General features: G+C 65.5%; 89 protein-coding genes (1 of these 89 running past the window's edge). 28 read left to right on the top strand and 61 right to left on the bottom strand.

The window, feature by feature from the left end; all coding sequences use genetic code 11:
- Window positions 1-2,265: the 3' portion of an ATP-binding protein gene (locus T331_RS19200; protein WP_026439843.1), read on the top strand. The gene continues 285 nt to the left of window position 1, outside the view; 2,265 of the gene's 2,550 nt are visible here — the last part of the coding sequence; the start codon falls outside the window, past its left edge; it ends in the stop codon at window positions 2,263-2,265.
- 33 nt (window positions 2,266-2,298) lie between these two features.
- Here T331_RS19200 and T331_RS0109540 read toward each other — a convergent pair whose 3' ends face one another.
- The 13 genes from T331_RS0109540 to T331_RS17960 form a co-directional block, all read right to left on the bottom strand.
- Window positions 2,299-3,270: a crotonase/enoyl-CoA hydratase family protein gene (locus tag T331_RS0109540; RefSeq protein ID WP_026439842.1), complete on the bottom strand. Its 972-nt coding sequence runs from the start codon at window positions 3,268-3,270 to the stop codon at window positions 2,299-2,301.
- A 537-nt stretch (window positions 3,271-3,807) separates the two neighbouring features.
- Complete coding sequence (locus T331_RS20545; protein WP_051622295.1) at window positions 3,808-7,563, bottom strand: Hint domain-containing protein; 3,756 nt, start codon at window positions 7,561-7,563, stop codon at window positions 3,808-3,810.
- Window positions 7,564-8,059: 496 nt separating this feature from the next.
- Window positions 8,060-9,391, bottom strand: coding sequence for an aspartate aminotransferase family protein (locus T331_RS0109530; RefSeq protein ID WP_155992674.1), 1,332 nt, complete (start codon window positions 9,389-9,391; stop codon window positions 8,060-8,062).
- 14 nt (window positions 9,392-9,405) lie between these two features.
- On the bottom strand, window positions 9,406-10,431 hold the full coding sequence (locus T331_RS0109525; protein ID WP_026439840.1) for a phosphotransferase: 1,026 nt from the start codon (window positions 10,429-10,431) through the stop codon (window positions 9,406-9,408).
- Window positions 10,432-10,520: 89 nt separating this feature from the next.
- Window positions 10,521-14,162, bottom strand: a complete 3,642-nt coding sequence (locus T331_RS0109520; RefSeq protein WP_035179787.1) for a molybdopterin-dependent oxidoreductase — start codon at window positions 14,160-14,162, stop codon at window positions 10,521-10,523.
- A gap of 8 nt (window positions 14,163-14,170) precedes the next feature.
- Window positions 14,171-14,923 carry a uroporphyrinogen-III C-methyltransferase gene (gene cobA, locus T331_RS0109515; protein ID WP_026439838.1) on the bottom strand — a complete coding sequence of 251 codons (753 nt, stop codon included), beginning with the start codon at window positions 14,921-14,923 and terminating at the stop codon, window positions 14,171-14,173.
- Window positions 14,920-15,240: a nitrite reductase small subunit NirD gene (gene nirD, locus T331_RS0109510; RefSeq protein ID WP_456049065.1), complete on the bottom strand. Its 321-nt coding sequence runs from the start codon at window positions 15,238-15,240 to the stop codon at window positions 14,920-14,922. The genes cobA and nirD overlap by 4 nt, the downstream gene beginning before the upstream one ends.
- Before the next feature lie 5 nt (window positions 15,241-15,245).
- Window positions 15,246-17,675 (bottom strand): nitrite reductase large subunit NirB, encoded by a 2,430-nt coding sequence (nirB, locus tag T331_RS0109505; RefSeq protein ID WP_026439836.1) that lies wholly within the window; start codon window positions 17,673-17,675, stop codon window positions 15,246-15,248.
- 28 nt (window positions 17,676-17,703) lie between these two features.
- Complete coding sequence (locus T331_RS0109500; protein ID WP_026439835.1) at window positions 17,704-18,930, bottom strand: nitrate/nitrite transporter; 1,227 nt, start codon at window positions 18,928-18,930, stop codon at window positions 17,704-17,706.
- Window positions 18,931-19,189: 259 nt separating this feature from the next.
- A complete protein-coding gene (locus T331_RS17975) occupies window positions 19,190-20,176 on the bottom strand; it encodes an ABC transporter substrate-binding protein (RefSeq protein WP_051622293.1) in 987 nt (328 codons plus the stop codon).
- A complete protein-coding gene (locus T331_RS17970; RefSeq protein ID WP_035179784.1) occupies window positions 20,173-20,751 on the bottom strand; it encodes an ANTAR domain-containing response regulator in 579 nt (192 codons plus the stop codon). The genes T331_RS17975 and T331_RS17970 overlap by 4 nt, the downstream gene beginning before the upstream one ends.
- 215 nt (window positions 20,752-20,966) lie before the next feature.
- The gene (locus T331_RS19190; protein WP_162173899.1) at window positions 20,967-22,391 is read right to left on the bottom strand and encodes a tetratricopeptide repeat protein; all 1,425 of its coding nucleotides are present in this window, start codon (window positions 22,389-22,391) and stop codon (window positions 20,967-20,969) included.
- A gap of 232 nt (window positions 22,392-22,623) precedes the next feature.
- Window positions 22,624-23,886, bottom strand: a complete 1,263-nt coding sequence (locus tag T331_RS17960) for an SEL1-like repeat protein (RefSeq protein ID WP_162173898.1) — start codon at window positions 23,884-23,886, stop codon at window positions 22,624-22,626.
- A 220-nt stretch (window positions 23,887-24,106) separates the two neighbouring features.
- On the opposite strand from T331_RS17960, the gene T331_RS17955 reads away from it, so the two are divergent.
- On the top strand, window positions 24,107-25,045 hold the full coding sequence (locus T331_RS17955) for a PCC domain-containing protein (protein WP_155992673.1): 939 nt from the start codon (window positions 24,107-24,109) through the stop codon (window positions 25,043-25,045).
- On the opposite strand, the gene T331_RS0109470 is transcribed toward T331_RS17955, so the two are convergent.
- On the bottom strand, window positions 25,029-26,072 hold the full coding sequence (locus tag T331_RS0109470; protein ID WP_026439834.1) for a tartrate dehydrogenase: 1,044 nt from the start codon (window positions 26,070-26,072) through the stop codon (window positions 25,029-25,031). The genes T331_RS17955 and T331_RS0109470 overlap by 17 nt on opposite strands.
- Window positions 26,073-26,393: 321 nt before the next feature.
- Here T331_RS0109470 and T331_RS0109465 point away from each other — a divergent pair, with 321 nt between their 5' ends.
- The 11 genes from T331_RS0109465 (at window position 26,394) to T331_RS0109415 (ending at window position 37,967) form a co-directional block, all read left to right on the top strand.
- On the top strand, window positions 26,394-27,635 hold the full coding sequence (locus T331_RS0109465) for an ABC transporter substrate-binding protein (protein ID WP_026439833.1): 1,242 nt from the start codon (window positions 26,394-26,396) through the stop codon (window positions 27,633-27,635).
- A 69-nt stretch (window positions 27,636-27,704) separates the two neighbouring features.
- The gene (locus T331_RS0109460) at window positions 27,705-28,571 is read left to right on the top strand and encodes a branched-chain amino acid ABC transporter permease (protein ID WP_026439832.1); all 867 of its coding nucleotides are present in this window, start codon (window positions 27,705-27,707) and stop codon (window positions 28,569-28,571) included.
- Window positions 28,568-29,596, top strand: coding sequence for a branched-chain amino acid ABC transporter permease (locus T331_RS17950; RefSeq protein ID WP_051622289.1), 1,029 nt, complete (start codon window positions 28,568-28,570; stop codon window positions 29,594-29,596). The genes T331_RS0109460 and T331_RS17950 overlap by 4 nt, the downstream gene beginning before the upstream one ends.
- Entirely contained in the window at window positions 29,593-30,318 is a 726-nt protein-coding gene (locus T331_RS0109450; RefSeq protein WP_008495445.1) for an ATP-binding cassette domain-containing protein, read from the top strand. Before T331_RS17950 ends, T331_RS0109450 begins: the two co-directional genes overlap by 4 nt.
- A complete protein-coding gene (locus T331_RS0109445) occupies window positions 30,315-31,025 on the top strand; it encodes an ABC transporter ATP-binding protein (RefSeq protein ID WP_026439831.1) in 711 nt (236 codons plus the stop codon). Before T331_RS0109450 ends, T331_RS0109445 begins: the two co-directional genes overlap by 4 nt.
- A gap of 23 nt (window positions 31,026-31,048) precedes the next feature.
- Complete coding sequence (locus T331_RS0109440) at window positions 31,049-32,602, top strand: amidase (protein WP_026439830.1); 1,554 nt, start codon at window positions 31,049-31,051, stop codon at window positions 32,600-32,602.
- Between the two features lie 45 nt (window positions 32,603-32,647).
- Window positions 32,648-33,403 carry a DeoR/GlpR family DNA-binding transcription regulator gene (locus T331_RS0109435; RefSeq protein WP_026439829.1) on the top strand — a complete coding sequence of 252 codons (756 nt, stop codon included), beginning with the start codon at window positions 32,648-32,650 and terminating at the stop codon, window positions 33,401-33,403.
- The gene (locus T331_RS0109430) at window positions 33,375-34,658 is read left to right on the top strand and encodes a M20 family metallo-hydrolase (protein WP_026439828.1); all 1,284 of its coding nucleotides are present in this window, start codon (window positions 33,375-33,377) and stop codon (window positions 34,656-34,658) included. The genes T331_RS0109435 and T331_RS0109430 overlap by 29 nt, the downstream gene beginning before the upstream one ends.
- Window positions 34,659-34,675: 17 nt before the next feature.
- On the top strand, window positions 34,676-35,596 hold the full coding sequence (locus T331_RS0109425) for a phosphotransferase family protein (protein WP_244876929.1): 921 nt from the start codon (window positions 34,676-34,678) through the stop codon (window positions 35,594-35,596).
- A 10-nt stretch (window positions 35,597-35,606) separates the two neighbouring features.
- Complete coding sequence (locus tag T331_RS0109420) at window positions 35,607-36,542, top strand: choline kinase family protein (RefSeq protein ID WP_035179848.1); 936 nt, start codon at window positions 35,607-35,609, stop codon at window positions 36,540-36,542.
- A 36-nt stretch (window positions 36,543-36,578) separates the two neighbouring features.
- Window positions 36,579-37,967, top strand: a complete 1,389-nt coding sequence (locus T331_RS0109415; RefSeq protein ID WP_026439825.1) for an amidase — start codon at window positions 36,579-36,581, stop codon at window positions 37,965-37,967.
- An 84-nt stretch (window positions 37,968-38,051) separates the two neighbouring features.
- On the opposite strand, the gene T331_RS0109410 is transcribed toward T331_RS0109415, so the two are convergent.
- From T331_RS0109410 to T331_RS17925, 11 genes are all read right to left on the bottom strand, one after another.
- Entirely contained in the window at window positions 38,052-39,206 is a 1,155-nt protein-coding gene (locus T331_RS0109410; RefSeq protein ID WP_026439824.1) for a glycosyltransferase, read from the bottom strand.
- Between the two features lie 28 nt (window positions 39,207-39,234).
- Window positions 39,235-41,697 (bottom strand): class I SAM-dependent methyltransferase, encoded by a 2,463-nt coding sequence (locus tag T331_RS19185; RefSeq protein WP_211248704.1) that lies wholly within the window; start codon window positions 41,695-41,697, stop codon window positions 39,235-39,237.
- A gap of 326 nt (window positions 41,698-42,023) precedes the next feature.
- A complete protein-coding gene (locus T331_RS17940; protein WP_051622286.1) occupies window positions 42,024-43,085 on the bottom strand; it encodes an ABC transporter ATP-binding protein in 1,062 nt (353 codons plus the stop codon).
- Window positions 43,082-44,620 carry an ABC transporter permease gene (locus T331_RS17935; RefSeq protein ID WP_051622285.1) on the bottom strand — a complete coding sequence of 513 codons (1,539 nt, stop codon included), beginning with the start codon at window positions 44,618-44,620 and terminating at the stop codon, window positions 43,082-43,084. Before T331_RS17935 ends, T331_RS17940 begins: the two co-directional genes overlap by 4 nt.
- Window positions 44,617-45,633 carry an ABC transporter substrate-binding protein gene (locus tag T331_RS0109390; RefSeq protein ID WP_026439823.1) on the bottom strand — a complete coding sequence of 339 codons (1,017 nt, stop codon included), beginning with the start codon at window positions 45,631-45,633 and terminating at the stop codon, window positions 44,617-44,619. Before T331_RS0109390 ends, T331_RS17935 begins: the two co-directional genes overlap by 4 nt.
- Window positions 45,634-45,669: 36 nt before the next feature.
- Complete coding sequence (locus T331_RS19895; protein ID WP_155992672.1) at window positions 45,670-46,446, bottom strand: energy transducer TonB; 777 nt, start codon at window positions 46,444-46,446, stop codon at window positions 45,670-45,672.
- Entirely contained in the window at window positions 46,446-46,847 is a 402-nt protein-coding gene (locus T331_RS0109380) for an ExbD/TolR family protein (RefSeq protein ID WP_008495860.1), read from the bottom strand. Before T331_RS0109380 ends, T331_RS19895 begins: the two co-directional genes overlap by 1 nt.
- A 15-nt stretch (window positions 46,848-46,862) precedes the next feature.
- On the bottom strand, window positions 46,863-47,543 hold the full coding sequence (locus tag T331_RS0109375; protein ID WP_026439822.1) for a MotA/TolQ/ExbB proton channel family protein: 681 nt from the start codon (window positions 47,541-47,543) through the stop codon (window positions 46,863-46,865).
- 120 nt (window positions 47,544-47,663) lie between these two features.
- Window positions 47,664-50,039, bottom strand: coding sequence for a TonB-dependent receptor (locus T331_RS0109370; protein ID WP_081822195.1), 2,376 nt, complete (start codon window positions 50,037-50,039; stop codon window positions 47,664-47,666).
- 92 nt (window positions 50,040-50,131) lie between these two features.
- Window positions 50,132-50,929, bottom strand: coding sequence for an ABC transporter permease (locus T331_RS0109360; RefSeq protein ID WP_026439820.1), 798 nt, complete (start codon window positions 50,927-50,929; stop codon window positions 50,132-50,134).
- Window positions 50,926-51,534, bottom strand: coding sequence for an ABC transporter ATP-binding protein (locus T331_RS17925; RefSeq protein WP_035179781.1), 609 nt, complete (start codon window positions 51,532-51,534; stop codon window positions 50,926-50,928). The genes T331_RS0109360 and T331_RS17925 overlap by 4 nt, the downstream gene beginning before the upstream one ends.
- Window positions 51,535-51,675: 141 nt before the next feature.
- Between T331_RS17925 and T331_RS0109350 the strand changes: the two genes are divergently transcribed.
- Window positions 51,676-52,566 (top strand): MurR/RpiR family transcriptional regulator, encoded by an 891-nt coding sequence (locus T331_RS0109350; protein WP_026439819.1) that lies wholly within the window; start codon window positions 51,676-51,678, stop codon window positions 52,564-52,566.
- 48 nt (window positions 52,567-52,614) lie between these two features.
- Here T331_RS0109350 and T331_RS17920 read toward each other — a convergent pair whose 3' ends face one another.
- From T331_RS17920 to T331_RS0109330, 4 genes are all read right to left on the bottom strand, one after another.
- Window positions 52,615-53,649 (bottom strand): YncE family protein, encoded by a 1,035-nt coding sequence (locus tag T331_RS17920; RefSeq protein ID WP_051622283.1) that lies wholly within the window; start codon window positions 53,647-53,649, stop codon window positions 52,615-52,617.
- 293 nt (window positions 53,650-53,942) lie between these two features.
- A complete protein-coding gene (locus T331_RS0109340; RefSeq protein WP_026439818.1) occupies window positions 53,943-56,984 on the bottom strand; it encodes an efflux RND transporter permease subunit in 3,042 nt (1,013 codons plus the stop codon).
- The gene (locus T331_RS0109335; protein ID WP_026439817.1) at window positions 56,981-58,030 is read right to left on the bottom strand and encodes an efflux RND transporter periplasmic adaptor subunit; all 1,050 of its coding nucleotides are present in this window, start codon (window positions 58,028-58,030) and stop codon (window positions 56,981-56,983) included. Before T331_RS0109335 ends, T331_RS0109340 begins: the two co-directional genes overlap by 4 nt.
- Window positions 58,027-59,370: a TolC family protein gene (locus T331_RS0109330; RefSeq protein WP_162173896.1), complete on the bottom strand. Its 1,344-nt coding sequence runs from the start codon at window positions 59,368-59,370 to the stop codon at window positions 58,027-58,029. The genes T331_RS0109335 and T331_RS0109330 overlap by 4 nt, the downstream gene beginning before the upstream one ends.
- Window positions 59,371-59,491: 121 nt before the next feature.
- Here T331_RS0109330 and T331_RS0109325 point away from each other — a divergent pair, with 121 nt between their 5' ends.
- The gene (locus T331_RS0109325) at window positions 59,492-60,166 is read left to right on the top strand and encodes a winged helix-turn-helix domain-containing protein (protein ID WP_008495418.1); all 675 of its coding nucleotides are present in this window, start codon (window positions 59,492-59,494) and stop codon (window positions 60,164-60,166) included.
- Complete coding sequence (locus T331_RS17915) at window positions 60,156-61,520, top strand: sensor histidine kinase (protein ID WP_051622281.1); 1,365 nt, start codon at window positions 60,156-60,158, stop codon at window positions 61,518-61,520. Before T331_RS0109325 ends, T331_RS17915 begins: the two co-directional genes overlap by 11 nt.
- 186 nt (window positions 61,521-61,706) lie before the next feature.
- Here the strand turns inward: T331_RS17915 and T331_RS0109315 are convergent, their stop codons facing one another.
- Together T331_RS0109315 and T331_RS0109310 are read right to left on the bottom strand one after the other, a co-directional pair.
- Window positions 61,707-63,290, bottom strand: coding sequence for an amidohydrolase (locus T331_RS0109315; protein ID WP_211248703.1), 1,584 nt, complete (start codon window positions 63,288-63,290; stop codon window positions 61,707-61,709).
- 41 nt (window positions 63,291-63,331) lie between these two features.
- Window positions 63,332-64,828 carry an APC family permease gene (locus T331_RS0109310; protein ID WP_026439814.1) on the bottom strand — a complete coding sequence of 499 codons (1,497 nt, stop codon included), beginning with the start codon at window positions 64,826-64,828 and terminating at the stop codon, window positions 63,332-63,334.
- A gap of 262 nt (window positions 64,829-65,090) precedes the next feature.
- Here T331_RS0109310 and T331_RS0109305 point away from each other — a divergent pair, with 262 nt between their 5' ends.
- On the top strand, window positions 65,091-66,065 hold the full coding sequence (locus T331_RS0109305; RefSeq protein WP_026439813.1) for an AraC family transcriptional regulator: 975 nt from the start codon (window positions 65,091-65,093) through the stop codon (window positions 66,063-66,065).
- A 181-nt stretch (window positions 66,066-66,246) separates the two neighbouring features.
- Here the strand turns inward: T331_RS0109305 and T331_RS0109300 are convergent, their stop codons facing one another.
- The 16 genes from T331_RS0109300 to T331_RS0109225 form a co-directional block, all read right to left on the bottom strand.
- Window positions 66,247-66,705: a DUF3237 domain-containing protein gene (locus T331_RS0109300; RefSeq protein WP_035179777.1), complete on the bottom strand. Its 459-nt coding sequence runs from the start codon at window positions 66,703-66,705 to the stop codon at window positions 66,247-66,249.
- 144 nt (window positions 66,706-66,849) lie between these two features.
- Window positions 66,850-68,052, bottom strand: coding sequence for an outer membrane beta-barrel protein (locus T331_RS17910; RefSeq protein WP_162173895.1), 1,203 nt, complete (start codon window positions 68,050-68,052; stop codon window positions 66,850-66,852).
- Window positions 68,053-68,357: 305 nt separating this feature from the next.
- Window positions 68,358-70,121: an ABC transporter ATP-binding protein gene (locus tag T331_RS0109290; protein ID WP_051622279.1), complete on the bottom strand. Its 1,764-nt coding sequence runs from the start codon at window positions 70,119-70,121 to the stop codon at window positions 68,358-68,360.
- 111 nt (window positions 70,122-70,232) lie between these two features.
- On the bottom strand, window positions 70,233-70,511 hold the full coding sequence (locus tag T331_RS19890) for a hypothetical protein (RefSeq protein WP_155992671.1): 279 nt from the start codon (window positions 70,509-70,511) through the stop codon (window positions 70,233-70,235).
- Between the two features lie 13 nt (window positions 70,512-70,524).
- A complete protein-coding gene (locus tag T331_RS17905) occupies window positions 70,525-71,898 on the bottom strand; it encodes an efflux transporter outer membrane subunit (protein WP_051622278.1) in 1,374 nt (457 codons plus the stop codon).
- Window positions 71,888-74,884, bottom strand: coding sequence for an efflux RND transporter permease subunit (locus T331_RS0109275; protein WP_026439810.1), 2,997 nt, complete (start codon window positions 74,882-74,884; stop codon window positions 71,888-71,890). Before T331_RS0109275 ends, T331_RS17905 begins: the two co-directional genes overlap by 11 nt.
- Window positions 74,881-75,813, bottom strand: a complete 933-nt coding sequence (locus T331_RS0109270; protein ID WP_211248702.1) for an efflux RND transporter periplasmic adaptor subunit — start codon at window positions 75,811-75,813, stop codon at window positions 74,881-74,883. Before T331_RS0109270 ends, T331_RS0109275 begins: the two co-directional genes overlap by 4 nt.
- A gap of 201 nt (window positions 75,814-76,014) precedes the next feature.
- Window positions 76,015-76,434, bottom strand: coding sequence for an ExbD/TolR family protein (locus tag T331_RS0109265; RefSeq protein WP_026439808.1), 420 nt, complete (start codon window positions 76,432-76,434; stop codon window positions 76,015-76,017).
- Between the two features lie 4 nt (window positions 76,435-76,438).
- Window positions 76,439-77,092, bottom strand: a complete 654-nt coding sequence (locus T331_RS0109260; RefSeq protein ID WP_026439807.1) for a MotA/TolQ/ExbB proton channel family protein — start codon at window positions 77,090-77,092, stop codon at window positions 76,439-76,441.
- A gap of 11 nt (window positions 77,093-77,103) precedes the next feature.
- Window positions 77,104-78,897: a dipeptide ABC transporter ATP-binding protein gene (locus tag T331_RS0109255; RefSeq protein ID WP_026439806.1), complete on the bottom strand. Its 1,794-nt coding sequence runs from the start codon at window positions 78,895-78,897 to the stop codon at window positions 77,104-77,106.
- 5 nt (window positions 78,898-78,902) lie between these two features.
- Window positions 78,903-79,742, bottom strand: a complete 840-nt coding sequence (locus tag T331_RS0109250; protein WP_234731168.1) for an ABC transporter permease — start codon at window positions 79,740-79,742, stop codon at window positions 78,903-78,905.
- 7 nt (window positions 79,743-79,749) lie between these two features.
- Complete coding sequence (locus T331_RS0109245) at window positions 79,750-80,700, bottom strand: ABC transporter permease (protein WP_244876928.1); 951 nt, start codon at window positions 80,698-80,700, stop codon at window positions 79,750-79,752.
- Window positions 80,700-82,349, bottom strand: coding sequence for a peptide ABC transporter substrate-binding protein (locus T331_RS0109240; protein ID WP_026439803.1), 1,650 nt, complete (start codon window positions 82,347-82,349; stop codon window positions 80,700-80,702). Before T331_RS0109240 ends, T331_RS0109245 begins: the two co-directional genes overlap by 1 nt.
- Window positions 82,346-83,971, bottom strand: a complete 1,626-nt coding sequence (locus T331_RS17900; RefSeq protein WP_162173894.1) for a peptide ABC transporter substrate-binding protein — start codon at window positions 83,969-83,971, stop codon at window positions 82,346-82,348. The genes T331_RS0109240 and T331_RS17900 overlap by 4 nt, the downstream gene beginning before the upstream one ends.
- A 103-nt stretch (window positions 83,972-84,074) precedes the next feature.
- On the bottom strand, window positions 84,075-86,441 hold the full coding sequence (locus tag T331_RS0109230; protein ID WP_026439802.1) for a TonB-dependent receptor: 2,367 nt from the start codon (window positions 86,439-86,441) through the stop codon (window positions 84,075-84,077).
- Window positions 86,442-86,895: 454 nt separating this feature from the next.
- Window positions 86,896-87,663, bottom strand: coding sequence for an energy transducer TonB family protein (locus tag T331_RS0109225; RefSeq protein ID WP_026439801.1), 768 nt, complete (start codon window positions 87,661-87,663; stop codon window positions 86,896-86,898).
- A 265-nt stretch (window positions 87,664-87,928) separates the two neighbouring features.
- On the opposite strand from T331_RS0109225, the gene T331_RS0109220 reads away from it, so the two are divergent.
- A complete protein-coding gene (locus T331_RS0109220; protein ID WP_026439800.1) occupies window positions 87,929-88,669 on the top strand; it encodes an SDR family NAD(P)-dependent oxidoreductase in 741 nt (246 codons plus the stop codon).
- 168 nt (window positions 88,670-88,837) lie between these two features.
- On the opposite strand, the gene T331_RS0109215 is transcribed toward T331_RS0109220, so the two are convergent.
- The 6 genes from T331_RS0109215 to T331_RS0109190 form a co-directional block, all read right to left on the bottom strand.
- Window positions 88,838-91,108, bottom strand: a complete 2,271-nt coding sequence (locus T331_RS0109215) for an adenosylcobalamin-dependent ribonucleoside-diphosphate reductase (RefSeq protein ID WP_035179822.1) — start codon at window positions 91,106-91,108, stop codon at window positions 88,838-88,840.
- Between the two features lie 263 nt (window positions 91,109-91,371).
- The gene (locus tag T331_RS0109210; protein WP_026439798.1) at window positions 91,372-92,838 is read right to left on the bottom strand and encodes a sensor domain-containing diguanylate cyclase; all 1,467 of its coding nucleotides are present in this window, start codon (window positions 92,836-92,838) and stop codon (window positions 91,372-91,374) included.
- 61 nt (window positions 92,839-92,899) lie between these two features.
- The gene (locus T331_RS0109205; RefSeq protein WP_026439797.1) at window positions 92,900-93,298 is read right to left on the bottom strand and encodes a DUF2177 family protein; all 399 of its coding nucleotides are present in this window, start codon (window positions 93,296-93,298) and stop codon (window positions 92,900-92,902) included.
- Between the two features lie 12 nt (window positions 93,299-93,310).
- Window positions 93,311-94,519, bottom strand: coding sequence for an SAM-dependent methyltransferase (locus T331_RS0109200; protein ID WP_008495389.1), 1,209 nt, complete (start codon window positions 94,517-94,519; stop codon window positions 93,311-93,313).
- Entirely contained in the window at window positions 94,516-95,280 is a 765-nt protein-coding gene (locus T331_RS0109195; RefSeq protein ID WP_026439796.1) for a DUF1365 domain-containing protein, read from the bottom strand. The genes T331_RS0109200 and T331_RS0109195 overlap by 4 nt, the downstream gene beginning before the upstream one ends.
- Complete coding sequence (locus tag T331_RS0109190) at window positions 95,277-96,584, bottom strand: NAD(P)/FAD-dependent oxidoreductase (protein ID WP_026439795.1); 1,308 nt, start codon at window positions 96,582-96,584, stop codon at window positions 95,277-95,279. Before T331_RS0109190 ends, T331_RS0109195 begins: the two co-directional genes overlap by 4 nt.
- A 76-nt stretch (window positions 96,585-96,660) precedes the next feature.
- On the opposite strand from T331_RS0109190, the gene T331_RS0109185 reads away from it, so the two are divergent.
- The 4 genes from T331_RS0109185 to T331_RS0109170 are packed head-to-tail and all read left to right on the top strand — an operon-like array spanning window position 96,661 to window position 99,744.
- Window positions 96,661-97,281 (top strand): sigma-70 family RNA polymerase sigma factor, encoded by a 621-nt coding sequence (locus T331_RS0109185; RefSeq protein ID WP_240376700.1) that lies wholly within the window; start codon window positions 96,661-96,663, stop codon window positions 97,279-97,281.
- Complete coding sequence (locus T331_RS0109180) at window positions 97,278-97,913, top strand: ChrR family anti-sigma-E factor (RefSeq protein ID WP_026439794.1); 636 nt, start codon at window positions 97,278-97,280, stop codon at window positions 97,911-97,913. The genes T331_RS0109185 and T331_RS0109180 overlap by 4 nt, the downstream gene beginning before the upstream one ends.
- Entirely contained in the window at window positions 97,910-98,938 is a 1,029-nt protein-coding gene (locus T331_RS0109175) for an SAM-dependent methyltransferase (RefSeq protein WP_026439793.1), read from the top strand. Before T331_RS0109180 ends, T331_RS0109175 begins: the two co-directional genes overlap by 4 nt.
- Window positions 98,935-99,744, top strand: a complete 810-nt coding sequence (locus T331_RS0109170; RefSeq protein ID WP_026439792.1) for a DUF1295 domain-containing protein — start codon at window positions 98,935-98,937, stop codon at window positions 99,742-99,744. Before T331_RS0109175 ends, T331_RS0109170 begins: the two co-directional genes overlap by 4 nt.
- On the opposite strand, the gene T331_RS0109165 is transcribed toward T331_RS0109170, so the two are convergent.
- From T331_RS0109165 to T331_RS0109145, 5 genes are read right to left on the bottom strand one after another with little or no spacing between them, the layout of a single operon-like run.
- Window positions 99,741-101,456, bottom strand: coding sequence for an acetyl/propionyl/methylcrotonyl-CoA carboxylase subunit alpha (locus T331_RS0109165; RefSeq protein ID WP_026439791.1), 1,716 nt, complete (start codon window positions 101,454-101,456; stop codon window positions 99,741-99,743). The genes T331_RS0109170 and T331_RS0109165 overlap by 4 nt on opposite strands.
- A gap of 4 nt (window positions 101,457-101,460) precedes the next feature.
- A complete protein-coding gene (locus T331_RS0109160) occupies window positions 101,461-103,053 on the bottom strand; it encodes a 5-oxoprolinase subunit B/C family protein (protein ID WP_155992669.1) in 1,593 nt (530 codons plus the stop codon).
- A 4-nt stretch (window positions 103,054-103,057) separates the two neighbouring features.
- Window positions 103,058-103,864, bottom strand: a complete 807-nt coding sequence (locus T331_RS0109155) for a putative hydro-lyase (RefSeq protein ID WP_035179819.1) — start codon at window positions 103,862-103,864, stop codon at window positions 103,058-103,060.
- 12 nt (window positions 103,865-103,876) lie between these two features.
- On the bottom strand, window positions 103,877-104,644 hold the full coding sequence (locus T331_RS0109150; RefSeq protein WP_026439788.1) for a LamB/YcsF family protein: 768 nt from the start codon (window positions 104,642-104,644) through the stop codon (window positions 103,877-103,879).
- Between the two features lie 20 nt (window positions 104,645-104,664).
- Window positions 104,665-105,906: an NRAMP family divalent metal transporter gene (locus T331_RS0109145; protein ID WP_008495375.1), complete on the bottom strand. Its 1,242-nt coding sequence runs from the start codon at window positions 105,904-105,906 to the stop codon at window positions 104,665-104,667.
- A 296-nt stretch (window positions 105,907-106,202) separates the two neighbouring features.
- Between T331_RS0109145 and T331_RS0109140 the strand changes: the two genes are divergently transcribed.
- Entirely contained in the window at window positions 106,203-106,859 is a 657-nt protein-coding gene (locus T331_RS0109140; RefSeq protein WP_026439786.1) for a GntR family transcriptional regulator, read from the top strand.
- Here the strand turns inward: T331_RS0109140 and T331_RS0109135 are convergent.
- Window positions 106,856-107,770 (bottom strand): LysR family transcriptional regulator, encoded by a 915-nt coding sequence (locus tag T331_RS0109135; protein WP_026439785.1) that lies wholly within the window; start codon window positions 107,768-107,770, stop codon window positions 106,856-106,858. The genes T331_RS0109140 and T331_RS0109135 overlap by 4 nt on opposite strands.
- Window positions 107,771-107,879: 109 nt before the next feature.
- On the opposite strand from T331_RS0109135, the gene T331_RS0109130 reads away from it, so the two are divergent.
- On the top strand, window positions 107,880-108,578 hold the full coding sequence (locus T331_RS0109130; protein WP_026439784.1) for a pirin family protein: 699 nt from the start codon (window positions 107,880-107,882) through the stop codon (window positions 108,576-108,578).
- An 84-nt stretch (window positions 108,579-108,662) separates the two neighbouring features.
- Here T331_RS0109130 and T331_RS0109125 read toward each other — a convergent pair whose 3' ends face one another.
- Entirely contained in the window at window positions 108,663-110,156 is a 1,494-nt protein-coding gene (locus T331_RS0109125) for a CoA-acylating methylmalonate-semialdehyde dehydrogenase (RefSeq protein WP_026439783.1), read from the bottom strand.
- Between the two features lie 193 nt (window positions 110,157-110,349).
- Between T331_RS0109125 and T331_RS0109120 the strand changes: the two genes are divergently transcribed.
- Window positions 110,350-111,183 carry a MurR/RpiR family transcriptional regulator gene (locus T331_RS0109120; RefSeq protein ID WP_008495371.1) on the top strand — a complete coding sequence of 278 codons (834 nt, stop codon included), beginning with the start codon at window positions 110,350-110,352 and terminating at the stop codon, window positions 111,181-111,183.
- On the opposite strand, the gene gntR is transcribed toward T331_RS0109120, so the two are convergent.
- Entirely contained in the window at window positions 111,180-112,202 is a 1,023-nt protein-coding gene (gntR, locus tag T331_RS0109115) for an HTH-type transcriptional regulator GntR (protein ID WP_026439782.1), read from the bottom strand. The genes T331_RS0109120 and gntR overlap by 4 nt on opposite strands.
- Window positions 112,203-112,301: 99 nt before the next feature.
- Between gntR and T331_RS0109110 the strand changes: the two genes are divergently transcribed.
- From T331_RS0109110 to T331_RS0109100, 3 genes are all read left to right on the top strand, one after another.
- Window positions 112,302-113,579 (top strand): MFS transporter, encoded by a 1,278-nt coding sequence (locus T331_RS0109110; RefSeq protein WP_026439781.1) that lies wholly within the window; start codon window positions 112,302-112,304, stop codon window positions 113,577-113,579.
- Between the two features lie 5 nt (window positions 113,580-113,584).
- Window positions 113,585-114,088, top strand: coding sequence for a gluconokinase (locus T331_RS0109105; RefSeq protein ID WP_026439780.1), 504 nt, complete (start codon window positions 113,585-113,587; stop codon window positions 114,086-114,088).
- A gap of 17 nt (window positions 114,089-114,105) precedes the next feature.
- Window positions 114,106-115,343, top strand: a 1,238-nt coding sequence (locus tag T331_RS0109100; protein WP_026439779.1) for a dihydroxy-acid dehydratase domain-containing protein, incomplete at its 3' end; no start/stop codon positions are given.

The following is a 115,343-nucleotide window of genomic DNA, read 5'->3' as shown; positions in this document are numbered from 1 at the left end:
TGCGGCTTCCTCTCATGGGAGCTCTATCTCGGCGGTGAGAAGATGGCGCTGTTCTATCCGCTATATCTCTGGCTCATCTTCGGCAACGGCTTCCGTTTCGGGCAACGCTTTCTGCTACTCGCCGTGCCAATCGCGGTGCTCAGTTTTCTTGCCGTTGTACTCACCTCCGGCTTCTGGCGCAGCGTACCGGAATTGTCGGCCGGCTTGCTGGTCGGGCTGATTGTTCTCCCCGCCTATGCCGGCACATTGATCCGAAAACTCTCCCAGGCGACCAAGGCGGCCGAGGAGGCGAGCAAGGCCAAGAGCATGTTCCTGGCCAGCGTCAGCCACGAGCTGCGCACGCCGCTGACCGCGATCATCGGCATGAACGAGCTGCTGCGCGCCAGCAAGCTCGATTCCGCCCAGGCGGAGATGGTCGAGACCGTCGGCGTCGCCAGCCATTCCTTGCAGACGCTGATCAACCAGCTGCTGGATTTCTCCCGCATCGAGGCGGGGCGGATGACCAGCACGGTGGAGGAGTTCGACCTGCTGGCGCTGCTGGTCGATGTGCGGCGCATCGTCGAGAGCCAGGTGCGGGAGAAATCCATCGCCTTCAACCTCCACGTCACCCCGCGCACCCCGGTACGGATCAAGACCAGCCGGCTGCATCTGCAGGAAATCCTGATCAATCTCGTCGGCAACGCGGTGAAATTCACCTCCATTGGTGGCGTGGTGCTGGCGGTGGATACCCGCCCCGGCAGCGAGGGCGAGCTGATCCTGCAGGTCGAGGTCTCGGATACCGGCATCGGCATTCCGGTCGAGGCGCAGGCGAAGATTTTTGAGAGCTTCACCCAGGGCGACGCCTCAATTCTCAACCGGTTCGGCGGCACCGGTCTGGGCCTGGCCATCACCAAGCGGCTGGTCGGGCTGCTGGGTGGTGAAATCGCCGTGCAGAGCAAGCTTGGCGAAGGCAGCCAGTTCCGCTTCTTCATCAAGGCGTTGCGTGCCGAGCCGACGGAGGAAATCTGGCGGGCGCCGCCCGGCAAGATCGGCCTGCGGGTGCGCAATCCGCTGAAGCGCGCGCTGATGCGCACCAACCTCGCCGCCATGGGCGCGGAGGTGGAGCTGGTCAATCCCGGCACCATGGTGCCGGCTGATGTGCGCATTCTGGTGGATTACAATAATGACGGCGAACCGCCCTCCGCCCCGGTGAGCAGCCGCGGCGCCGCGCCGATGCTGATCCAGATCCAGCCCGTCGAGGGGCCGGGCCTGCCCGATCTTGCCACCCGGCAACGCTGCACCACCCTGCTCTCGGACGATTTTTCCGACCAGGAATTGCAGCAGGCCTTGCTGATCGCCGGGCGCTTCTGCGGCGTCGTGCCGCCGATCGCAACCAGCGACGAACTGCCCGCCGCCGCGCCGCGTGCCCTGGAGGCCGAGCCTGAACCGGCGCCGCTGCCGGTCTCGCTGATCCGCCGCAATGTGCTGCTGGTGGATGATAACCGGGTCAATCAGCGTGTCTTCACCCGCATTCTGGAAGCGGCCGGGCATAATGTGACGGTGGCCGATAACGGCAACCTGGCGGTGGATATTCTGGAGCGCGAGGATGAGCGCTTCGATATCGTGCTGATGGATTTCAACATGCCCGGGCTGGACGGGCTGGAAGCCACCAAGCTCTACCGGGTGATGGCGCTGGGCCGGGACCGGCTGCCCATTGTCGGGCTGACGGCGGATGCCTTCGCGCAAATGAGCGGCGAATGGCGCAGCGCCGACATGGATGGCTGTCTGGTCAAGCCGGTGGCACCGCAGGATCTGGTGGCGGCGGTGGAAAAGATGGCCCGCATGCGCGAGCCCTCATCGGTGATCGCCCGGCTGGAGGAATGGATCGAGCCGCCGGCGCCGGTGCTGGCCCGGCCCGCGCCCGAAGAATCGCCTTTGGATGATGCGATCATCGCCAATCTGCGGCTGCTCGGCGACAGCCAGTTCCTCAACGAGCTGCTCTCGGATTTCCTCTCCGATGCGAAGGATCTGATCGATCTGCTCTCCGCCGATGCGGAAAAGGGCGATGGGCAGGAGTTTCGCAACCATGCCCACGCGCTGCGCAGCTCGGCGGCGAATGTCGGGGCGAAGGCGCTGGGCAATCTCTGCACTCCATGGGGCGGCTTACGCGGCAGTGAGCTGAAGGCCCAGGCGGGCGCGTTCACCAGCCGCGCCCACACTGAGTTGAAACGGACAAGACAAGCGGTGATGGCGCTTGGCACGATCCGCCGGGCGAACAATCAATGATCGTCGGCCCGGCCGGCATCGCCAAAGCTGCCTTCACTCGGCGGCCATGATCATCGAAGCCTGAGGCTGCAGCGCCGCCAGACGGCGGTCCTGCGCGGCGCAGAGCTTGTCCATCTTGCGCAGATCCGCCTCGGTCAGATTGACGGCGGCCTCGGCCCAGATATCGACGACATCGATCAGCTCTTCCAGCGTGATCGGGTTCACCCGGCGGCGGGCGCGAATGGTTGCGAGATGCGCGTTGAATTTGCGGTTATGCTTGGCGATGTAGCCCTGCACGCAATCCACGCCCTGCCCGTCCTCGGCCAAAACATCGACAACGCCCATCTCATGCAGCTCTTCGGCGGTGTAGATGCGCCCGGACAGGATCATTTCCTCGGCCTGCTTGCGGCTGACCCGGCGGGTCAGGAAGCTATAGGCGCCCATGCCGGGGAACAGATTGAACAGGACTTCCGGCAGCCCCATCTTGGCGTTGCGCTCGGCAACGATGATGTCGCAGCACAGAGCGTTCTCGAAACCACCGCCCAACGCATCGCCCTGGACCAGCGCCATGGTGATCACCGGTGCGTCAAAAGCCATATGATGACGATGCACTGCCTTCACCGCGACATGGCCGTAATGGCGCATCGCATCAAGGTCGCTCTGGCGGATACGCTGAGCAAAATGCCCGAGATCACCACCGAGATTGTAGATGCCCTCAACGGCGGAGGCCATCACCATCCAGTTGAACGGGCTGTTTTCACGGCGTGGCCCGCGCGGGAAGGAGGAAACGATCAAATCCTGCATTTCGCTGATATCCTGCATCAGCGCATGGGTATAAGAAGGCCGGCCGGTCGGCTTCATCATGCACCAGAAGGTGCTGGCCGGCGCATCAAGCTCAAGACGCAGATTATCAAACCGGCGGTTGAGCAGGGTCTGCAGCGCCAGGCCCTGGAAATCCTCGTTCTGTGAGGAGGTGGCGCTGTCGTTCTGCAGGCGGGCGGTGGTGGCGAAATTGACAAAGTTCATCTCAACTCTCCGTAGGTTCCATAAAAAAACCAACCGTGCGAAGCCCGAACTACGAGACTCCATCTCCCGGCTGTGCCCGCACTATGGACTGAAATTTTGAGTAGAGTTTAAAAAATTTTCCGATCTTTAAGTAGTTTTTATGGCGTGAAACGAAGTTTCGGCGGGCATCATAGCTTTAGCGGAACAAACAGCCACCCTGAGATTATTGCAAAAACAACCCATTTCGGGCGCGGGCTGGAGTTGGAGGCGTAAAGCCGTGGAAAAATTTTCTAACTTATCAAAGCATTAAAAATGCATATGGCGACGATTTTACGCCACGCGGCCACCGCCGGGCGATCGCCGCGCCAGGGAACGCGGCTGCCCCGGCCCGCCGCTAACGGCACTTCTGGCGCTTCGCGCGGTTTTGGCACCGGCTGAGTCGCAAAAACCCGCACCAGCGCCATAAAATATTCACAGACATCGCCCCGCCCGGCCGCGAAGCAGGCACAAAAAAGGGCGGCCGAAGCCGCCCTTTTCAGATGATGACCGCCGTCAGGCTCAGGCGACGCGGCGCCCCGCAGCCAGCAGGCGGGCGCGGGTCGCGGCCGGCACCTGGCGGGCGGATTTCGCCCGCGGGTAGGGCATCTCGGCGATCGCGGTCTCCGGCGCGCTGCGCTCATCCCAGTTGTGGAAATGCATGCGCTCGATGTTATCGACGAAGCTTTCCGCCGCCACGCCTTCGGCCAGCAGCAGCTCATGGCTGGCCAGCTCGACATGGTAGTAGGTGAACTGGGCCGGGATGTCGCGCTCGCGCACGATGCTCTCGCCATTCACCAGCGCCCCTGCCTGGACCAGCACGCCATCCAGGAAGATCGCATGGTCGGGCGAGACGCAGAGATCGCGCTTGGGCAGGTTTTCGCCGAGGGCGCCGGCCTTGATCCGCACCGGGTAGGAGCGGATCGGGTCGGCGAAGGCCTTGGCGACATGGCTCTGTCCCAGCCAGCGGATCGGCAGAGCGCGGCCATCCTGGGTCAGCACCAAATCGCCCTCGCGCAGAGCCTCAACGGCAACCTCGCCGCTCGGCGTGGCAATGTTGGTGCCGGCGCAGAAGCAGAGAGTGACGACCAGCTGGCCGGAGGCATCGCTCACCTTGAACCAGCTGGCGCTGTCGCCGGAGCTCAGGCTCAGCGCGATGGTCACGGCGGCGCCGTCAGTGGTGTCGCTCACCACCAGCGTGCCGTTATTATAGGTCTCGGTCAGCTTGTCGGCGCTGGAGCTGAGCGAGAAATTGGCAGCACCCAGCGTAATCGCGTCGGTGGTGCCGAAATTCGTCAGCGTCTCGTTCAGCACATGGTTGGTGACGTTGCTGCCAGTGAAATCCACCGCGCTGCCCGCACCATTGCCTTCCATGTTGATCGGCCCGGAGAGCGAGCCCGCCGCGACGATGGTGCCGTAATCATAGATCGCCGAGAAGCTGGAGCCGGAGGCCAGCGAGGCGGTGACACCGCTATCCACCGTCAGCGTGCCCGGACCGGTGATGGCCTGGCTGTCGCTGAAATTGGAGGCGATGGTCACCTGCGCGCCGGAGGTCAGCGAGACCGCCGTGGCGTCGGTGCCGCCGAGCACCAGCGTGCCGCTATCGGTGATCGCGCCCAGCGTGGTGGCGCCGGTCAGGGTCGCGGAACCTGACACGGCCAGCGTGCCGGTGCCAGTCAGCGAGCCGGCGTCGAGGAAGGCCGCACCGGAGGCGACGGTGATGAAGCCGTTATCCGTGACGCCGCTGCTGCTCACCGAGGCGGCATTGGCGCCGACGACCACTGTCTCCTTGGCGGAGATCACATCGCCTGGGGCGACATTGCCGGAGAAATTATTCGCCTGCTCGAAATTCGAGCCATTTGCACCGGTGAAGGTGAAGGCGGTGGCAATGGTCGGGGCCAGCTCGATGGTGACGCTGTTGGTGCCGATCAGATTGACGAAGGAGCCGCTGGTCAGGGTGGTGCCGGAGACGCCGGCCAGAGACACGGTGTTCGTCCCCAGCGCGTTGCCGGAACTGTCGGTCAGGGTCTCGGTCAGCACGCCATTGGCGTAGCTGATGGTCAGCCCTTCGCCGGCCGGGATGGAGACGCCGGTGGCGACCAGCTCATCGGTGGTGCCGAAATTCGTCAGCGCGGGCACGGTGTTGCCCAGCGCCATCTGCAGCACGCTGCCAGCGCCATTGCCTTCCATATTGACCGGGCCGGAGAGTGAACCGGCGGCAATGATGGTGCCGAAATCATTGATCGCGGCGAAGCTGGAACCGGAGGCCAGGGACGCGGTGACGCCCTTATTCACGGTCAGCGTGCCGAGGCCGGTGATGGCCTGGCTGTCGCTGAACGCGCCGGAGAGGGTCACCTGCGCGCCGGAGGCGAGCGAGATGGCGGCGGCATCGTTGCCGGCCAGCACCAGCGTGCCGCTATCGGTGACCGCGCCCAGCGTGGTGGCGCCGGTCAGTGTGGCGGAGCCCGCGACGGCCAGCGTGCCGGTGCCGCTCAGCGAACCGGCATCGATGAACTTCGCACCGGAAGCGACGGAGATCACGCCGTTATCGGTGACGCCGCTGGAGGTGACGGACGCGGTGTTGGTCGCGATGGTCACGCGCTCATTGGCGGAGAGCACATCGCCCGGGGCGACGCCGCCGGAGAAGTTCGAGTAGAGTTCGAAATTCGAATTGGTGGCGCCGGTGAAGACGTAGGAGGTGGCGGCGGTCGGCGCGGTTTCGACCAGCTCGCCATTGGCGCTGGAGAGCACCACGAAGGAAGAGGTGGAGAGGCCGGTGCCGGAGATGCTCAGCTTGGTGCTGGCCACGGTGGCGCCGTTGCTGCTGGTCTCGGCGATGGTGAGCGCGCCGTTGGCGTAGCTGTAGGAGATGCCCTCGCCGCTGGTCAGGGCCGGCAGCACGGAGGCGCCGAGATCGATCACATCATTGCCGGTGAAGCCGGTGATGGTGCCGCCGAAGCCGGCGCTGTTGTCATTGACGATCAGCTCGTTCGGGGAGCTGGCGGAACCCAGCGTGCCGAAGACGACGCTGAGCGAGCCGTCATTGCCGGCGGTGTTGTAGAGCCCGAAGGTGGCACCATTCTGGATGGTGATGGTGCCCGCACCGGTGATCGACTCGTTGCTGCTCAGCTGGGTGCCGGGGCCGCTGACGACCATGGTGCTGGCCGCGGTGACGGTGCCGTTGGCGCCAACCAGGGTGTTGGTGCCGCTGGAAATGGTGCTGGGCGCGGCGGAGATATACTCGGCCCCGGCGCTGTTGGTGCCGATCACCACCGGGCTGGCCAGGCTGCCGGCCAGGGTCAGGGTGGTGGCGGTGCCGCCGTTATGGGTGGTCAGCAGCGTGTTGCCGCCGGCGCTGGCGAAGGTGATGTTAGAGGCGCTGGTGAAACCGTCGATCTCCAGCGTGTCCCCCGCGGTGAAGCCGGCGATGGTGCCGTTATTCAGCGTGCCCTGGGCAACCGAGAGGGTGTTGCCGCTGCCGGAGAAGGTCACTTCCTCCTGCGTGGCAAAGCCCGCGGAGAGGGTGGCGTTGGCGCCATTCTCGATGACGATATAGCCATCGATGGTGGTGGAGGAGGCGGCGGTGTTGGCGCCGTCCAGCACGGTGGCCTCGATGTTCAGCTGGCCGCCATTATCGACGACCCAGCCGGCATTGTAGAAATTCGAGACAGTGGCGGTCTGGCCGCTCATTGTGCCGGCGGTGATGTCGATGAGACCCGTGCCGCTGACCGAGATCAGGCCGTAATTGATCAGGCCGTGCAGCGCCTGGGCATTGCCGCCGATGGTGTTGGCGATGCTCAGCGTATCGCCAGAGGCGGCGTCGATCAGGCCGAAATTCTCGTTGATCGTCTCAACGGTCAGCGTGTCGGTGCCGACCGCGTAGACCGACATATGCGAATCATAGCGCGGCGTGGAGGAGAGCGCGCCATGCAGGCCGGTCATCGTGTTGCCGGCGGCGGTGGTGCCGCTATTGCCGTAGAAAATACCCAGCGCCTCGCCGCCGATGGTCAGGTTGGCGCCGCTGGTCAGGGTGATGCTTTCACCCGCGACCTGGTTTTCTTGCAGGACATAATAGGTTGTGTTGTTGGTGGTCACGGTCTGGGCCACCATGATCACGCTGGCGTTATTGTCCGTCGGGGCCAGATAGGGCTGGGTGCTGTTGGTGCCGGAAATGACGATGGACTGGTTACCCGTCGCGGAGGAGGCCGGGACCGACCCGCTCCAGTTATTCGCGTTGAACCAGTTGCTCGAGGATGAGCCATTCCACGTGTCAGACATTCCCACCACTCCAAAAAAGCCAGACCGGACGGCCCCGGCGCGCGCAAAAGTTAAATTTGAGCCACCTAAAACACCTAAAGGCGAGTAAAAAAAGGCGCGTCGACCAAAATTATCTACAAATTTCCGTGAGTGGTGATTAAAAAACGTATGTTACGTTTCTTTTTTTATATTGTCTGTTGTTAATATGGCTGACATCGCAGCTTTCCGGCGGCGCTCCGGGGCCGGATGGCACGTCTCACCCGGCGGCATTTTTTGCGGGCCTCGAAATTATTTTAACCGCGTGATGGGTCGATCAGACGCTTCGATGCATTGTTGAAACAAGCGAATCGCCGCCTGTTTGTCACCGTCCGTGAGGAAGGCGCCCGCAACCGCGCGGCGGCGGGCGAAGCCGCGCGAGTGGCCGGTGAACAGCTGATACCGAGCGGGCTGAAGACGAAGCGGCTGAAGCGCCCCTTACCCCGCCCAGGCCACCCGCCGCGCGCGGGCGCCAGCCGGCTCAGCCGCGCAGGATGTCCGCCATGGCGCTGAGCAGCCGGTCGGCCTCGGCCGGGCCGAAGACCAGAGGCGGGCGGATTTTCAGCACATTCGCATCCGGCCCGGTGGCGCTAATCAGAATGCGCCGGTCGCGCAGCCCGTTGACGATCTTCGCCGCCATTTCGGCCGAGGGCGCGCCAGTCCGCGCATCGCGCAGCGCCAGCCCGATAAACAGACCCGCCCCGCGCACCTCGCCGATCTCGCCATGGCGGGCGCCGAGGCCGCGCAAGCCCTTCATCAGCAAGGCGCCGGTGCTGCGGGCCTTCGCAATCAGCCCGTCCCGCTCGATCACATCCAGCACCGCCATGCCCACCGCGCAGGAGACCGGATTGCCGCCGAACGTGTTGAAATAGCGCATCGCCTGGCCGAACGCGTCGGCCAGAGCGGGCTTCGCGAACAGCCCGGCCATCGGATGGCCATTGCCCATCGGCTTGCCGCAGGTGACGATGTCCGGCACCACCCCATGCCGGGCAAAGCCCCACATGCCATCGCCGGTGCGCCCGAAGCCCGCCTGCACCTCATCGGCGATGAACAAGGCCCCCGCCGCGCGCGCCGCCTCCACCGCCGCGGCCAGGAAGCCCGGCGGGTCGGCATAGACGCCATCGGAGGAGAAGATCGTATCCACGATCAAGGCCGCCGGGCGGATGCCATGGCGGGCGAGGTCGGCGAAGGCAGCGGCGACATTGGCGGCAAAGCGCGGGCCGGGATTTTCGCCGGAAGGTGCCGGCACGGTGCGCACATGCGCCCCCAGCGGCGAGGCTTTGCCGAGTGAGGGCGAAAACGCCGCCACCGCCTCGGTGACGCCATGATAGGCCAGCTCGGTGACGACGATGCCGCTGCCGCCGGTGGCGTGGCGGGCGATGCGCATTGCCAGATCATTCGCCTCGCTGCCGGTGCAGGTGAACATCGCCCGGCCGATCTCGGCGGGCAGAGTGGCCAGCAGCCGCTCGGCATAGGTGAGAATGGTCTCGTGCAGATAGCGCGTATGGGTGTTCAGCGTGGCGGCCTGGGCGGTGAGGGCCGCCACCACATGCGGATGGCAATGCCCGACCGAGGCGACATTGTTATAGACATCCAGATATTCATTCCCCTCCGCATCCCATAGGATACAGCCCAGCCCGCGCACCGGATGCACCGGGGTGCGGTAGAATAGCCGGTAGGCCGCCCCCAGCGCCGCCTGGCGGCGGGCGACCAGGGCGGCATCGGCAGCGGGCAGCAAAGCGGCATCCTGCGCCGAAAAAGCGTTGACCATGCCGGCATTGGGACCTGAGGCGGAGGGCGGAGCGTCGGTCATCTTGGGTCCTCGGGTTACGGGGCGAAGAGCAGGGCGGCGGCCTCGTCCCCCGCCGCGTCCAGGCGGGCAAGGGCGCGCGCGGCGCTGGGGGCGTTGCGCAAGATATAGTCCGCACGGTGCGGGTTACGGGCGGCGCGCCAATTGGCAATGGTCAGGGTCAACGCCGCCCGCGCGCCGGTCAGCGCCGGCAGGAGCTGTTGCTCCAGCTTCGTCAGCGGCAACATGGCGCCATAGGCCCGCACGCAGGACGGGGCATGGCCCAGAGCGCCCTCGCCGCGCGGCACCAGATAGGCCAGCGCCACCGCCAGATCCTGCACCAAAGGGGCCTGCAGCATATCGCCGAAATCGATCACCCTGAGCCGGCCGGCTGCATCGCGCATGATGTTGTAGGGGTTGAAATCATTATGCACGATCTGCTGGCGCAGCGCTCCCTGATGCGGCAGCGCCGCCGCGCGGTAGCGGGCCAGAGCCCGCCGTGCCAGCCCGAGATGCGCCGGGTCGGCGATCGTCTCCATCATCCCGGTATAATCGGGCAGCCGCCGATGGTCCCAGAGCAGCGTGCGCTGGGCGGCCGGATGGGTGAAGCCGGCCAGGCCGCGATCGAGCCCGGCCAGCATGTGGCCGATGGCCGCCGCATCCGCCGCGTTCAGCGCCTCCCCGCCAATCTGTGCGCCGGGGACATAGGAGACCACGAGCATGATATGCGCCGCCCCCGCCTCGGCACGGATGCGGGGAAACACCTCCCCGGTCAGCGTCCGGCGCACGCGCGCGGTGCCCAGATCCGGCGCGGTGACGGCGAGATGGTCGAGTGCCGCCGCCTGCAGCGCCAGAGCCTCCGGCGGCTCGGCGATATTGGCGATTTTCACCACCCAGTCCCGCCCGGCGCCGGTATCCAGCCCGAAGGTGAGGTCCTTCTCGCTAGGCAGCCGCGTCAGCGTGCCGTGCAGCCCGTATTCACGCGCCAGAAACGCCAGGATTTGCGGCAGGGCGATGTCGGGCGGCGGGGTTTCCAGAAGGTCGAGCGCGGCTTGGTGGGACATGGTCTCGTACAGCTGTGATCAATGACTGCAAGACGAGACGACATCTCCCGTACAGCGCCAGAGCGGGGTAAAACGACCGACCAGAGGGATCAATAGACATCGCGCAGATAGCGCTTTTCGGCCGCCAGCTGGTCCAGATAGGCAGACGCCGCATCGGCCTTCAAAGCGCCCTGCTCGGCGATGATCTGGCCGAGGGCCACATGCACATCCTTGGCCATGCGGGCGGCGTCACCGCAGATATAGAGGCACGCTCCCTCCTGCAGCCAGGCCCAGAGCCGCGCCCCCTCCTCGCGCAGCCGGTCCTGGACGTAGATTTTCCGCGTCTGGTCGCGCGAGAAGGCGGTGGAGAGGCGGTGCAGAGACCCGGCTCGCGCCAGCGCCTCCAGCTCTTCGCGGTAATAGAAATCGCAGGCCGCGCGCTGCTCGCCGAAGACCAGCCAGTTGCGGCCACGCGCGCCTCTCGCCTGGCGCTCCTGCAGGAAGCCGCGAAACGGGGCGATGCCGGTGCCAGGGCCGATCATGATAACCGGCACATCATCCGCCGGCAGGCGGAAATGCGGGTTGGGCTGGATGAACAAAGCCACCGCCCGCGCCCGGTCCGCCAGGAAGCGCGAGCAGAGCCCGCCGCTTTGCCGCCCGGCGACCTCGTAGCGCAGGATATTCACCGTCAGATGGACCTGATCCGGATGCGCGGCGAGGCTGGAAGCGATCGAGTAGAGCCGGGGGGTGAGTGGCTTGAGCAGCGCCAGCCATTCCTCCGGGCTGGCCTTGACCGGATAGTCCGCGAGCAGGTCGCGCAGCTGCCAGCCTTTGTGCCAGGGCGCTTGCGCATCCCACGCTGGGCCGGTGGCCAGGGCCGGGGCGCGGGCGGCGCAGAATGCCAGCATCGCCGGGGTGAGGCGGGAGATATCCCGCCCGGCCAGCTGTTCGGGCGCCAGCCCGGTGAGCCGGGCCAGCTCCTCCAGCAGACGCGGGTCGTTTTCCGGCCAGACTCCCAACGCGTCGCCAGGCTGATAGGCGATGCCGGCGCCGGCGAGGTCGAAGATGATCTGCCTTGTGTCTTTCTCTGACCCGGCCTGGTTGAGGCGGTGATTGCCGATCAGCCGGGCGCGATACGGGCTGGTGCGAGTGACACCGGACGGCGCGGGCGCGGCGGGGGCGGCGGGGGCTCCCAGCGCCGGCAGGGCGGCATCGATCCAGGCTTGCGCCGCCGCCTCCTCGCCCGGCTCGCAATTGCGCCGGGGCAGCAGGGCGGTGGCGCCCAGCGCCAGCAGCCGCGCCTCCAGCGCCGCCGCGAAGCCGCAGAAGCGCGCATAGGCGGTATCGCCGAAGCCGAGAATGCCAAAGCGCAGCCCCTCCAGCCGGGGCGCGCCCGGCGCCGCCAGGGCCTGCCAGAAGCGGGCGGCATTGTCCGGCGCGTCGCCATCGCCGAAGCTGGCGGCGAAGAACAGCACGGTGCCGACGAGGGTTGCGGGGCTGGCCTCGTTCATCGGCCGGGCGATGAGGCCCAGACGCTGCGCCGCCGCCTGCGCCTGGGCCGCCGCGGTGCCGGTTTGCGAGGCGTAGAGGATGCTCACCGCAGCCCCCTCCGGTGCAAGCCCGGCCAGCGTCTCTGGCACCGCCTGCCTCACCGCCGCGACACGTTCCAGCGCCACCGCGCAGATCTTGAATTCCGGCTGCAGCGAGGCCGCATCCACCGCCGGGCTGGTGAGCTGGTTGATCGCCAGATCATCCCCGAACACGTCATTCCAATGAAAGGGCGCGAAGAGCTGGCCCGGCTGCACGCGCGGGCTGAGCAGGGCCGGCAGCACGGCGCGGCCCCGGCGGGAGCGCAGCGCCAGGCTATCACCTTCCTGCAGCCCCAGCGCGGCGGCATCCTGTGCATGGATCTCGACGAACGGGCCAGGATTGAGCTTGTTCAAGGCCGGGACTTTCCCGGTCTTGGTCAGGGTGTGCCATTGATGCTGCACCCGGCCGGTATTGAGGAGGAAGGGAAATGCCGCATCCGGCAGCTCCGCCGGGGGCAAGCAGGGGCGCGGGTGGAACATCGCCCTGCCGGAGACGGTGGGGAAAACCGGCGTGCCGCTTGCCATATAGCGCACCGGGTTGCGCGGGCCGGATTGCGGGCCGACCGGCCATTGCAGCGGGGTATCCGCCAGCCGCGCATGGCTGGCGCCGGAGATGTCGTAGCCGGTCTGCGGGTTGGAGAAACGCTTGATCTCCTCGAAGATTTCCGCCGCATTGGCATAGGCGAAGCCGGGATAGCCCATCGCGGTGGCCACCTGCGCGATCCAGCGCCAATCCGCCATCGCCGCGCCTGGCGGGGGTACGGCTTGCGGGGCGAGGGTCATGTTGCGTTCGGAATTCACCATCACCCCGTCCGCTTCCGCCCAGAGCGCGCCGGGAAGCAGGATATCCGCATAAGGGGCGGTTTCGGTGTCCAGGAAGGCATCCTGGACAATCACCAGCTCAGCTGCCTTCAGCCCGTCGATGGTGCGCCCGCGCGCCGGCATGCTGGCGACCGGGTTGGTGCAGATGATCCAGCAGGCTTTGATCTCGCCTTGCGCCATCGCATCGAACATCGCCACCGCGCCGCTGGCCGGGGCATCGCGCAGGCTGCCGGGGGGGAGGGTCCAGAGGGTTTCGGTGAAGGCGCGGTCGGCCGGGTTCTGGGTGCTGCGCTGGCCGGGCAGGCCAGGGCCCATATAGCCCATCTCGCGCCCGCCCATGGCGTTGGGCTGGCCGGTGAGGGAGAACGGCCCGGCGCCTGGCTGGCAGATGGCGCCCAGCGCCAGATGTAGATTGCACAGCGCATTGCTGTTCCAGGTGCCGCGCACGCTCTGGTTCAGCCCCATCGTCCACAGGCTGACGAATTTCTTGCTGCGTCCGATCCAGGCGGCGGCTTTCGTGATATCGGCTGCATCCAGGCCGGTGATGTCCGCCACTTGCGCCAGCCCGTAATCGGCCAGCAGCTTCAGCATCGCCTCCCAGCCTTCGGTATGCGCGGCGATAAAGGCTGTGTCGGTCTGGCCGGCCTCGTGCAGCAGACGCAGCAGGCCGTTGATGAGGGCGATATCCGTGCCGGGCTTGAGTTGCAGGAACAGATCCGCCTTCTCCGCCGTGGCGCTGCGGCGCGGATCCACCACGATCAGCTTCGCGCCCTGCTTCACCCGGTCCAGCAGGCGCAGGAACAGGATCGGGTGGCAATCGGCCATGTTGGCGCCGATGACCAGGAAAATATCGGCCTGGTCGAGATCGTCATAAGAACCGGGCGGGGCGTCGGCGCCCAGAGACTGTTTGTAGCCGGTGGCGGCGCTGGCCATGCAGAGGCGGGAATTGGCCTCGATATGGCGGGTACGGATAAAGCCTTTCGCCAGCTTGTTGGCGAGATATTGCGCCTCCAGCGACATCTGGCCGGAGATATAAAAGCTGATCGCATCCGGGCCGTGCGCGTCCAGAATGGCGCGCAGCCGGGCGGCGGTTTGCGTCACGGCGGCCAAGGCGGGCAAAGGCTGCTGCCCATCGGCGCGGGCGGGGCGGATATAGGCGCTGTCCAGCCGCCCTTGGCTAAGCGGCAGATGGCAGCTCTGCCCCTTGGTGCAGAGCCGGCCGCGATTGGCGGGGTGGGATTTGTCCCCGCTGACCTTGGTGACGCGCCCCTGCTCCACCTGCATGACGATACCGCACCCGACCCCGCAATAGGGGCAGACGGATTTGACCTGCTCTGCCACGCCAGCCCTCAGACGCAGGCGGCCAGAGGCAGGCGCACCGGCACGCGCCCGGCCATCGCCTCGCCGATCAGGATCAGCACCGGCCCCTCCCCCGCTTCCGCGCGCAGCCGCGCCGGCAGCGTGCCGATGCTGGCGGCGAGGACGCGCTCATCCGGGCGGGAGACGTTTTCGATCGCCAAGGCCGGGGTGGCCGGGTCCAGCCCCGCCTCCAGCAGATGCGCCGCGAAGCCACCCAGAGTTTGCGCGCCCATATAGAGGGCGAGCGTGCCGCCGCGCTGCGCCAGCCCGGCGAAATCATGCGCCGGGATATCGCCCTCCGCGGTGTGGCCGGCGACGAAATGCACCGCGCGCGAGACCATGCGCTGGGTGAGCGAGCGTTGCAGCGTGGCGGCGGCCGCCAGGGCGGCGGTGATGCCGGGGATGATCTCATATTCGATGCCGGCATCCTCCAGCGCCGCCATCTCCTCGGTGGCGCGGCCGAAGATCATCGGATCACCCCCTTTCAGGCGCAGCACGATACCGGCAGTTGCCCGCGCCTCACGTATCAGCAGGGCGCAGATTTCCGCCTGGGTGGCGGAATGGCGAAAGCAGCGTTTGCCGACATCGATCAGCCGCGCCCGCGGGTGAGCCAGCGCCAGGATCTCGTCACTGACCAATGAATCATGCAGCACCACGCTGGCTGTTTGCAGCAGGCGCAGGGTTTTCACGGTGAGCAGATCCGGATCGCCCGGCCCGGCCCCGACCAGCACCACCCGGCTCATGGCGTCACCGCCAGCAGGATCCGCCCATCCTCCAGCTTCACCTGAAAGCGGTTGGTGCAGCCGCTATCCGGCCCCTGCGCCGCACCGGTTTCCAGCGAGATTACCCAGCCATGCAGCGGGCAGGTGACGGAGCTGCCGTGCACGATGCCCTGGCTGAGCGGCCCCTGCTTGTGCGGGCATTGGTCGCGCAGGGCGAAGACGCGGTCGTCATTGGTGCGGAAGATCGCGATGTCGCCGAAGGCGGTTTTCACGCAGCGCGCGCCCAGGCGCGGAATCTCGGTCAGCGCGCCGACATCGGTGAAGAGGGGAATGTTCATATCCATTAGACCAGCTCCGCCAGCGGCTGATAAGAGGTTTGGTTGGTGGCGGCTTCCTGCGCCCAGGGGTCGATCTGCGCGAATCTCTGCGCGTAGAGGAATTTCTCGTAGAGCGCGGCACGGTTTTGCGCATCGTCCACGATGCGTTCCTGCACATATTTCAGCCCGACCCGCTCGATCCAGGGGGCGGTGCGTTCCAGATAGCGGGCTTCCTGGCGGTAGAGTTGCAGGAAGGCGCCGCAATATTCCAGAACCTCCGCCTCGGTGGTGACCTTGCAGAGCAGCTCGGTGGCGCGCACCTTGATGCCGCCATTGCCGCCGACATGCAGATCCCACCCCGCTTCGGTGGCGACGACGCCGTAATCCTTGATCGTCGCCTCCGCGCAATTGCGCGGGCAGCCGGAAACCGCGAGCTTGACCTTATGCGGGTGCCAGGAGCCCCAGGTCATTTTCTCCAGCGCGATCCCCATGGCGGTGGAATCCTGCGTGCCGAAGCGGCACCATTCCGAGCCGACACAGGTTTTCACCGTGCGCAGCGCCTTGCCGTAGGCATGACCGGAGACCATGCCGGCGGCGTTGAGATCCGCCCAGACGGCGGGCAGGTCTTCCTTCTTCACCCCCAGCATATCGACGCGCTGGCCGCCGGTGATCTTCACCGTCGGGATGGCGAATTTATCGCAGACATCGGCGATGGCGCGCAGCTCGGCGGCGGAGGTGACACCGCCCCACATGCGCGGGATGACGGAGTAGGTGCCGTCCTTCTGGATGTTGGCGTGCATGCGCTCATTGACGAAGCGCGATTGCTGATCATCCTGATATTCGCCAGGCCATTCGCAGAGCAGGTAGAAATTCAGCGCCGGGCGGCAGGCGGCGCAGCCATCGGGCGTGGTCCATTCCAGCGCCTGCATCACGGCCGGGATGGTTTTCAGCTCCTGGCCGCGAATGCGGTGGCGGACCTCGTCATGTCCATACGCGGTGCATTTGCACATCGGCTTGACACTGGCGGGTTTGAAATCCGCGCCGAGGGTGAGCTTCAGCAGCCCTTCCACCAGCCCGGTGCAGGAACCGCAGGAGGCCGAGGCCTTGGTGCAGGCGCGTACCTCGTCCAGAGAGCCGCAGCCGCTCTCGATGGCGTTGACGATGCTGCCTTTCTTCACCCCGTTGCAGCCGCAGATCTCCGCGTCATCGCCCAGCAAAGCCAGGCTCTCCAGCGGGTCGCCGGCGGCGGCGCGCGGGCCGTAGATCACGGTTTCGCGCAAATCGCCGAGATCGACGCCATCCTTCAGCAGTTGGAAATACCAGCTGGCATCCGAGGCATCGCCGAAGCAGACCACGCCGACGAGCTTATCCCCGCGCAGCACCAGGCGTTTATAAATGCCGCGCGCGGCGTCGCGCAGCACCACATCCTCGGTGCTGGCATCGCCCAGGAACTCGCCGGCGGAGAACATCTCGATGCCGGAGACTTTCAGCCGCGTGCCGGTGGCGATGGGCATGAATGCGGTCTGCGCCACGCCGGTGAGATGATCGGCGGCGATTTTCGCCATCTCCCAGATCGGCGCGACCAGGCCGAAACATTGTTTGTCGAACTCCACGCATTCGCCGATGGCGAAGATGTTTTCATCCGATGTGCGCAAGGACGCATCGACCTTGATGCCGCGATCGCAGGCGAGGCCGACGGCACGGCCAAGCCCGGCATTGGGGCGAATGCCCACCGCCATCACCACCAGATCCGCCTCGATGCGCGTGCCGTCCTTCAACAGCACGGCGCTCACCGGGCCGTCCTCGCCCTCGCCGTCAAAGGCTTCGGTATTGGCGCTGGTGAAGATGCGCATGCCGCGCTGGCTGAGTTTCTGTTCGAGCAGATGCGCGGCCGAGGCATCGAGCTGGCGTTCCATCAGCGTCGGCATCAGATGCACGATGGCAACCTTCATGCCGCGCAGATTGAGCCCGTGCGCCGCTTCCAAACCGAGCAGCCCGCCGCCAATGACCACAGCCTTCTTGCCGGGGGCGGCGATGGCCAGCATCTCCTCCACATCCGCCTTGGAGCGGAAGGTCATCACGCCGGGGCGGCCCACGCCGGGCAACGGCAAGGTGAAGGGATTGGAGCCTGTGGCCAGCAGCAATTTATCATAGGCGCGCGTGGTGCCGTTGGCGCCGCGCACGGTTTTCCGCGCACGGTCGATCCAGTCCACATGCTCGCCGGCGATCAGCTCGATCTTGTTCTGCGCGTACCAGTCGAGCGGATTGATGACGATCTGCGCGAAGCTCTTCTCGCCCGCCAGCAGCGGGGAGAGCATGATGCGATCGTAATTCGGCTCCGGCTCGGCGCCGAACACGGTGATTTCATATTTGCCGGGATCACGCGCCAGGATTTCCTCCACGGTGCGCATCCCCGCCATGCCATTGCCGATGACAACCAGTTTTTCCTTGCCCATCGCGTCACTCCTTTCCTTGAATTGCGCTTCAGATACGCACGGAGCCTTCCGCGTAGCCGCGGGAGAAGCTGATGCGCCATTCATTGCGGACGATGTTGATGCCGATGAAGGCGACCAAGGCGAGGCCAGCGAAGATCAGGAATCCCGCCTGGTAGGAGCCGGTCCATTGCTTGGCGAAGCCGAGCGAGGAGGCGAGGTAGAAGCCGCCAATACCGCCGGCGCAGCCGACGATGCCGGTCATCACGCCGATCTCCTTGATGTAGCGCACCGGTACCAGCTGGAACACCGCGCCATTGCCCATACCCAGCGCCAGCATGGCGATGACGAAGCCGGCCAGCGCCATGGGCATGGTCGGCAGGCCGAAGCTCACCGCCAGCAACGCCAGCGCGGCGATCGGGTACATGAAGGAGAGCGCGTTGATGCCGCCGAAGCGGTCCGCCAGGGCGCCGCCGAGCGGGCGCACCATGGAGCCGGCGAAGACGCAGGCGGCACTGGCATAGCCGGCATCCACCGGGGCCAGAGCGTACTGGGTGTGAAAATAGATCGGCAGCGAGGAGGCCAGCCCGACGAACCCGCCGAAGGTGACGCCATAGAACAGCATGAACCAGTAAGTATCCTTCATGCCGAGCACGCTGAGATAATCGCGCGCCGAGATTTTCGGCCCCTGGCCTGGCGCATCCTTGGCGAGGAGGATGAACAGCACCAGCACCACGCTCATCAGAATCGCGGTGAGGCCAAAGACGTTGGTCCAGCCAAAGGCCAAGCCAAGGGCAGGGGCGAAAAGCGCGGCCAGCACGGTGCCGGAATTGCCGGCCCCGGCGATGCCCATCGCCTTGCCCTTATGCTCGACCGGATACCAGCGCGAGGCCAGCGGCAGCGCGATGGCGAAGGAGGCGCCGGCCATGCCCAGCACCACACCCAGCCCGAGCAAGGCGGAAAAGCCGGGAATGCCGAAGAACCAGGCGGCGGCGAGGCCGAGAATGACGATGCTCTGCGCGACGATGCCGGCCTTCTTGCCGCCGATGCGGTCCGCCATGGCGCCGTTGAACAGCCGCAGGATGGCGCCGGCCAGAACCGGGGTGGCGACCATCAGGCCCTTATGCGCGGGGTCGAGATGCAGGGCCTTGGCAATCTGGATGCCAAGCGGCCCCAGCAGCACCCAGCACATGAAGCTGAGATCGAAATAGAGAAAGGCGGCCAGCAGCGTGGGGGTATGGCCGGATTGCAGAAAGCTCTTGCTCTGGGCTTGAGACATTGGAAACCTCGAGGCAGCGCTTTGAAATCGCCGCACGCTGGCCGCCCTTGGCCCGCGAGTAGAATGAACGGGGGCAACCCCATCCGCCTGCCCGATCCTCTTTGACCGGGCGGCCTGCGGGCAACGCGCCGCATGAGCTGTTAGACCAGAATGGCGCGCCGGGATTCAATCGGGATTTTGATTAAAAATGCACGCCTGAAACGAGATTTGATTTTATTTCAGCAAATCATGGTAATAAAAAATTCTATCAGCCGATTTTTTAATCAAAATTGGCATTCGCAGGCGGTTCCGCGATGTCGCGCGCCTCGCCGCCGGCGCGCAGGAACAGGTCCGGGCGGTAGAGCTGCGCGGCCAGCGCCTCCAGCCCGGCGGGGGCGCGGCCCCAGAGCTGCATTTGCCGCGCATACCATTGGCCGTAAGCCGGGGCCGGGTAAGGGGCGGTGAAAGCGGGGCCGCCTTGCGCCGGGTCCAGCGCCGCCAGCAGCAGCGGCGCCGGAAGGTCCAGATATTCCGGCCGGGCCAGCAGCTGGCTGAGGGCCTGGCGGCCGTCCGGCGCGGCGCAGAGGCGCTGGGCGTGCAGCAGCACGCGCAGCAGTGCGTCCAGCCGCGCCGCCTCGGCATTGGCGAAATCGGCGCGCAGGGCCAGGCATTTTTCCGGATGGTCGGGCCAGATGTCGCGGCTGAGGGCGGCGGTGAAGCCCAGCCCCGCCTTTGCCGCCACCAGCCCCCAGGGCGCGCCGGCGCAGAATCCGTCAATGGCGCCGGCGGCGAGCGCGCCGACCATTTCCGCCGGCGGCAGCACGGTGATGTCGACATCGCGTTCCGGCATCACGCCCTGCCCCGCGAGCCAATGGCGCAGCAGCAGGTCATGCGAGGAAAACCCGTGCACCACCGCCAGGCGCGGCCGCTTCGCCGCCGCCACCGCCTCGATGCCGCCCGCCGCGAAGGCGCTTTGCGCGGACGCCGCCAGGGTGATCGCGTTGCCGTTGCTGGACAGGCTCATCGGCACCGCGAGATCAATCTTCGCCCCGCGCAGCCCGCCGGCGCAGGCCAGCGCCAGCGGCGCCAGCATCACCGCCCCATCCAGCAGGTTGAAGGCGAGCTTGTCGGCGATATTCGCCCAGGAGGGCTCGACCGACAGTGCCACGTTGAGCCCGGCAGCGGCGAACAGCCCCTCATGCGCGGCGAGGATCACCGGGGCGGCGTCGCAGAGCCGCAGCAGGCCGAGACGGATCACATCATTCATGGTTTCTGCCCTTGCCGCGTCTGTGCGGCCAAATAATCCGCCGCGACCTCCGCCAGGCGTTTCTGCTGGTCCATGGCGCGGCGTTGCAGGAAGCGATGCGCCGCCGGCTCGCTCATGCGCTCCTCCTTCATCAGCAGGCGCTTGGCGGCGTCGATGGCGCGGCGCTGCTCCGCCTGTTCCTCCACCTCCTGCAATTTCGCCGTCGCCTGCTGGTTGCGCTGAAAGAAGGCGACGGCGAGGCGCATCACCAGCTTGGCGGCGTCCGGCGCCACATCCTGGCCGTGATAGGAGCTGACGCCGGCGCTGATCGCCTCCTGCATGAAGGCGGGGTCGGAACCGTCCAGGAACATCACCACCGGAGGGGTGCCGCCCTGGGCGGGCAGGGAATCCAGCATGTCGCGATCCGGCCTTGCCATGTCCACCAGCACCACATCCGGGCGCAGCCGCTCCACCTCGGCCAGCAACGAGGCGTCAGTGGCCAGGGCGATGATGGAAAATGCGGCATCGAGCCGGGTGAACTGGGCAGAGAGTGCCTCACGACGGGCCGCGTTGGAATCGGCGAGCAGGATTTTCATGGCGAGGCGCGGTCCATGCGCTCTGGCTCAGCAACTTTCCTGCCAAAGCGGCGCGCGGCGCTGGCCGCGCCGTTCGCCTGTTAGAGCAATATGCGTTGAGGTTGACGCGGCAGCGTCACCCTGAACGCATGAAATTGCTCGCTAAAACATGAGTAGAGCGCGTGGGTGTAAACCCATCTCGCTCTCGAGTCCGGGATTCGGGGCCGCCGGAGGGGTTACGGCCCCGAGCTGGGCTGGAATTCGGTCTTGGTCGCGGCGGGAAGCTGCAGGGCTGGCGAGGGCAGCTGGGGCGACGCGGCGGCCGGCGGCGGGCTGGATGTGGCCGGGGCCGGCTGAGCGGGGGCGGCCGGCGCAGGCATCGGCGGCACCGGAGCCGGGGGCGGAGTGAGAGGGGTGGGTTGCGCCGCTTCAGGGTGAACCGGGGCGGGCGGGATGGCAGGGGCCGGGGACGGGTGCGGCGCCTCCTGCTGCACGGGCTTGCTGACGGCCTCATGCGGCGCCGGGGACGGCTTCGGGGTCGGCGCCGATGCTGTCGGCTTGGCGGGATGGGACGGCGCGGCGGGGTGCTTGGCGGCCGCCGCAGGCTTTTGCGGGTGCGGCGCCGGGCGCGCCGGCTTTGCGACATGGAGCTTGCGCGCGCGCGGGTGCGGCGGGCGATGATAGGCTCTGGCCCGCGCATGCGCCGGCGGCGGCAGCGGGAGGGGCGCGGAGGCGGGCGCGGGCAGCGGAATGGTGGATGCGGGCGGGGCGGCGGGGTGCGGGCTCACCGCCAGCATCGTCCAGTACACCGAGGTCTGCGCATCCTTGGGCACGCCTTCGCCGTTCAGATAGGCCTGGCCCAGGCTGGTCTGCGCCGCCTGGTTGCCCTGCGTGGCGGCGCGCCGCCACCAATAGACCGCCTGGGCCGGGCTGCGGGCCACACCGGCCCCGGCGGCGTAGGCATCGCCCAGCGCGTTCTGCGCGGCGGCGAGATTTTGCGCGGCGGCCTTGGCCAACCATTGCGCGGCCAGGCGCTGATCCTGGGTGACGCCGCGCCCCTGGGCGTAATCCTCGCCCAGCCGATATTCGGCCTGCGCGTCACCCTGGGCGGCAGCGGCGGCGAAATAGCTTTGCGCCTTGGCATCGTCATGCGGCACGCCCTGGCCGGCGGCGTAATATTGCCCCAGCGCCGCCTGCGCCTGGGCATCGCCGGCATCGGCGGCTTGTTCATACCAATGGCTGGCCTTGGCATCGTCGCGCGGCACGCCGATCCCTTGCGCATAGGCATTGCCCAGCGCCAGCGCTGCGCCGGCATCGCCCTGGGCCGCGGCCTTGGCGAACCAGTAGGCGGCGGCGGCCTCATCCTTCGGCACGCCCTGGCCAACCGCATACATGCGGGCGAGCCGGTCCTGCGCCGCCACATCCCCCAGCTTCGCGGCGCGGCCATACCAGAAGGCGGCATTGGCGAAGCTCTGCGGCAGGCCGGTGCCGGCATAATAGGCATCGCCCAGGGCGCGGGCGGCGGCGGCGTTCAGCGGCGGCAGCGGCGCGGCTTGGGCGGGGGCGGCGGGCACCGCCGGTTGTGCCCGCGCGGCGCCCCCGAGCAGGCCCAGCGCCAAAGCCAGGGGGGCAAGAAGCCGCGCGGTACGTCCATCAACCATCATCGTTCGACCTTTTCCGGCGCATCCGGCGGCAAGCGGGTTACGCCATCATTACGGCGCGTTCATGCAATGAGTGTGTATTCAATTCCGGGCCCTGTTGTATAGAGCAATATGTGTTGAGGTTGACGCGACAGCGTCAAGATAAATACATGAAATTGCTCGCCAAAACATAGGCAGAGCGAGGGGGTGTCAACCCATCTCGCTCTGCCGCCGGCGGCCAGATTCAGCAGCGCTACGGTCCGGCGGGCAGCTGCCCCGCCGCTGCCTGGGCCTGCGCGGCGGCGAGCGCGGCGGGCGCCATGCGCGCGGCCAGGGCATCGCGGGCAGTGGCCGCCTCCGCCTCGCCATGCGCGGCGGCCAGCGCCAGCCACACATAGGCCTTGGTGAAATCGACATTCACCCCTTCGCCATTCTGGTAAAGCAGCCCCAGGCTCAACTGCGCCTCGGCCGCGCCCTGGCGGGCCGCCTTGGCGAACCAGCTGGCGGCCTGCCCGGCATCCCGGGGGACGCCACGGCCGTAATAATACAGGATGGCGAGATTGGTCTGCGCCACCGGATCACCCGCCTGCGCCGCCTTCCGCGACCAATAGGCGGCCTTGCCGTAATCCTGCTTCACGCCGCGCCCGGCATCGTACATCACCGCCAGATCGGTCTGCGCCACTTCATCGCCCTGGGCGGCGGCTTTCTCGTACCAATAGGCCGCCTCGGCGGGATCCTGGCTGACGCCCTGGCCGCTGCTATAGAGCCCGCCCAGCTGCTTCTCGGCATCCACCTCGCCCTGCGCCGCCGCCTTGGCGAACCAGCTCGCGGCCTCGGCATCATCCTTGGGCACGCCCTCGCCGGTGGCATAGAGCGTGCCCAGCTGGTCCTGGGTATAGGCATCGCCCTGATCAGCGGCCTTGCGGTACCATTGCGCCGCCAGCGCGGCATCGCGCGGCACGCCGTCGCCGGTGCGGTAATGGGTGCCGAGCCGGCTCTGCGCCACCGCATCGCCCTGGGCGGCGGCCTTGGCGTACCATTCCACCGCCTTCGCGGGGTCGCGGCGCACCCCCACCCCGGTATCATAGAGCTGCGCAAGATTGGTCTGCCCGGCCTGGTCGCCCAGGGCGGCGGCTTTCTCGAACCAGCGCGCGGCGCGGGCCGGGTCGCGCTTCACGCCGCGCCCGTCCTTGTAGTGAAACCCCAGATTATTCTGCGCCGGGGCGAAATTCTGCGCGGCGGCCTTTTCGTACCAGGAGACGGCTTCGCGCGGGTCGGTCTTCACGCCCTGGCCGCGATCATAGGCCAGGCCGAGATAATATTGCGCCTGCTTGTTGTTCTGGCGGGCGGCGCGGCGCAGCCAGAGCAGCCCCTGGGCCTCGTTTTTCGGCATGTCCTGGCCGGTCAGCTCATCCAGCCCGAGCAGGGTTTGCGCCACCGTGTTGCCGCGTTCGGCAAGCAAGCGGAGATCCTGCGGCGCATCGGCCCAGGCGGGCTGCGCGAGGGTCATCCCCATCAAGGCGATCGCCAAACACCGTCCGCGGCCCTTCATCTGTCCTCCCACACCCCGTCTGCGCCCCGGCCCAGCCGCCCCAAGCTAGGCCGGAAAGAGCGCCTTGTTCAATAGCTTGGCGCGGCGGCGCGGTGCGTGCTTGATGGCACCTGCCCCGGCGCGTAGCCTCACGCCAAGCCGCGCGGTCGTTACACGTTAAGCACGAGTTCGGGAAGGATCATCAGTGAGCGCATCCATGCAGGGCCTGCTGCCCGAGGGGCTGAGCAAATGCCTGCGCCAGCCTGGGACAGCGCGCCCGACGCGGCTTGAAAGTTTTCGATGCGCGCAACGGGTTTTCGATATCAGCCTGCAACCGGGCCTGACCCTGGCCGAGGCTGTCGGCGCGCAGGCGGCGCGCCATGGCATCACCGCCGGTGCGGTCACGCTGCAGGGCGCGGTGCTGGAGCCGATGCGCTTTGTGCTGCCGGCCTATGCCGAAACCGACCGGCACGTGGCCTATTACAGCGCCACGCACGCTCCTGAAGGCCCAGTGCGGCTGGAGGCGGCGACGGCGAGTTTCGGCTGCAAGGATGGCGCGGCCTTTCTGCATTGCCACGCGCTCTGGCGCGATGCGGCGGGGCGGGAGCTGGCCGGGCATATTCTGCCAAATGAGGCCCGCCTGGCGGCACCGCTGCAGGCCCGCCTTACCGGCACCGGCGAGGTGAGCCTGCAGGCGCGCTTCGACCCTGAGACCAATTTCACCTTGTTCCGGCCAGAAGCGGCGCCAGGCCATGGCGCGGCCGGCGGGCTGATCGTCGCGCAAATCGGCCCGAATGAGGATTTCATCAGCGCCATCGAGACGATCTGCCAGCGCCACGGGCTCCGGCAAGGACGGGTTTTGAGCGGGATTGGCAGCCTGATCGGGGTTAAGTTCGCGGATGGCCGGGAGATCCCGGCGCAGCCGACCGAGCTTTTGGTGCTGGAAGGCGAGATCCGTCCGGGGCCGGAGGGGGCGGGTGTCGCGGAGATCGGGATCGTGCTGGTCGATGTGGCGGGGCGGCTGCACCGGGGCCGGCCGGCGAAGGGGCTGAATCCGGTGCTGATCTGCGCCGAGCTGTTCATCGCGGATCACGCGGGCGTCCCGCCGGCGGAAATGGCGCGAACCCTCACCCCACCGCGCTGAGAATGGCGGCGGTGATCGCATCGGTCTTGTCCTGCCCCGGCCGGGTGCCGATGCCACGTGCCGTCACCGCCTCCACCGCCCGCATCACCCGCTTCGCCGCCGCCGGCTCACCCAGATGCTCCAGCATCATCGCCCCGGACCAGATCGAGGCGATCGGGTTGGCGATGCCCAGTGCCGCGATATCCGGCGCCGAGCCGTGGACCGGCTCGAACATCGAGGGCGAGGTGCGCGTCGGGTCGATATTGGCGGAGGCGGCGAAGCCCAGCCCGCCCTGAATCGCCGCCCCCAGATCGGTGAGGATATCGCCGAACAGGTTGGAGGCGACGACCACATCCAGGCTCTCCGGCGCCATCACCATCCGCGCCGCCATCGCGTCGATATGATACCGCGTCACCTCGACATCCGGGTAGTCCGCCGCCAGCAGATCGGTGATCTCGTCCCAGAACACCATGCTGTATTTCTGCGCGTTGGATTTGGTGACGGAGGCGAGCTTGCCGCGCCGGGCGCGGGCCTGCTCGAAGCCGAAGCGCAGGATGCGTTCCACCCCGGCGCGGGTGAAGATCGAGGTTTCCACCGCCACCTCATGCGCGCTGCCCTGATGCACCCGCCCGCCGGCGCCGGCATATTCACCCTCGGTGTTCTCGCGGATGCAGAGAATATCGAAGGTTTCGGCGCGCAGCGGCCCTTGCACCCCCGGCAGCAGCCTATGCGGGCGGATATTAGCATATTGCACGAAGGCCTTGCGGATCGGCAGCAGCAGCCCGTGCAGGGAGACCGAATCCGGCACGGTTTGCGGCCAGCCAACGGCGCCCAGCAGGATCGCATCGAAGCCGCGCAGACTCTCGATCCCATCTTCCGGCATCATCCGGCCGGTTTCAAGATAATAGGCGCAGGACCAGGGGAAGCTCTCCGCCGCCAGGGTGAAGCCCTCCGCCTTCGCCGCCGCCTGCAGCACCGCCCAGGCCGCCGCGATCACCGGGCCGCCAATCCCGTCTCCAGGGATCAATGCGATACGATAGGATGCCATCTCTTTGTCTCCTCACCTTCCGGGCGCGAGCTTAGAGCCGGATGATGTGGTTGGCCAAATGCCAGCAGCTTGCGCGCCCCCGGCATTTGGTAGCCGAAACGCTATGCAGACAAAAACCTGACCTGATTTCGAATTAGGCAAATGAAGTGGGTTTTCGACCATACCCGCCCACAGGGGCGGCAGCCCTGAAACAGCGCGCCGGCAAAGCGCTTGAAATGACTGATTTGCCCGGTTTGTGGATTCTTTGGCATTGGCTTTGCAACAGCTCTCCCATCAGGCGGGTCGGGCATTCCGGCTCATGCGGATCAAGGAGAGCCTTTCATGAAGACAAAGACCGTTAGCCGACGCAATGCCTTGAAGCTGGGGGCCGGCGCCGCCGGCGTGCTGGCGATGCCGTTCTATGCCCGCAACGCGCTGGCGGAGACCCCGATCAAGCTTGGCAGCCTGCTGGATTCCACCGGCACCATCGGCCTCGAAGGCAGCCGCATGACGCAGACCACGCAATATGCCGTGGATGTGCTGAACAAGGCCGGCGGCCTGCTGGGCCGGCCGATCCAGCTGATCAGCTACGACACCCAGTCCTCCATGCAGCTCTACTCGCAATATGCCCAGCAGCTGGTGCTGCAGGACAAGGTGGACGTGGTGCAGGGCGGCATCACCTCCGCCTCGCGCGAGGCCATCCGCCCGACGCTCGACCGTTTCAAGACGCTGTATTTCTACAACACCCAGTATGAAGGCGGCGTCTGCGACCATAATGTCTTCTGCACCGGCACCACTCCCTCGCAGACGGTGAGCCATGTGGTGGATTACGCCCTGAAGAACTGGGGCAAGAAATGCTACATCATCGCCGCCGATTATAATTACGGCCACATCACCGCGCAGTGGGTGCAGAAATATCTGAAGGATGGCGGCGCCAGCGCCGTCGCCACCGATTTCTTCCCGCTCGATGTCACCAATTTCGCCTCCGCGATCAGCCGCATCGAGCAGGCGAACCCGGATTTCGTCTTCTCCGCCTTGGTCGGCGCCAACCATTCCGGCTTCTACCGGCAGTGGGACGCCGCCGGGATGAAGAGCAAGATCCCGCTCGGCTCCTCGGTATTTGGCCTCGGCGACGAGCTGGTGAGCATGGATACCTCCACCACCAACGGCATCGTCACCAGCTTTGGCTATTACAACGATCTCGACAACCCGCAGAACGCCGCCTTCCTGAAGGGGATGGACGCGAAATTCCCTGGCAGCAGCAAGGATCTCTCCGAGCTGGACAGCGCCACCTATGACGGCATCATGCTCTGGGCGGAAGGGGTGAAGAAGGCCGGTTCGGTGGACCGTGCCAAGGTGATCAAGGCGCTGGAAAGCGGCATCTCGATCGACAGCCCGGCCGGGCATGTGACGCTGGACCCGCAGCTGCACGCCACCATCCGCACCGCCTACCTGGCCAAGCCGGTCGATCGCAAATGGGACATCATGGCGACCTTCCCGAACCAGACGCCGACCGATACCGGCACCCAATGCGATCTGATCAAGAACCCGCGCATGGCCAAGCAGTTCACGCCGAGCCTGTAAGCGCGACACTCACAGCCTACCCCGGGACCGCGCGGTCCCGGGGGCAACGCAAGCGAAGGAGGGCGGGCGATGGACCTGACCGGGCTTCTGGCCTTTAACGTTCTGAGCGGCATCGCGACATTCGTGCTGATCACGCTGGGGCTTGGCGTGATCTACGGGATGATGCGGATCATCAATCTCGCCCATGGCGAATTCATGATGCTCGGCGCCTATACCACGGTGAGCGCGGTGGGGGCGGGGGTGAATATCTGGATCGCCATGCTGGTGCTGCCGCCGCTCGTGGTGGGGCTGGTCGGGCTGGTGCTGGAACGCGCCCTCATCCGCTTTCTCTATGGCCGCATGATGGACATGATGCTCGCCACCTGGGGCGTCAGCCTCGGGCTGATCGGCATCAGCTCGACCATCTATGGCAATGTGGTGCGTGGCGTCACCGCGCCGCTGGGCGGGTTCAATATCGGCCGCTACGGCGCCAGCCTCTATAGCTTTGTCATCATCCTGGTCGCCATCGCCTGCCTGGTCGGGCTGTATGCGCTGCTGCGGCTGACCAAATTCGGGCTGATCCTGCGCGCGGCGATGCAGAATCCGCGCATGGCGGCGGCCCTCGGCATCAGCCCCTCCATCGTCTACATGGCCACCTTCACGCTGGGCGCCGCACTGGCGGGGCTGGCCGGCGGCGTGCTGGCGCCGATCTCAGGCATTTCCCCGAACATGGGCGCGGCCTACATCGCCAACGCCTTCATCACCGTGCTGGGCGGCGGCCCGGCGATCATCGCCGGCACCGGCATCGCCTCGGTGATCTTCGGCGCGATCAACCAGATCGTCTCCTTCGTCGCCAATCCCGTCCTGGGCACGGTCTCCCTGCTGGTCTTCGCGGTGATCATGATCCGTATTCTGCCGCAGGGCATCACCGGCCGCTTCTTTCGGAACAGCCTATGAAATTCAATTCAGCCTGGGCGGGCTTCATCGCCGTTCTCATCGCCGGTCTCGTCGTGCTGTTCGCGGTGCCGCAGATCGTCAGCCTGTTCGGCATCGTGCAGATGACCGTGTTCGTCGCCATGGCGATGTATGCGCTGAGCCAGGGCTTTCTCTGGGGCTTTGGCGGCATCATGTGCTTTGGCCAGGCCAGCTTTCTGGGGTTGGGCGCCTATGCCTACGCGATCACCGCGATCAATCTCGGCGACACCAGCTGGGGGATGCTGGCGGGGGTCGCGGTGCCGGCAATCTTCGCGCTGCTGCTTGGCTATTTCATGTTCTACGGGCGGATTTCGGATGCCTATATCGGCGTCATCACCCTCACCGTCAGCGTGATCCTGTTCCAGCTGATCAACTCCACCTCCGGCGCGCAATATCATATCGGCCAGGCGGAGCTGGGCGGGTTCAACGGCATCCCCTCGGTGCCAACGCTGAACATGCCGGGCGATGTCTCCAACGTGCTGAGCCCGACCGGCATCTGGTATGTCTCGATGGCGCTGCTGATCATCGTCTATGCGCTTTTGCGCCTGGCCCTGGCCAGCCGCTTCGGGCGGGTCGTGGTCGCCATTCGTGAAAACGAAACCCGCGCGATGCTGCTGGGCTATGATGCGCGGCTCTACAAGCTGCTGAGCTTCACCATCTCCGCCGCGATCGCCGGGCTGGCGGGCTGCATCTATGATAATTGGGGCGGCTTCATCAGCCCGACCATCTTCGGGCTGGCGATGTCGGCGGAGGTAATCATCTTCGTGCTGGTCGGCGGGCTGGGCACGCTGATCGGGCCGATCCTGGGCGGGGTCGGGCTGCAATATGTGATGAACCTGGCCGGCACGCAGCATAAGGTCGATCCCAATCTCGGGCTGGGCGTCGTCCTCGTCGCCTTCGTGCTGCTGGTGCCGCAGGGGGTGGTGCCGGTGATCCGCGACAAGGCCATGCAGCTTTTCATCCGGCGCGGCGCCAAGGCGGCGCGGATCCAGGAGACCAGCCCATGAGCGAGATCGTGCCGCTGCTCGAGGCCCGCAACGTGACGATGCGCTTTGGCGGCGTCACCGCCGTCGATGATGTCAGCCTGGTGCTAGGCGAGGTCGAGCTGCGCTGCCTGATCGGCCCGAACGGTGCCGGCAAGAGCACCTTTTTCAAAACCCTCACCGGCCAGCTGAACCCGACCGAAGGCAGGATCAAGCTGCGCGGCCAGGATGTGACCGGGCTGCTGCCCAACCAGATCGCCCGGCTGGGTGTTGGCATCAAGACGCAGATCCCCAACGTCTTCAACGGCCTCACCGCGTATGAGAATGTCCTTGTCGCGGCCCAGCGCGGGCGCAGTGCCGCAATGGCCAAGGCGATGGTGGAAAAAACCCTCGCCCGGTTGCGGCTGGAGCCTGTCGCCCGCCGCCAGGTCGGGCAGCTCGCCCATGGCCAGCGGCAATGGGTCGAAATCGCCACCGTGCTGGCGCAGGAGCCGGACCTGATCCTGCTCGACGAGCCGGCGGCGGGGATGACGCATGAGGAGGTCGAGCGCACCGCCGAGCTGATCAAGGAGATCAACCGCACCCAGGCGCTGGTGGTTGTCGAGCACGACATGCAGTTCATCCGCATGATCGCGCAGACGGTGACCGTGTTCAATCAGGGCAAGGTGCTGATGGAGGATCATGTCGACGCGGTGCTGGCGGACCAGCGTGTGCGCGATGTCTATATCGGAAAGGCGGCGGCATGAGCGCGGTTCTTGAGGTTTCGGGTCTGCGCGCCGGCTATGGCCGGGTGCCGATTCTGGGCGGCATCGGGCTGGCGGTGGAGGCGAACAGCTTCGTTGGCATTCTCGGCCATAACGGCATGGGCAAATCCACGCTGCTGCGCAGCTTGATGGGTTATCTGCCCGCCACCGGCGGCAAGGTGAGCTTTCAGGGCAAGGACATCACCAACCTCTCCACCACCGCGCGCGCCAAGGCCGGGCTCGGCTATGTGCCGCAGGGGCGCGAGATTTTCCCGGCCCTCTCGGTGATGGATAATCTGCGCATGGGCTGCCTTCTCGCCAAGGGCGAGGAGGCGCGGGTGATCGAGGATATCCTTGAGGATTTCCCGCGGCTGCGCCGCTTGCTGGACCGCCCGGGTGGCGCGCTCTCCGGCGGCGAGCAGCAATTGCTGGCGCTGGCCCGCTGCCTGTGCGCCAGCCCAAGCCTGATCCTGCTGGATGAGCCGACCGAAGGCATCCAGCCCTCGATCATCGAGGAAATGGCGGAGACGCTGCACACGCTGCGCCGCCGCCGCCCCTTCGCGATGCTGCTGGTCGAGCAGAAGCTGAGCTTCATCCAGGCCTGCGCGGAGCGCATCCTGATTTTGCAGAAGGGCATGATCACCGGCGAAATTCCTCCGGAGTCCATCGGTGATGCCAATGTCATCGCCGAATTCTCCGGCATGGCCTGAAAAAAACGGAAAGGAACAGAGGCATGTCAGCCACCATGGACGCGACCCTCAGCGACGAGACGCTGATCGAGATGACGCTGGAAGACGCCGCCGCCGCCTTTGCGCGCGGCGTCACCGCCGAAGCGCTGACCCATGCGTTTCTGCGGCGCATCGAAACCTATAATCCGCGCTATAACGCCATCATCACCATGAACCCCGAGGCGCTGGAGGAGGCCCGCGCGATCGACCGGCGGCGCGCCGCCGGCGAGGCGCTCGGCCCGCTGGCCGGGGTGCCGGTGGTGGTGAAGGATACGATGGACATGCAGGGCCTGCCGACCACGGCGGGCTGGCATTTCCTCTCCGCCCGGGCGGGCGGGGTGGACCTGATCCCGGAGACCGATTCACCGGTGGTGGCGCGGATGAAGGAAGCCGGCTGCGTCATTCTCGGCAAGACCAACGTGCCCATCCTCTCCGCCACCGGCACCCATGCCAGCAATAGCTGGGCCGGCCCGACGCTGAATGCCGCGGCACCCGACTACATGCCCGGCGGCAGCACCGCCGGCACCGCGACGGCGGTGGCCGCCAGCCTGGCCGTGCTCGGCCTGGCCGAGGAAACCGGCGGCTCGATCCAGAACCCCGCCTCGGCGCAGGGGCTGGTCGGCATCAAGCCGACCTTCGCGCTGGTGCCCAATAGCGGCGTGGTGCCGCTGGCCGGCTCCACCCGCGATGTCGTCGGCCCGATCGGCCGCACGGTGCGCGACGCGGCGCTGACGCTGGATGTCATTGCTGGCTATTGCTCTGAAGATCCGAAAACCGTCGCCGCCATCGGCAAGCTGCCGAAGGGCGGCTATGCCGCGAAGCTGAGCGAGACCGCGCTGCGGGGCAAGCGGATCGGGCTGTATGGCCCGGGCTGGCGCGCCAGCCCGCTTTCGCCGGAATGCACCAGCCTTTACGCCCGCGCCCAGCAGGAGCTGGCGGCGCGCGGCGCGGAGCTGCTGGACGACCCGTTCGCCGGCACCGGCTTCGCCGCCATCAGCAAGCCGATTTCCGACAAATACCAGTTCGATGCGCGTGGCATGGAATGCTGCCCGTATGACATGGAGCTGTATCTGCGCCGGCTCGGCCCCAGCGCCGCGATCCGGGATTACAAGAGCCTGGCGGCGCTGACCAAGGCGGAAGACCCGTATGCCGAAGGCGGGGTGATGGCCTATATGAGCTATCTCGCGGAGACCGCCTTCTCGCTGGAAAACCCGACCCTGCCGCCGCCGCTGCATGATTTCCTCAGCGCCAAGGAGGCCTATCTCGAAGTCGTCGCCGAGGTGTTCGCGCGGCATAAGCTGGACGCGCTGGTCTTCCCGCAGATGCGTGACGAGCTGCCGAAGCTGCACAGCGACGGGGTGATCAACGAGACCACCGTGTGCGAGATCAACATTGCCGGAATGCCGGTGGTGACCCTCCCCGCCGGCTATTACGCCTCCGGGGCGCCGTTCAATCTGGTGTTTGTCGGCCAACCCTGGAGCGAAGCCGAGCTGCTGGCCCTGGCGCATGATTATGAGCAGGCGACGAAACATCGCCGCGCGCCGGTGCTTTCCGTGTAAAGCCAGCCCAGAACGCCGGTACAAAGGCGAAACGGGAGGACCAGGATGCTGACCCATCATCGCCACCAGGAAATCATGGCCGCGCTGCATCAGGCGGGGCGGGTGGAGGTTGCCGGCATCGCCACGGTGCTGAGCGTGTCCGAGGAGACCATCCGGCGGGACATGAAGCTGCTGGAGGAGCAGGGGCTGCTGCGGCGCATCTATGGCGGCGCGGTCCTGCCCCGGCTGGACCAGGACCGGCCGCTGCTGGAACGCGGCAAGCTCAACGCCCGGGAAAAGGCCCGGGTGGGGCATCTGGCGCAGAAGCTGGTGCGCGATGGCATGTCGATCTTCATCGATAGCGGCACCAGCACGCTGGCCCTGGCGCGGGTGCTGGCCGGGCGCAGCATCAATGTCACCACCAACTCGATCAATGTGGCGCTGCTGCTGGGCGATGGGCCGGGGCGGGTCAATCTCACCCCGGGCACCTTGCGGCCCAAGGACAATGCGCTGGTCGGGTACGAGACCGTGGATTACGCCAGACGGTTTTATTTCGATATCGCCTTCATGGGGATCAGCACCGTCGACATCAACCATGGCTGGATGGATTACGAGGAGCATGAATCCGTGCTGCGCCGGGCACTCAAAAACCAGGCGCGGCGCGGCGTGATCCTGGTCGATTCCAGCAAATTCGGCCGCCAGGCCAATCTTCACACATTCGGGCTGCACGAGGCGCTGACCATCGTCACCGACCGGCCGCCGCCGCCCGCTTTCATGGAAGTTTTCAAACAGCATGACATCGAGCTCATCGCCACACCCTGACGCCTCGGCCCTGCTGGCGCTGCTGGACCGGTTTGCGGCCATCGGCGCGACCGCGGCGGGCGGGGTGACGCGGCTTTGCGGCTCGCCCGAGGATGGCCAGGCGCGCGCGCTGTTCCGCAGCGTCGCGCTGGCGGCGGGGGCGCGGGTGACGATTGATGAGGTCGGCAACCAGTTCGCGTTGTTCCCCCTGGCGCAGGGCGCGGCACCGGCGGTGATGATGGGCTCGCATCTGGACACCCAGATGCGCGCCGGCCGGTTCGATGGCACGCTGGGCGTCGCCACCGCCTTGTGCGTCGGCGAGGCGCTGCTGCAGGCGCGCCGGCAAGGGGCGGGCTTCAACGCCGATTTCATCGCGGTGAACTGGACCAATGAGGAAGGCGCGCGGTTCCGGCCGAGCCTGCTGGGCAGCGGCACCTATGCCGGCAGCTTCACCCCGGATTATGCGCTGTCGCGCTGTGACGATCAGGGGGTGAGCCTGGGCGCGGCGCTGGGCGCGATCGGGTCTCTCGGCACCGATCTGCCGCCCCCTGCCCCGGCCTGCTATCTGGAGCTGCATATCGAGCAGGGCAGCGTGCTTGAGGAGGCGAAGGCGCGCATCGGCATCGTCACCGGCAATTGGAGCGCGCTGAAGCTGGAGGCGCTGTTTCTGGGCGAGCAGGCCCATACCGGCCCGACCCCGATGGCCCGGCGGCGCGATGCGCTGCTCGGCGCGGCCTATGCCATCGCCGGCATTCGCGCGGTGGCGGAGCGCTGGCCGGGGGAGGTTCACACCGCCGTCGCCCGGCTGCTGGTGGAGCCGAATTCCGCCAATGTGGTGCCGGCACGGGTCAGCCTGGCGGTGGAAGTGCGGGCCCGCAGCAATGAGATTCTGGAGCAGGCGGTGACGGCGGCGGAAGCGGCGCTGCGGGCCGCCGCCGCCCAGGCCGGGGTGGGCTACGAGGTTGCGGCGCGGGCGCAACGCCCGGTGCAGCGCCTGCCGGAGGGCCCCGCCGCGCTGGTGCGGGCCTGCGCCCAGGCGGCGCGGCTGGAATGGCTGGAGATGAGCACGGTGGCCGGGCATGACGCGCTGAGCCTGCTCTCGATCTGCCCGGTGGGGTTGATGTTCGTGCCCAGCATTGGCGGCATCACCCATAACGAGGCGGAGGACACCGCCGCCCCGGATCTCGCGGCCGGGTTCGAGGTGGCGCTGCGCGCGGCCTCCGGGCTGTGCCACGCGAAGGCGGTGCCGGAAGCGGCATTGGCGTTGCGCGCATGAGCGCGGCGGAGATGGGCATGGCAGAAACAGCGGATCTGCGGGCGCGGCTGGCGCCCTTGTTCCCGGGACGCGAGATCAGCCTGCAGCCGGCGGCGGCCCCGGTGGCCTCGCCGCTGCACCGGGCGGTGGCCTCCGCCTGCGTGCTGGCCCAGCCGGACGGCGCGGCGCCGCTATTCCTGAAGCTGGCGCACCTGGACATGCAGGATGATCTGCTGGATACGGATGGCGCCGCCGCCCGCCTGGCGGCGCGGGCCGGGGTGGCGCCGGACCTGGTGCTGGCGCGGCCGGGTCTGCTCGGCTTTGCCTATCTCGCCCCGCCCTGGCGCTATGCCCGCACCGGCGATCTGCAGCCCCCCGCCACGCTTGCCGCCGTGCTCGCCGCCAAAAAACGCCTGCATGAGGGCGACAATCTGGGGCGGCGCTTCTGCCCGTTCACCCGGATCGCGCAGCTGCAGGCCCAGGCCGAGGCGGCGCAGGTGCCCCTGCCGGCGGAAACCGCGCCGCTGCTGCGCCAGGCCGCGCTGATCCAGCAGGCGCTGATCGCGTCGGGCATGGATCTTCGCTTCTGCCATAACCATGCCGCCGCCTCGAACATCATGCTGAACGGCAGCCAGGTGATGCTGGTGGATTTCGATATCGGCGGCGATAACGACCCTTGGTACGATGTCGGCGCGCTGCTCAACGAGGTTTGCGATTTCGACGCGCCGCGTCGCGCCGCCATCGAAGCCTATGCCGGGCGCTGTGACGAGGCGCTGTTTGCCCGCTGCCGGCTTTACGGGGCGGTGGATGATCTGATGTGGGGGCTCTGGGGGCTCACCCGCGCCGTGACCGCGCCACGCGAGGGCATCGAGTTCTGGAAATACGGCACCTGGCGGCTGTTCCAGGCCCGCACCACGATGACAATGCGGGATTTTGAGCTCTGGCTGCGGACGGTATGAGGTGCTGGTGATGTGGAAACAGACAGGCGAGGCCAGCACCGAGGACGAGCACCGCATCGAGGCGGTGCTGGCCCAGGTTGACGCCTGGCGCGGCCAGACGATGCGCTACCGGCCGGTGGCGGGCGGCATCAGCAACCATAATTGGCGCGTCGCCGATGCGGCGGGTCAGGCTTTTTTTCTGAAAGTGCCAGGGCGCGGCACGGAGATGTTCGTCAGCCGCGAGGCCTCCAACGAAGCCAGCAGGCTGGCGCATGGCTGCGGCGTCGGGGTCGAGGTGGTCGAGTTTCTGCCGGCGGAGGGGGTGGAGATCTTCGCCTTCGCGCATGGCTACCGGGCCAGCTCCAACCTGGATTTCATGCGCGGAACGGTTCGCCATAACGCGGTGCGGGCCTTGCGCGCCTTCAATGATTCCCCCCGCCTGTCCCTCACCAAGACGGTGTTCGAGGCGATCGATGAGCATCTGGCGCAGATCGCCCAGGTGGGCGCGCGGCTGCCCGAGGATATCGCGCAGATGCGCCGCTGCGTGGCGGACGCACAGGACGCCTTGCAGGCCGCCGGGATGGATCTGGTGCCGTGCATGAACGACACGCTGGCCGGGAATTTCATGATCAACGCGGCGGATGAGCTGCTGCTGGTCGATTTCGAATACGCCACCAACAATGAACGCGCCTATGAGCTGGCGCTGTGGTTCACGGAAATGGCCTTCCCGGTGGAGATCGAGCAGGAGATGATCGAAGCCTATTTCGGCCGGCTGGACCGCGCCGCGCAGGCGCGGGTGAATGTGCTGAAGGGGCTGGCCGACATTAAATGGGCGAGCTGGGCGATGGTGCAGGAAGCGGTCTCGACGCTCGATTTCGATTTTCACAAATACGGCACCTGGAAATATCGTCGCGCCCGCACCCAGATCTACCATCCCGACTGGCCGGTCTGGCTGCGGCATATGTAAGCGACATCGTGAAGCTGACAGGCTGAAGAGGATGGCATGAAAGACCCTTATTTGCTGACCGCCACCGAACTGGCAGCGGCCTATCGCGCGCGCAGCCTGTCCCCCGTGGAGGCGGTGCAGAGCTGCCTGGCGCGGATCAAGGCGCTGGATGGGCATCTGCAGGCCTTCATCGAGCTGCATGAAACCGAAGCGCTGCTGGCGGCGCAGGCCGCGCACAAGGCGCTGCGGGCGGGATGTGATCTCGGGCCGCTGCATGGCGTGCCGGTGGGGTTGAAAGACCTCGTGGCGGTGCAAGGCAAGATCTGGACGGCGGGATCGAAGATCCATCTGCACCGGCGCGCGCCCTATACCGCCACGCTGGCGCAGAAGCTGATGGCGGCGGGCGCCATCTCGCTCGGCAAGCTGCACAGTGTGGAATTCGCCTTCGGCGCCTGGGGCACCAACCATCATCTCGGCACCCCGAAAAACCCCTGGAAGCCGCAGGGTCATTACACGCCGGGCGGCTCCTCTTCCGGCTCCGGCGTGGCGGTGGCGGCGCGGATGCTGCCGCTGGCGGTGGGCACGGATACTGGCGGCTCAGTCAGAATCCCCGCCGCCTTCAACGGCATCACCGGGCTGAAGGTGAGCTATGGGCGGATCAGCACGCAGGGGGTGGAAATGCTCTCGCCCTCGCTGGATACGCCCGGCCCGATGGCGCGCAGCGTCGAGGATGCGATGCTGATGTATCTCGCCATGCGCGGCCCGGATCCGCAGGATCCGGCGACGCTGGGCCTGCCGGCGGATGATCCGGCCGTCAGCCTGCATCTGGGGGTGCGCGATCTGCGGCTGGGCCGGATCGATCTGGGCGATTGCGGCTGCGCGGTCGAAGCCGACATGGTGGCCGCCTACGAGGACGCGCTACTCAGCTTCGCCCGGCTGGGGGCGAAGATCATCACCGTGAAACTGCCGCAGACGCTGGCGGAGCTGGCCGGCTTGTCGCAGATCCTGGCCGGGGAGGCCTATGGCGCGCATGGCGATCTGGCGGAGGACCCGGACAGCCCGATGGGCCCGGCCACGCGCGCGCGCATTCTCTCCGGCCGCATATCGGTGAAGGAGTATCTGCAGCTGGTCTGGCGCCGGCAGGAACTGACCGAGGCATATCTGGCGGCGATCGAGCCGGTGGAGGCGCTGATCCTGCCGACCACCCCGCACCCGGCGATTCCGCTGGCCGATGTCGATGAAAGCGGCGGGCCGAGCATCTTGACCCGGCCGATCAATCTCTTCGGCGGCTGCGCCCTGGCCCTGCCGAGCGGGATGAGCGGCGACGGGCTGCCGCTCTCGATCCAGATTTGCGGGCGGGCCTATGCGGAGGCGCTGGTGCTGCGCATCGGCCAGGCCTTTCAGCGCGCCACCACCTGGCATGAGCTGATCCCCCCGGAGCTGTGAACGCCATGAGCCGGTCCGGGCGGCATGGGCAGCGCCCGCGTTGAGGTCGCCGGAGTGCTACGGGCGCGGGGCCTTGCGTGAGCGTCAGCCCAACCCGACCGCGACGAGAATTTTGTCGACCTGACGCTCCGAGCCATAGCGATCATACACGTCGCTGGCCGCCTTTTCCGCGATCTCCGAGTAGGCTTCGGGCTTGCTGACAAGCTCGATGGCTTCCGCAAGCGCGAAATCCCATTCATGGGCCCGCGCCAGGCGCCCGGTCACGCCATCCTGGATCGCCTGCCGGAAGGGCAGTGTCGGGGTGGCGATGGTCCATGTGCCGACCGCCGCCGCTTCGAAGAATTTCAGCTCACTTTTGCAGTTGGTGAACAGATTATCCTGCAGCGGGGCGATGTTGATTTCCACCTCGGCGATGACGCGTTGCAGGTTCAACGGGTCCTGCAACGGCACGATTTCGACACGATCCATGAAGGGCTGCAACGCCTCCGAGGGCGGAGGAAAGCCTACGATGCGCAGCCGCACCGTGCTGTTTTCAGCCATCAGGCGCACCAAAGCAGGGATGGCGATGGCGAAATCCTTGTTGTGCGTCGGCGTGCCGCTGAAATATCCGATGGTGATGTCACCGGTTCCGTGAAACCCGCGCTTGCACTTGGCCGCCAGCAAGGCGCGCGAGACCTCTTCCTGATCGGGCGCGAAATAATTGGGAACGATGTGCACCGGCAGATGCGGAAACGCTTGCGAAATGCGCGCCGCCAGAAACGCGTTCGTGGTGATCGCAGCTTCACACAAACGTGCCGTCGCCGCCATGCGGCCAAAATAGGCGAACCAGAAATCCCAATGCACTTCGGCATCGGTCGGCTGGTCCAGCGTATCCAGCACCAGATGGACCTGGTTGATGTCGAACACCATATCGTCGCAGTCGAACAGCAATCTCGTACCCGCACCGTTCGCCGCGACAATCAGCCGCGCCAACGCGGCGTCGTAGCGGAACCGGCAGATGACAAGCACGTCGATCCCGGACAGCTCCTTGATCAGGACCGGAATATCCTGCCGCTCGAACCAGGCCGCGCCAATATCCGGGCGCATTTTTTCCAAAGTGGCGGCCGGGTTGAAACAGCGATAGCGAAAGGTGCTGGTATCGCGTTTTTCGTACAGCCAGGCGATCCTGGGGCGGCCGCGGCGCAGCGCATCGAGACGTGAGTCCAGGCTCTGATCGTCCCAGAGCATTTCTTTGGGCAAGGTTGCGTCAAGAAGATTATAGAACATCTCAGTTGGCGCGATTCAGTTTTTGATCGATCCGAGACACGACGGCTTCAAGCGCCAGCGTCCAGTCGTGATTGATATGGTCGGCCTTGCGGTTTGCCTGAATGGCCGCTTCATTCTCCGCCAGCGCCTCAAGCCGCTGCAACCCCGCCACCAAGCCCTCGACGCTGGGCGGCACGGTTAAGATATTCCCTGAATAATTCAGCAAATCCTGCTTTCCGGGATGGGTATTGGTCAGCACCGGCACGCCCGCCATGGCCATGTCCAATGGCGGATAAGAGGGGTGCGGTGTATCCATGAGCACGAAGCCGGCACTCAGGCTCGCGACAAATTCCTGATAATCCCCCCAGGAGAGATGCGACACGATCTGCGGAACAATCCCCCGGGCCAGCTTGAATTTAGGAACATCCCGGCCAATCAGATGGATTTCCCAGCGATCCGGCGCGAAGCTGCCGGTGGCGACGGCTGCGTCCAACGCCTCGATGCCGCGCCAGAAGAGATTACGCAGATTATTGGGGCGCGCATAGAAAAACAGCCGTCGCTTCGCGGTGGATTTGCGCGCCTTCCCCCCGCCGGGAAAGGCCGGCTCGAACCACAGGCCGTTTTCCTTGAGATTTTCGAAAGGCTCGGCGCCGGAGCTGAGATGTTGGAACAGCCGCTCGGTGTTGACCACGGTCAGCAGCGCCGGATGGCCCATCGTCTCCGCGCAGAGCAGCTGCTCGTCGCCACGGGCATAGAACAGGCGTTCATCTTCCTGGATCAGCGCGATGATGCGTGACGCCGGCACAACCCCCAGAGTGGCTTTGGTCGTCCACCAGGAGGTGGTCAGAAAAATCTCATCCGCCGAAACCGGCAGTATCTTGCTTCCATCCAGCGGTGCCATCGCGGTTTCCAGCGGACCGTGCAAACTGACATTATTGCGGCGTAAAACCTCATTGACCGCGGAGGCATCGGGCTCTTCCGTACGGGTGACGATACGCAATGTCGCCTGGAATTTGTTGGCAAGCAACGCGCCCAGGATGATGGCCGTACCGACACCGCCGAACAGCGATGACGGGCCGACGCTGTCCGTGACCAGGGAGATACGTTTCTGCGCCGTTGCCGCCGGGAAACAATCGAATGGCTGCAGGGACGGAAAGCGCGCCGCCAACAGGCTGGACACGCTCGGGAGCGACGCGGCGGGCTCGGAGGCCGGGGCCAGCGCCGGGGCAACGCCGGGCTCCGCCAAGAATTCGATCGGCGCGGCGACAGACGCCACCGGCACCGGCTTGGCTTGCAGGAGGCTGTTTGGCCGGTAGAGGGCTTTTACGACCTGTTTTATCCACTGCCGGGCCGGCGCCGGCAATTGCGTGGCGATCCGGCGCAAAGGATAGGTTGCACGCCAGCTCGTGGAATGAACGATCGCCTCTTTCTGCGCGACGGCGTCGGCCGCGATGGCGCGCAGCGCTTCAGCTTCTCCATGCTGGACCTGCAACGCATTCGCCCGCTCGGTCATTTGCTGAAGCGACGCCCGCAGAGCCTGCAATTCATGGTCCTGGCGCGCCCTGGCCCGCCGCTCCTCGGCCAGGCCGGCTTGGCTGCGCCGCTCATGCGCGCGCTGTTCGGCCAGATCACGCTTGGCTTTTTCGAGGACGAGGTCGTTGGCGGCCAGCGCCGCTTTGGCGTCGTCGCCGACCTGATGCGCATCCGAGAGCTGCCGGAATATGGCTTCGACCGATTGTTCGTGCGCGAACACGCTGTCGGGCAGAGCAGGCAGTTCGGCATCCGATGCGACACCGATCAGATAGACGGCGCGCGCCAGCCCTGTCGTCGCCTCGATTGTCGTGGCATCGCGTTTCTCGTAGGTTCGCACCCCGGCGCGGCCTTCGAGGATGGCTGAGCCGATGAAGGTTCTTTGCGGCAGAACCCGCATGTTCTTGAAATGCGCCGAAAGGGCGGTTTCGAATTCGGGACGCGAAAGTTCGCGGATATGAAACGGGTTGACACCCATGCCGATGCCGGAATGAACGAGCCTGTCGGGCGTGCTGACGATCAGAATGCCGCCGGGCCGTAGCACGCGCCGGACTTCGGCCAGGAAGCGGTCGTGATCCCGAAGATGTTCCAATGTTTCGAACGAGACCACGACGTCGAAGGATGCGTCATCCAGTGGAATGGCGGTGGCGTCGCCGGAAATGAAGCTCAGATTCGAAGCCGAATATTCTCTTTGCGCATGAAGATTCGCCTCCACGGCCAACTCCACGCCCACCACCTGGCGCGCAACCGTGGCCAGCATGGAACTGCCATAGCCCTCCCCGGAAGCAATATCCAGCACATCGCGGTCCACGCAGAAATCGCGCGCGAAGCAATAGCGATGGAGGTGCTCAAGCTCAACCTGGCCACCGAAATCTGTGGTCAGGCGTTCACCTGAAAAGGGCAACGGGGAGGAGGGCTGCTTCAAGCGAAACATGCCATCGGGGCTACGTGCCAATTTAGAACTCCAATCACTCAGGCCGTCTCATTGGTATTGAGCAAACTAAACGATTAGTAAATAGGGCAGATAATCGTCCCAAATTTATTCGATTTCGCGCTTTATGCCCGGGCTTTGCACAGGCAAAGCCTCGGTTTTGCCGGTCTGGATGGCTCCACGCAATTCCGCTGCTCCATACCGAATCCACACCCCCATTACGAAACAAGGTGCTGCGGCCGCGCTTCACTGCGCACATCTTCGGCGTTGTGGACAAGGCTTTCAAAAAACGCAAATAAAATCGTTGCGCCGTCGCTCAACCCTGCACCGCGGGGCACGCCCCGCGCCGCTCACGAGGCCTCCGCAGCCTGCGTCTCGAACCAGAACAGCCCCGCCTCATCGATGGCGATGCGATGCAGCCCCGGGCTGACCGGGAGCTGACAATAGCCGCTGAGGATCAGGCCTTCGCCGGGCAGGCGCCAGCGCACCAGGAAGCGGCCGGCCTCGAAGCTGGCGCTGAGCGCCTCCGCCGGGATGCCGGACTCGGCCGGGGCCAGGCGCACCGCCTCGCCGCGCCAGAACAGCCTGGCCTGGGTGCCGCGCGGCGCGGGGCCGCGGGGGGTGAAGGCGCGGCCGCCCAACACCAGCCTGGCCTGCTCATCTTCGCGCCGGACCGACACGCAGACCCCGCCCAGCGCGCCCGTGAAGCGCGCGATATAGGGGGAGGCCGGGCTGCGCCAGAGATCGATCGGCGTGCCGTGCTGGCGGATCACCCCGGCTTCCAGCACCGCCACCTGGTCGGCCAGCTTCCAGCAATCCTCAGGGTCGTGGCTCACCAGAATCGCGGCAATGCCGGCGGCGCGCACGCTCTCGCGCAGCTCCTCGCGCAGCATCTCCCGGCTTTCCAGATCCAGGCTGGAGAGCGGCTCGTCCAGCAGCAGCAAACGCGGCCGGCTGGCCAGGGCGCGGGCGATGCCAACCCGCTGCTGCTGGCCGCCGGAGAGCTCCGCCGGGCGGCGATGCGCCACATGCTCCACCCGCAGCCGCGCCAGCAGCGCCTTTGCCGCATCATTGCGTTTGGCCGTGCCCGCCGGCAGCGCCAGAGCGACATTCTCCAGGCAGCTCAGATGCGGCCAGAGCGCGAAATCCTGGAACACCATGCCCAGCCCCCGGCGCTGCGCCGGCACAAAGCCGTGCCGGCCATCCTCCACCAGCGCGCCATTCAGGCTGATCCGCCCGGAATCGGGCCGGTCCAGCCCGGCGATCAGCCGCAGCAGCGTGGTTTTGCCGGAGCCGGACTCGCCGGCCAGCACCAGGAACTGGCCTTCCCCCAAAGCCAGCTCGATGCCGCGCAGCACCTCCCGCCCGCCCAGCCGGCGGTTGAGCCCAGCGATGCTCAAACTCTGCTTCACGCGGCCTCCGGGGCGGGTTTTGTCTGGCCCAGCCGCAGCGCCAGATTCAGCCCCAGCGCCAGCAGCGCCAGCGTGCCCATGCCGAGCAGCGCCAGCTGCGCGGCCTCATTGTAGCGCCCGCCCATATCGGCGGCGAGGATGGCGACACTGAGCGGCATCTGCCCCGGCACGTAGAGCAGCTCGGAGACCGGCAGCTCGAACATCACCGTCGCCACCACCAGCAGCCAGGCCTGCAGGCCGGGGCGGGCCAGAAGGGCCGCCTCGATATCGATCAGCCTCGTCTGCGGCGACAGGGCGAAAATCCGCGCCGCCTCGTCCAGCCGCGCATCCAGCTGCGCCAGCGCCCCGCCAACGAGCCGGATCGCCATCGGCAGCGTCCCGGCGGCATAGGCGATGACCAGCAACAGCACCGTGCCGTAGAGCGGGAAAAAATCATTATTGAAGGCGACGACATAGCCCGCCCCGAGGACCAGCCCCGGCACCGCCATATTGGCGCTCAACCCGGCCTGGAGCAGCGCGGCGAAGAGCGGATGCCGGCCGCGCTGCAGCTTCAGCAGCGCCATCGCCAGCCCCAGCGTCAGGCTGGCGGCGAGCGCGCCATAGCCGAGCGAGCGCGGGATCGCCGTGAACAGATCGGCCGGCGCGGCTTCACCGAACAGGGCGACATCCGCCATCGCCAGCAGCGGCAGCGCCAGCCCCAGCCCCCAGAGCGCCAGCGCCGCCCCCACCAGCCCCGCGCGCGCCGCCCCGCGCGGCGCCTGGCGTGGGGCGCGGCGGGCCTTGCCATGCACCAACACCGCCCGGTAGCGGCGCTGCACCGCCATCTGCAGCAGGCTCAGCATCGCCGCGGCGCCGATCAGCCACCAGCAGAGCTGCGCGGCACCGGCGAAATCCGCCGGCGTGGTGTTGAGGCGTTGATAGATGCTGTAGGTGACCACGGGCACCTGACCGGTGACGCCGAGGGTCGCTGGAATCGAGAAATCCTGCATCGTCTCGATCGCGGCGATGGTGAAGCCGGCCGCCATCGCCGGCAGCGCCAGACGCAGGCCCAGCCCCAGCCGGCGCCAGCGCGGCAGCCGCAGCACCAGCGCCGCCTCCCGCAGCGAGGCCCCGGCCCCGGCATAGGTCGCGCGGGCGACGAACACCGAAAACGGCAGTGCCTTGACCAGATACAGGAAGGCCAGGCCGCCAGCGCCCAGGAAGGCGTGGCCAAAGGCAGAGTGGCGCATCTGCGGATGGCTGAACAGGATCAGCCAGCCGGTGGTCAGCACATAGCCGGGCATGATGAAGAGCAACCACAAGCCCAGCTCCAGCAGGCCGACCAGCCGGCCGGAGAACCGCTCCAGCGCCAGCGCCAGCGCCGCCCCGGCGGGGGCCGCCACACACCCCGTCAGCACCGCCAGCCCGCCCGAGTTCAGCAGCGGCCGCCAGCTCAGCGATGCCCCCTGCCCCACCCCCATCGCCAGCAAGCGGGCCAGGGGATAGACCAGCAGCAACCCCAGGAGCGCGAGCAGCGCCCCGCGCAACAGCCTCATCGCGCCGACATCGTCTGGGCGAACCAGCCATTGACGGTGGTTTCCAGCTTGCCCCACAGCACCGGGTCCAGCGTCACGATATTCAGGCCGGAGAGCGCTGGCGCGCCCGGCAGCGGCGCCGGCGCGTCATTGGTGATCGGCCAGAAATTCCCATCCGGCCCGCCCTTTTCCTGGCGCAGCTTCTGGATGTCCGGACGCATGGCGAAGGCCAGGAAGCGGGCGATTTCCTGGCGCTTGGCGGCCGAGACGCCCTTGGCTTCCACCATCACGTTCGGCAGCACATAGGCCGGGCTTGGAACGGTGATCTGATAGCCGGGATTATGCGCGGCGAAATAGATCGCGGCGGAGGATTGCACGATGGCCAGGCTGATCGCCTGCGCCTTCAGCGCCGCCAGGGTGGCGCCGTTATCGTCGAACATATGCAGCCCGTTGGCCTTCAGCGCCAACACATAAGCCTGCCCCTGCGGCCAGCCGCCGGCATGGGCGAGCATGCCCGCCAGCATCGGGTAGGTGGGGCCGGAAATCGAAGGATCGTTCATCCCGACCAGCCCCTGATAGGGCGCGCTGCGCAGCGCGTCCCAGCCGGTGGGCGGGCTCGCCAGCCGCGCCGGGGCAGAGATGAACACGCCCGCCAGGGTGAAGCCGGTGGGCGCAAAAGCACCATCGGCGGAGAGCAGGCTCTGGCCGGTGGCGGTGAGGTTGGAAGGGGCCGGCATGGCATGCGCCAGCAGGCCTTTCTCATCCAGAGCGGCGGCGGCGGTGGCGCCGTCGAACCAGCCGATATCCCAATCCGGATGCCCGCCTTGGGCCACGATGCGCGCCAGCAGGCTGCCGGTGGAAAGCCTGATGGCGCTGACCTTGATGCCGGTCTCCTTGGTGAAGGCGGCGGCGACGGCGGGGCCGTAATCAAGCCCGCTATAGAGCACCAGACCAGGGCTGGAGGACGGCCATAGCAGCACACCGGCGATCACCAGGATGATGGCGGCAAAGCCAGCCGCGATAAGCTTGCGCATGGGAGGGGGCTACCTTGAGAGAAACAATCCGTCCGGTCAGTCGGCGTCGAAATCCTGACTGGCGCCGGGGCGGAAGATCACGACCACGGTGACGTCATAGACCCGGCCGGAAAAGCCCGCGGGCGGCGGCGGATAATGCGCGATGCGCGCGGCCTGCAGCGCCGCCTGGTCGAGCAGCGGAAAGCCGCTGGAATGGGCCAGGGCGATGTCGCTCACTACACCGTTGCGATAGGTGAAGGTGATCTCGGGCGTGCCGCCTTCACGCGCCATCTGCGCGGCCTGCGGATAGACGCGGTTGGCCACCCCCTGCACGGCATTGCGCATCGCCAGGCGGAAGGCGTCCACCTCACCCTGGGACGGGGCGGGCGGCAAGGCGGGGGCCGGCGGCGCCGGCGGCGTCACCGGCTGCGGCTTCGGCGGTGGCGCCGGCTGCGGGCGCGGCTGTGGCGGCGCCACGTGATGCGGCACCACGTGATGTTCCGGGCGCGGCGGCGGCGGCTTGGGCACGCTGGGGGCCGGCACCGGCTTGGGCGGCGGCGGCGGCGCGGGGGTGGGCACCGGCGGCGGCGGGGGTGTCACCGGCTTCGGCGGTTGCGGCACCGGCGGCGGCGGCTTGGGCGCGGGCGGCGGGGCGGCCTGGATGGTCACCTTCACCACCGCTGGCTGCTTGGCCGGCGGCGGTTGCTGATGCTGCATGGCCGGCAGCAACAGCCCCAGCGCCCCGGCCTCGAGCAGCAGCCCGGCGCCGATCGCCAGCAGGAAGCGGCGATTGGAATGCCCCTCCCCGCCCCATTCACCGGACATGCCAGCCATCATTGCGCCGCCTGCGGCTGCGCGGCGATGCCGATATCGGTCACCCCGGCCTTCTTGGCGGCGTCGATCACCGTCATGAAATGCTGGAAGGCGCTGGCCTTGTCAGCGGCGATGGTGACTTCCGTCTTGTCCGGGGCGCCATCGCCAGCGAACATGGCGCTGAGCTGGTCAGCGCTCATCACCTGGTCCTTCACCTTGATGGTGCCATCCGCCATCACATTCACGATGAATTTCGGATGCGGCAATTGCTGCGTCTGGGCGGCGTTGGGCAGCTGCATCGAAACCCCGGCATCGGGGATCATCTGCATCGTCACGATGATGAAAAACACAAGCAGGAACAGCATCACATCGATCATCGGGATGATCTCGATGCGCGCCTTGCGGCGTTCGAAATAGCGCATGGTGGGGGGTTCCGCTCAGGCCGTGGCGAACTTGGCGGCGGCGCTGGCGCCAGCACCGGTCTTGCCGGCCTGCACCACCGGGGCGCCGTCCATGCGGTTGACGATCAGCACCTTCAGCGAATCAAGCTGATGCACGACCAGCCGCACCTGGTTGGAGAGCGCATTGAATGCCGCCAGCCCCAGCATGGCGATGAACAGGCCAAAGGCGGTGGCAACCAGCGCATCCGCCACGCCGCCGGTGACTTCCGCCGGGGCATGGCCGGGCGCGGCCAGCACGTTGAAGGCATGGAACATGCCGATGATGGTGCCGAACAGCCCCATCAGCGGCGCCAGGGTGATGATGGTATCCAGCAGCCAGAGCCGGCGGTCCAGGCCGGGGGCGATCAGCATCACCGCCTCATCGAGCCGGCTGTTCAGCGCCTCGGCATTGACCATGCCGGCATGGCGCAGGGCGGTATCCAGCAGCGCGGCTTCCGGCAGCTTGCCGGCGCGGTTGCGCAGCGCCACCAACTCGCCCTGACGCAAGGCCGTTTCCTGCGCGGTGGCGCGGATGACGCTCTCGCCACGCAGAATGGTGCTGCGCAGGAACCAGAAGCGATCCAGAATCACCGCCAGCGCCAGCAGCAGCAGCACCGCCATCAGATAGAGAATCCCATCCGAATAGTTGGCCAGGTAGACGATATATTTGATGGACATGAAAAATTCTCCTTCTGCAGCGGCCGATACAACAAAGGCGATGCCAGGAAGTGTGACAAATTGGAGTCAAAACGGCGAAAAGCCCGCCGCCGCGCGGCGGGCTTCCCAGGGGAAACAATTTTAAAGCGAGGAGCCGAACCCAACCGGCACGCTGACCGAGGCGAAGGCCGAGAAGCCGGTCAGGCGCAGATAGAGCAGGTCGCCAGCGCCATTGGTGCCGTTATCGAAGATGATCTGCTTCTGGTTGGTGATGTTATCCAGGTTCAGCTTCACCTTGATCGGATCCTTGTGGGGATTGTCGTGGTTGAAGGTGTAGCCCAGCGTGACATTCACGACATTGTACGGATCATACCAGCCGCCCGGGGACTTGCCGCCGCCGGCACTGCCCTCGGCCTGGCCGTTGGCGATGTTGGTGCCGTTATTGCCGCTATATTCGCCGCCGGTCCACTGGTCGAGCACCGAGGCGTAGATGCCGTTATGCTCGTAGATCACGCCGAAATTCGCGGTGCCTTGCGGCGCCTGGGTGATCTTCACCTCGCTCGAGGTCTTGAAGGCCTGGTTGTAGCCGGCATTGCCGAACAGCGTGATGCCATTGTCAAAACTGTAGGCCAGCTCGCCTTCGATGCCGCGATAGATCACGCCGCCCTGGTTATAATAATACTTCTGCTTGTTGATCGTCCGCGAGGCGATGTAGTTCTGGAAGTGGATATTATAGACATCCCCGCCAACCGCCCAGTGCGCGTCCTGATAGGCCAGGCCGGTCTGGAAGTTGATGGTGCTTTCGGGCTTCACGCTCTCGGTGGTCAGCGCCGTGGTGTAGAAGGTGTTCAGGTTCGGCGCCAGGAAGCCTTCCGCGCCCTGCACATAGCCGGTCAGGTTCGGCGAGAAGGCGTATTTCGCATCGAAGGAGGGCAGCAGCTTCGTGTAATCATGCGTGTAGCCGGTCTGCAGCTCGGTCTTCTGGTTCACCTGGGCGTTCAGCGCGCGGCGGAAATAGGCCCATTTCAGGCCGCCGGTGAGGGTCAGCTTGTCGGTGACATGCCAATCCACCTGGCCGTAAGGCTGGAAGGTGTAGAGCTGGTTATGCTGCAGGCGCTCGATCGAGCCGTTATCGTTGGTCGGGGTGACCTTGCCGCCATTGCTGTCCGCCGGATCGTAATTGACCGCGTTGGCGTTTGTCAGCGAGACATTCTGCACGAAGCGGCTATTCACCTGATGGTCGAACCAGAAGCCGGTCTTGATGTCGCCCCAGCCAAAATCCTTCTGCAGGCGCTGGATGGTGCCGACGGAGCGGTAATCCATCATGAAGGTCTGGCCCGGAATCCCGGCCACCGCGGCACCGCCGGGGGTCAGCACCACCTCGTTGGGCACGGCGCCGGCGGAGACCGCCTGGGTGACGCCGTCGGCATTGGTGTCGTTGGTGTCGTCGCCGTTCAGATCGTGATGGTAATAGGCATAGGTGTAGATCTTGCCGTCATACAGGAAGCCGTCACCCAGCGCGGATTGCAGGTCGGCATATTCCATATCGGTGGTGATATGGTCGTTATTGAAGCGGTAATAGTTCTGCGAATTCGGATTGCCGCTGAGATTATAGTTCCAGCCCTGGGTCGCCATCTGCGAGAGCGTCGCGCCATAGACCGGGTTCTGATAGAGCTGGTTATGGTCGGCCATCAGGGTCAGGGTGGTGCGCGGGCTCAGCGGAATCACCACCTTGCCGAAGAAATTCGTGCGCTGCTGACCGGAATAGCTCAGCGCGCCATCGCTCTGCATATGCTCAGCCTCGAACACCGCTGAGGCGCCGTTGAGCGAGGAGATCGCGCCGGTATCCAGGCGCACGCTGTTATCGGAGGTGTTGTAGCTGCCATAGGAGCTGTTCAGCGTCGCGGTCGGCGTCGGCCGCGGGTTGATCGTGCGCAGCGAGATGGTGCCGCCGAAGGTGGCATCGCCCACCGTCTCCGCCTGGCCCGGGCCACGATCGACGATGGTCTGGCCGATCAGCGAATTGGTGAAGAAGGAGGTGGAGTGGTGGGTAAAATCGTTGGAATCGCCGAAGGGGATGCCATCGAAGGTGACGTTGTACTCACCATCCTGGAAGCCGCGGATGGTCGGGCCGGAGGTCTCGGAGAGGCCGGGACCGTTCGGGTCGATGTTGCTGACGGAGGGCGTCAGCCGGGCGATGTCCGCGTAGCTCTCGGTGCCGGTGAGCAGATTGTCCACCGTGTGCTTATCCACCAGCGAGGTCGGCTGGGTGGAGTTCAGCGGCGCCTTGGAGGGCGACTGATAGGGGGCCGTGCCCTTGGTGTTGACCAGATTGGCGGGATTGTCGGTGCCGGTGGCGAGCACCGAGCCGAGATCCAGATTGACCGGCGTGTTGGCGCTCTGCGCCATCGCACCCGGCACGATCATTGCGCTTGCGGCAAGACCGATATAGAGGCTGCGCATGGAACAAAAGCCGCGCAGCGCCACGCGCGCCCGCGATCCCCAGAAAACAGACATCACAGAAACCTTCCTGTTGATTTTGATGTAGCGGCTACTACTAAATTTATCTGTTTGGTTGTTTTACTACTTCGTGATTCTTTTATTGCAGTTCAGCGACTCTTCAGCCGGTCGGCGCGCAGCCGCTCGCGCTGGTCGGTGAGCCGGAATATCGCGGCATAGACGGCGGTGAACGCCCCCAGGCAATTGCCGCCGACGATCAGGAACATCAGCAGAATCTGGTATTTCGCCGCGGAAATCGGGTCCATGCCGGCGAGCAGCTGGCCGGTCATGATGCCGGGCAGGGTGATGATGCCGGCGGCACTCATCACATTGATGGTGGGGATCAGCGCGGTGCGGATGGCGCGGCTGGAGGCGGCGTGCAGCGCCACGAACCGCCCCTCCCCCAGCGCCAGCCGGGCCTCGATGGAGGCGCGCTCGCGCCCCACCGTGCCGTAGAAACTGTTCAGCGCCAGCGATACCGCATTCATCACATTGCCCAGCAGAATGCCGATCAACGGCAAGGCCTCGCGCGCCGCATACCAGGGCGTGGGCCGCAGCGCGGTGGTGAGCGCCAGCACCGCGATGATCATCGAGGAGATGCCGATGGCGCTGCCGGTGGTGAGATATTGCCAGGGGCCGGGCATCCGGTAATCCTGCCGCGCCCCCACCTCGTAACTGGCGGCCGAGGCCATCACCAGCGCCGCCAGCAAGGTCAGCCAGGGGTTGGAGCGCTCGAACAGCAGCCGCAGCACGAAGCCGACCAGCATCAGCTGCACCACCATGCGCAGCGCCGCGATCAGCAAGGCGCGATGCACCCGCAAGGAGAGCAGCAGCGACAGCAGGGCGCATATCAGGATCAGGCCGGAGGTGATGGCGAGGCTGGCCGGGGTCAGGTCGATCGGCTTCATAGCGGGCGCTCGCACAGGCCGGTATTGCTCATCTCATAGCGCCGATGCGCGATGCGCCCCGCCTGCGCCTCATTATGTGTCACCACCAGCAGCCCCATGCCGCTGGCTGTCAGCTCAGCGAACAAGGCTTCCATCTTCAGCGCCGTGGCCTCATCCAGCGCCGAGGCGGGCTCATCGAGCAGCAGCACCCGGGGCTGGCGGATGATGGCGCGGATCAGCGCCATGCGCTGGCGCTCGCCGGTGGAAAGCTGGGTAACCGGCGCCTCCAGCAGCGCCTCGGCCAGGCCCAGGCGCGGCAGCAGCGCCAGGGCGGCCTCACGCGGGGCCATGTGCGCGCTCACCCGCTCCGCCCACCAGCCGGGCTCCGCCGGATTGTACATCACCTGGCGGCGCCAATGCGGGGCGGGCATCGCCTCGCGGCTGACACCATCCAGGCTGAGCTGGCCCTCATTCGGGTCCAGATCCGCGATCATGCGCAGCAGCAGGCTCTTGCCGATCCCCGAGGCGCCAGAGATCACCACGCATTCGCCCCGCGCCAGGGTGAGCGCAAATGGCCCGCCGGCCAGGCCACGCAGCCCGTTGACGGCAAGCAAGGGGCCGCTCATGCCACGCCCGCTGACAAGGGCTGAGACGGAACTGTCACAGGCAAAAGGCTGGAAACAGGCCGGAAGATCAGGTAGGACATTTAGTAGCATTTGCTACATAACCACCACCCGCCTTGCAACCACTACAGAATTGACGTTTTGATGAAAGCCTCCCGCCCCCCGCCGACATCCGCCCTAAACGCTCTGCCGGCCAATGATTTTTCCTCGAAGCTCGCCGCGCACGAGGCTGCCATGCCGCCCGCGATGCAACGCGTGGCCCACTACCTCGACCGCAACAAGGTCGCGGTCCTTGCCCATTCGGCGGCGGAGCTGGCGGCGATGATCGGCACCTCGGACGCCAGCGTCATCCGCACAGTGCAGGCGCTGGGCTTTCAGGGCATGGCGGAGCTGCGCCAGAGCATCGCCGCCGCCATCGGCAAATCCGCCGCCCCTTTGCAGCATATGCGCCAGACCTTCGAGGATCTGGAGGGCAAGGGCTCCTCGGCCGCGGATCTGGTCATCGACACCCATATGGAATCACTGGCGCAGCTGCAGGAACCGGCGGAGCGCGCGGAAATCCACGAAGCGATCGCGCTGCTGGGCGGGGTGGCGCGGATTGTCATCTATGCTGCCGGCCCGTCACGCCTGCTGGCGGAGTATCTGCGCCTGCTGATGGGCCGCCATGGCCAGGCCTGCAAGACCATCGGCCAGGGCGGGCTCGGCCTGGCCGATGAGCTGCTGGATCTTTCGGAACAAGACGGGCTGCTGATCCTCTCTTACGGCAAGCCCTATAAGGAAGTGTTGCTGGCGGCGAGCGAGGCGAACAAGGCGGGTGCCAAGATCGTGCTGGTGACCGACACCCCCAACACCAAACTGGCGAAGCTGGCGCAAGGGTTGATCACCGCCCGGCGTGGCCGCACCGAGCGGGTGGCGCTGCACGGCGCCACGCTGATCATTCTGGAAGCCCTGGTGATGGGGCTGGCGATTGCCAACCAGAACCGCACCATCCGGACGCTCGCCCGGCTTGGCACGCTGCGCGACGCGCTGGGGTAGAATTTTTCGGTGCCGCTTTTTTCAAAAGCGGCACCTGGAACAAAAGCTTTACGACGCCGGCTTGTAGACCAGCAGCCGCAGCGTCCCCGGCTCGAACTGATAGCGCGGCGCGAAGCCGGGATGTTTCACCTTGCCCTTGCCCTGCGGCGTGGCGGTCACCAGGAACACATCGCCATTCGCCTCATCCAGCGCCATCGTCCGCGCGCCGATCTGCGTCTTCACCGGCGCCAGCGCCTGGTAATGGTCGGCGTCGATCTCACGGATGACGGAGAGCGTGCCGGTGCTGTTGGCGCTAAACACCAGATGCCGCTTGGCATCGAAGGCGGCGCTGTCTGAACCTTTGCCGATATTCAGCAGCGCCACCATGGCGCCGGTCTTGGCGTTCACCACCGCCAGCTTGCCGTTCTGGCAACTGGCGAAAACCCGCATCGTGGCAGTATCCATCGCCATGCCGGTCGGCGCCGCGCAACCGGGCAGCGCGTCGCTGGTGACGAGTTTTTTCGCCTCGGTATCGACCACCGCGATCTGGTTCTTGTCATTCAGCGCCACGTAAAGCCGGCCCTGCCCATCGGCCACCAGATATTCCGGCTTGCCGGGCAGATCGATCTTGGTCTCCTGATCGGTGGCCGGGTCGAGCACCAGCACCGCCTGGGAATCGCCAGCCGCAACGAAAATATCATGGCTGGCGGTGTCGAACACCATGCCGTCAGTATCCTCGAGCGATGGCAGCGTCTTGATCACCTTCAACGTCGCCGGATCGAATTCTGACAGCGTCCTGGTGCCGGAACTGTCGGTATAGCCGTCGCCGGTGGCGGGATCGAAGGCGATGCCATGGGTATCGTCCAGCCCGCTCACGTTCCCCTGCACCTTGCCTGTGGCCATGTCCACCACGCTCACCGCCTTGCCATGGGCGATGAAAAGCTGCCCGGTGGCCGCGTGATAATGCAGATAATCCCAATGCGCGTCGCCGCCGAGCGGAATGGTCTGTGCCAGGCTGTAGGCGGGCGCGGCGGCATGGGCGATGGGCGCGCAGGCGGTCGAGAGGCACAGCGCCGCAAATCCGGCTTGCCAAAAATGTCGCATATCAAATCCTTTTGAGCGGTGGAGAAATGAGCGCGCTATCTGTTTATCTTGAGGCTGGGGCGTCACGATCAACAGATGAGAAGGCTCGCCAAAGAAAAGCCAGAGCGGGCGGCTGTAAACCCATCTCGCTCTAATTTCATGGTTCTGAAATAAGTAGATTTCAGAACCACGATACGAGAGCAATTTATGTTTATCCTGACGCGCCAGCATCAAGCTTTTAGCTTGATGCTCTAGATTCTGTTTTAGCGAGCAAATTTATCCGATCAAACGAATCCGTTTGATCGGATATTGCTCTAGGCGCGGGGCTTGGTGAGTTTCAGCAGCAGCACCGGCAGCGCCAGCAGCACCAAGGGAAACTGCACCAGCAGCCCGGCGATGATGGCAATCGCCAGCGGCTGCTGCATCCCCGCCCCCTGGCCGAGATCCAGCGCCAGCGGCAGCAGCGTCAGAATCGCCGCCAGCGTCGTCATCGCGATCGGCCGCAGCCGGTTTGCCGCCGCCGTGGCGAAGGCCTCGCGGGGCGGCAGCGTCTCCAGCAGATGCTGCGCCTCGGAGACGAAGAAGATCGCCATCTCGGTGGCGATACCGACGATCATCACCATGCCCATCATCGCGGTGATGTTCAGCGGCACGCCGGTGAGGAACAGCCCCGTGAACACCGCGGTGGTGGAGAGCAGCGAGGTGCAGATGATCGCCGCCACCCAGGCGAAGCGCTCATAGAGCAGCAGCAGCAGCACGAACTCCGCCAGCAAGGCGGCGATGAACACCCGCACCAGACCGGCAAAGGCGATCTGCTGCTGCTTGTAGAGCCCGCCCAGCGTGTAGGTTACGCCGTTGCCGAGAATACCAGGCTGGGCCAGCGCCTTTTTCACTTCGGCGATGCCGGCGCCGAGCCCGGTGCCGTTGAGCCGGGCGGTGACATCCACCACCTGCTGCAAATCCTCGCGGGTGATCTCCGGCTGGCCGGAAGCGATGGAGAAGCTGGCGATGCTGGAGAGCGGCACCAGCGCGCCGGCCGGCGTCGGGATCGGCAATTGCCCCAGCTGCGTGGTGTTCAGCCCCGCCGCGCCTTGCGCGCGCACGCGGATGCCGGTGAGCTGGTTGTTGCCCTCGAAGGTCGCGGCCACCGTGCCGGCCATCGCGGTCTGCAGAATCGCGGCGACCTTGCTTGGATCGAGCCCCAGAGCCGCAGCGCGGGCCTGGTTGACATGGATCTCGATGGCATCGCCCGCCGGGACCACGCCGTCATCGATGGAATCCACCCCCTGGATCTTGCCCAAAGCCGCCGCCACGCGCTGCGCCGCGCCTTCCAGCGCCGCCGGATCGGCCGCGGCGAGGCGCACATCGATCGGCTGCGGCGTGCCGGTCATGTCGCCCAGCTCGTCGGACATCAGCTGATGCGGATCGATCTGCACGCCCGGCACCTTCGCCGTCACCTCATTGGCGATGCGGTTCATCACCACATCGATATTGGCGCGCTGGCTGAGCGGGGTGAGGCGAATGACGAAATCGCCCTTGTTGGATTCCGCGAGATCGCCGCCAAACCCGGCGCCGGCGCGCATCGAATAGCTGGCGACGGCGGGGTCCTTGTGCAGGATCGCCTCGATCTCGCGCATCTCGCGCTCGGTCTCGGCCAGCGAGGTGCCGGGGGCGGTGAGATAATCCATCACGAACCCGCCTTCATCGAGCGAGGGCATGAAGCCGGTCTGCACATGGCTGTAGGAGAGATAGCCCACCACCACCAGCCCCAGCACCGGCAAGGCGAGCAGGACCGGCCGGGTGAGGAAGCGGTTCAGCAGCCGCTCATGCGTGCGCCCGAGCCAGCCCTGGCCGTTCTGGCCGGGGTCGGTCCAGCGGTCGAAATCCACCAGGGTCGCGGCCAGCAGCGGCACCACCAAAGCGGTGAGCAGCCAGGAGGCGAGCAGCGTGGAGGCCACGGTGATCGACAGCGCCTTGAAGAAGGCGCCGGTGACACCGGAGAGAAAGGCCAGCGGCACGAAGACGATCAGCGTCGCCGCGGAGGAGCCGGTCAGCGGCCGCAAAAACGCGCTCCCCGCCTGCAACACCCAGAACCGCCCGGCGCCGCGCGCGGGATGGCCGCTGCGATGCGCGATGAACTCGATCATCACGATCACATCGTCGATCACCAGCCCGACCGAGGCCGCCAGACCGCCGAGGGTCATGATGTTGAAGCTGAGCCCGGCCATTGAGAGCACCATCACCGCCGCCGCCAGCGAGGCCGGCACGATGGTGATGGCCAGCAGCGTGATCCGGCCATTGCGCAGGAACAGATACAGCACCCCGGCGGCCAGCACGATGCCGATCAGGATCGCATCGCGCACGGAGCCTGCCGCGGCCAGCACCAGCGTGCTCTGGTCGTACCATTTGCTCAGGCTGACACCGGGTGGAATCTGCCCCTTGAACCCGGCCAGCGCCTTATCGACGGCCTTGGCGGTGGCGACCATGTCCGAGCCGGTCTGTTGGTAGAGCAGCAAGGTGACAGCTTGTTTGCCGTCGGCATCGACGCCGAGGAATTGCGGCACCACGCCCTGGCTCACCTGCGCCACGTCCCCCACATGCAGCACCCCGCCAGGGCCGGCGCGCAGCACGATATTCTTCACATCCCGCACGCCGCTGACGCTGTTATTGGTGAGCAGCAGATAGAGCAGCTGATGATCCTCGATCTGCCCGACCGATTGCAGGCTGGCCGCACCCGAGATCGCATTGACCAGATCGGTGAGGGTGAGATGCGCCGCCGCCAGCCGCGCCGGATCAGCCGAGACCTCGACCTCGCCGGTATCGCCGCCCTGGACCTGGACATGGGCGATGCCCTTCACCCCGGAGAGCAGCGGCACCAGCTGGTATTTCGCGAGGTTGCGCATTTTCACCAGGCCGACGCTGGGGGAGGTCAGCGCATAGGCCATGAACGGAAACACGTTCGGCAGCATCTGCAGAACATTATAGCTCACCCCGGGCGGCAGGCTGGGCACGGTCTGCGCCAGGGCCGCGTTCACCCCCAGCATCGCGGTGGGCATGTTGGTGCCCCAGGCGAAATCCACCGTCAGCATCGCCGAGCCGCGCGAGGTGACGGATTTCACGTTGACGACGCCGGGCACCGCGCGCACCGCCTGCTCCACCGGCTGCGTCACCGCCAGCACCATCTGCGAGGCCGCCTGGCTGCCGGTATCGACAGTGACGCGCACGCGCGGAAAGGAGGCGTCGGGGTACAGCCCGATCGGCAAGGAGATGGCGGCACTCAACCCGGCCAGCGCCAGGGCGGTGGCCAAAGTGAGAACGAAACGGCGATGCCGGTCCAGCCAGGCGCTGAACTTCACGAGCCAGCCCCCTGGGTGGCGGTCTGCATGCCGTCACTGAGCTGGTAGGCACCCTGGGTGGCGATCTTCCAGGCGGGATTCAGCCCCTTGGCCGCCAGCACGCTGGTCCGGGCCCCCTGCTGCAGCAGCTCCACATCCGCCCGATGCGCGATCCCCTTGGCATCGAGCTGATACACATACAGCCCTTTCTCATCGCGCAGCACGGCCTCGTTGGGCACCTGCACGCCCTCCAGCTGCCCCGCCTGGATCTGCACCCGCACCGGGGCGCCCAGCGTCACCGGGGCGGCGGGGCGCAGCGTCACGTCGATCAGCCCGGTCTGCGCATCCAACCCGCCGGCAATGCCAACCACGCGGGCGGCCACCGGGGCGCCGCCATTCAGCTTCGTCAGCGTCGCGTCATCGCCGGGCTGCAGCTGGGCGGCCTTGCTCTGCTCGAGTCCGATCTGCGCCACCAGCCCGCTTTGCGGCACGAATTTCACCAGCACGCTGCCCGCCGGCAGGCTGCCGCCCGGGGTGGCCGGCAGCGCGGTGATCAGACCCGCCGCCGGGGCCTTCAGCGTATAGCTCTGCCCGGCGCCGGTGGCGCGCAGCGCCGCCAGGGCGCTGGCGGCGTCACGCTGCGCCTGGGTGGCGGCGGCGAGGTCGGACTTGGTGGCCAGATGCGCCGGCAACAGCGCCGCGACATGCGCCCGCGCCGCATCGGCGGCCGAGAGCGCATCCTGCGCCTTGGCCAGATTGGCGGCCTCGACCGGGTCCGGCCCCAGCTGGGCCAGCGCCTGGCCTTGCTGCACCGCCTCATTCGGCACCACCTGATAGCTCACCAGCACCCCGGCCGCCTTCAGCGCCAGGCTCTGCTCCGCCGTGCCGGCGATGATGCTGCCCGGCGCGTCGATCAGGCGCGGCAGGCTCTGGCTGCGAACCGCAACCGTGCTCACCGTGGCGACCGGCGTGGGGGTATTATCCGCCGGCGCGGCGGGGCTCAGAGCATACCAGGCCCCGAGCCCGGCAACGAGGATGACGGCGGCAATCGGATAGATCGGTTTCATGATGCGGGATGTTCCGTAAGCGGCTGCGTCAGGCCAAAGCCGAGCAGCGTGGCCAAAGAGAGTTCAGCGGTTTGCAACTGGGCGCGCAACGCGATGGCGCTGCGCTGCCGTTCCCCGGCCACAGCGGCGAGATTGGCGAACACCGGCCCGGCCAGCTGCCCGGCCTGGTAGAGGGACTGTGCCGAATCCGCCATCGCCCGGGCCTGCGCCGCCTGGGTTTGCGCGGTCCGCAGCTCGCTCTGCAGCAGCGCGATCTGGGCCGGCAGCGCGGCGGCGGCCCCGGCGGCATTGTCCAGCGCGCTCTGATATTGCGCCCGCAGCGCCGCCCTTGACGCCTCCGCCGCCTTGATCGCCGGACGGTTGCGGTTGAACAGCGGCAAGGTCAGGGTGAATTGCGGCCCGAAGCTCCAGACATTGGAGGTATCGCGCCCGCCCGCCCCGCCCAGGCTGAGCGGCAGGAACTGGCTGAGTATGGCGGCGCGCAATTTCTGGTCCGCCTGTTCATAGCCATAACGCAAGGCCAGCAGATCCGGCCGGCGCTGCGCCAGGCTGGCCAGTGCCGCCTGCACCGCCGCCGGGGACGGCGCGGCGATGGCGGGGGCGGCGATGGCAACCGGCGTATGCGGCTGCAGCCCCAGCAGCGCATCCAGCGCCACCTCATCCTGCTGCGCCGCCTGGGCGGTGGTGTTTTCGCTGGATTGCACACTCGCCAGCGCGCTCAGCGCCGTCACCCCCTCATTGCTGGTGAGGTTGCCGGCGCTGATCTGGGTTTGCGTCTCGCTGTTGATCCGGCTCAGCAGCGCATCATCCTGGCGCAGGCTGGCCAGCGTCTCACGGTCGCCCGCCAGCGTCACCGCCAGCTGCTCCGCCTTCGCCGCCACCTGCCATTCCTGCCAGAGAATATCCTCATTCGTCTGCTTCAGCCCGGCGCGGGCGGCCGCCCGGTCGGCCGGGCCGGTGATCAGCGCGCCGAGATCCTGGGTGAAGGCGCCGGTCAGCGCCGGCATGCTGCCTGGCCCGCTGAGCAGGGCCGCGAACCCGCCAGTGATGCTGGGATCAGGCGGCGTCCCGGCGGCCAGCAGATTGGCCTCGCTAACCCCGCGCTGGGCCCGGGCGGCGACCAGATCCGGGTCGTTCAGCACCGCCAGCTTGGCCAGGGTTTGCGGGCTGAGCGGCCCGCTCACATCCAGCGCTGTGCCATCCGGCAGGCGGGTCCGCAGCCCGCTCACCCCGGCCCGCAGGTCCGGCGCGGCGGGCAGCGGGGCGGCATGATAGCTGGCGCACTGGGACAGGCCCAAAGCGAGCGGCAGGCACAGATAGTTCAGCAAACGGGGCTTCATGACCGCGCTCATAACCATGTCAATTTGTCCGCCGTCTATCGCCAACTATGCAGGAATTTAATTTTTGCCTTGGCCCCCGGCCGAATTGCCAGCCAGCCCCGCGCGCGGCAGGCTGGGCGGCATGAAACTCCTGCTGATCGAGGATGACGCCCAGGCGGCGGCCAATCTGCGCGCCGGGCTGGCGCCGGAGGGCCACGAGATCGAACTGGCCGCCGATGGCCGCGCCGGGCTGCTCGCCGCCGCCGCCGGCAGCTTCGACGTGCTGATCATCGACCGCATGCTCCCCGGGCTGGACGGGCTGGCCCTGCTGCAGACGCTGCGCGGGGCCGGCATCCACACCCCGGCTTTGTTTCTCACCGCCCTTGGCGGGCTGGATGACCGGCTGGAGGGGCTGCGCGCCGGCGGCGATGACTATATGGTCAAACCCTACGCCCTGCCGGAGCTGTCCGCCCGCCTCGGCGCCCTGGCCCGCCGCGCCCGCGCCCCTGCTCCCGCCACAAGGCTGCAAATCGCGGATCTGGAGCTGGAGCGCACCACCCGCAGCGTCTGGCGGGCCGGGCAGCGCATCACGCTGAAGCCGCGCGAATATGAGGTGCTGGAATATCTGTTCCGGCATCGCGGCCAGGTGGTCACCAAGACCATGCTGCTGGAGGATGTCTGGGGCTTTCACTTCACCCCGCAGACCAGCATCGTCGAGGCGCAGATCAGCCGGCTGCGCGGCAAGATCGACCAGGGATTCTCGCCGCCTTTGATCCATACCTATCGCGGCGCCGGGTACAGGCTGGATGTGGCTTAACCGGGTCTGGCGGGTTCCGGGGATCAGGCTCGCCTGGGGCGTGGTGCTGGTCTGCCTGGCCGGGGCGCTGCTGGTGTTCGCCATCGTCCACCACGCCACCGAATCCAGCTGGCGCGACCAGATCGATGCGCGCGTCGCCGCCGCGCAAGCCGACATCTCTGCCGACATCGCCGCCAATCAGCTCGGCGTGGCCTGGAATGTCCGCGCCACGCTGGCCGAGGGCAGCGGCCTGCTTTATGCCGCGCTGGCGCCGGACGGCACCTGGCTGGCCGGCAATTTCCGCCCCGCCCCCGACGTCGCGGCACACTGGACCGGGCCGAAGACCCTGCCCCGCGCGCCGGATCTCGGCCTGCCGCCACATGTTCTGGCGGTCCGCGGCACCGTGCTGAACCTGCCGCATGGCGAGCGCCTGTTCATCGCCGCCGACGCCAGCGCGCTGATGACGCTGAAAAGCCTGATCGCCCGCTCCTTCCTCGGCGTGTTCGGCACCATCATGGCGCTGGGGCTGATCATCAGCCTGCTGATCGGCCGGGCCACCACCCGCCGGCTCGATGGCTTCACCCGCACCCTGCACGATATCGTCGCCGGCGACCTCACCCAGCGCATCGCGCTGAGCCGGCATGAGGATGAATTCGACCGGCTGGCCAGGGAGGTGAACCAGGCGCTGGCGCGCATCCAGCAGCTGATGGAAAATCTGCGTCAGGTCACCAACGATATCAGCCATGATCTGCGCTCACCTCTGGCACGGCTGCGCGAGCATCTCGAACTTTCGCGCGCGCAGATGCAGGATGAGCGCTTCCGCGCCGTGTGCGACGAGGCGATCGCCCAGCTCGACCAGGCGCTGGCGATTTTCTCGGCCTTGCTGCGCCTGGCGGAAATCGAAGCGGGGGCGCGGCGGGCGCGGTTTCAAACGCTGGCGCTGACGTCTTTGCTGGAAACGCTCGTCGAAAGCTATGAGCCCGCCATGGCGGATGGCGGGCTGGCGCTGGAGGCGCAGATCGAGCCGGGGCTGCAGCTGCTCGGCGACCGCGATCTGATCAACCAGGCCATCGCCAATCTTCTCGACAATATCCTGATCCATGCCGCCGGCGCGAAGACGGCCCGGCTCTCGGCACAGCGCCGCGACGGGCGGATCGACATCACCCTCAGCGATGATGGCCAGGGCATCCCGGCCGCGCAGCGCGAGCGCGTGATGCAGCGCTTCGTCCAGCTCGACCCGACCCGGCAAGCCGGCGGCTATGGCCTCGGCCTGCCTCTGGTCAATGCGGTGGTGGCGTTGCATGGCGGCACGATGATGGTCGGGGCATCGGATGCCGGGGGCGTGAGGGTGAAGCTGAGCCTTCCCGGCGCATAGAGACTGTTTGAAAAGCCACTCTGGCGGCCGCCATAGCGACTTTTGAAACAGCCTCTTCACGATTGTTTAAGCCAACACACTGAAAAATTTATAAAAGTTTTTGGAGGTATGGGGGCTTTTTACAAAATGCCCCCATGTCTCTTCACCGCTTTTTAAGAGGCGGCACCGAAAATTTTTTCGATTATGTCATTTAGCCAGGCGATGCGTCACCTGGCCGTCGCTCACCGTCAGCCGGAACGGCGCCGTCCCCAGCTCATCGACACCGGCATTGAGCGGATCGACCGAAAATCCGGTCAGATCCGCGTCGTAGCCCGGCAGCACCGCGCCCAGCCTGGTCTCCTCCTGCACCACATAGGCGGTATGGCGGGTCAAACCGGCCAGCGCCGCGGCGCGCGAGAGGGTTTGCTCCGCGCCCACCGGCGCCAGCGCCCGCCCCGGCAGGCGGCGCGCCACCGCGCAGGCCAGGATCTCACGCGCATCATAGGGGGCGATCGGCCAATCAGAGCCGAGCACCAGGGGCACACCGGTCGCGGCGATGTCGGCGGTGCGCCATCCCCGCGCCGCGCGCACCGGCCCCAGACGCTGCGACCACGGATCGCTCAGGTCAGCGCTGGCATAGCGCACCGCGTGGGAAGGCTGCATCGAGGGCAACACCTGCAACGAAGCGAACCGGCCGACATCCTCATCGGGCAGGGTTTCGATATGCTCCACCCGGTGGCGCGCCGCCGCGCGGATCGGGGGCGGCAGGCTGGCCAGCGTATCCAGCACATGCCGCACCGCCTTGTCGCCGATCGCATGGGTGGCGGTATGCACGCCCCGCTCGCCGAAAAACCGCACCGCCTCGCTATAGGCCTCCGGGGAGGGCCAATGCGGCCCGGTGGAGCCGCCCTGCGTGTCCGGCTCATGCAGCCAGGCGGTGCCGGCATCGATGGTGCCGTCGATGAAGAATTTCGCCCCGCAGACCCGCCAGAGCCGGCCGGCGCGGCTCTGCAAGGCCAGAACCGCCTCCAGCTCCGCGCGCGTGGCGCCGGGATTCACCCAGGGCAGAATATGAAAGCGCAAGGGCAGCTTGGCTTGCGCCTCCAGTGCGGCAAAACAATCCAGGCTGTCGCCATTGGCGTCCATCACATGCATGCCGGTCAGGCCGGCGTCGGCCATCCGCTCGAACAAGGCGCGCATCGAGGCCAGGCGTGCCGCCTGCTCCAGGCGCGGCAGCACGGCGCGGACCAGCTCCACCGCCTCCGTCTCCAGCAAGGTGCCGGTGGGGCGGCCCGCCGCATCGCAGAGAATATCCGCCCCGCTGGCAAAGCCGCGCGGCCCGGTGATGCCGGCCCGGGCCAGCGCCGCGCGGCTGACCATGGCGCCATGATAATCGAAGAACAGCAGAAACACCGGCCGGCCGCCGGCCGCCGCCTCCAGCTCGTCCGCCGGATGGCCGGCTTGCGCCAGCAGCGAGGGGTCCAACCCGTGGCCCTGCAGCCAGGCATCCGGCGGCAGGGCGGAAGCGGCTTGCGCCAGGGCGGCGCGCAGCTGCCCCATATCGCGCACCTCGGCCAGATCCAGCCCGATCTGCAGATCATGCCCCTGGATCGGGTGGGCATGGCCATCGACCAGGCCGGGGGTCAGATAGCCGCCGGCCAGATCGATCATCTCGGTCCCCGGGCCGCGCCAGGCCGCCATCTCCGCCGCCCGCCCGAGCGCGCAAATCTTGCCGCCGGCCAGCGCCAGGCAATCCGCATCCTCGCGCCAGCCCAGCCCATCGGGGCGCAATATGTGGCTATTACGAATTATGATATCCGCGAAGCTGGTCATTACGCTTCATCCTCCGGGACGACATAGCCAAGCCGGTCGATCGCAGCTCCCCGCGTGGCCAATTTGTAGATCGTGGCGGCCAGCGCGAGCACGAAAATGCCGCCGATATAAATCCAGAACCGGTTGGCCGGCGGCGGCTGGTAGGGCGAGACCGCCTGGTAGAGCCCGTTGCCGATGGTGACGACGCCGATCAGGGCCGGCAGGACATGCCGGAACAGCCCAAACCGCGCCCGGTCCGTCCGCCAGATGAACACAGGGCAGAGCAAGGCCATCAGGAAATAACCAACCGTGATCGGCGCGGCGCCGATGCCGGCCAGATAGCCGGTGCCGGTGACCGCATCGCCGTTGAACAGGAAATAGGCGGCGATCACGAAAAAGCCGATCAGCAGGTTCCAGATCAAAACCGACATCACGGGGACGCGGGAGATGGCGCTTACCCGCGCGAAGGGGGCTGGCAGCAAGCCGCCACGCGCGGCGGCATAGGTCCAGCGGGAAACCGCCGTCACCGCCGCGATATAGGAGCCGATGGCGCTGGTCAGGCCGATGAACACCATCACCCAATGGAACCAGGGCATGTAATGGTCGGTGAGCTCAATGAAGGGCGCCGCATTGGTGGGGTCGGCAAGGCGGGTCATGCCGGGGCCGGCCCCATGCCAGGCGGCATAGCCGGACACCGCCGCCCAGGTGACCAGAATATACAGCACGCCGATCATGGCGATGGAGCCGATCACCGCGATCGGCACGTTGCGGCGCGGATGGCGCAGCTCCTCGCCCAGGCTGCCGGAATTCTCCCAGCCGACATAGCTGAACAAGGCGGCGGTGAAGACGATGCCGTTGAGCCCGGCGAACCCGCCCGGCATGCCCCCCGCCGGATGCAACGGCGCGGCCAGTGCCGGACCGGACTGCGCCAGCACGACGACGGAAAACAGCACCAGCCCCACCGCCTCGACCAGGAACAGCACGAAGGCGACATGGGTTGAGGCGGCGATGCCGCGCAGCAAGACCGGCACGCTGAGGACGATCCCCGCCAGGGCGATGATCAGCCACCAGATGTTTGGCAAACCCAGCGCCGTCTGCACCCAGGAGCCCAGAAACACCGAGACCGAGGCCAGGGTGATCGGCCCGCCGAGAATGCCGAGATAGAAGGTCATGGCGCTGGTGAAGCGGCCATAGCCGGGGCGGATGGCGTTGCCGCCATGATAGATGAAGCCGATGAAGCTGCCGGCACTCGGCACCCGCACGGCGAATTCCGACAGATTCCAGCCGGTGGCGGCGATGGCGAAGCCGGTGATGAGGAAGGTCCAGGGCGTGAAGCTGCCCATGAAGGCGGCGATCAGCCCGATCAGCGAGAAAATCGCCTCCGCGGGCGCGATATTCGCCAAGGTCGAGGCGAAGGCTTCCGCCAGGCCAATGGCGCCGCGCTTCAGCCCGGCATCGGATGTTGCAATCAGGATGGAGGGAGCCGCCGGCTCGACCTGCTCGATTATTTCACTCATGAACCCCGCCTCATTGTTATGTTTCCACGGATCAGAGGCCAAGCCTAACGCCGCCTGGCGCCGGGGGGAGCGGGAGGCCGCGCCAAAAACTTGTCAAAACACGCCAGCCTCCCCAGCCTCCATATTGCGTTTGCGCGCCGGGGGGATAAGACGAAGGACCGGGAGAAAACACCATCCGCGGTTTACCGCAGGAAGGAATGATAAATTGTCCGCACCAAAACCAGCCGAATCGCGGATCCGCGCGATCACCTTGCAACCTTTCATGGACCACCCTCAGGTGCCGCCGGAATTGCGCCGGGCGCTGCTCGCGCGATATGGCATTGACCCTGCCATGATCAGCGACCCTTATCGTTGGATCAAGCTGGAAACCCCCTCCTTATTGATCGAGCAGGCGGCGGCGCTGATTGGTGATCCTTGCCTGGGGGCGCGGATCGGGATGACCTATAAGGCAGAGCAGGCCGGGCCATTTGGCGCGCTGTTCAGCGCCAGTTCCAGCCTCGCGGATGTTTTCGCCCATTTTCCGAAATTCGCGCCGCTGATCCAGAGCCATACGCAGATGCGGGTGGAACAGCGCGACGGGTTGTGCGTGCTGAGCTACAGAATTCACGACCCCGCCGTGCCGATGCGCTGCCAGGATACCGAAATGACCACCGCCAGCGCGATCAGCTTCATCCGTGGTTTTCTGTCGCGCAACTGGAGCCCGCTGGAGGTGCAATTCGCCCATGCCGGCCAGGGGCGGGAGGCGGCCTTGCGGCAGATTTTCCGCGCGCCGGTGCATTTCGGCCTCTCGGAGAGCCGTATCATCATCGCCGCCGCCGACGTCACCCGCGCCAACCCGCTGGCCACCCCTTCCTTGCGGCCGGTGGTGCTGCGGCATCTGGAGGATTTGCTGGCGCGCGAAAGCCAGCCTTGCAGCCTGGGCGAGAGCCTGCGCGAGACGATCCGGCATTTGCTCGGGCGCGGGCCGGTGACGCTGCAGGATGTTGCCCGGGAGCTGGGATTTTCCGTGCGCACGCTGCAAAGGCGGCTGCAGGATGAGCGGCTGAATTTTCGCCTGTTGCTGGAGGAGGAGCGGCGCGGCATCGCCGAAACCATGCTGGATAATCCCGGCTTGCCGATGAAGCAGATCGCCGCGCGGCTCGGCTATAGCGAACTTTCCGGCTTCTCGCGCGCCTGCCGCGGCTGGACCGGCAAATCGCCCCGCGCCATGCGCCAGGCCGCGCAGCCCGGGCTGTAAGGTCCGCCTCTGGAAACGAGCGCCTAGACGGGCAGCAGCGCCGACGCCGCGATGAAGCGGAGCAGATTGGACCAATATCGGTCGATCATGGCGCCGACCTCATGCGTTGAGGCCGGCGGTTGACGGCGTTTCGGTGCGCCGCCGCAACGCCTTCATGCGTTGCTGAAAACGCCTTCCTCCGTCAGAGAAATTCAAAAATCTTGATCAATACATGATCGTGCCGGAAGGCGCCGCTGCCGATGAAGAGGCGCTCGCTCAGCCAGCCATGCGGCCCTTCCGGCGCTTCGAACAATGGCGCGCAGCGGAAATAATAGGCGGCCTCATCAACGCTCTCGCCCGCATCCAAACGCCGCAGCAGCGCCGCATCGGCGATGAACAGGCCTTGATTGCGGATATAGATCGGCGTGCCGTCCTCGGCCTGCAGCGCGTAATGGGCGTCCAGCACCGAGCAGCCATTCGCGCGCACCCATTCATAATCCGCCCCGCCGGGCAGCACGCGCCCTTGCAGGCGCGGCCCCCGCACCCATCCGCCGGTGATCGGGTTGATGCGCCTATGCCCGTGGCGGCCGGGTCCGCCATCCAGCGGGGGGGCGAGCGCAGCGTTGATCTCGAAAGCGAATTCCAGGCGTGGATCGTTCATCAGTCCAGGTATCCTTGTGGTGAAGTTTACAAAGACAAGCGGCGGGGCCGGCATGCGGCCCCGCCGGTGCGGCCCGTGTGAGTCGGATTTTGTTTGAGCGCGCGGCTTGATCCGATCAAACGACGAGGTTTGACCGGATGGTGCTCAAAACAAAATCCCCGCCTCAAGCAGGCCCTGCACCACGTCGCGCCCCCCGGCCTGATTGCCGAAGGCGCCAATCTGCCCGTTGCCGGCATAGGAGCCGTTGAGCAGATGCATGTAGCCGGCGGAGGCGCGGATGAAGAGATCCTTATGCTGCCAGCTTGGCGTTATGGCGAAGCCCACCCCGCGCGCGCCCGGCGCGATGAACCAGCTATCCGGCCCGTTGCTGGTGAAATATTCCGCAAATCCACCGATCTCGTAAGGCGTGTTGGCAATCGGGTAATCCGCGAACAGGGCGGCGCCGAACATGCTGGAGAATTTGCCCATCGCGGCGGAGCCTGGTTGGACCAGCCGCGCATCCGCCTTGGCATATTGATACTGGATTTCCGGGGTAAGGCTCAGGGCGCCGTCGCTGAATGTATAATAGGCGCCGAACATCTGCGAATTGGCATAGTTCGCGCCGAAGGTGCCAACCGTGGCGAAATGCGCGGGATCTCCATAAGAGCCGGTGCCAGCATAGGTTTTCGCGTTCAGCCCCACCCGCCCGAGCGCCCCCGCATAATAGGCGGCGATGGATTGCCCGTGCGGCAGCTGGTAGGTTGCCACCGCCTCCACCGTGTTGAACACCCCCGTCTCGTAGCCATCCCCCCAGGCGATCGTGGCATTCAGCGCCTTGCTGGCATAATTCAGCTCGGCGCCACGAAACATCGCGCTTTGGGTATAAAACAGCGCGCTGGTGAACAGATTGGAATTATACCAGTCCGTGCCGGCTTCGAATCCCTCCAGCGAGATCAACTGTCCGGCGGAGACTGTCACCGGGCTGCCCGGCGGGGCAATGGTCAGATAGCCGTAATAAAGCGGTCCCGTCGCCAGGCTGTTGACGCTGGCCTGAATCGGCGCGCTGCCCAGCGGCATGGCGCCGGTATTGGCCCCGATGGCGAGGTTGAACTGCACCAGCCCGGCCGGTTTCTGCAGCTCGATCAACGCGTTCGCCAGCCTGGTGCCGGTGATGTTGTTGCCGTTAAAGGCCGCGTGGCTGGTGCCGCTCTGCACGAAGCCATACCCATCCGCGCCCCCGGAAAGAGTGAGATTTCCCAGCCAGGCGCCGTCAATTTCGATGCCCGCCGGGGGGGTGAGCGCCATCGCGCCACCGGCCATTGCCAGCCAGCCGCAAAGCCCGGCCACGCCAATCCTGCATAAATCCATTTTCGAGGCTCCCATTCTTTTCGCGCGCGGGATCTATCCGCGCTTTGTTTCGCTGAGGGCGGTGGGATGCGTCCCACTGCAGCGTGCAGAATGGCAGGGGCATGACGCGGGAATGAACACCGGCGCATGCCAAATTCTTGTCAAACAGCGCCAAACGCGCTGATCCTCCGGCCCGATTTTGTTTTGGCGGAATTTTTATGTGTTGATCGTGACGCTGCCGCGCCCGGCCAAACACGCGCTGCGCGCATTATCACCCGGCCGCGCCGTTGGGCGGCCGGGTGATGATGTCAAGGATTGTCGCCGGCTCAGGATTCGGCAGGCAGCAAGCCCATCGCCTGGCGTTCGAACAAACGCCGATAGATGCCGCCCTCACGCGTCAGCAACGCTTCGTGCGGGCCCTCTTCCGCCAGCCGGCCGCGATCGAACACCAAAATCCGATCCAGCGCGCGCACGGTGGAGAGGCGATGCGCGATGACGATGACGGTGCGGCCGGTCATCAGCCGTTCCATCGCTTCCTGAATCAAAGCCTCGGATTCGGAATCCAGGCTGGCCGTCGCCTCGTCGAGAATCAGGATCGGCGCATTCGCCAGGAAGGCGCGGGCGATGGCGACGCGCTGGCGCTCACCGCCGGAGAGCTTCACCCCGCGCTCGCCGACCAGGGTCTGGTAGCCGCGCGGCAGCCGGGCGATGAACTCATGCGCGTTGGCGAGCCAGGCGGCCTGCTCGATCTCCGCCAGGCTGGCGCCGGGCCGGGCATAGGCGATGTTATCCGCCAGCGAGCGATGAAACAGGATCGGCTCCTGCGCCACGATGGCGAGATTGGCGCGCAGGCTGGCCTGACGCACGGCACGTATATCCTGCCCGTCGATCCTGATCGCGCCGGCGCTGACATCGTGCAGGCGCTGCAACAGCTTGACGAAGCTGGTCTTGCCCGAGCCGGAATGGCCGACCAGCCCGACACGCTCGCCCGCCGCGATGCGCAGGGAAAAATCCTCGAACAGCGGCAAGGCGTGCGGCCCGTAGCGGAACCCGACACGATCGAAGACGATCTCGCCATTGCCGATGCGGATGGGCCGCGCGTCGGGCGCATCCTCCACCCCCAGCCCTTGGCTGTGCAGCGCCACCAGCTCCTCCATATCGTTGACGCCGCGCTGCAGATTCGAGATGTGAAAGCCGATATCGCGCAGATAGCCGTGGATGACGAAGTAGGCGGTGAGCACCGTCGCGATGTCGCCGGGCGAGGCGCGGCCGCTCCACCAGAGCCAGACCGCGAGCGAGGTGACGCCGGTGCGCAGCAGCAGCAGCGCCACGCCCTGGATGGTGCCGGAATTGGTGCCGCGAATCCAGGTGCGGCGGGTGCGCGCGGCCCATTTCGCCAGCACGCCGCGCAGAATCTCGTCCTCACGGGCTTCCGCGCCGAAGGCCTTCACCACCGCGTTGCAGGAAATCGCATCCGCGAGGGCGCCGCCGACCCTTGTATCCCAGCGATTGGAGAGTTGCGCCGCAGGCGCCACCCAGCCAACCGAGAGCGACGTGGCCAGCACGATATAAAGCAAGGCGCCGCCGGCCAGCAGCCCGCCCATTACCGGCCAGCGCCAGCCCAGCACCGCGGCGGTGCCCCCCAGCACGCACAAGGCCGGCAGCAGCGCCACCAGCAGCGTATCGTTCAGCATGTCGATCGCCCACATGCCGCGGGTGATCTTGCGCTGGACCGAGCCGGCGAAGCTGTTGGCGTGCCAGTCCGATGAGAAACGCTGCACGCGGTTAAAGGCCTCCTGCGCGGATTCAGCCATGTTGCGTAGGCTGAGCGCGACCACGCCGCGAAACACGATATTGCGCAGCAGAGTCTGCGAGGCGCCGAGCCCGGCCATGATGCCGACCGTCACCAGCGCCGCGTGCGCTTCGCGCAAGCGCGGCCCGGTGGCGGCGACATCGGTGACCAGCTTGCCGGCGAAAAGCGGCATCAGCACATCCGTCAGCGTCGCGCCGATCATCGCCGCGACGATCATCGCGACGAGCCAGGCATGGCGGCGCCACAGACGCAGCAGAAATAACAGCACGCGGCCCATCGGGCGCGCGGAATTCTTATCGATGAGAGACACGGTTGCTCCCGGCCCTGAACGGACCGGCCTTCCGGCTGAATGAAATGAAAAAGGAAAAGAGGCGGAGAAAAAGGCCGGCTATATGCCGGCGCGCGCGCCATGGGCGGAGGGATAGAGAATAAATGATTTCATCAGCCCCTCCTTTAAAAAATTCAAACGGGTTCGGTTGAGTAGCAGCGGGACACCGGCACTGTCCAGGATTTTTTGCACCGCAACCAAATTTTTCCGGCTTTTTGGTTTCAAAAAAGCCGAGGCTAAAATTGCAATAAATCTAAAACCACATATTTGGATTAAAATGTCGTGCGCGCCGCTGCCCGCGACCGATGATTTTTTCCGGCCGATGATCGACGGAATCATCCTCAAAACAACGTCAATTCGCCATGGCGCTCTGCAACGTTGCGATGGCGGCGAGCAGCGTGGTGCGGGCCTGGATTTGCGACAGCGCCGCCTGCGCCGCCTGGGTCTGGGCGGTCAGCACCGTGGTGTAATCCACCGCGCCCAGCCGGTATTGCGCGGCGGCGAGCTGGTAGGCGCGATCCGCGGTTTGCGCGGCGGCGCTGGCGCGGGCCAGCGCGTCCTGGCCATTTTGCACCGCGCTCAACGCATCCGCCGCCTGGGCAAAGGCGTTGAGCACGGCGCCATGATAGGCGCTGAGCGCCCCGGCGAGCTGCGCTTGCGCCGCCTGTTTGTGGGCGTGCAGCGTACCGCCTTCGTAAAGCGGCGCCAGCAAATTGCCGGCGAGCAGCCAGAAGGCCGAGCTGGTGTTGAACAGCGCGCTGGTAAGCTCGGCGGCATAGCCGCCCGTGGCCGAGAGGCTCAGATCCGGATACATATGCGCGACCGCGACGCCAAGCGCCGCGTGCTGCGCCGCCACCTGCGCCAGGGCGGCGCGGATATCCGGCCGGTTTTGCAGATAGGCGCTCGGCAGCACCACCGGAATGTTCGCAGGCAACGCCAGCTCGGCGAGGCGCGGAACAGGCACGGTGAATGAGGCGGGCAGGCTCCCGGTGAGCACCGCCAGCCGGTCGCGCTGCTGCTGCGCCTGGGTGCGCAGAGCCGGCAGGCTCGCCTGGGTGGCAAGGATGCTGCTCTGCTGCTGCAGGACATCGAGTTGCGGAATCGCGCCATCCGCATATTCGCCTTGCAGCAAGGTGAGCAGGCGCTGCTCACTGGCGATGATGCGGCTGGTGGTCTCGATCTGCGCCTCGTCCCCCGCCAAAGCGATGGCGGCGGCGGCGATGTTGCCGGTGACGCTCTGGCGCGCCGCGTCCAGCTCCGCCGCCTGGTAGGCGGCCAGCGCGGCGCCGTTGGCGAAGGTGAAATGCCGCGCCCCGAACAGCCCGGGATCGTAACTGATCTCGCCGGCCAGGGTGTAGATCGTATAAGGCGGATAGCCGTTCGGCCCGGTCGGGTAGGATTGCCGGGAGATTTCCGGATAACCGGATGGCCCCAGCACGAGCTGCGGCAGAAAGACGCCATCGGCCGCCCGTGCATCGTCGCGCGCCGCCGCCAGGGCGGCGCCGGCCTGGGCGATATCGCTGTTGGCGCGCAGGCCGCTTTGCTCCAGCCGGTCCAAAGCGGGGTTGTCGAAGATTTGCCACCACGCGGTGGGCAGGGCGGCCACCTGCCCGCCCTGCCCCGGCAGATAGGCGCTGACCTTCACCGTCACCTCCGGCGCCGGCAATTTCGGGGCGCATCCGGCCAGGGCCAGAGCGAGCAGCAGCAGGAGGCGCTTAGCCCGCATGGCGCCGCCGGTGGAGCAGGCAATAGAGGGCCGGCACCGCGAACAAGGAGAGCAGGAAGCCCCCGCCCATGCCCGTCGCCAGCACTGCGCCGAGATCGTAGCGGATGGTGGCTTGCGGGCCGGAGGCCAGCAGCAGCGGCACCGCCCCGCCCAGCAGCGCCAGCGTGATCATCAGGATCGGCCGGAAGCGCAGCCGCGCCGCGCGCAGCGAAGCGGTGCGGGTGGGCAAGCCAAGCGCCGCGCCCTCATGCGCCACCTGCACGAACAAAATGCCCTGACGCGCGATCAGCCCCCAGACCGTCAGCAGCGCGATCTCGGTGACGATGTTCAATGTCGCCCCGCCCGCCAGGCACAAAATCAGCGGCCCCAAACTGGCCAGCGGCACGGTGGCGATGACCACGAACGGGTCGCGCAGGGAGCGGAATTGTGCTGCCAGCAGGAAGAACAGCCCGGCCAGGCCGAACGCGAACAGCTTGGCATTCTGCGCATTCGCCTCGCGATAGGTTTCCGAGGGGCCGCTATAGCCGAAGCTGAGATCGCGCGTGGGCTGGGCCGCGAAGGCGCGGCGCAGAGTCCCCAGCGCCCGGCTCATCGCCACCCCGGCATGGGGCTGCGCCTGGATATTGACGCTGGGCAGACCCTGCCAGGAGCCAAGCGCGTTGGGCAGCTCCTCCCCAACCAGCGATGCCACGGTGCCCAACGGCACGCTGCCGCCCCCGGCGGTGGGCACCAGCAAGGCCAGCAAGGTGGCGGGCCGCAGCCGGTCGGGCAGCGCCAGCGTGACGTTCAACGCGTCGCCCCGCACCTCCACCTGGCCGAGCTGGGCATGCGAGAGCGCGGCGCTGACCACCTCGTCGATATCCGCCTCACGGATGCCGAGCCGGGCGGCGAGCAGCCGGTTGATCCGCAGCCGGTACTGATATTGCGGCTGGCCGGGCGAGATCTGCACGAAATCGAAATCGCCGCTGGCATAGGCGGCGCTTTGCATTTTGGCGGCGATGGCGAGCAGCCGCGCGGCGCTGGCCTGGCCGGAGATATTGACGGACACGGGCAGGTCCTGCGCGCCGGGCAGGCCGGTATCCTGCGAAACATAGGCGGCCAGGCCCGGCAGGGCGGCGAGCGCGCCGGACAACCGGGCGACGGCCCGCGCCGCCTGGCCGGGTGTTGCGAAGGTGTAGCCGCCGAAAATCGCGTGCTGGGACTCCACCGCCACCAGCCAGTCCGGCATGCCGGGATAGAGCCGGTGCAGCAGCGCCTCCATGGTCAGCGCCTGGGCGTTGAGATAATCCTGCGAGGCGCCATTCGGCCCGGCGGCGTAGATATTCACATCCAGCCCATCGGGCGCGGGGTCGAGATTGCGCGGGGCGAGTGAAGCCAGCACCGCGCAGCCGGCCACCGCCAGCAGCACCAGCGCCGCGACCAGCCCGGTTCTGTCCAGCAAGGGCGTGAGGCGGCGGACATAGGCATCGCGAAGTTTATCCAGCAGCCCGGCACCCGGCTTGTGCACATAGGTCCGGCTCGCCCACATCGCGATGCTGGGGACGATGCCCAGCGCCACCGCCAGCGAGACCAGGAAGGCCGAGATCAGCACCAGCGCGAACGGCCGGAACAAGGCGGCGGTGAGGCCGGAGAGAAAGCCCAGCGGCAGAAAGGCGACCACCAGCGTCGAGGAGATCGCCGCCAGTACCGGCGCGAGGCGGGTGATGGCCAGCTCCGCCGCCTCACGCGCCGGCGCGCCATCGGCGGTGCGGCGGAAAATATCCTCGACGACGACGATGGCGTCATCCACCACCAACCCCACCGCCAGCACCAGCGCGATGATGGTGAAGAGATTGAAGCTCTGCCCGCAGACGCGCATCACCAGCCCGGCGCCGAGCAGGGACAGGAAGATGGCCAGGAACGGCGCCGCCGCCGCGCGCAGGCTGCCCAGCGCGGCGACGGTGATGGCGCCGACCAGCAGGATGGTGACCAGCAGCGTCATCGCCAGATCGCGCAGCGATTGCGAGACGCCGATCGATTGATCATAGCTGACGACGAGCTTGACCCCCGGCGGCATCATCGGCTGCAGCGTGCCCACCAGCCGGCGCAGCTGCGCCGCGACCGTGATGATATTGCCGCCCGGCGCCACCCCGGCGGCGACGTAAACGCTCGGCACGCGGTCCCACCAGGCCATGCCGCCACTATCGGTAAAGCCGATCGCGGCCTTGGCGACATCGCCCAGCCGGGTGGTGCCGCCCGCCCCGGCTCCCAGCGGCAACGCCGCGAGAGCGCCCTGGCTGGTCAGATCGCCACCGGTATTCACCGGCATCGCGGCGGCGCCGTCGCGCAGCGTGCCGGCCGCGGCGACGGTGCTGGCCCCGGCGAGGCTGCGCGCAACCTGCGCCGTGGTCAGGCCCTGCGCCAGCAGCCGCAGCGGATCGGCCGTGACCAGCAGCGCCGGGGGGGAGGAATAAAGCGTCACCGGGCCGATGCCCGGTACCGTCTCCAGCCGCGGCACGATATTGCTGATGGTAAAGGCGGTGACCTCCGCCGCGCTCAGGCTCGGCGGGAACAGCACCGAGATGTTGAGTTCCTGATTGGCATTATCGTCACCGACGATTTTCAACGACGAGGGCTGCACCGCTGCCGGCAGATTATCCCGCGCGGCATTGGTGGCGGCGAGGATTTCCGCGAACACCGTATCCGCCACCGCGCCGGGGGCGAGGAAGGCGTTGATGTCGGCATTGCCCGGCTGGGTCGAGCCGGTGACATACTGCACCCCGGCAATGGCCGAGACCGCGTTTTCCAGCGGCAAGGTGACGAATTTATCCACAGTCGCCGCGTCGGCGCCGGGAAAATTGGTTGAAATATCGATATAGCGCGGCGGGATCACCGGGCTGGAGCGCACCGGCAGGCTGACCACGGAGGCCAGACCGAACAGCCCCAGCGCCGCCGCCGCCAGCCCCACCAGCACCGGCTGGCGCAGCAATTTCACCCAGATATTCAAGGCGTTTGCGGGCTCACGCGCTGGCCATCGGTAAGCCGGAAGCCGCCGAGTGCGACGATGCGCTGCCCGCTGCCGAGACCCGGCGCCTGAATGATGCTGTCATCCCCCACCCGGCCCAGGATTTTCACATAGAGGCTGTGCACCACGCTGCCGCCCTGGCCGGGCGAGAGCACGAAGACGTAAGGCCCGAGCATGGAATCAGTCAGCGCCGTGCTGGGCACCTGGAGCGCGGCAATGGGCGCGCCGGTGGCGATCTCGACCACCCCATTCATGCCGGAGAGCAAAGAAGGCGTCTCGCCATCCAGCCGCCCCTCGGCGGGCCGCGCATCGCTCGCGCCGTCAAGCGCCGGGCCTAGGGCCACCAGTCGCCCTGGCACGCTGAGCTGCGCGCCGCCGCCCAGCGGGGCGGTGAAGCGCAGCGCCTCACCCGGCGCCAGCCCGGCCTGCTCGGCCTGGGGGACGCTGAAATAGAGCTTGAGCGGCCCCGGCGCCGCCAGCGTCACCACGCTCTGCCCGGCCTGCAGATAATCGCCCGGGTCAATCTCGCGGATGCCGGCGATGCCGGCGAAGGGCGCGATGATCTCGCCCTGCGCCAGCGTCGCCTGGTCCAGCCGCAGCTGCGCCTGGTCCTCCGCCAGCACCGCCTGCGCCTGCTCCAGGGCGGATTGGCTGGCGCCGGAGATCGCCATCAGCTTTTCGGTGCGGGCGAGCGCGCGCGCGGCTTCGACCAGCTTCGCCTGGTCCAGCGCCAGCTGCGCCTGCTCGGGTGCCACATCCAACACCACCAGCACCGCGCCGGCGGCAACCGCCTGGCCGGACTGGAAATTCACCTGGGTGACGACACCGCCGCGCCCTGGCGCCAGGACAGCCTGTTGCGCCGCCGCCAGATGCGCCGAAAACGTCGCCTGGTCGCGCCATTGCACTTTCATGGGCCGCGTGGTGGGCACAATGGTTTGCGCCGATGCCGCGCCGGGCAGCGCGGCGGCAAGGACCAGCCCGGAAAGAAAGATCACAACGCGAATGGAAAGCACCCCTGTCTGTCCATCGCCGCGCCGCAGACTCGGCGATGGTTTATATGTTTGTGCCGGACCGGTTGCGGACCGTGCAAGCCCGGACCGCAACCGCTTTATTCAAGATCCGTCGTGATTATCCGTGGCTATGCCGATATTGGTGATGCCGGCCTTGCGCACCAGATCCATCACGCTCATCAGCTGCTGCAGCTTGGTGCCCTTGTCCCCGGCGACGATCACATCGGTATCATGCCCGGCCTTCTCGCCTTCGAGATAGGTTTCCAGCTGGGTGTCGTCCATCACCTGGTCCTTCACATGCATCGCGCCTTGCTGGTCGATGATGATCACCACCTGGGTATGCGGCAAGGGCTGCGCCGTGGAGGCGCCGGGCAGATGCAGCGTGACACCCGAATCCGGGATCATGCGCAGCACGATCATCACGAAGAACACCAGCAGGAACATCATGATGTCGATCATCGGCACGATTTCGAGCCGGGGCTTCTCCCGCTCCAGCGGGTCGTGGCGGCGTCTGCGGGCCATGCGCTTAGCCCCCCGCCGACAGGCGCACCGGACGCGCCGGCTCGGCCCGGGTCTCGCGACCTTGCATGCGGTTGATCAGCGCCACCTTGATCAGCTCCAGCTGATGCATGATCTCACGCGACAAAGTGCTGTAATAATTTACAAAATAAACCGCGATGATGGCGATGAGCAGGCCCGCGCCGGTGGAGACCAGCGCATCCGCGATGCCGCCGGTGACTTTCGAGGGACCGCCATTGGAGGAAAGCACGTTGAAGGCCTGGATCATGCCGACGATGGTGCCAAAGAGGCCAAGCAGCGGCGCGATGGTGACGGAGGTATCGAGCACCCAGAGCCGGCGCGTGATCTTCGGGCTGGCGGCGAGGATTTCCTCATCCAGCCGCAGATCCATGTCCTCGGCACTTTCGCCGCGAATGGCGATGGCGGTGCTGATCAGCCGGCTCTGCAGCGCATCGCTTGACGCCTCGACGATCGCCTGCAGCCCATCCACATCGTTATCCGGAACCTTGCGCAGATTGCTGTGCGCATAGCGGCCCTGGCGCAGGATTTTCTTGAGGATATAAAACCGCTCCACCGCGACGGCGAGGGTGATGATCAGCAGCACTGGCATGATCGCCAACAGGCCGCCGGTCAACATGACCAAACGAACAAATTCCAACATGATAAAAACTCCTAGGCTTGCATGGGTTGAAGTTGCGGGGCCGCGCCAATCAGCGCCCGCGTGTAGGCTGCGCGCGGCGCCGAGAGCAGCGCCGCGGTCTCGTTCATCTCGACGATCCGGCCGGCATTGAGCACGGCGATCCGGTCAGACATGTAGCTGACGACCGCGAAATCATGGCTGATGAGAATGTAGGACAGGGCATGCTTGAGGCTGAGATCCTTCAGCAGGTTCAGCAGCATCGCCTGGGTGGAGACATCGAGCGCCGAGGTCGGCTCATCGAGCACGATCAATTCCGGCTCCGCCGCCAGGGCGCGGGCGATGGCGATGCGCTGCGCCTGGCCGCCGGAGACATCGCCAGGATGGCGCGCCGCCATTTCGGGATTCAGGCCGACCTGGCCGAGCAGCGCCTCCACGCGCGCGCGGCGCGCGGCGTTGTTCAGGCCGCCGCGCAGCCGCAGCGGCTCGGCGATCACCTCGCCAATGGTCATGCGCGGGTTCATGCTCTCCCGCGGGTCCTGGAAAACAACCTGGATTTTCCGGCGCAAATCCCGTTTCGCGCGGCCGGCCATGGCGTGGAAATCATGACCATCGAGCGTGACCTGGCCGTCATACTCGATCATTTGCAGCACCGCGCGGCCGAGGCTGGATTTGCCGGAGCCGCTCTCGCCGACCACGCCCAGACATTCGCCGCGCCCGAGCCTGAAGCTGACTTCGGCCAGCGACGGCGGCAGCCGGCGCGCCGCGCCGAACCAGCCGCCGGCACCGCGATAGCGCACGCCGAGATCCGTCACATCGAGCAGCGGCGCGAAGTTTCGCGCGGGGCGCGGCGCAAGGGTTTCAGCGAAGGCCGGCCTTGCGGTGCGCGGCAGCGGGTGAAAGCACGCGGCCAGCGTGGCCCCTTGCGCATCCGCCGGCGGGTAGGCGGTGGAACAAACCGCGCTGGCATAGGCGCAGCGCGGCGCGAACCGGCAGCCGGGCGGGCGCTGCTCCGGCTCGGGCAGATTGCCCGGAATATTGCGCAGCCGCGCCTGCCCCAGCCGCGCCACCGACCCCAGCAACGCCTCGGAATAAGGGTGACGCGGGTGCTGGAAAAACGCTGCCGCCGCCCCCCATTCCACCGAGCGCCCGGCATAGAGCACATGGATGGAGTCCGCATGCTCCTGCACCACAGAGAGATCATGCGTGACGAAGAGTACCGCCATGTCGCGCTCGCGGCGCAGCCGCGCGATCAAGGTCATGATCTGCTGCGCGATCAGCGGATCAAGCCCCGTGGTCGGTTCATCGGCGATCAGCAAATGCGGTGAGCAGGCCAGCGACATCGCGATCATCACACGTTGGCGCATGCCGCCGGAAAACTGGTGCGGATAATCATTGAGCCGGTTTTTCGGATCGGGGATTCCGACTTCGTCCAAAAGCTCCAGCGCCCGGGCCCGGGCCTGCGCCGCGCTGCCGCCTTGATGGACCCGCCAGGCTTCGCCGATCTGCGCCGCGATGGTGCGGCTCGGGTTCAGCGCCGCGAGCGGATTCTGGAAGACCATGGCAACGGATTTGCCGCGGACCTGGCGCATGCGCGGCTCCACGGCGGCGGCGAGATTTTCGCCGTTCAGCAGAATCTCGCCGGTAATGGCGGCCCCTGGCGGCAAGAGACGCATGATGGCCAGGGCCGCGATGGTTTTGCCGGAGCCGCTTTCGCCGACCAGCGCCTGCATTTCACCCGGCGCGATGCGCAGATTGAGCTGGTCGAGAATGGTCACATCGCGACCGCCACGCTTCAACGTGACGGATAAATTCTTGATCTCGAGCACGGCGTTCAACGCTTATTCCCCCAGATTTGCAACAGCCCCTGCCCCGTCAGCGACGCCGCCAGCAGCGCGCCGAAAATCAACAGGCCGGGCGGCAGGATCAGCCACCACGGATCGAGTGCCGCGATATCCAGCGCGCCTTGCAGCAAGCTGCCCCAGCTCTCCTGCGGCGGCTGCACGCCAAGCCCCAAAAAGGAAAGCGCGGAGGTTGCCAGAACCGAATCGCCAATCATGAAGGTGCCATTGACCACCAGGATCGGCGCGATCACCCGCAGCAGATGCACCCGTGCGAGGTAGGCTGACGACGCCCCGGATTGCCGGGCCGCCAGCATGAAGTCCCGGCCGCGCTGGGCCAACACCTCGTTGCGGACCAGCCGCGCCAGGCTCGGCCAGGAGATCAGCCCCAAGAGCAGGATGAGATTGAAATTGGATTGCGGTACCAGCGCCGCGAAGAACAGCAGCACGATGAGGCTGGGCAGCGCCAGGACCACATCGAGCAGGCGCATCAATAGTCGGTCGAGCCAGGCGGGGCCGAGACCGGAGAGGAAACCGTAGGTGACGCCGATAAAAAAAGCCAAGAGCGCCGCGGGCAGCGCCACGATCAAGGTGGTGAAGCCGCCGGAGAGCAGCAAGGCCAGCGCGTCCCGCCCCAGCTCATCCGTACCGAACAGGAACTGCCCGTTCGGCGCCTGCAAGGCGTGCGAAGGATGAATCGTGTAGGGGTTCACCGGATCGAGGAAGGGCGCCACGAAGCCGAGGAACAGGATCAACCCGCTCAGAACCAGGCCGGCCTTCAGCGTCGCGTTGCCGGCAAGCCGGCCGCCCAGCGACTTTGAGAGACTGAGCATCGCCGCCTCACTCATAGCTCGCCCTCGGATCCAGCAGGCCGTTGACGAGATCGGCCAGCAAATTGCCGAGCACGGTGAGCACGCCGATGACCAGGACAATCGCGATCAGGATCGGATAATCCTGCGACAAGGCCGAGCGCCACATGAGCCAGCCCAGGCCTGGATAGTTGAAAACGGATTCCACGATGACACCACCAGTGAAAATGTAGGGAAAGGAGAGTCCCAGGATGGTAATGAGGGGCCGCAGGGCATTGCGCATCACGTGCCGGAACAGAATCGACGCAAAGCTCACCCCTTTCGCACGTGCCGTACGGACATAATCCTTCCCCAGCTCCTCATGCACCGCCTCGCCAAAATAGCGCGACAGGGAGGAGACGGTGAGCAGCGATACCGTGGTGACCGGCAGCACCAGATGCGCCGCGAAGCTGGCGATACCGGCGTGCGGATCGCGAAGATCGATGATACCGCTGGCGGGAAGCCAATGGACATCGACAGCGAACCAAAGGATCAGCATCGCGGCGACGAAAAAAGGCGGCAAAGCGTAGAAGCCGAGCTGGAACGCGCCGATCAGCTTAGCCGGCCAGCGGCCGAACCAGACGCCCTGAATCAGCCCCAGAGCAATCGACAAGGCCGTACTGATGATAATGGAAACTGTATAGAAAATCAGGGTGTTTCTCTCATATACCCAAAGCAGCTGCCCGACCGGGCGGTTGAGCAGATAGGAATAGCCAAGCTCCCCATGCAGCAAATGCCATATCCAGAGGCCGAATTGCTTGAGCAGGGGCTGGTCCAGCCCAAGGCGCTGGTTGAGCTGCGCCACCGATTCCGGCGTCGCTTTCTGCCCGAGGATTGAGTAGGCGGGGCCGCCGGGCGTGAGGTGCGCCAGAAAAAACACAAGTGCTACCAGGATGAACAGAGACAGGCAAGAGGACGCAAGGCGCCTGAGGATCATCTTCATCATCGCGCGGCCTTCCCATGCGGTGCTTCGCAATATAATTTTTCGGGATAATAATTATAGAGCTGATCGACAAAACGCGCGGCACCCTTGATCCGGTTATGGGCGAGCATGGCGACACCTTCGCGCTCCATGAAGAGCACCGGCTGCTGCGCGCTAGCGTAGGTCTCATAAGCGTAAAGGCCGCTTAGACCTGGTTGATTTGTACTTTCATCGATCAGCTTGTCCATGGTTGGATCTGAATATCCACCTGAATTTTCAAAAGATCCCGTCTTGAAGCTGAGCTCACCAGTAGGATAATCGCCAACGCCACCGCCCAATCCGGTCGCTTCCCAATCGGCATGTGGATCGTTCAGCAACGCCATAACCTGATTGAATTCCATTTCCCGTACCCGCATATCAATCCCGATCCGGCGCAGATAGGCCTGCGTCATCAGGGTGATCTGCTGCAGCAATACACTACCCGTGGTATCAAGGTAGGTGAATTCAAGCTTCTTTCCGTCTTTCTGCATGATTCCGTCAGCACCTGGGCTGTATCCCGCCTGCTCTAAAAGTTGCCGCGCATGTGCGGGGTCATAGCTTACCGGATAATGGCCCGCCTGCATCGCGGGTGTCAGGAATGTCGGTGGCTGCGTCGGAACGGGGCCCCAGTGCTCTGCACCTACGCCATGATCGATAAGCTGTATCATTTCCTGTTGATCAATCGCATCTTCCATGGCTTGGCGAACACGTACATCGCGGAAGAACGCCACCTTTGGATTGCGGAAATTCAGAAGCAAATCGTTATAGTCAAGCGGCATTGGAAGCCTGACCATATAAGCGCCAGGAACATGCTGCACGGCATTCCAGAGACCGAAGGGAATGTTGATCATATCCAGCTCGCCATCCTCAAATTGCTGGACAGTCTGGCCATCGGTATCCACAAATTTAAAAATAAATCTGTCGAAGTTTAGCTTCGCAAAGGGCCATTTTTGATTTGGGACCATTATCAGATCCTGCCCGACATGCAATGCCAGCGGTTTCAAAGGACCGTCCACGACTTGAAAAAACTTCACGTCGCTTTGGTGCTGATAGATTTCATCAGAGGTAAAATGTTTCCAGACATGTTCTGGCAAGGGCGACAGCTGGGACAAGCCGTTCATGATGAACCATTGCGGATTCACTTGCCGCTTCAGAACAACGCGGAACTCCTCGGGACCGATAATCTGCAACTGCTTGATGATATCGGGCATTCCCCCACCACCGTAGCCCGCATATGTCGCGCCGAAGGCCTGGATCAAATGCCAAGTATAGGCAACATCGGCACTTGTCACCGGCACGCCGTCAGACCACACCCAAGGGCGCATCTTCACATCGAAACTTGTGCCCTGGTCCGGTGTCGTTACCGAGCTGGCAATGCTACGCGACCAGTCTATCTGAAGAGTCGCGCCGCTTATCCATAATAGCGGCTGAAACATCAAAGACGAGGCCTCAGCATTGTAAAGCGAATTGGTGAGCAGAGGATTGAAGTTTGTGATATCCGCGCCAACACCAATACCAATGCCGGTGGGGACGATGATGGTTCCACAATTTCCAGGAATTGAGCTTGATGTTCCGGCAATGGCCGGCGCATGCACGGCCAGCGCCACGGCGCCGGCGAGCAGATATTTCAATGCGCGGTGCAAAACAGCTTCTCCGGCGCCCACATACCTAGCGGGTTCATGAAATCCTGAACACCATGAACATTCTCTCTCGCAAGAACGGAATACTCCTCATTCGGCAAAAAGATCACCGGCTGTTGCGCCGAAGCATAATCCTGGTAGGCAAACAAAGCCTGCATGCCAGGCAGGTTAGTACTTTCGTCGATCAGTTGATCCATTGTTTTATCTGAATAACCATTATTGTTATAATAACCACCCGTTTTGAACAGATATTCTCCACTCGGGTAGGGCGACAGATCCTCCGCGATGAGGATGGCCTGCCAGCTTTGCGGCAGACTGACCATGGCTGTCAAAAGCTCGTTAAACTCGACCTGCTGCACTTTCATATCTATGCCAATTGCTTTCAGATCCTGCTGGATGAGCTCAGCGATTTCAATCCGTACATCCTGTCCGGCAGGAATCTGCAAAGTAAACTCCAGCCTCTGCCCGTCTTTCTGAAGAATACCATCCTTGCCCGGGGTGAAGCCGGCCGCCTTGAGCAGCATTCGCGCTTTCCCGGGGTTATATCCAACCGGAAAATCGCCTTGCTTGGCCAATGGGGATAGAAAATTGGCGGGCACTGGCGGGACAGGATTATAGGTTTCAATACCGTGCCCATGGAAAGCGATCCGAATGATTTCTTTTTGGTTGATCGCGTCGGCCAGGGCCTGGCGGACACGGACATCCTTGAAGAATTCCGTTGATTTATTGAGCAGGTTCGGAATCAGCTCGTTCCAGGAATAGGAGGGCGGCATTGTCACCAGCCTTGTACCCGGCATTCCAGCAGCCTTGCTATAAAGATCGAACGGGACATTGCCCATATCTGTATCGTCAGATTGGACCGCCTGAAGCTCTTCGGACTCACTATTTTGAAACTTCATAAAAAATCGTTCAAAGTGCATTTTGGCGCCAGGGTAAAGCGGGTTCGGCACGAACTCCGCATATTGCCCGATCGCCAGCTTCTTTATTTTTAGCGGACCATCGACGACAGAAAAGAAAGCTGGATTCGATTGCTCGTCCCAAATCTGATTATTTGTGTATTTTCGCCATATATGTTGCGGCAGCGGGGTGAATTGGGAAATGCCGTTGAGAATGAACCATTGTGGATTAACGGCATGTTTGAGGATGATCCGCACATGCTCGGCATCCGGGGCGGTCATGCTCTGGATGAGCATCGGCACGCCGCCGCCGCCATAGCTTGAATAATTCTGGCCGTAGCTCTGAATGAGCTTGTAGGTATAGAGAATATCGGCGCTGGTAACCGGAACACCATCTGACCATACCCAGGGCCGCAGCGTGATATCGAAGGTCTTGCCGTTATCGGGCGTGGATATTGAGCTTGCGATCGAACGTGTCCAGTCGATATCGTGATTGCGATTGATCCAGATGAGTTGCTCAAACATCATCCATATCGCCTCTTGATTATAAAGAGACGTTACGAAGAGCGGGTTGAATGACGTTACATCCGCCCCGGGGCCAATGCCAAGACCTGGCGGGATGACGATGGTGTGGCAGTCATTCTGAACGGCGCGCGCGGAAAATGGCATGGCGGCAAACCCAAGCATGCACGCGAAAACGAAGGCACGGACATTCATCACTATCATTTTTCGTTTTGGTCGGCATGCCAGGAGACGCATAAGCTTCAACTTCAAATTAGGCCGGAGGAGATCCCGGCGGCGAACCGCCGGGATCCTTGGTTCAGAACTTGGCGACAAGATCGAGCTGCAGGGAGCGCGGCGGGCCGATCAAGCCGGATTCGTATTGCGGCAGGATCGAGTAGACACCACCCGATGCAAGCTCCGAGTTATACTTGTAGGTATAATAATGCACGTCGAAAATATTCAGCGCCGTGAAGACAACTTTCAGGCTCTTGATCCTGTGGGTATTGACCGGGATCTTGTAGCTGGCGTTGAAATTGAAGATGAAATTCGGATCGTTGGTGTTTTGAAGATCCGTTGTCGTGGCGCCGGAGAGCATGCTTTGGGGATCGTTCGGCGTCAGAATATCATAGGTTTGATTTTCCCGGCCTGTATATTGCGCGGACAATTCCGCAGTCCACGGCCCCTTGTCATAATCCAGGGCGATATTGGCCAGGTAGGTTGGGGTATTCGAGAATGGCGTACCCTTAAAGGCATAGCCAAACTGATCGTTGGCCAGGGTCACGAACTCGAAGGCGCTGTCGGTATAGTCGGTGTTATTATAGGAGAAGTTTCCGGAGAGCGTGACCGCCGGCGTCAGGCGTGCCTTGCCCGCGACCTCGACGCCGCGCACCAGAAAGCCGCCCTGGTTGGCGTAGTAGGAGGTGCCGGTGAGATAGTTTTCATAGAAGGAGAAGGCGTCGTTCACCTTTTGATAGAAATAGTCGGCGCTCAGATAAAGGTTGGGCGTATCATAGCGCAGCCCCGCCTCATACATATGCACGATTTCCGGGGTTGGCGCGGTTTCAGAGCCCGCAAGCGGATTTGAGCCCGAGCCGTAATCCGAGACAGGTGAGAACAGCGAGCCCTTGCCGTAGGTCGCATAAGGCGTCAGATGCCACGGTAGATCGTAAGAAATGCCGATATAGGGTTCGCCGACTTTGGTGAAGTTCTGGTATTTCCCTGTGGCCGCGCTGAAATTCTGCTGCACGATGTTGCTGGTGTAGGCCGAGGTGACCCGGAAGGCCGGCTCGATATGCAGCTTGTTGTTCAACAGATCGATCTTATCCGAAATATAGCCGACATAGACGGAGCGCTGATAGCCGCCACCGAAAACGGAGGAATCATAGCCGTTGATCTGGTTCTGCTGCGCCAAATCGCTGCCGTAAATATATTGCGTCCCACTCGAGGTCTGCTTCGCGATCAGGCCGCCGATCGCGATCGTGTTGTGGGGCAGATGGATATTCAGCTGCGGCGTGAAACCGTAAGTGTTCCCCCAATTATGGGTGAACTCAGACGATTCGCCGGCTTGCGGGCTGCCAAATGCCGCCGTTGGGTTGTAGTTGAAGGCGGAAGACTGGAAGTTCGATCCCGGCCCGACGTCGCCGTAGAAATTATACGGGCATTGCACATTGACCGCGTAGGGCAGGCTGCCATCGGTCGTGGAGGGGGCGCAATAAGAATCAGTCTTCTGGTCCTGGTGGATATAGAATACCGAACCCTGGAAATCCAGATATTGGTTGATATAGCTCTTATCGCTCAGGATCGTGGTCAGGAATTTTCCGGCCTGATTGTAATAGCCGAGATTGGTCGGGAAATTATAGTTCCAGCCATATTTGTCGATCAGCGCGGTCGGCGTCGGCTCACTTTGAATCGTGCCGTTACCCTGGTTGAAGATCACCAGCAACCCGACCTGGGTCAAGCCGTCGTCAAACGGTTTTACCGTATTGAACAGGAAATTATGATAATGCGCCGGAGTATTGGCTACATAGCCGGCGGTTTCACTCTGGTCGTAAAGCAGCAGGGTCTTTGGCGCGTCGACGCCATCATACCATTTGCCGGTGTTGATGGTGAAACCGAAATGGGAGGTGTCGAAAGAGCCATAGCCCCCTTCGAGTTCAGCGTAGGGCTTGTCGGTCGGCGCCTTTGCCGTGTAGGCGATGGTGCCGCCGACAGTGCCGAAGCCCTGACGCTCCGGTGGCGCCACGCCCGGATAGACCGTGGCTGAATCGATTTCCGGCAGCGTGATCGGCGCGCTGACATTGTTGGAGAGATAATCCCCGGCGCCACCCAACAGGCTGGTGATCGGCACGCCGTTCAGCGTTTCCGCCAGCTCGTCATTCTTCACACCACGAACGGCCAAAGTCGGCGCGCTCTGGCCCGGCCCCTGCGCGTAGGCGGTGACGGAAGGCGATTGTTTCAGCAAGGTCTGGATGGACCCCATGGTGGGGTTCACGCGTGCCACGCTCTTATCGTCGAGCACGGTGATGGAGCTGGGGAGATCCTTCTCCTTCAGAAGATTCTTCTTATAGAGGATGTGAACCTTTTGAATCTCGTACGCGCTGGAGCCGCTGGCGCTGCCAAGGCCCGGCACGATCACCGGATCTTCCGTCGTCGCGGCGCTCTGCGCATGCGCGACATGATCCATGGATGCGGCGCCGACAAAGCTGCACGCCGTAAACAGCAATAAATGCTTTCGAAGGTTGCTCGCCTTATTCTTCATTACGAAGCCTCTTGTTGTTGATCCCCATCTGCTCAACCCCTTATGCAAGGGGCCCAGCGAGACATTGGGACCTAAAGAGCAAGCATGATGCCAAGCCCACGCTTCGATTCAGCTTCGCGATAAAAATTAACGCAATTAATTATAAGATTTCCGAATGCACGCTTGCAGCATTGCGTTTATGTCTAGTGCATCACGTAATGAGTGGGAATATGTCTAAAACTGCAGTACATTGCATGCACCTAAAAGAGGCGACTTTCGGCGGCGCCATCCGCCAAAAGAAAATGCCCGCCCTGGTGAGGGCGGGCATTTGATCGAGTCTCTAAAAAATAGGCTCTTGCTGTTCAGATTTTAGGCTCGTCCGTTCGCGCGAAAAGAAATTTTAATCATCGCCACCATCGCCAGGGCTGATCTCAACCGGCACCTCGAAGGTCAAGGCGGAGCCCGGCATATTGCTGTTGAAAGCCGGGAAATGCGCCTCACGCGCATGGTCCAGCGCGGTCTTATCAATCAGCGGATTGCCGCTGGAGCGCACCAGGCTGACAGCGATGACCCGGCCGCTCGGATCGACCTCGATCTTGATCACCGCCGTTCCCGACAGCCCCATCTGAGAAATGCCTGGCGGCACGCTTTGATTGGCCTGGATGATCGCGTGCATGGTGGCGCCGTAGGGGCCGATGCCGCTGGTCGGCGCCGCGGCCGGAGGGGCCGGATGCGGGGGCGGCGGGGCCGGCGTGGTGCGCACGGCCGGCTGCGGCGGCTGCGGCTTTGGCGGCGCCGGGGTGTGATGCACCACCGGCCGCGGCGGCGGCGGCTTGATGACGTGATGCACCGGCGGGGGCGGTTTCGTCGCCACCACGATCTTGCTCGGCACCGGCGGCGGCTTCGGGATCACCGCCGGCACCGGCTTGGGCGGGGGCACGATTTTCGGCGGCGGCGGCGGTGGCGGCTTGGGTTGTGGCAGGCTGGTCAGGCTGGCCTGCGTCACCTGGATGGTTTGTGGAACGGTTTTCGGCTTTATGCCGAGCGTTACCCATAAAGCCGCCAGGGAGATCAAGGCCACCAGGAGGATGGCTATGATCGTGGCCTGGGGCAGGCCGAGTTCCGGCGCCTCCCAGTCTTGGCGGTGCCGATCAATCGCTGCGTGCAAGTCCGCGTCCTTATCTTTGTGAGGCCCTCCGGAGAAGGGCCGGGATTGGCAATAGGCAGCAGCGCCCGGGAAGAGCGATGGCCCGCGGTATTACAATGCAAATTTTGTGCCGCGCCTGCGCCCTTGCATCCGGTCTGTTCCAATCGAGCCTTGGCGGGCGGTGGAAACGCAAATGGCACCGCGCTGCGCCAGCGCCCACATGATATTGCCACGCCGCATCGCCCGGCCCATCCTGGCCCACGCCCAGCCGAAACAGGAGCCCTGAATGTCCGACCCGAAACCCGTTCTGCTGCTCACCGGCGCCAGCCGCGGCATTGGCCATGCCGCGGTGAAGCTGTTTCAGGAGCGCGGCTGGCGTATCCTCACCGTCTCCCGCCAGCCTTTCTCACCGGAATGCCGTTGGCCAAATGCCAGAGAGAGCCATCTGCAAGCGGACCTTGAGGATCTGGGCGGCATTGCCGCCTTGGCCGAGGCGGTCCGCGCCCGGCTGGATGGCGGCAAGCTGCACGCTCTGGTGAATAATGCTGGCATCTCGCCGAAAGGCCCGGAGGGAGGGCGCATGGGGGTGATCGAGACGGATGCCGCGCTCTGGACCAAGGTGCTCAACGTCAACCTGGTCTCCACCGCCCTGCTCGCCCGGGCTTTGTTGCCGGAGCTGGAGCGCGCCCGGGGCTCCATCGTCAATGTCACCTCCATCGCCGGCTCGCGGGTGCATCCGTTTGCCGGGGTCGCCTATGCCGCGTCCAAGGCGGCGCTGGCCGCGCTCACCCGCGAGATGGCGCACGAGTTCGGCAGCCGTGGGGTGCGCGCCAACGCCATCGCGCCCGGCGAGATCAGCACCGCCATCCTCTCCGAAGGCACGGACGAGTTGGTCGATGCGGAAGTGCCGATGAAGCGGCTGGGCACCCCCACGGAAGTGGCGCAGACCATCCATTTCCTTTGCACCGATGCCTCCTCCTACGTGAATGGGGCTGAAATCCACATCAATGGCGGCCAGCATGTTTAGAGCAATATGTGTTTAGATTGACGCGGCAGCGTCAAGATAAACACATGAAATTGCTCGCCAACATCAAAATTAGAGCCTCAAGCTAAACGCTTGAGGCTCTAGGCTACACGGGCTTGCACAAAAACCCCCGCCATTGGCGGGGTTTTTCATTCAACGGTGGCTTTCAGCTCAGCCGCATTTGGACCAGCCGCATTGCACGCAGCTCAAACAACCCGCCTCGCGCACCAGTCCGGGCTGGCTGCATTTCGGGCACAGGCTGCCCAGAGCGGTGCCGGTGGCTGGCGTCACCGCCTCGGCGCGCAGCTTGCCATAGGCCGGCTCGTCATCCGGCAGGGTCAGGAAGCCGGTCTCAATCATATGCCGCTCGATCACATCGCCGATCGCCGCCACCAGAGACGGCACATAGCGCCCCTGCGCCCACTGGCCGCCGCGCGGGTCGAAGACCTGCTTCAGCTCCTCGGCCACGAACGCCACCTCGCCGCCACGGCGGAACACCGCCGAGATCATCCGGGTGAGCGCCACCACCCAGGCATAATGCTCCAGATTCTTGGAGTTCACGAACACCTCGAAGGGCCGGCGCACGCCGTCCTGCTCGATATCGTTGATGGTGACATACATCGCATGCTCGCTGTCGGGCCAGCGCAGCTTGTAGGTCGCACCCAGCAGCCGGTCGGCGCGGTTGAGCAGGCCCAGCGGGTCGTCCAGTAGCTTCGGCGCGGCCGGCGTCGGGGCGGGAGCAGCCGCCGGGGTGGGCGCGGAAACCGAGAGTACCGAGCCGGTCACGTCGTTCGGCCGGTAGGTGGTGCAGCCTTTGCAGCCGCTGCGATAGGCATCGAGATACACCTCCTGGAAGGCCTCGAAGCTGATATCGGCCGGCACGTTCACGGTCTTGGAAATCGCGCTGTCCACATGCTTCTGCACGGCGGCCTGCATGCGCACATGCTCGGCCGGCTCAAGATCCTGCGCAGTGACGAAATAATCCGGCAGCACCGCCTCGGCGCCGAATTTCTGGCGGTAAAGGCGCAGCGCGTAATCCGTCACCTCTTCCTCGCGGCGCGAGCCATCGCGCTGCAGCACCTTGCGGGTATAGGCCAGGGCGAACACCGGCTCCACGCCGGAAGAGACGTTATCCGCCACCAGCGAGATCGTGCCCGTTGGCGCGATCGAGGTGAGCAGCGCGTTGCGGATGCCGTTCGCGGCGATAGTGTCGCGCACCTCTTCATCCAGCCCGGAAATCGTCTCGCCAGCCAGATATTTCGCCTCGTCATAAAGCGGGAAGGCGCCCTTCTCGGCGGCGAGATGGGCGGAGGCCAGATAGGCGGCGCGCTCCACCTGGCGGGCCCATTCGCTCGCCTGGGCGGCGGCTTTTTCAGTGCCGTAACGCAGCCCACACATCATCAGCGCGTCAGCCAGGCCGGTCATGCCCAGCCCGATCCGCCGCTTCGCCTCGGCCTCCTTCGCCTGCGCCTCCAGCGGGAAGCCCGAGGCGTCGATGGTGTTGTCCATCATCCGGATGGCGGTGCCGACCAGCTTGGCCAGTTCCGCCTCATCGATATGCGCGCCCGCTTCAAACGGGTTGCGCACCAGCTTGGCGAGATTGATCGAGCCCAGCAGGCAGGCGCCGTAAGGCGGCAGCGGCTGCTCGCCGCAGGGGTTGGTGGCGTTGATCGTCTCGCAATAATAGAGGTTATTGCGCTTATTGATCCGGTCGATGAAAATCACCCCCGGCTCGGCATAATCATAGGTGGCGCGGGTGATCTTGTCCCACAGCTCACGGGCCTGCACGGTGCGGTAGGTCTTGCCGTCGAATTTCAGGTCCCAGGGCGCATCCGCCTGCAAGGCGGCCATGAAATCGTCGGTCACCAGCACGGAGCAGTTGAAATTGCGCAGCCGCCCAGGCTCGCGCTTAGCGGCGATGAAATCCTCCACATCCGGATGGTCGCAGCGCATCACCGCCATCATCGCGCCACGGCGGGCACCGGCGGACATGATGGTGCGGCACATCGAATCCCACACATCCATGAAGGAGAGCGGGCCGGAGGCGTCGGCACCAACCCCGCGCACCAGCGCGCCTTTCGGGCGTAGCGAGGAGAAATCATAGCCGATGCCGCCGCCCTGCTGCATGGTCAGCGCCGCCTCGCGCAGATGCGAGAAGATCATGCCCAGATCATCCTCGATGCGGCCCATCACGAAGCAGTTGAACAGGGTCACGCGGCGCGCGGTGCCGGCCCCGGAGAGGATGCGCCCGGCGGGGATGAAGCGGAAATCCTGCAGCGCCTCGAAGAAAGGCTGCTCCCAGCGGGCCGGCTCTTTCTCGACTTCGGCCAGCGCCCGGGCAACACGGCGCCACATATCCTCGACCGTCAGGTCGATCGGCGTGCCGGTCTCATCCTTCAGCCGGTATTTGGAATCCCAGATCTGCGCGGAAATCGGTGCCATGCTCTCCAATATGGAACGCTTGCTGGTTTCTGACACCGTAAAATCCGCCGGAATATCCATGTCGCTTGCTCCCATCTGGCATATCCGCGCCGAGAGGCGGCGCGGAGACTCGCGTGAGGCCACACCATAGCTCGGCCTATATCGCGTCGCCAACACTAGATGTTGATTTTGCGGTAGAATTATCTGCGTCTGACTGCCCTTTTTAACTTGACGGCGACAACGCGGCGCGGAATAGAATTTTTGCCCGTGTAAGGGCTCGAGGCTTAGATCCTCGACCGCCGGTCCAGCTCCGGCGCCGTCGCGTAAAAGGCGCGTTTATCGGCATACATGGCGCTATCCGCGCGCTGAATCGCCGCCTCCAGCTTTTCGCCGGCCTTGCAAACCGCCATGCCGACGGAGAGAACCAGCCGAGTCTGGGTGGAATGGAACTGATTATTCAGCTCGGTCACCCGTGCCAGATCGCTCAGCACCGCCTGGGCCTCCGGCGCGCTCTTGCCCGGCAGCAGGATCACGAACTCATCCCCGCCAATGCGCGCCGCACAGCCTGGCTTTTCCACCACCTGGGTCAGAATCTCACCGATCCGGCGCAGCATCGCATCCCCGGCGGCATGGCCGGATTCGTCATTCACCTGCTTCATGCCGTTGAGGTCGATCAGGATCACCGAGACCGGGAACGGCCCCTTGCGCTCCAGCCGGTTTACCTCATCCATATAGAAGCTGCGGTTATACAGACCGGTCAGCACGTCATGCTTGCCGAGATATTCGAGATAAGCCTCGGCCTTCTTGCGGGCGGTGATGTCGGTGAGCGAGACCAGCACTTTCGACCAATCCTTCTCATGCCCCGGCATCACCGAGAATTGCAGAATCAGGTTCAGCGCCTCGCCATCCAGCCGGTAATTCAGCACCTCGCGCTCATGGCGCAGCCGGCCGTCCCACAACGCCACCAGCTGCTCGGCGAAAAACCCGCGCATCTCGTCGCGGAACACCTCATCCAGCCGCGCGAGCAGATCCGCCTTGTCGCGCGCCTGAAACAGCCTGAGCGTGTGAAGATTCACATCCAGCACATGGATATCCAGCATGCACATCTCGACGAAATCCGGATGCACATCGATGAAGGTGCGGAAATCGACGATGCCGCGATGCCGCAGCTCGTCCAGCCGGGCCTTGATCAGGCTGAAATTCTCAAACCAGAGCGAGACTGGCGAGTCATTGAACATCGCCCGCGCCTGCAGCTCGCTGGCCTCCAGCTCCCGGCGCGCATCCTCCTGGGCCGAGACATCCTCGATGGCGACGATCACCCGCGACCAGCTCTGCGTCTCATCCGGCAGGATCCGGCCATTCACGCGGATATCGATCCGTGTCCCATCCAGCCGATAATTCATCGTGGTGGTGGTGAACCGCGTCTGGCCGCGCCAGATCTGCAGCAGCTCCTGGGCGTAGGGGGCCAACGCATCGTCACGAATGATCACCGCCAGATGCGCCGTCAGCTCCGCATGGGTTTTCGCCCCCAGCATATCCAAAGCACTTTGATTGACCCGCAAAATCTTGATCGAATGGGCGCAGCGCTTGATCTCGTGAGGATGTGCGGCCAGGTAGGCTTCGAGATCCTCTATGCCCTCCCTGCGCCACGCCGCCATGATCAGCTTGAGGGCGCTGAGATCCTCCTCCCACAGCGCGACGGGCATCAATTCGAAATAATCGCCAGAATGGCGGTCGGGCAGCGCGGACATGGAAACTCATTCCCAAATTCCCGCGACAACGTCAAAGCCTGACAGCGACAGGAGGGCTGCCTCAGCTCCGCAGCAGCCATTGGCAGATCATGCACGCCACTGTGGCGGCGATCGCCGTGGCAAACGCCCCCCAGGCGAGATCGGCCAGGGTGATCACACTCGGCCAGCCCCGCATCGTCGCCTGATTGGTCAGATCGTAGGTGGCATAGGCGATCAACCCGAAGACCGCGCCGCGCCACAGCGCCATCGCCGGGCGCGGCGCGGGCAGCACCGCGAAGATGACGATACCGGCGACATAGAGCCCGTAGAAGATGATCGCCGGCGCCGGCCGGACCTGCTCCGCCAGCAGCCCGCGCAGCAAGGGCTTGTAGAGCCTGGGCCCCATCTGGCTCAGCCAGACCGCATCCAGCCCCAGAAACACCAACGCGCTCGTCAGATAAGCCAGACCGAAGACTTTCACCCGCGCCCCCTCTCAGCCCTGCAATTCATAAAGCCCGACATCGACGCTGCCGGTGAGAAATCCCGCCTCGCAATAGCAGAGGTAATAATCCCAGAGCCGGCGGAACCGCTCATCGAAGCCCTGCCCCTCCAGCGCCGGCCAGGCGGCGGTAAAGCGCTCCCGCCACGCCGCCAGCGTACGGGCATAGGAGGCGCCGAAATGCCGCACCCGGCCCGGCGCCAGCCCCGCCGCGCGCGCCTGCGCCGCGATCTGCGCCTTGGCCGGCAGCATGCCGCCGGGGAAAATATGGCTCTGGATGAAATCCGGACTGCGCCGATAGGCCGCGAAGCGTTCGGCGGCGATGCTGATCACCTGCAACACCGCCTTGCCGCCCGGCTTCAGGCGCTGGCGCAAGGTCTGGAAATAGCCGGGCCAATAGGCCTCGCCCACGGCCTCGAACATCTCCACCGAGACGATGCGGTCATAGCGCCCGGCCTCGTCGCGATAATCGCGCAGCACCAACTCCACACGCTCCTCCAGCCCGGCATCGCGGATTACTTGCTGCCCCCAGGCCAGCTGCGCCGGGGAAATCGTCAGTCCGGTCACCTTCGCCCCCTGCTGGCCCAGATGCCGCGCCAGAGCGCCCCAGCCGCAGCCGATTTCCAGCACGCTCTGTCCCGGCTCAACCGCCAGCCACCCGGCGATCAGCGCCAGCTTCGCCGCCTGCGCCGCCTCCAGCGTCGCCGCGCCGCCCTCATACAGGCCGGATGAATAGAGCATGCTTTCATCCAGCCAGCGCGCGAAGAAGCCATTGCCGAGATCGTAATGCGCCATGATGTTGCGCCGCGCGCCGGCCTTGCTGTTGGCCCGGCGCTTATGGCGCCACCCTTGCAGCGCCCGCAGCGGCGCGGAGAGCGCGCCTTCCGCCTGGCCGCTGAAATTCAGATTGCAGATCTGCAGCAGCGCGCTGAGATCCGGGCTGCTCCAGCCGCCATCGATATAGGCATTGGCGAAGCCGGTATCGCCCTCAAGCGCCAAAGCCCGCAGCAGCCGCCAATCATGCAGCACCAGCCGCGCCTGCGGCCCGGGCAGATCCCCCTGCACCTCCAGCCTGTGCCCTTCGGGCGTCACGCAGACCAGCCCGCCATAGCGCAACCCCGCGATGGCACGGCGCAGCAAGGCGGTTCTCCAGCCGCGCCGGCTGTCGGCACGGATCATGGCGGGCTGAACGATGTCACTCATGCGCGTCTCCTGGAACGGCTATAGCCCTGGCTGATCTCGTCACGGGGCGCGGCCGGACGCGGCCGCAGCCCGATCCCCTTGCGCCAGATCTTCAACGCTTCCCAATGGATGGCGGCCAACACCTTCAGCCCCGCCCAGGGCTGGGCCAGCACCAGCCGCAGCAGCGCGGCATCGGTCAGCGCCACCCGGCGCCCGGCCATGGTGGCGCGCAGCATCACCCCTTGCGCATCGGCCACGGCGATATGCAGCCCCAGCGCGACGCCGGGCGGCTGCAAGGTGAAGCTGTAGCGCAGCCCCATCTCCATGAATGGCGAGACGTAAAAAATCTTCTCCGCCCCCTGCCGGATGGCGCCGTCCTGCTCTGCTACCGGGCAGAGATAGCTATGGCGCTGGCCGAAGGTATTATTGACCTCATACAGCACCGCGCGCAGCGCTCCCTCGGAATCATGGCACAGAAACAGGCTCAGCGGGTTGAAGCCCAGCCCGAGGATGCGCGGCATTGCCAGCAGCGTAATCCGCGCCGCCCCCGCCTGCAGCCCGGCCGCGGCGAGATGGCGCTCAACCCAGCCCCGCAAATTCGTGGTGCCGTCGCCATGGTCGGTCTCGCGGAAGCTCACCAGATTGAAGCGTCCGCGCGAAAACAGGCGCAGGCGCGGCATCGCATCGAGATCCAGCAGCAGATACGGCACCTGGTAGGCCAGGCTGTGCTGGCGCGGCCGGGTGCGGGTATGGGTGACCCAGACCGGATAGAGCGCGTTCACCTGGCCACCTCGAAGGCGGGCCGCGGCGCGATGCGGGCCGATTCGCCCTGCACGTTCCAGGGCCGGCGCGGCGCCCCCAGCGCTTCCGCCACCGCCAACCCCGCCTGCAGCCCGTCCTCGTGAAACCCCGCCCCCCACCAGGCGCCGCAGAACCAGGTCCGGCGCAGCCCCTGTATCTCCCAGATCCGCGCCTGCGCACGCAGCGCCGCGACGTCGAAGACCGGGTGGGTGAAGATTTGCCGCAGCGCCACGTCGCGCAGGGCGCGGGTCGGGTTGAGGGTGACGAACCAGTCCCGCCCCACCAGGCCCTGCAAGCGGTTCATCCAGTAGGTCACCGCCACATGCGCTTCGCCGCCCGTATAGTTCCAGGCGGCCCAGGCGGCGCGGCGGCGCGGCATTGCCGCCGCATTGCCATGCAGCACCACCTCGTTCGCCGTGGTGCGGAAACTGCCCAGGATCTGCGCCTCCGTGGCGCAGGGATCCGCCAGCAGGGCGAACGCCTCGTCCGCATGGCAGGCCAGCACCGCCTCGTCGAACCCCTCTTCCGATCCATCCGCCAGGCGCAGCGCCACGCCGCCAGGCAGGCGCCGCAGCTGCGCCACGGCTTGCCCCGCCCGCACCTCGCCCGCGAACGCCGCCCGCAGCCTGGCGACATAAGCCTGTGAGCCGCCCTCCACGCTGCGCCAGACCGGGCGGCCAGTGAGCTTCAACAGCCCATGATTTTCACAGAACCGGATGAAGGCACTGGCCGGCAGATCCCCCGCCGCCCCCGCCGGGCAGGACCAGACCGCCGCGATCATCGGGTAGAGATGGTCCTGCAGAAACGCCTCGCTATAGCCGCCATGGCGCAGATACTCGCCCAGGCTCACCCCGGCCAGCGCGGCGGCGTCGCCCGGCGCGCGCTTATAGAAGCGCAAAATCCCCCGCAACATCGACCAGAATCGCGGCCGCAGCGCATTGGCCGGTTGCGCGAACAGCCCGCGCAGATCCGTCCCCGCATATTCCAGCCCGCCTTCGCGCAGCGACACCGAGAAGGACATATCCGTCGCCCGCGTCTCAACCCCCAGATGCGCGAACAAGGCGGTGAGATTGGGGTAGGCCGGCTCATTATAGACGATGAAGCCGGTATCGATCTTCGTACCCTCGACCTCGACCGTATGGCTGTGCCCGCCCAGCCGGGGCAGCGCCTCGAACAAGGTGACATCATGCGCGCGCGACAGCGCCCAGGCGCAGGACAGGCCGGAAATCCCAGCCCCGATCACAGCGATACGCCGGCGCCCGGCAGGAGAAACAATCGCGTCCATGTTTTAAATACGCCGTCCGCGGGGTTTCGGATCAACCGGCTTGATCCAATTTAGACAACGTATCGTATAATGGTTTGTGAATGCTTTTGCTCCTCCTTCTGCTGCCCGCCGCGCTCCGCCGCAGGCCCTGCCGGTGAACCAGGCCGGCAGCCCCGCCCCGGATGCGGCGACCTTGGCGGCCTTGATCCGCCGGGTCGCCACCGCGCGCGACAAACAGGCCTTCGCGGCTTTGTTCAAGCATTTCGCCCCCCGGGTGAAATCCTTTCTGCGCCGCGCCGGCATGGAATCCGGCGCCGCCGAGGAGGTGGCGCAGGAGGTGATGATCCTGCTCTGGCGCAAGGCGGAGCATTTCGACCCCAGCCGCGCCGGCGCCGCCACCTGGGTATTCGCCATCGCCCGCAATGCGCGCATCGACCATGCCAGGCGCGCCAAGGGCCTGCCCCCGCAACCCGAGCCGGAGCCCGAAGCGGCGCCCTCGGCCGAAACCCTTACCCTCGCCGCTGAGCAGGCCGCCCGCCTGCGTGGCGCCATCGCCGAACTCGGCCCTGAACAGAAACAGATCGTGCAGCTCTTCTTCTTCTCCGATACCCCCCACGCCGCCATCGCCAGCGCGCTCGATCTGCCGCTGGGCACGGTGAAATCCCGCATCCGCCTGGCCATGGCCAAGCTGCGCTCCAGCCTGGGAGAGGTGCCGTGATCCTGCACCATCCCAGCCCGGAGACGCTGTTGGCCTACGCCGCCGGCAGCCTGCCCGCCGGCCAGTCCCTGGTGGTGGCGGCGCATGCCGAGGGTTGCCCGCATTGCCGCGCCGAAATCGCCCGGCTGGAAGCCGTCGGCGGTGAGATGCTGGAGGACATGCCGCCGGAGTCCCTGGCGTTGGATGCCTTCACCGACACGCTGGCGCGGCTGGACCAGCCCGCGCCGCGCAGCCCGGCTTTGCCCCGCCAGGCGGATCTGCGCCTGCCTGCCGGCACCCTGCCGCGGATTCTGGCCAGTGCCGAGATCAGCCGCTGGCTCTGGGTGGCGCCGGGCGTGCGCTATAGCCGCGTGCGCCTGCCCTGGGCGCCGAAAGATAATGTCATGCTGCTGCGTGTGGCGGCGAATAAGCGCGTGCTCGCCCATAGCCATGGCGGCGCCGAATTCACCCAGGTGCTGCATGGCGATTTTCATGACGAAACCGACCGCTACGCCGCCGGCGACCTCATCGAGGAAGACGAACACACCAACCACCAGCCCCATGCCGGGAACCAAGGCTGCCTCTGCCTCGCCTCGCTGGACGGGGGCTTGCGCCTGCCCTGGCTCACCCGGCTGATCAGGAGATCCGCATGACCGCATTCGCCGCCCGCCTCTCCGCCCTTGCCGAGCGCGCGCCGCTGCCGGATGCGCTGATCGGTCTTGGCATCAACCGCCTAGTGGCGCGCACCAGGCGGGCGCTGGACCAAGCCCCGCCGTCCGGCGCCAGTTTCGCCGCCGGCATGGCCGCCTTTCCCATCGCCGCCCATGCCAGCACCGCCAACGCCCAGCATTACGAGATCCCCGCCGAGTTTTTCGCGCTCTTCCTCGGCGAACGGCGCAAATATTCGAGCTGCCTCTACCCGACCGGCCGCGAAACGCTGGACCAGGCCGAGCTGCACGCGCTGGAGGAAACCATCGCCCATGCCGGCCTCGCCGACGGGCAGGAGATTCTGGAGCTGGGCTGCGGCTGGGGCTCGCTCAGCCTGTTCATGGCGGCGCGCTTTCCCGGCGCGCGCATCGTCGCCGTCTCCAACTCTGGCTCGCAGCGCCAATATATCGAAACCGAAGCCGCCGCGCGTGGGCTCGCCAATCTGCGCGTCATCACCGCCGACATGAACGAATTCTCCACCGATGCGCGCTTCGACCGCGTCGTCTCCGTGGAAATGTTCGAACATATGGCCAATTGGCGCGCCCTGCTCACCCGCGTGCGCGGCTGGCTGAAGCCAGAGGGACGGCTGTTCATCCATGTCTTCGCACATGAGCGCCAGCCTTACCGCTTCGACCATGAGGATGAGGCCGACTGGATCGCCCAGCATTTCTTCACCGGCGGCATCATGCCCAGCCATGATCTGATCACCCAGTTCCCGGATTTGTTCACGCTGGAGCGGGACTGGCGCTGGAATGGCAGGCATTACGCCCGCACCGCGAAACACTGGCTGCAAAATTATGATGCGCGGATCGGCGAGGTCCGGAAAATCCTCGCCGCCACCTACGGCGCCGAGGCGCCGCTCTGGGAACGCCGCTGGCGGCTCTTCTTCCTCGCCACCGCCGGGCTGTTCGGCCATGCCGGCGGCAAGCCCTGGGCGGTGAGCCATTATCTGCTGGCGCCCACCGCATGATCCTCTGCCTCTATGCCGGGCTGGCGGTGACGCTGGCCATGGTGGCGGGGTGGTTTCTGCAACGGGCTTTGCACAATGCCGGCTGGGTGGATGTGGTCTGGACCTTTTCCACCGGCCTCGCCCTGGCCGGCGTGGCCCTGGCCGCCCCCGGCGCGCTCTGGCGCCATGCGCTGCTGGCCGGGCTGATGCTGGTCTGGTCCTTGCGGCTTGGGCTGCATGTGGCGCTGCGCGTCGCCAGCGGGCCAGAGGATGCGCGTTACGCGCAGATGCGCAAGGATGCTGGTGCAGGCTTCCAGAAACAGATGGCCTGGCTGATGGCGGGCCAAGGCCCGGTCTCCGGCCTGCTCTCGATCAGCCTCTATCTCGCCGCTGCCCAGCCCGATCCAAGCGTGCGCCCCGGCGATGTACTGGGCGTGCTGATCCTGCTGCTCTGCCTTGGCGGCGAAGCTTTGGCCGATGCGCAGCTGCGCGCCTGGCGCGCCCGCCAGACCAGCCCTGGCGGCATCTGCGAGGAGGGTCTCTGGCGCCTCTGCCGGCATCCGAATTATCTGTTCGAGGCGCTGCTCTGGCTCGCCTTCCCGGCGATGGCGCTGAGCACCCGCCCGCTCTCCTGGCTTTCCTTCATCGCCCCGGTGCTGATGTTCCTGGTGCTGCGCTTTCTCACCGGCGTGCCGCCGCTGGAGGCGTCTATGCTGGCGCGGCGGGGGGAGGCCTACAGAGCCTTTCAGGCGCGGACGACGGCGATGTGGCCGCGTCTTCCGTGGGGAGTATTTGAAAAAACTCCCCACCCCCCCAAAAACTTTTAAGACTTATAGGCGCCTACGGCGTCGCCGGCGTTCAGAAACGCGCCCTCCTTGGCGATGCGCTGAAAGATGCCGTCGCGCGGCGCGGTGATCTGCACCTCCATCTTCATCGCTTCCATCACCGCCAGCAGTTCGCCTTGCTTTACCTCGGCACCATCCTCAACCTTCCAGGCCTGCACGCTGCCGGCAATCGGCGCCGGCACTTCGTTGGCGGCACGCCCCGCTTCCTGCGGCGCGGCCGTACCCGGTTGCGCCATGCCGGCCAGAAAACTGCGCGGCAGGCCGATCTGATGGCGCTTGCCATCGATCTCCAGCGGCAGCCGCACCAGCTCTTCCTCCACCGGCGCCGGACGCGGCGCGGGCTCCAAATCCCCGGTGAAATCCGTCTCGATCCAGCGTGTATGCACGGCGAATCCGTCATCGCCGGCAAAATCCTCATGCGCCACCACGGCGCGATGGAAGGGCAGCACCGTCGCCACCCCCTCGATCTTGAATTCCGCCAGCGCCCGCCTTGCCCGTTTCAACGCCTCGGCGCGCGTCTTGCCGGTGACGATCAGCTTCGCCACCAGCGAATCATACTGGCCGGGGATGATCGAGCCCGAGACCACGCCGCTATCCAGCCGCACGCCCGGCCCGGAGGGCGGCAGGAAGGCGGTGATCTTGCCCGGCGTCGGCAAAAACCCTTTCGCCGGATCCTCGGCATTGATGCGAAACTCGAACGCATGGCCCCGCGGGCGCGGCGTTTCGGTAATGGACAGGTTTTTGCCCTCCGCCACGCGGAACTGCTCGATCACCAGATCCACCCCTGCGGTTTCCTCCGTCACCGGATGCTCCACCTGCAGGCGGGTATTCACCTCCAGAAAGGAAATCATCCCGTCCTGGCCAAGCAGAAACTCGACCGTACCGGCATTGGTATAGCCGGCGGCGGCGCAAACGCGCTTCGCCGCATCCTCGATGGTCGCACGCTGTTCATCGCTAATGAAGGGCGCCGGCGCTTCTTCCACCAGCTTCTGGTTGCGCCGCTGCAGCGAGCAATCGCGCGTGCCCAGCACCACCACATTGCCATGCGTGTCAGCGATGATCTGCGCCTCGATATGGCGGGGTTTATCCAGGAAGCGTTCCAGAAAACACTCGCCGCGCCCGAATGCCGCCACCGCCTCGCGCACGGCGGACTCGTAAAGCTCCTTCACCTCATCCAGCTTACGCGCCACCTTCATGCCGCGCCCGCCGCCGCCATAGGCCGCCTTGATCGCCATCGGCAAACCGTGCTGCTTGGCAAAGGCCAAGGCCGCCTCACCGCTTTCCACCGGCCCATCGCTACCCGGCGCGAGCGGCGCACCGACCGATTGCGCGATCCTGCGGGCTGAAACCTTATCGCCCAGCGCGTCGATCACCTCCGCCTCCGGGCCGATCCAGATCAGCCCCGCCGCCTTCACCGCGCGCGCGAATTCGGCCCGCTCGGAGAGGAAGCCGTAGCCCGGATGCACCGCATCCGCCCCGGCGCGCTTGGCAACCGCCAGCAGCTTTTCGATATCAAGATAGGTCTCAGCCGGCTTCGCCCCGCCCAGCGCGTAGGCTTCATCGGCCATGCCGACAAACAAAGCCTCCGCATCCGGGTCTGAATACACCGCAACGGAGCCCACACCATAATCCCGGCAAGCCCGGATGATGCGCACCGCGATTTCACCGCGATTGGCGATCAGGATTTTTTTCATGACTTTAGGCCCTCCGCCCATTCGGCGTGATTTCTGAAAATGCCTTCAACGGCTTGAAACGAATTTTTGCCCCTACCGGAACCTGCCCGGCGAGGTCGAGATGATAGTCAGCCACCGCGCCGATGACCGGGTAGCCGCCGGTCAGCGGATGATCGGCCAGGAACAAAAGCGGCTTGCCGTTGGCCGGCACCTCCACCGCCCCGGTCACCGTGCCTTCGCTGGGCAATTCCTCCGTGCGGCAACGTTCCAGCACAGCCTCACCATCCAGCCGGATGCCGACGCGGTTGGATTGCGGCGTTACCACCCAGGCCTCGGTGGCGAGCCTCTCCAGCGCCTCAGCCGTGAACCAATCCGGCCGCGGCCCCATCACCAGATCGAGCGTGACCTCATCTCCGGCTTTCGGAAATTCAAAGGCTGGTGCTTCATCCAGCGAAACCGCCCGCAGGCCGGAGGCTGGTTTCAGCTTCAGCGTCTGCCCCGCCTGCACGGGGGCGGGGCCGACAATCGCCAGCGTATCCGTCGCCGCACTGCCGAGGATGATCTCCACCTCAAACCCGCCGCGCACGGCGAGATAATAACGCATCCCCCGCGCCGGGGCGGCCAGGCTCACCACATCCCCCGGCTCCAGCGCGATCGGCACATACGGACTAGGCGAAAGCCCCTGACCGGCGGCCGTACGAATGGAAATCCCGCACGGCGCGCCGGTCAGCGCAATCACCGCCGCCTCTTGCACGCGGAAGGAAAATCCGCCCCCCATCAGCTCCAGACAAACCGCGCTCTCATCATTGCCGACAACGCGGTTTGCTGCCTTGAACGCGCCGCGATCCAGCGCGCCGGAAGCGGACACACCCTGCCCGGTCTGCCCGAAGCGCCCGAGATCCTGAAACAAAGGCGGCAGCGGTGCTGAGAGAATTTTGAAGGCGCCGCCTGCATCGACCGCAACAGCCTCGGCAACGGCCGCAACCTGAACCTGCGTCTTCACCTTCGCCAGATCGGTAAAGCGCACCTGATAGCCTGGCTGAAAATAGGCCGGCGGATTGCGGCCAATATCCCACATCTTCACCGGCGTGGTGCCGATGATCTGCCAGCCGCCAGGGCTGTTCTGCGGATACACGCCGGTGAAGGCCCCCGCCAGCGCCACCGACCCCGCCGGGATCCGCGTGCGCGGGCTCTTGCGCCGGGGCACCTGCAAGGCAGGATCGCCGCCAACCAGATAGCCGAACCCCGGCGCGAACCCGCAAAACGCCACCATGTAGGTGGCCGCGCTATGGCGGCGGATCACCTCCTCCACCGAAAGCCCGGTGATGGCGGCAACCTCTTCGAGATCCTCGCCATCGTAACGCACCGGCACCTCCACCAGCGTCGCCTCGCGCGCCAGCGGCGCCACCAGGTCGCGCGCCGCGACACCGGCGGCAATCTCCTCGGCGCTGGTCTCTTCCGGGGCGAAGCCGATCATCAGCGTGCGCGCCGCCGGCACCAGCTCCTTCATCCCCGGCAGCGGCGCGGCCTGCAGCGAGGCGAGCAGCGCCAGCGTCTCGTCCAGATCATTCAGCTCAACCAGCAACGTGCTGAGATTAACGGGGAGAAATCGGATCATGGTCTCAGACGTGGTAGGCTGAGTCGGGAATATCGGTGATGAACATGTGGCCGGGCGCGTGGGTGATGGCAAAGGGCACGCCAGAGGCCATGACCACCGCTTGCGGCGTAACCCCGCAGGCCCAGAACACCGGCACCTCCCCCGGCGCGATCCGCACCGCGTCACCGAAATCAGGCTGCGCAAGATCCGCGATGCCGATTGCCTCGGGCATGCCCACATGCACCGGCGCGCCATGCACGGCGGGGAAACGTCCGGAAATGGTGGCGGCCTCAGCAACCCGCCCCCCCGGAATGGGCCGCATGGAGACCACCATATTCCCCCGCAACCGCCCGGCCGGGCGGCAGGGCTGGTTGGTGAGATACATCGGCACGTTGGTCCTGTCCGTCATGTGGCGGATCTCGATGCCGGCCTCCACCAGTGGCGTTTCAAAGGTGAAGCTGCAGCCGATGAGAAACGCGACAAGATCGTCCCGCTCCGCCCAGGCGCGGCTGGCATCCGGGGTTTCCTCAGCCAGCTTGCCGTCGCGCCAGATGCGGTAGAGCGGCAAATCCGTGCGCAAATCGGCGCCGGGGGCAAGCGCGGTTGTCGGCACGCCGGGGTCGGAGACATCCAGCACCGGGCAGGGCTTGGGGTTGCGCTGCGCGAACAGCAGGAAGTCAAACGCCCAGTCGCGCGGCAGCACGATCATATTCGCCTGGGTGAACCCGGGGGCGATGCCGGATGTCGGCGCCACCTGCCCGGCCCGGTAGGCGGCCCGCGCCTGGCGCGCAGCGCTTGCATCCGTATGCGACAAAAAAGCTTCTGGGGTCATCATCGCGGCTCCTCAGGCGGCGCCGGCGAAGGCGCGGACGCCAATCGATTCGGCTTGGAAAAGGGTGCGGATTTCACGCGCCATCGTCACCGCCCCGGGGCTGTCGCCATGGACACAGATGGACTGCGCCTCGATGCGGATTTCAGTACCGTCCTGCGCGGTGATGAGGCCGGTGCGCACGAAATTGAGCATACGCCGCGCCACCTGCGCCGCATCATGCAACACCGCGCCAGGCTCACGCCGGGAGACGAGCAGGCCCTCCCGGGTGTAGCCACGGTCCGCGAAAACTTCGCCGACAACCTGCAACCCTTCGGATTTCGCCAGCTTCAGAACCGGCGTCCCCGCCAGCCCCATCAGCACCAGCGCCGGGTCGATCAGCTTGATCGCCTTGATCACCGCCAGCGCCTGACGCTCATGGTTGGCGATATGGTTATAGAGCGCGCCATGCGGCTTCACATAGCGCACGCTGGTTCCCGCCGCTTTCGCAATCCCCTGCAGCGCGCCAATCTGATAGATCACATCGCCGATCAGCTCCTCAGAGGTCACATCCATATCGCGCCGGCCAAAGCCGACACGATCCGGGTAGGAGACATGCGCGCCGATCGCCACCTTCATCGCGGCGGCTGTCTGCACCGTCTTCAGCAGCCCCGCCGGATCGCCGGCGTGAAACCCGCAAGCGACATTGGCGCTGGAGACGATTTCGAGCATCGCCTGGTCATCACCCATCTTCCAGGCGCCATAGCCCTCGCCCAGATCACTGTTCAAATCGATGCTGACCATGCGTGTCTCCTGTAACGTTTTTACTTACCGAGGAAGGCGAAGATCGGCCCGACCGACTTGTAGGCCATATACCATGTCAGCAGGCAGACCAGCACGCCCAGCCCCAGCAGCCAGCGCGGATAGTGATAGCCGCCCATCAGCTTCTTGCAGGCCACGGCGGCGAACAGGAAGATGGAGAGGCCCACCGGCAGCACCAGCCCGTTCAACCCGCCGACGAACACCAGCATTGCCGCCGGCGTAGTCTTCATCAGCTCAAAGCAGAGCAGCGAGAACAGGATAAAGCCGACAGTGGCGAAATTGCGATGCCGCTCGGTCATGTCTTTCTTGAAGGCGGTCACGAAGGTGACGGAGGTATAGCCGGCCCCGATGATGCTGGTCATCGCGGAGGCCAGGAACACCGCGCCGAAAATGCGGTAGCCGATCGGCCCGCAGGAGGCGAGGAAGGCCTGGCCGGCGGGGTTGGCATCCTTGCCGGAGAAGGTGATGACGGTGCCCGTGGCCACCACGCCCAGCACCGCCAGGAACAGGATGTAGCGCATCACGCCGGTCACCAGAATGCCGGTGATCGCCGCCTTGTTCGCCTCGGCAATATGCTCGGGCCCGACAGCGCCTTTATCCAGCAGCCGATGCGCGCCGGCATAGGTGATATAGCCGCCCACCGTGCCGCCGACGATGGTGGTGATGGTAGCGAAATTAATGTGATCCGGCATGATGCTCTGGCGCAGCGCCTCACCCACCGGCGGCGCTGCAACCACGCAGGCATACAGCACCAGCGCCAGCTTCACCGCACCGGCCACCAGCACCACGCGGTCCATGGCAATGCCGGCGCGCTTGGAGAGGAAGATGATAATCGCGACGATCGCCGCGGCCGCGCCGCCAATCTTCGGGTCCATATCCACCAGCGCGTTCAGGCCCAGCCCGGCGCCGGCGATATTGCCGATATTGAAGAACAGGCCACCGACGATGATCAGCACCGCGAGCAGATAGCCCGAGCCGGGAATGGCGGCATTGGCGATATCCGCGGCGCGCATGCGGGTGATCGTCACCATGCGCCAGATATTCGCCTGAATGACGAAATCGATGATGATGGAGGCCAGGATGGCGAAGGCGAAGGCCGCCCCCATCTTCGCGGTGAAGGTCGCGGTCTGGGTGATGAAGCCGGGCCCCACCGCCGACATCGCCATGATCATGATCGCCGCAATATAGCCCTTGCGCCGGGCTGCCGGGCTCAAGCCCGATTGTGGAATTGTCACCTGCGCCATCACACTCTCCCTTTATTTACGCCGCCCAGCCCAATGCTGTCCTACAAAACCTGCCGCAGGAAAGATCAAACCGTCAACATTGTTCAACAATTTTATTTTGATCATCCTACGATATGGAGGAATAATTGGTCAACCATTGAATGTTTCTTGAACAACCCGCTCGCTGCTGATGCAATTTCATGCTGCACCGCAAAATCCACGCCGCGCCGGCGTCTGGCGAGGCGCCGTGGCATCGGCTAAGCACAGCCCATGGAGAGGCGGCCACATCGCCGCCGCCAAAGGATAAAAGACCGGAAATGGACCAGGATCTCGCGCTGCCGCTGCCCCAGAAACTCGCCAATCAATTGCGCGAGGGGTTGATCGGCGGCGCCTTCACCCCCGGTCAGCGCCTCTCCGAACAGGCTTTGTGCGACGAGCTCGACGTCTCCCGCAACACGCTGCGCGAGGCTTTCCGGCTGCTCACCAAGGAGGGCTTGCTGGAGCACAAGGCCAATCGCGGCGTCTTCGTCACCACCCCCAGCATTGCCGCGGTGATCGATATTTATCGCGTGCGCCGGATGCTCGAATGCCCGGCTCTGGCGCACGCCTATCCCAACCATCCCGCCGCCGCGCGTATGCGCGCGGCCGTGCAGAGCGCGCGCGCCGCCCGCCAGCGTCTGGATTGGCGCGAGGTCGGCAGCGCCAATATGCGCTTTCACACCGCCATCGTTGAGCTGGCGGATAGCGAACGCCTCAGCGGCTTCTACGCCCAGGTCTCGGCGGAGCTGCGTCTGGCGTTTTTCCTGCTCGATGATCCCGAGCTGCTGCATGCGCCCTATGTCGATATGAACGAGGCGATCATATCCTTGCTGGAACAAGGCCGGCCGGCCGCCGCCGCCGCCTCGCTCGAAACCTATCTCAACCAGTCGGAGCGGACGATTCTGGCCGCCCTGGCCCGGCGGGCGGCAGCCTAAGCCGCTCTTGACCAGGGCGCGGCGCCGAAGGCCCGCGCCAGCTCCTCCAGCAGCACCCTTACCCGTGCCGGGCGCAGCGGCCCGGGCGGGGTGAGCAGGTTCAGCGCCACCGGCGCCACCTCCCACCCCGGCAGCATCTCTTCCAGGCGGCCCTGCGCGAGATCCTGCCAGACCATGAAATCCGGCTGCAGCGCCATGCCCTGCCCGGCCAGCAGCGCGCCGCTCAGCACATCCGCATTATTCGCCCGCAACCGCCCTTGCACCGGCACCGCATAGTCGCCCAGCCGCTCATGCTGAAACCGCCACAGCCCCGGCTGCGCGATATTCGTATAAAGCAGCGCCTGGTGCTGCTGCAGCTCACGCGGATGGCTGGGCCGGCCATAGCGGTCGAGATAGGCGGGGCTCGCCACCAGCGGCCGGCGCACCGTGCAAAGCCTGCGTCCCAGCAGCGACGAGTCGGACAAGGCCGCGATCCGCAGCGCCACATCGAAGCGCTCCGCCACCAGATCCACCTGGCTGTCACTGAGCGAAAGCTCGATCTCCAGCTGCGGATAGCGCGCCAGAATCTCCGGCAGCAACGGGGCGAGATGCCGCACCCCGAAGGACATCGGCGCCGCCAGCCGCACCAGCCCGCGCGGCTGTTCGCTCTGCGCCGCCGCCTCGGCCTCCGCCGCCTCGCCTTCGGCCAGAATCCGCTGTGCCCGCGCCAGCGCCGCCTGCCCGGTCTGGGTGAGGGAGAGTCGGCGCGAGGTGCGGTGAAACAACCCCGCCCCCAGCCGCCGCTCCAGCCGGGCGATGGCCTTGGAGATGGTCGGGTGCGACAGCCCCAGCTCCCGCGCCGCGCCGCTGAAGGAGCCCCGCGCCGCCACCTTCGCGAAAATCGCCCAGGCCTCGAAATCCGGCATCGCCATGTTGAAACTTTCGGAACAGATAATGTTCGATCATTTCTATTTTATCGAAACATGTCCAGCTCTATCTCTCGCTCATACCAAAGCGGGGCGCGGCCCCGAGGAGCACAACATGATCGAGCATCGTCCCTTCAAATCCCTTGGCGGCGCCAACCATGGCTGGCTGGACGCCAAGCATCATTTCTCTTTCGCCTCGTATCACGACAGCGCGCGCATGGGCTGGGGCCGGCTGCGCGTCTGGAACGACGACCATATCGAAGCCGGCGCCGGCTTTCCGCCGCATCCGCATGAGAACATGGAAATCATCACCTATGTCCGCAAAGGCGCCATCACCCATCGCGACAATCTCGGCAATCACGGCCGCACCGAGGCGGGGGATGTGCAGGTGATGTCGGCTGGCACCGGCATCACCCATAGCGAATTCAATCTGGAAAACGAGGCCACGGAACTGTTCCAGATCTGGATCCTCCCTTCCAGCCGCGGCCATGCGCCGAGCTGGGGCACCCGGCCTTTCCCGAAGGATGGGCGCGAGGGCAAATTCGTCACCCTGGCCTCGGGTTTTGCCGAGGATGCGGAGGCGCTGAAAATCCACGCCGAGGCGCGGCTATCGGGCGGCACGCTGAAAAAAGGCGAGCGCATCACCTATGATCTGACGCCCGAGCGCCACGCTTATCTGGTGCCGGCGACGGGTAAGGTGAGCGTGAATGGTCTGACGCTGAATGAGCGCGATGGCGCGGCGATCACCGGTGAGACCAGCATTACCATCGAGGCGCTGGAGGATGCGGAGCTGGTGTTGGTGGATGCCGCGTAAAAAGTTGGGGGCTTTGGCATATGTTGCCAAAGCCCCCAGCGTTTTGAAGCCCTTTTTGAAAAAAGGGCTTCACCCCAAAAACTTTTATTTCATGGTGGGCATGGCGTATTCGGCGCCTTTGCGGATGCCGGTGGGCCAGCGCGAGGTGATGGTCTTCAGCCTGGTATAAAACCGCACCCCCTCGCGGCCATGGATCGCATGGTCACCGAACAGGGAGCGCTTCCAGCCGCCGAAGGAATGGAACGCCATCGGCACCGGGACCGGCACATTCACCCCCACCATCCCGGCCAGAACGCCGGTGGTGAAGGCCCGCGCGGTATCGCCATCGGAGGTATAGATGACCGCGCCATTGCCGAACTCATGCTTGTTCACCAACTCCAGCGCCGCCGCGAAGCTGGGCTGGCGCACCACGCTGAGCACCGGGCCGAAAATCTCGTCCTTATAGACGCTCATCTCCGGCGTCACATGGTCGAGCAGCGTCGCGCCGGTGAAATAGCCCTGCTCATTGCCCTGCAAGGTCAGGCCGCGCCCATCCAGCACCGCCTTGGCGCCTTCCTCAAGGCCCTTGGCGATATAGCCCTCGACCTTCTCCTTGTGCTGCGCCGTGACCAGCGGGCCCATCTCGGCCTCCTTGTCGCTGCCCGGCCCGATCTTCAAGGACCGTGCCCGCTCGGCGATCTTCTGCACCAGCGGCTCGGCCACCGGGCCAACCGGCACGGCAACGGACACCGCCATGCAGCGCTCGCCGGCGGAGCCGTAGGCCGCGCCCATCAGCGCATCCACCGCCTGGTCCAGATCCGCATCCGGCATCACCACCAGATGGTTCTTCGCCCCGCCCAGCGCCTGCACGCGCTTGCCGGCCTTGGTGCCGGTGGCATAAACATATTCGGCGATCGGCGTGGAGCCGACGAAGCTCACCGCCGCGATGCGCGGATCATGCAGCAGCTGCTCCACCACATCCTTGTCGCCATTCACCACATTGAACACGCCATCCGGCAGGCCCGCCTGCTGCAACAGCTCGGCCATACGCAGCGCGGCGGAGGGCACCTTTTCGGACACTTTCAGCACAAAGCTGTTCCCGCAGGCCAGCGCCACCGGGAACATCCAGAGCGGCACCATCGCCGGGAAGTTGAACGGGGTGATGCCCGCGCACACGCCGAGCGCCTGGCGCACGCTGTAGCTGTCGATATTGGTGCCGACATTCTCAGAATACTCACCCTTCAGCAGATCCGGAATGCCGCAGGCGAACTCAACCACCTCAACGCCGCGCGTCACCTCGCCCAGCGCGTCGGAAAACACCTTGCCATGCTCGGAGGAGATCAGCTCCGCCAGCTCCTTGGCGTGGGCCTCCAACAGATCCTTGAATTTGAACATGATCCGCGCCCGGCGCAGCGGCGGCGTCGCGGCCCAGGCCGGGAAGGCGGCGGCGGCGGCGGCGATGGCGGCCTCCACCTCATCCTTGGTGGCGACGGCGACCTGCTTGCTCTGCGCCCCGGTAGCGGGGTTGAAAACCGGCAGGCTGCGGGACCCGGCGCCCGGAACGGGCTTGCCGTTGATAAAATGACCAAGCGTTTGCATCTGGCGCTCCTTTGTTGAGCCGGAGCTCATACGCCGCGGCCGTCCTTGATTGACGGCGAATATGAAACACCAATTCCATTTAATCCGCAAGAACAGAATTTAAATTCTGTTTGTATCTAGGGATTTTGAATTCTTCCTTCCAAAAATGGAATTTTCGTTCTACAAATCAGCTTCCATTCCATAATCGAGCCCGATGTCCGCTTCCTCCTCCGCCGCCCCGCGCAGCTTTTCCGCCCTGCGTGAAACCTTGCTCACCCGCCAGCCCGGCCTGCCCAAGCGCCTGGCGCAGGTGGCCGCCTTTGCGCTCGAACGGCCGGATGAGATGGCGCTGGGCACGGTGGCCGAACTCGCTGTCGCCGCCGGGGTGCAGCCCTCGGCGCTGATCCGTTTCGCGCAGACACTCGGCTATTCCGGCTTCTCGGAATTACAGCAGGTGCTGCGCGACCGGCTGCGCGAGCGCTGGCCGGATTACCAGGAGCGGCTGGTGAAATTGCAGGACGAAACCGGCCCCGGCTTCGATTCCGCGCCGATGCTCGGAAAACTCGTCGAGACATCCATACACTCGCTCAACCGCCTCGCCGGCTCGGTGGCGCCGGGTTCGTTCGACAAGGCGGTGGAGGGGCTGGCGCAGGCGCGGATGATCTATCTGCTCGCCCAGCGCCGCACCTTCCCGGTCGCCGCCTATCTCTCCTACATGCTCGGCAATCTCGGCGTGGCGCATATGCTGCTGGATAATGTCGGCGGCATGGTGGATGTGCAGGCCGCCAGCGCCGGCGCCGAGGATGTAATGCTGGCGATCAGCTTCACGCCCTACGCGCCAGCGACGGTGCAGATCGCCGCGCAGGCGGCGGGGCGCGGCGTGCCGATCGTCGCCATCACCGATTCCGCCTTCTCCCCCATCGCCGCCCTCGCGCAATCCTGGCTTGAAGTGGCGGAGGCCGATCTGGGCGCCTTCCGCACCCTCTCGGCGACGATGGCGCTCTCCATGGCCCTGGCCCTGGCCACGGCGGAGCGCAAACGGGGTTAGCTACTCTCCCGAACATTGAGGGTAAAGCCAAGATCCTCGCAGCGCGTCGGCGGCTCGCGCCCGGCCATCAGCTCCAGCAGCATCGCGGCCGCCCGCCGCCCCACCTGCTCGCGCGGCGTCGCCACGCTGGTCAGTGCCGGGCTGGTCCAGGCCGAGGCTGGCAGGTCGTTGAACCCGGCGATCGCCAGCCGCCCTGGCACCGCCAGGCCAAGGCGCTGCGCTTGAAACAACGCGCCCTGTGCCAGATCGTCATTGCAGAAAAACAACGCATCGAGCGCGGGGCGCGCCGCCAGCGCCTCTTGCAGCAGCTTTGCCCCCAACCCTACCGAGGAGCGCTCCGGCACCATCAATTCATAAGGCGCGGCCTCCCCTGCCTCCCTCACAGCCTGGCGGAACCCGGCCCCGCGGGCGATGGTCCGCGGATCGAGCTGTGCCGCGACAAAGCCCAGCTTGCGATAGCCGCGCGCCAGGAAATGCCGGGCAATCGCGGCACCGCCCTGCTCCTGTGAAAATCCGACAGAGTAGGCGCCGGGCTGCCCGTTCAGCTCCATCATATGCACCGCCGGCAAGGCCTGGCTTTGCAGCAGCTGCAGCGTGGCGGGCTGATGATCGATGCCGGTCAGCAGCACCCCGTCGGGCCGGAAGGCCAACAGGCCGCGCAACAGCCGCAGCTCCTCGGCGGCGGAATAGAGCGTCGTGGCCATGATCATCTGATAGCCGTGTGGGGAGAGCACCTCGTCGATCCCCGCCAGCATTTCCACGAAGACAGTGTTGGTGATCGAAGGGATCAGCACCGCCACATTCATCGACCGGGCCGAGGCCAGGGCGCTCGCCGCGCGGTCCGGCACATAGCCGAGCTTGGCCGCGGCGGCCTCGATTCGGGCCCGCAAGGCGGGGCTGACCTGGCCGCCACTGCGGAAGACCCGCGACACGCTGATCATGCTAGTCCCGGCCTGCGCCGCCACATCCTGCATCGTCACACGCCCCGTCATCGTGGTGCGCGGTTTACGCCCGGCCATTTTTTCGTCTCCTGATTCCGAAGCGCATGACAGATTCTGCTTTACGAAGCCAGATGTTAGCGCTAGCAGCGACACACAACAAACCTTCCTGGAGGAAGCATGACCACCATCATCCCCCGTCGCCGCTGGGTTATCGGCGGCCTGCTCGGCACCGGCGTGCTGATCAACTATATCGACCGGATCAATCTCTCCGTCGCCGCGCCGCAGTTGAAGGCGGAGTTTCACCTCACCACCGCCGATATGGGGCTGCTGTTCAGCGCCTTCTTCTGGTCCTATGCGCTGACCCAGATTCCGGTGGGGATGATCCTGGATCGGTTCGGCGTCACCCGGATCGGGCGTTGGGGCACCTTCCTCTGGGCCATCGCCTCGGGTGCGGTGGCCTTCACCGGCGGGTTTGGCGGCATTTTCGTCGCGCGCATGCTGCTGGGCATCGCCGAGGCGCCGGGCTTTCCCGCCAGCGCCAAGGCCACCGGCTATTGGTTCCCGCGCCAGGAGCGCTCTGTTGCCACCGCCTTGTTTGACGCGGCGGCGAAATTCTCCAACGTCATCGGCGTGCCGCTGGTCGCCTTCGTTGTCGTCGGCTTTGGCTGGCGCTGGGGCTTTGGCCTCACCGCCGTTCTCAGCTTCCTGTATTTCGTCGCCTTCTATTTCATCTATCGCGACCCCTCGGCCGATCCGAAGCTGAGCCGCGAAGAGCATGCCTACATACTCGAAGGCGGCGCCACGCCGGAAGGCCAGTCCGACACCAATGCCGGCGCGATGCTGGCCTATCTGCTGCGGCAGCCGAAAGTCTGGGGCTTGAGCCTGGGTTTCGCGGCCTATGGCTATAGTTTCTATCTCTTCCTCACCTGGCTGCCGGGCTATCTGGTGCAGGCGATGCATATGAGCATCATCAAATCCGCCGGTTTTGCCGCCATTCCCTGGGCCTGCGCCACCGCCTCCGACATTCTCTTCGGCGGGCTGCTGGTCGATCGTCTGGTCGCCAAAGGCTATGACGAGACCAAAGTGCGCAAGAGCGTGCTGATCATCGGCATGTTGTTCGGCCTGGCGGTGTTCGGCGCCACTCAGACCACCAATCCCGTCTGGGCGATTGCCTGGATTTCCATCGCACTGTCCGGCCTTGCCGCCTCCGCGCCGATCGGCTGGTCCATCCCCTCGCTGATCGCGCCCAAGGGCGGCACCGGCACCGTTGGCGGCATCATGAATTTTCTCAACAACATGATGGGCGTCGTCGCCCCCATCGTCACCGGCTTCATCGTCGGCGCCAGCAATAATTTCGAGCTGGCTTTCCTGGTGGCGGGGATTGTGCTGATCGTCGGCATCTTCTTCTATGTCGTGGTGCTGGGCCGGATCGAGCCGATCCAGGCCCCGGAGTAAGCGCATTGGCCTTCATCATTGTCATGGGTGTTTCGGGCTGCGGCAAATCCACTGTCGCCGCCATGCTGTCCGGCAGGCTGGGCTGGGATTTCACGGAAGGCGATGCGCTGCATCCGCCGGCCAATGTCGAGAAGATGCGCCGGGGCATCCCGCTGAGCGATGATGACCGCGAGCCCTGGCTGCGCGACATCGCCGCCACCATCGAGGGCTGGCGCCAGGCGGGGCAGAGCGGGATCATCGCCTGCTCGGCCCTGCGCCGGCGCTATCGCGAGATCATCGCGGCAGGGCATGATGATGTGCTCTTTGTCTATCTGCGCGGCAGCTTCACCCTGATCGAAAGCCGGCTGGCGGCGCGCCAGGGGCATTATATGCCCGTGAGCCTGCTGGACAGCCAGTTCGCCACGCTGGAAGAACCGACAGCGGAAGAAAACGCCATCACCATCGATACCGGCGCGCCCGCGCCGGAGTTGGTGAATGAGGTGGTGGCAAGGCTGCATCTGGCCGCCTGAACGGAGGAGTGCGTAACATGCTTCACCCTGTCATTGCCGAAGTCACGGCCCGGATCATCGAGCGCAGCCGTGGGTCGCGCTCGCGCTACCTGCAGCGCGTGGCGCAGGCGGCCAGCCACAAGCCCAAGCGCCAGGCTCTGGGCTGCGCCAACCAGGCGCACGGCTTCGCCGGCTGCGGCGCGGGCGACAAGGCCGTGCTGCGCGACGGCGATGGCGGCAGCCTCGCCATCGTTACCGCCTATAACGACATGCTCTCCGCGCATCGCCCCTACGAAACCTACCCGGAGCAGATCCGCGAGGCGGCGCGCAAGGTTGGTGGCGTGGCGATGGTGGCGGGCGGCGTGCCGGCCATGTGCGATGGGGTGACGCAGGGCGAGGCCGGCATGGAGCTGTCGCTGTTCTCGCGGGACGTGATCGCGCTGGCAACCGGTGTGGCGCTCTCGCACAACACCTTCGATGCCGCTTGTTTCCTTGGGATTTGCGATAAGATCGTGCCGGGGCTGGTGATCGGCATGCTGAGCTTCGGGCATCTGCCCTCGGTGCTGATCCCCGCCGGACCGATGCCCTCCGGCCTGCCCAATTCCGAAAAAGCCAAGATCCGCCAGCTTTATGCGGAAGGCAAGATCGACCGCGCGGCGCTGCTGAAGGCGGAAGGCGAAGCCTACCACGCGCCGGGCACCTGCACCTTCTACGGCACCGCCAACACCAACCAGATGCTGGTCGAGATCATGGGGCTGCATGTGCCGGGCTCGGCCTTCGTGAATCCCGGCACGCCGTTGCGCGACGCGCTGACGGACTTCGCGGTTGAGCGTGTGATGAGCCAGACGGCGCTGGGCGAGAATTTCCAGCCGGTGGGCCGGATGATCGATGAGCGCAGCTTCGTGAATGCGATTGTGGCGCTGCACGCCACGGGTGGGTCGACCAACCATACCATCCATCTGCTGCCGATGGCGGCGGCGGCGGGGATCACCATCACCTGGCAGGATCTTTCGGATCTGGCGGCGGTGACGCCTTTGCTGTGCCGCATCTATCCCAATGGCCAGGCCGATGTGAATCATTTCCACGCCGCCGGCGGCACCGGGTTTTTGATCCGCGAGCTGATCGAGGCCGGGCTGCTGCATGAGGATGTGGACACCATCATGGGCAAGGGGCTCTCCGCCTATATCAGGGAGCCCTACCTGCAAGATGGTACGCTGGCCTGGCGCGAGGCGCCTGCATCCAGCGGCGATGAGAAGGTACTGCGCCCGGCCGCCAA

This window comes from Acidocella facilis ATCC 35904, assembly GCF_000687875.1.
In the GTDB taxonomy this organism is placed as follows: Bacteria; Pseudomonadota; Alphaproteobacteria; order Acetobacterales; family Acetobacteraceae; genus Acidocella; species Acidocella facilis.
The sequence above is the reverse complement of the archived record's forward strand: the minus strand, read 5'-3'. Positions and strand labels throughout refer to the sequence as shown.

What these genes read in the sequence shown, in the direction of transcription:
- T331_RS0109135 (WP_026439785.1), bottom strand. Translation starts at nt 107,770, where the DNA reads ATGGCGATGCCGGATTTCGAGGCCTGGGCGATTTTCGCGAAGGTGGCG.
- T331_RS0109415 (WP_026439825.1), top strand. Translation starts at nt 36,579, where the DNA reads ATGAAAGACCCTTATTTGCTGACCGCCACCGAACTGGCAGCGGCCTAT.
- T331_RS17950 (WP_051622289.1), top strand. Translation starts at nt 28,568, where the DNA reads ATGAAATTCAATTCAGCCTGGGCGGGCTTCATCGCCGTTCTCATCGCC.
- T331_RS17905 (WP_051622278.1), bottom strand. Translation starts at nt 71,898, where the DNA reads ATGCGGGCTAAGCGCCTCCTGCTGCTGCTCGCTCTGGCCCTGGCCGGA.
- T331_RS0109500 (WP_026439835.1), bottom strand. Translation starts at nt 18,930, where the DNA reads ATGTCTCAAGCCCAGAGCAAGAGCTTTCTGCAATCCGGCCATACCCCC.
- T331_RS0109215 (WP_035179822.1), bottom strand. Translation starts at nt 91,108, where the DNA reads ATGGCACCGATTTCCGCGCAGATCTGGGATTCCAAATACCGGCTGAAG.
- T331_RS0109175 (WP_026439793.1), top strand. Translation starts at nt 97,910, where the DNA reads ATGACCGCATTCGCCGCCCGCCTCTCCGCCCTTGCCGAGCGCGCGCCG.
- T331_RS0109270 (WP_211248702.1), bottom strand. Translation starts at nt 75,813, where the DNA reads ATGAAAGTGCAATGGCGCGACCAGGCGACGTTTTCGGCGCATCTGGCG.
- T331_RS0109250 (WP_234731168.1), bottom strand. Translation starts at nt 79,742, where the DNA reads ATGCTCAGTCTCTCAAAGTCGCTGGGCGGCCGGCTTGCCGGCAACGCG.
- T331_RS0109150 (WP_026439788.1), bottom strand. Translation starts at nt 104,644, where the DNA reads ATGGTCAGCATCGATTTGAACAGTGATCTGGGCGAGGGCTATGGCGCC.
- T331_RS0109300 (WP_035179777.1), bottom strand. Translation starts at nt 66,705, where the DNA reads ATGAACGATCCACGCCTGGAATTCGCTTTCGAGATCAACGCTGCGCTC.
- T331_RS0109465 (WP_026439833.1), top strand. Translation starts at nt 26,394, where the DNA reads ATGAAGACAAAGACCGTTAGCCGACGCAATGCCTTGAAGCTGGGGGCC.
- T331_RS19890 (WP_155992671.1), bottom strand. Translation starts at nt 70,511, where the DNA reads ATGATTCCGTCGATCATCGGCCGGAAAAAATCATCGGTCGCGGGCAGC.
- T331_RS0109200 (WP_008495389.1), bottom strand. Translation starts at nt 94,519, where the DNA reads ATGAGTGACATCGTTCAGCCCGCCATGATCCGTGCCGACAGCCGGCGC.
- T331_RS0109425 (WP_244876929.1), top strand. Translation starts at nt 34,676, where the DNA reads ATGGCAGAAACAGCGGATCTGCGGGCGCGGCTGGCGCCCTTGTTCCCG.
- T331_RS0109530 (WP_155992674.1), bottom strand. Translation starts at nt 9,391, where the DNA reads ATGACCGACGCTCCGCCCTCCGCCTCAGGTCCCAATGCCGGCATGGTC.
- T331_RS0109110 (WP_026439781.1), top strand. Translation starts at nt 112,302, where the DNA reads ATGACCACCATCATCCCCCGTCGCCGCTGGGTTATCGGCGGCCTGCTC.
- T331_RS0109450 (WP_008495445.1), top strand. Translation starts at nt 29,593, where the DNA reads ATGAGCGAGATCGTGCCGCTGCTCGAGGCCCGCAACGTGACGATGCGC.
- T331_RS0109125 (WP_026439783.1), bottom strand. Translation starts at nt 110,156, where the DNA reads ATGCAAACGCTTGGTCATTTTATCAACGGCAAGCCCGTTCCGGGCGCC.
- T331_RS0109380 (WP_008495860.1), bottom strand. Translation starts at nt 46,847, where the DNA reads ATGCGCTATTTCGAACGCCGCAAGGCGCGCATCGAGATCATCCCGATG.
- T331_RS0109245 (WP_244876928.1), bottom strand. Translation starts at nt 80,700, where the DNA reads ATGAAGATGATCCTCAGGCGCCTTGCGTCCTCTTGCCTGTCTCTGTTC.
- cobA (WP_026439838.1), bottom strand. Translation starts at nt 14,923, where the DNA reads ATGAGCCGGGTGGTGCTGGTCGGGGCCGGGCCGGGCGATCCGGATCTG.
- T331_RS0109130 (WP_026439784.1), top strand. Translation starts at nt 107,880, where the DNA reads ATGATCGAGCATCGTCCCTTCAAATCCCTTGGCGGCGCCAACCATGGC.
- T331_RS0109435 (WP_026439829.1), top strand. Translation starts at nt 32,648, where the DNA reads ATGCTGACCCATCATCGCCACCAGGAAATCATGGCCGCGCTGCATCAG.
- T331_RS0109290 (WP_051622279.1), bottom strand. Translation starts at nt 70,121, where the DNA reads ATGGGCCGCGTGCTGTTATTTCTGCTGCGTCTGTGGCGCCGCCATGCC.
- T331_RS0109220 (WP_026439800.1), top strand. Translation starts at nt 87,929, where the DNA reads ATGTCCGACCCGAAACCCGTTCTGCTGCTCACCGGCGCCAGCCGCGGC.
- T331_RS17935 (WP_051622285.1), bottom strand. Translation starts at nt 44,620, where the DNA reads ATGAGGCTGTTGCGCGGGGCGCTGCTCGCGCTCCTGGGGTTGCTGCTG.
- T331_RS0109165 (WP_026439791.1), bottom strand. Translation starts at nt 101,456, where the DNA reads ATGAAAAAAATCCTGATCGCCAATCGCGGTGAAATCGCGGTGCGCATC.
- T331_RS20545 (WP_051622295.1), bottom strand. Translation starts at nt 7,563, where the DNA reads ATGTCTGACACGTGGAATGGCTCATCCTCGAGCAACTGGTTCAACGCG.
- T331_RS0109210 (WP_026439798.1), bottom strand. Translation starts at nt 92,838, where the DNA reads ATGTCCGCGCTGCCCGACCGCCATTCTGGCGATTATTTCGAATTGATG.
- T331_RS0109120 (WP_008495371.1), top strand. Translation starts at nt 110,350, where the DNA reads ATGTCCGCTTCCTCCTCCGCCGCCCCGCGCAGCTTTTCCGCCCTGCGT.
- T331_RS0109190 (WP_026439795.1), bottom strand. Translation starts at nt 96,584, where the DNA reads ATGGACGCGATTGTTTCTCCTGCCGGGCGCCGGCGTATCGCTGTGATC.
- T331_RS17900 (WP_162173894.1), bottom strand. Translation starts at nt 83,971, where the DNA reads ATGAATGTCCGTGCCTTCGTTTTCGCGTGCATGCTTGGGTTTGCCGCC.
- T331_RS0109525 (WP_026439840.1), bottom strand. Translation starts at nt 10,431, where the DNA reads ATGTCCCACCAAGCCGCGCTCGACCTTCTGGAAACCCCGCCGCCCGAC.
- T331_RS17920 (WP_051622283.1), bottom strand. Translation starts at nt 53,649, where the DNA reads ATGCGACATTTTTGGCAAGCCGGATTTGCGGCGCTGTGCCTCTCGACC.
- nirD (WP_456049065.1), bottom strand. Translation starts at nt 15,240, where the DNA reads ATGAACATTCCCCTCTTCACCGATGTCGGCGCGCTGACCGAGATTCCG.
- T331_RS0109160 (WP_155992669.1), bottom strand. Translation starts at nt 103,053, where the DNA reads ATGATCCGATTTCTCCCCGTTAATCTCAGCACGTTGCTGGTTGAGCTG.
- T331_RS0109310 (WP_026439814.1), bottom strand. Translation starts at nt 64,828, where the DNA reads ATGAGTGAAATAATCGAGCAGGTCGAGCCGGCGGCTCCCTCCATCCTG.
- T331_RS0109445 (WP_026439831.1), top strand. Translation starts at nt 30,315, where the DNA reads ATGAGCGCGGTTCTTGAGGTTTCGGGTCTGCGCGCCGGCTATGGCCGG.
- nirB (WP_026439836.1), bottom strand. Translation starts at nt 17,675, where the DNA reads ATGGGCAAGGAAAAACTGGTTGTCATCGGCAATGGCATGGCGGGGATG.
- T331_RS0109460 (WP_026439832.1), top strand. Translation starts at nt 27,705, where the DNA reads ATGGACCTGACCGGGCTTCTGGCCTTTAACGTTCTGAGCGGCATCGCG.
- T331_RS0109540 (WP_026439842.1), bottom strand. Translation starts at nt 3,270, where the DNA reads ATGAACTTTGTCAATTTCGCCACCACCGCCCGCCTGCAGAACGACAGC.
- T331_RS0109260 (WP_026439807.1), bottom strand. Translation starts at nt 77,092, where the DNA reads ATGTTGGAATTTGTTCGTTTGGTCATGTTGACCGGCGGCCTGTTGGCG.
- T331_RS0109370 (WP_081822195.1), bottom strand. Translation starts at nt 50,039, where the DNA reads ATGTCTGTTTTCTGGGGATCGCGGGCGCGCGTGGCGCTGCGCGGCTTT.
- T331_RS17910 (WP_162173895.1), bottom strand. Translation starts at nt 68,052, where the DNA reads ATGGATTTATGCAGGATTGGCGTGGCCGGGCTTTGCGGCTGGCTGGCA.
- T331_RS19190 (WP_162173899.1), bottom strand. Translation starts at nt 22,391, where the DNA reads ATGGTTGATGGACGTACCGCGCGGCTTCTTGCCCCCCTGGCTTTGGCG.
- T331_RS0109470 (WP_026439834.1), bottom strand. Translation starts at nt 26,072, where the DNA reads ATGGCATCCTATCGTATCGCATTGATCCCTGGAGACGGGATTGGCGGC.
- T331_RS17970 (WP_035179784.1), bottom strand. Translation starts at nt 20,751, where the DNA reads ATGAAAATCCTGCTCGCCGATTCCAACGCGGCCCGTCGTGAGGCACTC.
- T331_RS0109155 (WP_035179819.1), bottom strand. Translation starts at nt 103,864, where the DNA reads ATGACCCCAGAAGCTTTTTTGTCGCATACGGATGCAAGCGCTGCGCGC.
- T331_RS0109350 (WP_026439819.1), top strand. Translation starts at nt 51,676, where the DNA reads ATGAAAGCCTCCCGCCCCCCGCCGACATCCGCCCTAAACGCTCTGCCG.
- T331_RS0109170 (WP_026439792.1), top strand. Translation starts at nt 98,935, where the DNA reads ATGATCCTCTGCCTCTATGCCGGGCTGGCGGTGACGCTGGCCATGGTG.
- T331_RS17975 (WP_051622293.1), bottom strand. Translation starts at nt 20,176, where the DNA reads ATGAATGATGTGATCCGTCTCGGCCTGCTGCGGCTCTGCGACGCCGCC.
- gntR (WP_026439782.1), bottom strand. Translation starts at nt 112,202, where the DNA reads ATGGCCGGGCGTAAACCGCGCACCACGATGACGGGGCGTGTGACGATG.
- T331_RS0109335 (WP_026439817.1), bottom strand. Translation starts at nt 58,030, where the DNA reads ATGAAACCGATCTATCCGATTGCCGCCGTCATCCTCGTTGCCGGGCTC.
- T331_RS0109430 (WP_026439828.1), top strand. Translation starts at nt 33,375, where the DNA reads ATGACATCGAGCTCATCGCCACACCCTGACGCCTCGGCCCTGCTGGCG.
- T331_RS17960 (WP_162173898.1), bottom strand. Translation starts at nt 23,886, where the DNA reads ATGGGGATGACCCTCGCGCAGCCCGCCTGGGCCGATGCGCCGCAGGAT.
- T331_RS0109265 (WP_026439808.1), bottom strand. Translation starts at nt 76,434, where the DNA reads ATGGCCCGCAGACGCCGCCACGACCCGCTGGAGCGGGAGAAGCCCCGG.
- T331_RS17925 (WP_035179781.1), bottom strand. Translation starts at nt 51,534, where the DNA reads ATGAGCGGCCCCTTGCTTGCCGTCAACGGGCTGCGTGGCCTGGCCGGC.
- T331_RS0109305 (WP_026439813.1), top strand. Translation starts at nt 65,091, where the DNA reads ATGGACCACCCTCAGGTGCCGCCGGAATTGCGCCGGGCGCTGCTCGCG.
- T331_RS0109230 (WP_026439802.1), bottom strand. Translation starts at nt 86,441, where the DNA reads ATGGATCATGTCGCGCATGCGCAGAGCGCCGCGACGACGGAAGATCCG.
- T331_RS0109420 (WP_035179848.1), top strand. Translation starts at nt 35,607, where the DNA reads ATGTGGAAACAGACAGGCGAGGCCAGCACCGAGGACGAGCACCGCATC.
- T331_RS0109390 (WP_026439823.1), bottom strand. Translation starts at nt 45,633, where the DNA reads ATGCGCAAGCTTATCGCGGCTGGCTTTGCCGCCATCATCCTGGTGATC.
- T331_RS0109360 (WP_026439820.1), bottom strand. Translation starts at nt 50,929, where the DNA reads ATGAAGCCGATCGACCTGACCCCGGCCAGCCTCGCCATCACCTCCGGC.
- T331_RS19895 (WP_155992672.1), bottom strand. Translation starts at nt 46,446, where the DNA reads ATGGCTGGCATGTCCGGTGAATGGGGCGGGGAGGGGCATTCCAATCGC.
- T331_RS0109325 (WP_008495418.1), top strand. Translation starts at nt 59,492, where the DNA reads ATGAAACTCCTGCTGATCGAGGATGACGCCCAGGCGGCGGCCAATCTG.
- T331_RS0109375 (WP_026439822.1), bottom strand. Translation starts at nt 47,543, where the DNA reads ATGTCCATCAAATATATCGTCTACCTGGCCAACTATTCGGATGGGATT.
- T331_RS0109440 (WP_026439830.1), top strand. Translation starts at nt 31,049, where the DNA reads ATGTCAGCCACCATGGACGCGACCCTCAGCGACGAGACGCTGATCGAG.
- T331_RS0109140 (WP_026439786.1), top strand. Translation starts at nt 106,203, where the DNA reads ATGGACCAGGATCTCGCGCTGCCGCTGCCCCAGAAACTCGCCAATCAA.
- T331_RS0109330 (WP_162173896.1), bottom strand. Translation starts at nt 59,370, where the DNA reads ATGAAGCCCCGTTTGCTGAACTATCTGTGCCTGCCGCTCGCTTTGGGC.
- T331_RS17915 (WP_051622281.1), top strand. Translation starts at nt 60,156, where the DNA reads ATGTGGCTTAACCGGGTCTGGCGGGTTCCGGGGATCAGGCTCGCCTGG.
- T331_RS0109145 (WP_008495375.1), bottom strand. Translation starts at nt 105,906, where the DNA reads ATGGCGCAGGTGACAATTCCACAATCGGGCTTGAGCCCGGCAGCCCGG.